Source organism: Streptomyces sp. CRN 30 (genome assembly GCF_034105845.1).
The window spans coordinates 1-88,436 of the sequence record NZ_JAVRHI010000382.1 but is presented as its reverse complement, the minus strand read 5'-3'; the positions used below and the strand labels follow the sequence as shown (position 1 = coordinate 88,436).

The following is an 88,436-nucleotide window of genomic DNA, read 5'->3' as shown; positions in this document are numbered from 1 at the left end:
GCCGCGGGCGGCCCGGTGGCGGCCGGCGGCCCGGTGGCGGCCGGTGGCCGTGGTGCCGCCCCCGACACCGGACTCGTACGGATAGGCGGGCGTGACAACGGTGCCCGGCGTCCGCTCGGCTCCCGCCCGTTGCGGCTGGGCCTGGCCGCAGCGCTCGCCGTGGGCATGGCCGGCGGGGTCGCGGTCGCGGCCGGTACCGGCGTGCTGGCCCCGTTCGGCGGCGGCGGACCGGAGCCCACCTCCACGGTGTCCGCCGCGGTCACCCCCGACCGCCCGATGATGTCGCCCTCACCGCGGGACACCCCGCGCGGCGTGGGCCCCGAAGGGTCCGCCACCGCGCCGACCGGCGAGGACGGCACCGAGGACGAGACCGGCGGCGCCGGGGACACCGGCCCCGGCGCGGCCGTCGACGACCCGGCCGGGGACGCGGCCCGGCAGCGCGAGGGCTTCGCCTCCTCCTGCCGGGAACTGCGCGCGGGCGGAACCCTGGACCGCTCCCGCGGCCGGGCCCTCGCGGCGGAGGCCGGCGGCCCCGCCCGGGTGGGCGAGTACTGCGACGACCTCCTGGGCGAGTCCGCCCGCGGCTCCGGCCCGGACGCGGAGCCCGGTGCCGGTGCCGATGCCGGGAAGGACGGGGACGGCCGCGGCGGGAGCGGGTACGGGGACGGCGCCGCCGAGGACGGTCACGACGACCGGGACGGCCGCGACGGCGGGCACGACGAGGCGGGCGGCACCGCCACCCGGCCCACCCACAACGCCAACCTCCTGCTGGGCGACGACGACGCGCGCGGCGGGGACGACCGGGACCGGGACCTGGACCGGGACCGCGGTCGGCCCGGAGGGGGCAGGGGCGACGCCGACGGTGACGGCCGGCGTGCCGACGGCCGCTCCGGTCACCGGCACACCGAGCGGTCCGGTTCCGCCGAGCGCCGGCCCGACCGTGCCTCGGTTCCCGAGACCGGCTCGCTGCGGACGTCTCCGCAGGCCGGCGGGGTCGCCGCGAGGCAGGTGTGACACTTTCGCGGGGCTCGACGCAGTAGGTAGTGAGCCGACTGGTCATCGGCTTCGCACCGAGCCGGGGTTCCCCCCGTACCTGCGGCTCGTGCACCTCGGCGCGGGCGGGACACGTTCCCCCGGTCCCGTCCGCGCCCCGCACCCCTCCTGGTCCGGCTCGGCCGTGGACGGCCTCAGGCGTAGACGACGACCTTGTCGCCCTCGCGGACCTCCGCGTACAGCTGCGCGACCGCCGCCTCGTCGCCCACGTTGACGCAGCCGTGCGAGCCGCCCGCGTAGCCGCGGGCCGCGAAGTCGGACGAGAAGTGCACGGCCTGGCCGCCGCTGAAGAACATCGCGTACGGCATGGACGAGTCGTACAGCGTCGAGAAGTGGTCGCGGGACTTCCAGTAGACCTTGAACTCGCCCTCCCGGGTCGGCGTGCCCTTGGAGCCGAACCGGACCGACATCGTCGACACGGTCCGGCCGTCGATCATCCAGCGCAGCGTGCGGCTCTCCTTGCTGACGCAGAGCACCCGGCCGGTCAGGCAGCGCGGATCGGGCGCGGCGGCGGGCTGGCCGCCCATGAGATACAGGTCCCAGTGGCCGGGCTCGCGCGTCATGCCCTTGAGCCGCTCCCAGGTGACGGTGTCGGTCCGGCCCGTGGCGGGGAGCCCGCGCTTGCCCTGGAAGCCGCGCACCGCCTTCTCCGTCAGCTCGTCGTAGGTGCCGGTCGGTCCGTCGTAGAGCCACTCGATCTGCCGCAGCCGGGCCTGCAGTTCGCGCACGTCCCGGCCGGTGGCGCCGGGCGACCACAGGACGGGGGCGGGGACGGCGGGAGGGGACACGGCGGGTGTGTCCCGCCGCTCCTCACGCGTCGCGCCCGTCCCGTCCGGTGTCGTCGCGGGGGCGCTCCCCGGCAGTTCGATGTGGACCGGTGAGCGTCCCTTGCCGTCCTCGCCGACGGGCTGCACCGTGCACCCGCAGACCACGGACAGCACCAGCAGCGCGGCGACCCGTTTCCCCATACCCGTCCTACGCACTCCCGCCCCCGGTCGTCTCATCGATGCCCTCGACGCCACCCGGGATGTCTCCCCGGTAACCGGCGCCCGCGAACGGGTGATCCCGGCCGCTTTCCGTCTCGTACGCCCGTGCGACACTCCTCCCATGTTCGGCGTCATCGATCTCCCCACCTACCTGGCGGGCGTCCTCCTCATCGTCCTGCTGCCCGGTCCCAACTCGCTCTACGTGCTCTCGGTCGCCGCCCGGCGCGGTGTCCGCGCCGGATACCGGGCCGCCGGTGGCGTCTTCTGCGGGGACACCGTGCTGATGACGCTCTCCGCCGCGGGGGTCGCCTCCCTGCTCCAGGGCAACCCCGTGCTGTTCGGGATCGTGAAGTACGCCGGTGCCGGATACCTCACCTGGCTCGCGGTCGGCATGCTGCGGGCCGCCTCGCGGATGTGGCGGACGCGGCGCGAGCAGGCCGCCGGCGAGGCGCCGCAGGGGACGGCCGCCGCCGACGAGCGGCCCTTCCGCCGGGCCCTGGTCGTCAGCCTGATCAACCCCAAGGCGATTCTCTTCTTCGTCGCCTTCTTCGTTCAGTTCGTGGACCCGGGCTACGCCCATCCCGCCCTGTCCTTCGTGGTCCTCGGCGCCTTCGCCCAGCTGTTCAGCTTCCTCTACCTCAGCGCGCTGATCTTCAGTGGCACCCGGCTGGCCACCGCCTTCCGCCGCCGCAAGCGGCTGTCGGCGGGCGCGACCTCGGCGGCGGGCGCGTTGTTCCTCGGCTTCGCCGTGAAGCTGTCCCTGGCCGGTGCCTGACGGACGCGGCGCTAAGCTCTCGGGCCGTGAGGAGAGCGACTGCGGCGGCAGTGGTCGGCAACGCGCGGGGCGCCGCGGCCCGTTGGGGCGCGCTCGGCGCCACGACCCGGGACGCGGTGATCACCGTGGTCCTCGCGCCCGTGGTGTTCGCGCCGGTCACCGCGGCACTCGGCGCGCGGTTCGGGGACCTGCCGCAGCGGCCGTACGACCCGGCGGGCGTCGTGCTCACCGCGCTGCTGTGGCTGCCGCTGGCGGTGCGGCGGCGGTGGCCCGGGGCGTGTCTCGCGGTGGTGGCCCTCGCCTTCGCGGCACGTGAGCTGGCCGCCTACCCGCCCGTCCTCGCGAGCGTCGCCCTGTACGCCGCCCTGTACGGCGCGGGAGTCCACGGCGGGCGCCGGGCCGTGCCCGTGCTCGGCACCGCGCTCTACGTGCCGTTCGCCCTCGCGCTGCACCACCGGGGCGCGCCGCACGCCCTCGCCGACTACGTCCTCATGTACCTGGTCCTCGCCGCGTGCTGGGGCGTGGGCCGGTCCGTACGGGCCCGCCGGGCCGCCGAGGCGGAACGGCGGCGGCTCGCGGCCGAGGCCGCCGTCGCCCGGGAGCGCGCCGGGATCGCCCGCGAACTGCACGACGTCGTCACCCATCACGTCACCGCGATGGTGGTGCAGGCGGACGCCGCGCAGTACCTCCTCGCCGACGCCCCGGACCGGGTCGCCACCGGCCTCGCCGCGATCGGCGACTCCGGACGGCACGCCCTCACCGACCTCCAGTACCTCCTCGGCGTGCTCAAGGCGGCCGACGGCGCCGACCGCGGCCCCGTCCCCGGGAGCCTCGCCGACCTGGTGGAGCAGACCCGGGCGGCGGGCCAGCCCGTGGAGCTGGCCGAGCACGGCGAGCGCCGTCCGCTGGCCTCCGCCGTGGAGCTAGCCGCCTACCGGGTGGTGCAGGAGTCCCTCACCAACGCCCTCAAGCACGCCCCCGGGCACCGCACGGACGTGACGGTGCGGTACGCGCCCGACGCGCTGGAGGTCGAGGTGGTCACCGGAGCGGCCCCCCTGGCCGCCGTCCCCGCGGCCCCGCCCCGCCCGCCCGTGCGGGGCGGCGGACACGGACTGATCGGCCTGCGCGAGCGGGTCGGCGTCTGCGGCGGCGAACTCCTCGCCGGGGCCCGCCCGGACGGCGGCTTCGGCGTCCACGCCCGGATACCGGCCCAGGGAGCGGCATGACCGTCAGGGTGCTGATCGTCGAGGACCAGGAACTGATCCGGGCCGGCTACGCGACCGTCTTCTCCGCCCAGCCCGACCTGGAGGTCGTCGGCGAGGCCGCCGACGGCCGGGCGGGGGTCGAACAGGCCCGGCTGCTCCGTCCCGACGTGGTGGTGATGGACATCCGGCTGCCCGTCCTGGACGGCATCGAGGCGACCCGGCTGCTCGCCGGTCCGGAGGCCGCCGACCCGGTGAAGGTCCTGGTCGTGACCACCTTCAACCTCGACGAGTACGTGTACGAGGCACTGCGCGCCGGTGCCAGCGGGTTCCTGCTGAAGAACGCGCCGCCGCGCGAGCTGGTGGACGGCATCCGGACCGTCGCCGCCGGTGAGTCGCTGCTGGCGCCCGCCGTCACCCGGCGCCTCGTGGGCCGGTTCGCCGACCGCATCCGCCCGGAGCGGGCGCGCGGGAGCGGCGTACCGCAGGTCCTGTCCGTCCTCGCCCCGCGCGAGACCGAGGTGCTGACGCTGATCGCCGAGGGGCTGTCCAACGCGGAGATCGCCGACCGGATGGTCCTCAGCCGCGAGACGGTCAAGACGTACGTCTCCCGCATCCTGACCAAGCTCGACCTGCGCGACCGCGTCCAGGCGGTGGTGCTCGCGCACCGCGTCGGCCTGGTGCCGGCCGGGGAGTGAACCGGCGGGACGAACGCCGGGGACCGAACCGGCGGGAGGGACAGGGCCCTTGTCCCCCGGGAGAGCTACACCGCACTGTCCACCGCGGGGGGACGTCCCGCCCCCGGTGCCGCTCGTAGCGTGCCGGACATGGATCTCACCAACGCGGCGGCGCGTCTCGCGCCGCTGAAGTCCCTGTTCGCCCAGGAGCCGGTCGCCGCCGTGCGCCCGGTCCGCCCGGCCGGCTTCCGGCTGCTGGTGACGGCCGTGGCGTTCGCCGCCGTGACGGCCCTCGCCGCCGGGGTGCGGCAGGTCGCCGGGGACAACCCGGTGCTCTCCCTCCTCGGCGGCGCGCTCGTCGCCGGGGGCGCGCTGTGCGCCTACGCGTACGCCGTACGGTTCCTGGAGCAGCGCCCGGTCGCCGAACTCGACCCGGCCCGCGCCCGGCCGGACCTGCGCGCCGGGACCCTCACCGGACTGGGCCTCTTCGCGGCGACGTTCGTACTGGTCGTCCTGTGCGGCGGGTACGGCACCGAGGGCGGGGTGTCGGTCGGCGGCGCGCTGACGGTGCTCGGGGTGATGGTGGGCGTCGCCGTCACCGAGGAACTGCTCTTCCGCGGTGTGCTCTTCCGGCTCGTCGAGGAACTCACCGGCACCAGGGGCGCGCTGGCCGTCTCCGCCGTGCTCTTCGGCGGGCTGCACCTGCTCAACCCCGAGGCCACCCTGTGGGGCGCGCTCGCCATCGCCGTCGAGGGCGGGCTGATGCTGGGCGCCGCCTACGCCGCCACCCGCACCCTGTGGGTGCCGATCGGCGTCCACCTCGGCTGGAACTACGCCCTCAGCGGGATCCTCGGGGTCACCGTCTCCGGCGACGACACGGGGCCGCGCGGACTGCTGCGGGGCACCCTTACCGGTCCGGAGGCGCTGACCGGCGGGGCCTTCGGACCGGAGGCGAGCATCTTCGCGATCCTGGTCTGCTCGGTGCCGACGGTCCTGTTCCTGCGGGCGGCCGGACGCCGGGGGCTCGTCCTCCCGCGCGGCGCCCGGTCCCCCGAGCGCGGCTAGCCGAGCCCGACGCGGCCCGGGTAGTCGGCCGGGACCGCCGCCCCGGGGCCGCCGGCCCAGCCGACGTAGCCGTCCGGCCGGACGAGGAACAGCCCCGCGCCGTACGCGGGCCGGGCCGGGCCGCGTACGACCCGCACCGCCGGCGGGAGCGCGGGCGGCTCGGCGTCCAGCGCGAGCAGCGTCCAGTGCGGCCCGCGGAACGCGTCGAAGAGCCGTACGCCCGCCACCGTCGCGTCGGGGGCGCGGTCACCGGCCCGCAGCGGGCCCTCGGACGGGTCGCGGCCGTCCCGGGACAGCGACGACGCGCGGTAGCCGAGGCCGAGCTGCGTGGTGGCCTCACCGCGCCGGATCTCACCGCGGTGGACGCCGCCGGACAGGCCGAGCATCTCCGCGGCGACCGGCCGCCGCTCCTCCCCGTAGGTGTCCAGCAGCTCCGGGTCCGCGGCGCCGCTCAGCACCGCGCCGAGCTTCCAGCCGAGGTTGTAGGCGTCCTGGACGCTGGTGTTGAGGCCCTGTCCGCCGGCCGGGGAGTGCACATGCGCGGCGTCCCCGGCGAGGAAGACCCGGCCCGCCCGGAAGCGGTCGGCGAGGGCCTCGCGCGGCCGGAAGTCCGAGGCCCAGCGGACCTCGGTGATCTGCTCGGGCGACAGGTGCGACCGGGCGGCGACGGCCTTGCGGACGCCGTCGGGGGAGACGTCCACCTCCTCGTCCTCGCCGAACCGGGCGGCGACTTGGAACTCCTCGGTGCCCGCGAGCGGGCAGACGGCGAGGAAGCCGTCCTCCCCGTCGGCCGCCGGGAACAGGTGCCAGTTGGCGCGGTCCAGGCCGGTGATCCGGACGTCCGCCACCAGGGTCGGCCGCGGGTCGACGGTCCGGCCGGTCATGCCGATGCCGACCGCGCGGCGCACGGCCGAGCGCCCGCCGTCGGCGGCGACCGCGTACCGGGCGGTGATCTCCGTGCCGTCGGCGCACCGCGCCCGGACCCCGGAGCCGTCCTGGTCGAGTCCGGTGACCTCCAGGCCGAAGGCGACCCGGCCGCCCAGCTCCGTCAGCCGCGCGTGCAGGATCTCCTGCGTCCGCCACTGGGGCACCATCCAGGGCTCGTTGTACGGAGCGGACTCGTCCGGCTCCACCGGGTCGAACATGTGGTGCTCGCCGAGCCGTTCGCCGTCCCGCCAGACCATCCCGACCGGGTACGTGCCGCCCGCCGCGCGGATCGCGCCGAGGACGCCGAGGTCGTCGAAGACCTCCATCGTGCGGGGCTGGAGGCCCTTGCCGCGCGAGCCCGGGAACAGCCCGTCGGCCCGCTCCACGACCAGCGCGGCCACGCCGCGCCGGGCGAGGTCGACCCCGAGGGCCAGGCCGGTGGGCCCGGCACCGATGACCAGAACGTCGGTTTCCACGCATATCCCCTTAACGTTGTTAAGTAGCTGCTACGGCGAGGATGCGCTTAACGCCGTTAAGCTGTCAAGCGTGGATACCGGACGACGCACCCCCCTCGACCGCCGCCGGGTCGCCGGGACGGCCCTGCGGCTGCTGAACGAGACGGGACTGGACGGCCTGACCCTGCGGGCCATCGCCAAGGAGCTGGACGTCAAGGCGCCCGCGCTCTACTGGCACTTCAAGGACAAGCAGGCGCTGCTCGACGAGATGGCGACGGAGATGTACCGCCGCATGGTCGCCGGGACCGCCCTCGACCCGGGCGACACCTGGCGGGAGCGGCTGTCGAAGACCAACCGGGGGCTGCGCGCGGCGCTCCTCGGCTACCGCGACGGAGCCAAGGTGTTCAGCGGCTCCCGCTTCACCGGCGCGGTCCACGCCGAGCAGATGGAGGAGACGCTCCGGCTGCTCACCGCCGCCGGACTCACCCTGGCCCAGGCCGTGCGGGCCGGCTCGACGACGCACTTCTTCACCCTCGGGTTCGTCACCGAGGAACAGGGTGTGCAGCCGCTGCCGGGGGAGCGGCGCGAGGGGTTCGACGTCGACGAACGCGCCCGTGCGATGGCCGGCTTCCCGCTGACCGCGGCGGCCGGCCGGGAGATCTTCGCCGACTACGACCGGCACTTCGAGGAGAGCCTGGCGCTGGTCCTCGACGGCATCGCCGCCCGGTACGGCGTCGGCTGACCCTCAGCGCACCCGGGACAGCGCGGCCCGCAGCCGGGGCGTCAGCGGCTTCTCGACGAGACGGTGCAGCAGCCAGGCCAGGACCAGCATCGAGACGACGGTCAGCGCGAACGTCGCCGCCGACGGCACGCCCAGCGAGCGGTGCAGGGCGCGGATCACCACCCAGCCCAGGTGCTCGTGGACCAGGTAGAAGGGGTACGTCAGCGCCCCGGCCACCGTGAGCCAGCGCCAGTTCGCCCGGTTCAGCCGGCCCAGGGCGATCACCGCCACCGCGATGAAGCCGAAGGCGACGACCAGCACGATGCCGAGGGTCGTGCGGTGCGCGAAGGCATCGGGGTCGGAGACGTTCCACAGGCTGTCCACGGCGTAGTGCTGCCCGACCAGGAAGCTGACGGCCGTGACGCCCCAGGCGTGCGCGTCCCGCCGGTCGCGGTGGACGAGGTACAGGCCGATCCCGCCGACGAAGAACGGCGCGTACTCCGGCATCAGCACCAGCTCCAGCAGCGGCTCCCGCGCCGCCAGCGCCGCCGCCAGCAGCCAGCCGCCGCAGAACAGCAGCACCCGGCGGCGGGTCGCGCCGGGCAGGACGACGCACAGCGCGAACAGCGCGTAGAACCGTATCTCGACCCACAGCGTCCAGCACACGCCGAGCACCCGGTCCGCGCCCAGCGGCTGCTGGAGCAGGGTCAGGTTCACCAGCGCGTCGCTGGCCGCCACGGCGTCGTAGGCGACCACGGGCAGCGCGAAGACGGCCGTCACCAGGACCACCGCCACCCAGTAGGCGGGCATCAGCCGGGCGACCCGGGAGGCGAAGAACGACGTCAGGGTCCGTCCCCAGCCGCTCATGCAGATCACGAAGCCGCTGATCACGAAGAACACCTGGACGCCGAGGCAGCCGTACGAGAACAGCGTGTGCAGCGTCGGGAACTGGTGCTGGGCGGAGCCGCCCCAGGCGTCGGTGACGGCGCCGCCGCGACCGCCGTAGTGGTAGGCCGCCACCATCAGGGCGGCCACCAGCCGCAGCCCGTCCAGGGCCCGCAGCCGGGACGCGGGGCGGGGCGCCGGAGCGGGCTCCGGCGCGTGGGCCGCGTCGGCGGCGCCGGCCCTCTCGGCCACCGGTGGGACGGTCGCGCTGGTCACGGGATTCTCCTCGCCGGGTATGAGGCACCGGTGTGCCGGCTGTGAACTCCCGAGCACGTTAGTCAGCACGTCAGTCCGAATCACAGGCATGACCGTTCGACGGAGCAACCATTCGCCCGGTGGACCCAGCCTGTTCACCCCCGGGACGTTTTCGCTTTCTAAGTTCGCCCGACATCCCCTGCGGCAGAGAAAAATCAGGAGTGGCATGACGAGGGTCCAGAACAAACGTGCGCGCGGGGGTGAGCTGGACGCCTGCCTGCGCGCCTGCGCGGTGCACAGCGGCAAGCTCGTCGGCAGCCTCGACCGGCGCCGCGTGGAACTCGCCGAGGAGCTGCGCAAGCTGCTCGTCGTGTGGGGGACGCACCGCGCCGACGGCCCCGCCGCGGCCCCCTCGGGCGCCACCGCCCTGCTCAAGCGCGCCGTCAAGGGCACGGCGGCCCCGGCCGCCGGCACCATCCCCGGCGAGCTGCTCGACGCCCTGCTGGCCGTCGCCAACAAGGCGCTCCAGTGCGGCTACGACGACGAGATGAACCTCGCCCTCGTCATCAGCGACACCGTCCTCGCCCAGCGGAAGAACTCCCGCGCCGGCTGGCGGCTGCGCGCCCGCCTCCTGGAGGCGCTCGGCGACGAGACCGACGCGATCGAGGCGTACGAGAAGTACGTCTCCCTGACCGACGACGACGGCTTCGGCGTCCGCCCCCGCGTCGCCGGACTGCGCACCGCGGCCAAGAAGGAACGCGAACTGCTCGACCTGCTTCTCCGGCAGTGCCCGGCGGCCCGGGACCACACGCGCGGCGACGCCACCGACGTCTGGGCCGCGGGACTGGCCGCGCACGCCGCCGGTGACTGGGCCGCCGCCGAACCCCGGCTGGTGGCCGCGCTCCTCGTCCAGGCCGAGGAGGAGGCCCCGGTCGCCGACCGGCAGGACCTGCTCAGCCAGTACCTGGACCTGCGCACCGCCGTCGACCAGGACCTGCCGGCGCTCACCGAGGTCCTCGCCCTCTACGCCGAGCAGCGCCGCAACCGCATGCGCGGCCCCGTCGCCGACCCCACCGTCGGCGGCGTGCAATGGGTCACCCTCGGCGAGTTCCGCAACCTGGTGGCCGGCAAGTCCGTCTGCCTGATCGCCAACTCGGGACGCGTCGGCGCCAGTGGGATGGGCTCCCAGATCGACGGCTACGACCTGGTCGTGCGCTTCAACTCGTACCGGATCGACCCCAAGCACACCGGCAGCCGTACCGACATCCACGCCACCATCCACAAGCACGGCTTCAACTGGGACCAGAAGGTCACCACCCGCCTGGTCTACGGCGGGATCTCCGGCGACTGGAAGTGGTCGCTGCGCAACCGCCTCGTCCCCGGCGCCCAGACCTACCTCGGTGACGAGTCGCTGCGCTGGCCCGTCCGCAACATCGGCCGGCTCGGCGCCGACGTCTGGTCGGGTATTCCGACCACCGGCTTCAACACGCTGTTCCTGCTGGACTTCCTGGACGTCAGCCCCAAGCTCGACCTGATCGGCTTCGACTTCTACGAGTCCGGCGCCTACCGGGTGCCCGAGGCGATGAAGCTGGCCATCACCTCCGTGCACGAATACACCAGCGAGAAGGCGTGGGTCATGGAGCGGGCCCAGAGCGTGACCGACATGAGGATATCCCTGCGATGACGACGACCCTCCCGACGCCGGGCGCCGCGGCCCAGGCCCCGGTGACCGCGGCCCACGACCTCACCGGCAAGCGCCGCATCGCCTTCGCGTCCTACGTCGACGAGAACTACCTCCCCGGTTTCCTCGTCCTGCTGCGCAGCCTCGCCCTGTCCAACCCGGGCGTGTGCGAGGACTTCGTCGTCCTCCACGACGACCTGAAGCCCGGCTCGATCGCGAAGATACGCGCCCTGCACCCGCGCGTCGTGCTGCGCAGGGTCGACGCCGAGCACTACGACTCGTACAAGAAGGGCGACCAGGACAACTACCTGGTACGCAAGGCGTACTTCATCCTCGACGTCTTCCGCATCCGCGAGTACGACACCGTCATCACCCTCGACACCGACATGGTCGTCCTCGGTGACCTCGGGGAACTGCTGAAGCTCCGCGAGGGCCTCGCGGCCGTCCCGCAGTTCTTCTACGGGCAGCACAAGCTCAACTCGGGCCTCCTCGTCATCCAGCGCGAGTACCTCTCCGACGCGTTCTGCGCGAAGCTCGACGCCACCGGACGCAGCGGCGACTACGAGCTGGACAAGCACGACCAGGGCATCCTCAACGCCGTCCTGGACGGCGACTTCGTCCGCCTCGACGCCCGCTACAACTTCGTCAAGCGGCGCCTCTCCGGCGACCTGCCCGTCCCCGACGACACCGCGATCCTGCACTTCACCGGGCGGCACAAGCCCTGGCAGGGCGGCGAGGCCGGGTACTCCCAGGCCGAGGACCGCTGGCGCGAGTACGAGATGTCCGACGCCGAGTTCCACGCCGCCTACCTCAACTCCTCCGGCGGCCTCCACCACGACCTGCTGATCCACTTCGGCACCCCGCACGTCCGGCGGACCGGCCACGTCGAGTACGCCCGCAAGGTCGCCGCCGCGCACATCGCCGCCGGCGACTACCAGGACGCCGTCGACCTCCTCGAAGGCGTCCGCATCCCGCTCGACGAGGCGTGGCCGCACGAGGTCCTCGGCCACGCCCTGATGAGCGTCTCCCGCTATGACGAGGCCAAGGCCCAGCTGCTGCTGGCCGCCGCCGCGCCCAACCGGGCCGCCACCGCCTACTCCCGGCTCGCCCAGATGTCCTGGGTGCACGGCGACAACAAGGCGGCCCTGGAGTACGCCACGGCGGGCCTCGCCGTCGACATCACCCACCGCCCCAGCCGGCTGTGGGCGCAGCGCGCGGCCTCCGTGCCCGCGCAGGAGCTGGGCGCCCCCGAGGACCAGCTCGCGCACGTCGCCTTCTACATGGACCGGCAGGGCAACGCCGGCGACAAGCTGCTCCCCGAGACCGTCCGGCTCGGCTTCGGCGCGGACACCACCAGCCGGCGCTGGCACTCCGTCCACGCCCACCGCTACTTCGACAAGGCGGCCCTGGACCGGGTCAACGCCCGGCGCGGCCTGGTCATCGGCGGCGGCGGCCTGTTCATCCCGGACACCATGCCCAACGGCAACAGCGCCTGGCAGTGGAACGTCCCCGACGAGCACCTACGCGCCGTCGACGTGCCGATCATGGTCTACGCGGTCGGGTTCAACGCGTTCGACGGCCAGTCCTACCGGGCCGGCCGGTTCCGGGAGAGCCTGCGGCTCCTGGTGGAGAAGTCCGCCTTCTTCGGACTGCGCAACCACGGCTCCATCGCCAAGGTGCGGGCCATGCTCCCGGACCACCTGCACGACAAGGTCCGCTTCCAGCCCTGCCCCACCACGGTCAGCCGCCAGCTCGTGCCCGGCTGGACCGACCCGTCGTACCGCGAGGACACCGTCCTGCTCAACGCGGCCTACGACCGCGCGGGCCTGCGCTTCGGCCACGACTACGCGCACTTCCTCGGCGAGATCGCCAAGGCGGTGCGGGGCATCGGCGCGCACACCGAGGTCCGCTGCGCGGCGCACTCCCTGGACGACGAGAAGATCGCCTTCGACCTGCGCCGCGAACACGGCATCTCGCTGCCGGTCATCCCGATGTACGACTTCGACAACGACGAGATCCGGGACCTGTACGCAAAGACCCGCCTGGTCATCGGCATGCGCGGCCACGCCGGCATGATCCCGTTCGGGGTCGGCACGCCGATCATCAGCCTGATCTCGCACCCGAAGATGGCGTACTTCCTGGCCGACATCGAGCGTCCCGAGTGGGGTGTCTCCGTCCACGACAAGAACCTGGGCGCGATCCTCACCGAGCGGGCCGTCGGCATCCTGGACGCGCACGCCGAGACCGTCGCCGACGTCCACGGGCGGCAGCGGGAGCTGTGGCGGGTGACCGAGGACAACGCCGCCGAGATCCGGCGGATACTCGGCGCCTGACGGGACCGGAACGAGGGCGGGCCCCCGCGGGGGCCCGCCCCTCTCGTGCGCGGGTCAGCGGCCGACGGCCCGTTTCACCAGCCGCGACAGCTTCGAGCCGCCGGAGCCGGTCGCCGCACGGTCCTGCTCGTACGCCGTGCGCAACTGCGTGAAGTGGTCGGCGCGCGTCCGGCTCAGATAGGCGTCGGAGGTCAGCGGCCTGGCGATCGACCAGGCGCGCCTGTGGTCGCCGTCGTAGTGGGCGACGTACGCCTTGGCGAACTCCAGGACCGACCTGAACGGGATGCCGCCGGTGTGGTCGTGGTCGATCCGCTCCTGCACGGCGGAGATCAGTTCGAGCTTCTCGTCCACCGTGTAGGCGTCCTCCGCGATCCGCTTCAGCACCTCCCCGGGGATCGGCCGGGCCACCTCGAAGGCGAGCGTGGAGCGGATCGGCGGGCCGGCGATCTCGATGTACGGCAGCAGCGCGCCGGTGCTGTGGTGCAGCCAGGGCAGCCGGGGCCCGGCGAAGTCCTGGTGCAGTACGACCGAGCCGGGCCGCAGCCTGGTCAGGAACCGCTCGGTGACACAGCGGAAGACCCGGGCGGTCTTGGCTATGTCGATGTGCAGGAACTCCACCGGGGTGGTGTCGTCCGGGTCGCTGGTCTGCCACAGGTCCCCGGCGTGGATCTCCAGGAACGGCAGGAACGGCGCCAGTCGCTCCCGGAAGTCGGCGAGGAAGGAGTTGTCGTCCTGCGGCTTCGCCCCGGAGGTGAAGAACTTCTCCGAGGCGAAGGTGCCCTTGCCGACCCGGAAGAAATCGTAGGCGTGCAGCCGGCCCGTGCGCTCGTCGAAGACGGGACTCTCCCGCAGCCCGAGCGCCAGCGCGTACGTCGAACCCCCGCCGCCCGAGCCGAGTTCGACGAGCCGGTCGGCACCGGTGAGGTGATGACGGCCGAGCAGGTACAGGAACCGCAGTTCCCAGGAACTGACCTGGGAATAGGGGATCGAGTCCGGAAGCTGGACGTCGTCCATCAGGGGATAGAGCCGGCCTAGGTTCGTCATGCCGGGATCCTAGGGAGCAGGAATGAACAATGAACCTGGAACCGGCCCGGTATTACTGCGATATCGAAAGAGTAATCCGCCGATCCATCCCCGATTCACGATTTCTTCAACCGCGGTTCACGGCTCAGCGGCGGCCCACCCGGCGCCGCAGACTGCGCGCCGTGCGCGCCACCCGCCGCACGGTCGCGTTGCGGGGCAGGAAGCCGAGCTGGGCCGGGATGCCGCCGGGCAGTCCCAGCGAGGTCAGCCGCTTCCGCTTGAAGTACCGCCAGGTCCGGTCGTCCAGCCGCGCCGCCAGGTACCGCTCCGTCTCCGGCCGCAGTTCGGGCAGTATCCGCGGCTGCATCGTGAAGCCCAGCGCCCGCACCAGCTCGGTCAGCTCGGCGTCGGCCAGACCCGGCCGGCGGCTCTTGACGGCCTCCGCGTCGGCCGGCTCCGGCAGCAGCGCGTCGACGATCGCCACGGGCATCCGGTTGCTGTTCTCGAACGGCGTCAGCCGGTCCAGGAGCGTCTCGGTGCCGACCCGGGCGACCGGCAGACCGTACAGCGCGGAGGCGGTGAGCAGCGCCGTGGAGAAGCAGCCGATGACGACCGCGGGCCGCATCCGCTGGTACACCACCTCCGCCAGCACCGGGCTGTCCAGGACCGTCAGCTCCACGCCGAGCCCCTCCGCCTCCTCCTCCAGGAGGCGGGTGAAGCGGGCCGGGGCCGACGGGTGCGGCTTGAAGACGACCCGCCGGTGTCCGAGGCCGACCGCGCCGTTGAGCATCCGCACGTGCAGCGCCTCCTCCTCCGCGGCGGAGAGGATGTTCAGCGCCGACAGGTACTGCCCGAGCAGCAGCGCGGGCTCCTCGATCTCCGGGAGCCCGGCGCCGGTGTCGGCCAGTTCGGCCAGCACCTTGGTGAACGCCGGGGTCGGCACCACCTCGGGCGCCACCCCGAACTCGCTCAGCAGCAGCGGCGTCAGGCCCGGCACCAGGTCCAGGTGGAGCAGCCGCTCCACGCGCGTGCCGACCAACTGGTCGAGCTTGTTGCGGGTGGGCCCGTAGCTCATCAGGCCGTCGGCGTAGACGGTGACGGGCGCGTCGGTGAAGATTTCCGTCACCGCGAGCGCCGGGTTGACCTGGATCGACTCCACGGCGAGCGCCACGTCGTCGTCGCCGATGTTCCACAGCAGCCGCAGATAGCGCTCGAACAGCGGGATGTCGTCCGGGCGCGGCGCCCAGGCCCCCGGGTGGAACGGGAAGATCGCCTCGTTCCACGACACGACCTCGTCGAACCGGGACCGCAGGTGGCCGAAGCCCGGCATCTCGTGCACGGCCGGGGAGGTCTCGGGCGTCGTGGCGTTGTTGGACACCAGCAGCACACGCCGGTCGGCCGGCGCGAAACAGCCGGAGTCCAGGGCCGCGGCCAGCGTCGCGGTGCCGTACAGCGTCGACGCCATGAAGATCTGCGTGGTCATGCCGCCACCTCCGTGGCCGAGGCGGAACGGCGGCGCAGCCTGCGCAGCCGGCCGGCCCGCTCGGCGTCCATCGACGCGAGCGCGTCGTCGAGCACCGCCTGCGGCATCCGCCGCAGCGCCGCGGTGCTCATCTCCCTGAGCCTGCGGGCCACGGGCGCCTCGAACCGGTCGATGGAACCGAGGTGGTGGGAGATGATCGCGCAGTACGTGCGCACGGCCTTGGGCAGCAGCCGGGCCGCGTCGGGATCGGCCGCGGTCTCCTCGATCACCTGGTCGAAGGCGCGGATGAAGTCGAGCTGCCGGGCGTCACCGATCTGGGTGAGCGAGGAGGCGACCCCGCGCCGGTAGAAGACCCCGAGCAGACTGGTCACCGCGAAGGACTCCGCCTCCCGGTGCAGCTTCCAGATCCACGGCCGGTCCTCGGCGGTGCGCAGCCCGTGGGTGAAGTGCAGCAGGCCGCGGTCGGCCAGCCGGCGGTGGTAGATCCCGGCCCAGGCGTAGGCGTAGTCGACGGAGGTGGTGCGGTGCGCGGGCAGGATCGCGTCGCGCGGGCGCAGGGCCACGTTCCGGCGGCCGTGCGGCACCCGGTGCACGGAGCGGGCGCGTGCCGTGCACTGCACGTGGTCGGTGCGCACGAAGTCGCAGCCCAGCTCCTCGATGACGGCGACCAGCCGCTCGTAGTAGCCCGGGGCCAGCCAGTCGTCGCCGTCCAGGAAGGTCAGGTACTCCCCGCGGGCGGCGTCGATGCCGGTGTTGCGGGCGGTCGCCAGGCCGCCGTTCACCTCGTGTCTGATCAGCACCGCCCCCGGCAGCTCCGGCTCCGCGCGCGCGAGCAGATCGGCGGTCCCGTCGGCGGAGCGGTCGTCGACGAGAATGAACTCGAAGTCCTCGCGTGCGTTGGCGCGAAGGCTCCGCAGGGCATCGGGGACATATTGGCGCACGTTGTAGAACGGCACGATGACGGAGAGCTTTGGCACACCCCGGACGTTAGGCGGCGCCCCGGCATGTCGATTTACCCTCACCTTGATACGGGGTGAACGACGCGTGGCGAAGCGGTGAAGCGAACCTTTTTTCGAGCTGTGGACGACCTGATTCGTCATTCGGCGATGTGCTGTTAACCGTTTGTTGTGTTCCGGTTGGGTCGTTCCTCGGAATGCCTTCCTAGCGTCGTCGACGTGCCAGTAAGTGCAACGAAGGCCCTGCGGGTCGCGGTTCTCGCGGATTCCGACACCCGGTGGAAATGGGGCGCGCTCACCGCGAGCCGTATCGCCCCCGAGGGTGACGCGGAACTCCGCCTCGACGGCTATCTGCTGCGCGGCCGCGCCACCCCGACCGCCCGCCAGCTCGGCGAGGTCGGCGTCCGCGCCGACTCCCTCGACGAGGTGACGGCCCTGCAGTTCCTGCGGACGATGGGGGAGAAGCGGTACGACGTCCTGGTCCTCGCCCTCGTCGGCGGCGGCGTCCAGGCGATGCTGCACGGCCTCGGCCGGGTCTGGGCCGACCGCGCCGACCGCCCCGTCGTCGTCACCGGCTACGTCGGCGTCGTCTACGAGAAGCTCGCCGACGGCCTGCTGCTGCGCCACGGCGCCGACCTCGTCCTCGCCAACTCCCGCCAGGACGCGGACCGCTTCCGGGCCGTCTACGAGGGGGTCGGCGCCGACGCCTCCTCGGTCACCGAGGTCGCGCTGCCCTTCCTCGGCGGCGCGCCCTACACCGGCGAGCACGACCCGTACACGGTCGTCTTCGCCGCCCAGCCGTCCGTACCGGACAGCCGCAAGGACCGTACGTACCTGCTGAACCGGCTCGTGCAGCACGCCCGGAAGCACCCCGAGCGCCAGGTCGTCCTCAAGCTGCGTTCCAAGCCCGGCGAGCACACCACGCACATCGAGGAACTCCCGTACCAGAAGCTCGTCCAGAAGACCGACGCGCCGCCCAACTTCCATCTGCGCTACGGGAACATGGGCGAGGTCCTGGACACCACCGACCTGCTCGTCACCGTCAGCTCGACGGCCGCCCTCGAATCCCTGCACCGCCGCGTGCCCACCGTCGTCCTCACCGATCTCGGGGTGCGCGAGGCGCTCGGCAACCACCACTTCGTCGGCTCCGGCTGCCTCGCCTCCTGGGACCAGCTCGACGCCGGCCACCGGCCCGCCCCCGACGAGGAGTGGGTCGCCCGGCAGGGCGTCCGCCCCGACGGCGGGTACGCCACGGCCTTCGACACCGCACGTGAGCGCATCGCCAAGCTGCTCGTCCGGCCCGGCGGCCTGCCGCCGCTGACCCCGTACTACACACCCGCCACCGCCCCCGGCTACCTGCCCGGCATCCTCGCCCGGCACCACCTCGCCCCCGACGGCCGTCCGCTGCCCGGCGCGCCCGCCGCCGACAAGGAGCCCGGCCCGGTCCGCCAGGTCGTGCGCCGCGCGGCCCGCGGCGCCTACCGGCACGGCGTGCAGCGGGTGGCGCCCGTCATCCGGCGGATGGGCGAGCTGTGACCACGCCCCCCGTGACGACCACGACCACGCCTGTGTCCACGACTGCCCGAGGAGCACATCCCATGACCGATCCGGAAGCGGGCCGGGGCGCGACGGTGCGCCGCGTGCTCGCGGTCATCCCCGCCCGCGGCGGTTCCAAGGGCGTACCCGCCAAGAACCTCGCCCCCGTCGGCGGTGTCCCGCTCGTCGTCCGGGCGGTGCGCGAGTGCCGCGCCACCCGGCTGGTGACCGACGTCGTCGTCTCCACCGACGACCAGGGCATCGCCGCCGCGGCCCGCCGGGCCGGCGCCGAGGTCGTGCTGCGGCCCGCCGCCATCGCCGGGGACACGGCCACCTCCGAGGCCGCGGTGCTCCACGCCATGGACGCCCACGAGGCGCTGCACGGCGCGGCTGTCGACGCGGTGCTGCTCGTGCAGTGCACCAGCCCCTTCCTGATCCGCGAGGACATCGACGGGGTGGCCGGAGCGGTCGTCGAGGGCGGTGCGGACACGGCCGTGACGGTGGCGCCGTTCCACGGCTTCGTGTGGCGCGAGGACGCCGGGCCGGTCGATGCCTCAGGTGCCGGTGACACCGGTGGAGGGCACGGCGTCAACCACGACAAGTCCTTCCGTCCCCGCCGCCAGGACCGTCCCCAGGACTTCCTGGAGACCGGCGCCGCCTACGCGATGGACGCGGCCGGCTTCCGCACCCACCACCACCGCTTCTTCGGCCGGACCGAACTGGTCCGCACCGACCCGGCGCGCGTGCTGGAGATCGACGACCCGCACGACCTCTCCCGCGCCCGCGCGCTGGCCCCGCTCTTCGACTCCGCGCGCCCCGGCGCGCTGCCGACCGCCGCCGACATCGACGCGGTGGTCCTCGACTTCGACGGCACCCAGACCGACGACCGGGTGCTGATCGACTCCGACGGACGGGAGTTCGTCGCCGTGCACCGCGGCGACGGCCTCGGCATCGGCGCCCTGCGCAAGGCCGGGCTGCCGCTGCTGATCCTGTCCACGGAGGTCAACCCGGTCGTCGCCGCCCGCGCCGGGAAGCTGCGCGTCCCGGTGCTGCACGGCATCGACCGCAAGGACCTCGCCCTCAAGCAGTGGTGCGAGGAACAGGGCATCGCCCCCGAGCGCGTGCTCTACGTCGGCAACGACGTGAACGACCTGCCCTGCTTCGACCTCGTCGGCTGGCCCATCGCGGTCGCCGGCGCCCACGACGTCGTCCGCGGCGCCGCCCGCGCGGTCACCACCGTGCACGGCGGTTCCGGCGCGATCCGGGAGATCGCCGGCTGGCTGCTCGGCCCCTCTCTCGACACCCTCACCAAGTAAGGAAACCTCCCTCATGAGCACCAACTCCCGCATCCGCAACTTCGGCGACCGCGAGGCCGGTCCGGGCCGCCCCGTCTACATCTGCGGCGAGATCGGCATCAACCACAACGGCGAGCTGGAGAACGCCTTCAAGCTGATCGACGCGGCCGCCGAGGCCGGCTGCGACGGCGTGAAGTTCCAGAAGCGCACCCCCGAGATCTGCACCCCGCGCGACCAGTGGGACATCGAGCGCGACACCCCCTGGGGCCGGATGACCTACATCGACTACCGCCACCGCGTGGAGTTCGGCGAGGACGAGTACCGCCAGATCGACGAGTACTGCAAGACGAAGAACATCGACTGGTTCGCCTCCCCGTGGGACACCGAGGCCGTCGCCTTCCTGGAGAAGTTCGACGTCCCCGCCCACAAGGTCGCCTCCGCGTCCCTCACCGACGACGAGCTGCTGCGCGCCCTGCGCGCCACCGGCCGCACGATCATCCTCTCCACCGGCATGTCCACCCCGAAGCAGATCCGCCACGCGGTGGAGGTCCTCGGCTCGGACAACATCCTGATGTGCCACGCCACCTCGACCTACCCGTCCGTGGCCGAGGAGCTGAACCTCCGCGTCATCAACACCCTCCAGCAGGAGTACCCGAACGTCCCGATCGGCTACTCCGGCCACGAGACGGGCCTGCAGACCACCCTCGCGGCCGTCGCCCTCGGCGCCACCTTCGTCGAGCGCCACATCACCCTCGACCGCGCCATGTGGGGCTCCGACCAGGCCGCCTCCGTCGAGCCGCAGGGCCTGGTCCGCCTGGTCCGCGACATCCGCACCATCGAGGCGTCCCTCGGCGACGGCGTCAAGAAGGTCTACGACTCCGAGCTGGGCCCGATGAAGAAGCTGCGCCGCGTCACCGGCGTGGTCGCCGAGGCGGAGATCGCCGCCGCGGCCGGCGAGCCGGTCACCGTCTGATCCCGCCCGCGCACTCCCCACCCCACGCCCAATGACGGGACGGTCGTACTGCCGATGAGCCCCCGCGCCGGGAACGCCGGCCCCCACACTCTCGCCTTCGTCGAGAGTCCGGTACAGCTCCTGAACGTTCTGGAGTGGGCGCACACCCGCGCCCCCTGGACGGGGCTCACCCTCGTCGTCCTGTCCCCCGTGGACCCGATGACCCGGGGCCAGCTGCGCCGCATGGCGGAGCTGGCCCGCGCGGACGGTCACGACGTCCGCTGGGAGGAGGCGCGGGGCGGGGCGAGCGCCCCCTTCCGCACGGTCGGCGGCCTCGCCGGGCTGCTGCGCCGCGCGGAGCGGGTCGTGATGGGGGACCCGTTCTCCCGCTACGTACAACTGCTTCTGACCATCACCCGCGCCCGCGAACTGGTCGTCGTCGACGACGGCACCGCCACGATGGAGTTCGTGGGGCAGCTGGCCCGCGGCGAACGCCTGGTGCGCTGGCACCGCAAGGGCCGCCGGCCGGGCCCGCGCGACCTGCTGTTCGCGCCGGTGTCGTCCTCGGCCCGGCGCAGACTGACCCCCGCGCGGGGCCGCACCGTCGAGGTGTTCTCCTCCATGCCGATCGAGGACGCCCCTGACGGTGTCACCGTCACCGCGCACGACTTCGCCTGGACCCGGGCCCGCTTCGGGCCGCCCAGGATCACCAAGGGCGCCGACATGGTCGGCACGTCCCTGGTGGAGACCGGTGTCGTGGACGCCGACGCCTATGTGGACGCCGTCCGGCGCCTGGCCAAGACCCACGGCGCCACCCGCTACTTCGCCCACCGCCGCGAGTCCACCGAGAAGCTTCACCGGCTGGCGGTGGAGACGGGCCTGGAGGTCGTCCGTCCCGACCTGCCCCTGGAACTGATCGCCCGCCGCGGCCCGGTCGGCCGCACCATCCTCAGCTTCCCCTCGACGGTCGTCCACACCCTGCCGCTGGCCCTGGCCGGTACGGAGGTCAAGGTCGCGGTCTGCGACATCGACCCGGCGTGGCTGACCCAGGGGGCGTCACCGCGGGCCCAGGGCTTCCTGGACGGGGTGACGGGGACGGCGCGGGGGGTCGAGCGGCTGCTGGCGGTGCCGGGGGGTGTGACGGGGGCGTGACCACGGGCAGGCCCCATGCCCTGCGGATCCTGGTGATGAGCAGCCGGGCGCTGTCGGGGGAGACACCCAGCTCCGTATGGGCTTCCGCCAGCAGGGCGGGATCACCGTCAGGGCCGTGCGCCTGGGCGTCGGAGCTGCTTGCGGCGAATCCGGGGACGGCGAAGACGTCGAGCAGAGTGAGGCAGAAGTAGCCGAAGACGGACGCCTCCAGCATCAGCTGCTGCGCGGTGTCCGGAACAGCCCGGTACTCCTCCGGGGAGGTGACCCGTCCCTCGAAGGCGAAGGTCCGCAACGCCTGGTCGAGGTCGGACGACGCCTGGTCGGCGGTGCGGCGCAGTTGCACGGTCAGGTCACGGAAGGCGCTCAGCACGGCGCCGCCCTGAGGCCAGGGCTGCCGGGAGAGGAGCAGCCGGAAACCGGTGACCGCCTCGGCGAGTTCTTCCAGTACGAGCGTACGGGCGTGGTGAGGGAGGTCCTCGGAGCTGTTCAGGTGCAGGTCGACCAGACGGCGGCCGTAGCGGATCAGGTCCCGGGGCAGACCACCGGCCAGCGCGTGCACCAGGAGGACGTGCGTCTCGGTGAGCCCTGGCATGCGCCGGGTGAGCAGAGCCCGGGACTCGCTCAGCAGGCATGGCTGGACGGTGATGACGTCGTCCAGTGTCGAGTCGGTGGCGTCACGGTGCGGCAGGCCGCGCCGGACGAACGCGGCACCGACATCGTCCGCGACGGAGACCAGATAGTGCACGTAGGGCACACCGAACACGGCCTTGATCTCGTTGAGGAAGGCCAGAACGGTGGCGCCGTCACCGAGGCGGTCCAGTTCGTCGACGGCGACCACCACGGTGCCCTTCTGCTCGTGGATCTCCCTCGCGATCCGCCCCAGCAGGTCACGGAAGTCGTCGACCAGTTCGGGAAAGTTCGGCGGGACCGTCGACAGCGACGTACCGACCTGTACGCCCAGACCTGCCGCCGGAACGGCCGTACTCCATGAGGCAGCCCTGGACTGCACCGTACGCAGGTGCAGCAGGTGATCGCGGCAGCGTGTCACCAAGCGCGGGGTCAGGCCTCGGGTCCGCCAGTCGGACAGCCGCAGCAGCACCAGGCCGGTCAGGAAGACGGCCAGTCGGCCCGGGTTGCCGTCATCGGTGATCACGGCGCGGCAGTCACCGTCGCGCAGCAGTGCCCACGCAGTGGCGGCGTACAGGCAGGGCATCGACGCCTTCTCCCACCACCAGGTGAGGTGTGCCCCCCGGAAGGCCGCGGTGTGGCCGGACATCGCGATGACGAAGTTGAGGACGGAGACGGCGATCAGCAGCCGAATCACGTTCCCGAGTCCCTCGTTCCCCGACTGCATCACGCCGAGGCGGGAGAAGACATCGGGGTCGGTGAGCAGAGTGCCGAGGGGAACGACGACGAGCAGGGCGCCCAGTACCGTGCAGCCACCGCGCCACACCGAACCGGCCGCCCGCCTGGCCCACCCCGCCCGCCCGAAGCGCCACCAGGCGACGCCGAGGGCCGCGGCGACCAGGGCCGCGCCGGCGCTGTGCCCGTGCCAGACGCCGTCTACGCCCCGCCGGCCGGCTTCCTCCACGGCCCCGGCCCGCCGGGCGACGGCAGGGCCGTACAGCTCCCCGAGACCCTGTACGCCCGCCTTCAGACCGAAGACCAGGAAGACGGCCGGCGGCGTGGCGAAGAGCAGCAGCGCCGGGCCGCGGCGGATCCAGCGCATGGGGCGGTCGAACCGGCCCAGCCGTCGGAAGGCCGGCACGGGGAACCCGCGCAGTGCGATGTAGCGCTCGCACACGTCGATGAACAGGGCGAGCAGGAAGTCGTGCGGCGCGTACCGGGCGGGCGTGTGGGTGCGTACGGACAAGGTCGCCCGTTCCAGGGCGCTCTCCAGCAGCGTGGTCTTGCCGACACCGCGCGGTCCGCACAGGGCGATGGTGCCCGCGTCCATCAGACCGGTCTTGCGGCGTAATTCCCGGGCGGCGCGGGTGGACACCAGGTAGCTGCGGTCGGCCGCGGCGCGGAGCCCCGCCGTGTCCCGGGTGCGGACGGATATGCCGGCCTCCATCAGGAAGGCCGCCCGGGCGATCTGACGCAGGGCGTCGGGCACCGGAGCGTGCGCCATGGCCCGTTGCCACCGCGGCCGGGCCTGGGCGTACTGGGTCCAGGCCCACGCGGCCACCACCGCGCCGGTCGTCATCCGCCACAGGCACCGCAGCGACGCCACCGACGCGGGGCTGCGCCGGACAGCGGACGCGGTCAGAAACACCAGCAGCGCGGCACCGGCTGCCTCGTACCATGATGCCTGGAAGACGACGAAACGCAGCAGCAGTCCCACCGACGCGATCAGCGACATCCACCGCCACTCCAGCATGACACCGTCGGCCCGTCGCTCAGCCCGGTCGAGCGCCGCCCGCAGCGCCAGGGCCTTCGCGGCGAGTTCCGCGTGGGCCGCTCGGGCCGGGCCCAACGAGCGCCGCACGAAGTCGGCCTCGAGCATCAACGACTGGACGCGCAGGGCCCGGGCGCCGTCCGCGGGGCCGATCTGCTCCCGTATCTCCCGGGTGGACAGCCACTGGAGCAGCCTGACGTGGTAGATATTCCGGTCCCGGCGGAACAGCCACGGGCCGTGGACGTCCGGCGGGAGGGGGACGGCCGGTTCCGTGGTGTCGTCCTGAGTCCGGAGCGGCGGACGGCCGCGGGGCGGGATCACGGTGCGGGGCAGGTGGTGGCCGGCGGGCAGAAGTGGGAGAACGCGGTGGTCAGGAGTTCCCGTTCGTCATCGGCGCCGTCGGCGTCGGGGCCGTAGGCGACCAGCGCGTAGATCTCCTCGTCCTCCGCGACGAAACGGAGGTCGAGGATGTGCCAGACACCGATCTCCCTCTCCCCGGGGAGGGAGTCGGCGACGTACTCCAGCAGGCTGCCGACGAACCCGGCATCGTCCAGGTTCTCCAGGGAGAGCTGGACGAAGCCGTACGGGGTGTTCTCGGCGAGGAACTTCTCGAACGACTCGTCGGGAGTGGACTCCGACACCTGGAAGACCTGGAGCCGCCGGTCGCCCCCGGGGCTGCGGTAGTGCACCACGTCGATGCCGTACTCGGAGGGGTCCGTGGTGCGCACCCAGTCCCGCGGCACGGCTATCCGGAAGCCCTGCGGGTCGTCGTGGACGACGTACCCGGCGGGGAGCTCGCCGGGCGGTGAGGGGGTGGCGGAGGCGGTGGGAGACGGCGGGCCGGTGGTGATCCTGGTCGTGACCGGGGCCGTCACGGACGTGCTCGCGCCGGGGCCTTGTCCGTCGTCCTCGCCGTCCCCGTCCCCGCTCCCGAGGGTCGTCACCAGGCTGACGACGAGTCCGGCAGTGGCGAGCAGGGTCAGCAGGGGGACCCACAGGTTCCGGCGGGCGAGGGCGGCCGGGACGGGCGGGTAGGGTCCCGTGTCCGGTGGCGGAGCGGCCGTGGGAACGCCGAGGGGCGTCCTCGCCGGGTCCCGGGCCGGCGAGGACGCGGTCTCGTCCGGCGGCCGGTGCGGGGGAGCGGGTTGGGCCCCGGGACGGCCGTGGTCCGGTGGGCCGCTCTCCCAGCGCTGGGTCTCCTCGTTCCAGTGGCGATGTCCGCCGTCCACCTTCCTCGCCCCCGTCCGTCGTACGTCGTCACAGCCCGAGCAGCCCGCCCACCGCCGCGGCCGACGTGAACAGGGACACCACCGCCTGTGCGTCGGCGAGCAGTTCACGCAGCCGCTGCCGTCGGCCCTCCTCGGCCGTGCCGGTGCGGGCGATGTCGTCCTCCGTGTCGGCCAGCGCCGCGTCCAGCTGCCGGGTCCGGTCGTCCTGCCGGACCCGCGCGAGGTCCGCGCGCAGGGCGCGTACGGCCGCTAGCAGTTCCTCGTCGGCCGGGCCGGGCCGTCGGTCCCCGCCGTGGTGGCTCTCCGCGCGCGCGTGCCGGCCCACGGCGAACGTGCTGTGCGTGACGTCGCCGATCCGGACACCGGACTCGCCGTCCGGTTCCGCTGGTTCCGGGGAGGTCATGGTCGCGGGTTCCCTTCTGGTGGCCGGGGGCCGTCGGCCTGTACGGACGACGAGGCCCGTGCATGGTCGCCCATGGCGAAGGTGCTGTGGGACACGTTGCCGAACCGTGTTCCGATATGGCCATTGTTGATAATTTTTTGCACGAACTCTCCTGTTTCGTAGCCGTGTTCGGACAGCGCTATGCGTACACCGCGCGCGATGCGCTCCTGGACGCTGCGCAGGTAGCGGTCGACGTCCATGTGCTGGAAGAGCGACCCGGTCCGCGCCGAACCCAGCTCGCGCACGGACAGGGCGGGCCCCTCGGGCAGCGCCTTGTCGTAGCCGCCGGTGAGCAGCTGCCAGCCGTACGCCGCCGCCTGGCAGACGGTGACAAGGGAGCGCACCGCGGAGGCCGGCACCCGTGCGGTGGCCCAGCTGATCTTGCCGAGGGCGTTGTTGCTCCGGAACCGGTAGGCGGTGCGGTCGGCCTCCTGGAAGTCCGCCCGGACCGGCATCAGCACATGCGGCGCGATCTCCAGCATGAGCATGCGGCCCTGGGTGTGGATGCGCACGAAGACGGTGACGACCAGCTCCTCCTCCCAGCCGCCGACCCGCACCCGCAGGAAGTGCCGCCGCTTCTCCGCGCCCTCCTCCACCGCGTGCACCCGGTGCGTCTCGAAGGAGGAACGGTCGTAGGGGGCGTCGGCGCGCCGGCTCAGGCCTTCCGCGGGCAGGAACACGCACTCGTCGATCTCCAGCCAGCGCAGCCGGTCGCGGACCGTGTGGCCCGCGTATTCGGACGGCAGCCGCAGCTTCTCCAGCAGCGGACGCACGGTGTCCAGCACGACCCGGTTGCTCAGCGGCCGGGACCGCTTCCCGTCGCTCGGGCGCATCTCGACGGCGAAGACCCAGGTGTCGTAGTCGAGTCCCGCCCCGCAGAACGGCCTCGCCTCGTGGTACATGATCAGCGGTTCGTGCTGTTCCCGCCGGATGCGGTCCCGGACGTACTGGAAACGCCGCCCCTCGTTCTCCTCCGCCGGGTCGGAGCGCACGTCCGGGAACCGCTGCGGGGACAGCTCGCCGGCCAGGGCTCGCGCGAACTGGCTGCGCTGGGCCCCCGCGCACAGCGCGACGGCCAGGAACAGCAGGAGCGCCAGCCATGCCTGGAGCGCGGTGACCTCGCCGTCGCCGCCGGCCAGCCCCGAGGCGAGCGGCAGCGTGATCCGCAGGACATCCTCGATGCCCGACCGGCCGTCCGAGGTGGTCAGCGGGTCGTCCGTGCCGGAGAAGGCGACGAGCACGGTGGCGGCGAGGAAGACGGTGAACACGCTCCGGCCGTACCAGCGGAAGACCAGGGCCACGAACCGCCGTGCCAATGACGGACGTTCCTCCTTGCCCCGCACGGCGACACCGGCGGCCAGCAGCAGACTGGGCAGCAGGTAGCCGGCCAGCAGACGGTCGGTCAGCGGCAGCCCCACCACCCACAGCCCAACGATCGCCGACGCCCAGCCCACCTCCAGCCGCCGGGCCCGCAGCGCGTGTGCCAGCACCCGTGCCGCGTCGAGGCCCAGGGACGGGGCGACGATGCGCTGCCTGTTGAGGTGGAGTTCCTCGATGACGCGGTCACGGTACGCGGAGTCGAGGTACGTGCCCGCGCACAGCAGCCTGGTGGCCTCACTGGCGAACGGTGAGACGGATGACGTGGGTGAGGCGGGTGTGGGTGCCCAGGACGGTGGTTGCGGCATGGTGCTCAACGAGATCCCCCGATGTGCCAGAAATGATCACTGATCGGATCAGTTCTGAATCTCTCAATATAGAACGGTCATGGGGTCTGTTTCGAGACATCGTGGCTACTTCCGGTTCCGGAGCCAGCCGATGGGTGGACGCCCCCCTCCTGCCGCTGCCGTAGTCCGGGCACTCCGGGAGACCGCAGGATCGAGCCGGCTCCGGTGGGGGGGTGCCGTACGGCCCCTCCGCGCGGACGGCGGGCAGTCCGGTCCCCCGCCGCGGGGCGACGCGGGGGGAGGAGGAGCGGAGCGGCCGGGGGCGGACGTGAACCGGGAGGCTCCGTCGGCCCGTTGCGTGCGCCGTCGCCCGGGGCGCGAGTGCCGGGCGACCGCACGATGAAGAATGACTCAAGAGTACTCATAGGAGCGGTTTAACTCTTTTTGTGATGGTTCCCTGGCGGGGCGGGTATCGCCACGGCAGGCCCGCGACAGGCGGGCCTCGCACCAAGGGGGGACCGCAATGACCACAACGGGGGCCGACACCGGACGGACCTGTCCGTTCCGCCATGACAACGCCCTGGAACCCGATCCGTATCTGACCCGGATGCGGGCCGAGGCACCCGTGACCCGCGTCCGCATGCCGTACGGAGAGGGCACCTGCTGGCTGGTGACCCGCTACGCGGACGTCCGGACGGTCACCTCCGACCGGCGCTTCAGCCGCGCCGCGCTCGTCGGCCGGGACTTCCCGCGCATCACCCCCGCGCCCATCGCGCAGGACGAGTCGATCAACCTGATGGACCCGCCCGCGCTCAACCGCGTGCGCCGGCTGGTCGTCAAGTCCTTCACCACCCCGCAGGTCGAGGCGCTGCGCCCGTGGACCCAGCGCACCGCCGACGCCCTGCTGGACGAGATGGCCGAGCACGGCCCGCCGGCCGACGTCTGTGCCCACCTCGCCGCCGAGCTGCCGCTGATGACGATCAGCCAGCTGATGGACGTACCCGGGGCCGACCGGCCGCGACTGCGCGGCTGGGCGCGGGCGATGATGTCGATGCGCCCGGACGACAGCGCCACGGCGGTCCGGTCCAAGGTCGCCCTGCGCGGCTACTTCGCCGAGCTGACCGCGGCCCGCCGCCGCAACCCGGGCGACGACCTGATCAGCGCCATGGCCACCGCCCGGATCGGCACCGAAACCCTGGCGGAGGACGAACTGGCCGTCCTCGCCATGCTCCTGATGGTCACCGGGCACGACACCACCACCTACGAGATCGGCAACGTCGTCTACACCCTGCTGACCACCCCCGCCCACCTCTCCCGGCTCCGCGAGCGGCCCGACCTGCTGCCGGGGGCCCTGGAGGAACTGCTGCGCCACATCCCGTTCCGCCAGGGCGTCGGCATCCCCAGGGTGGCCCTGGAGGACGTGGAACTCGGCGGCGAACTGATCCGGGCCGGCGACACGGTGCACGTCTCCTACCTGACCGCCAACCGCGACGAGGAGATCTACGAGCGCCCCGACGAGCTGGACTTCGACCGGCTCGACCCCGCCGCGCACATGACCTTCGGCTGGGGCAGCCACCACTGCCTCGGCGCCCACCTGGCCCGCATGGTCCTCCAGGTGGCCATCGGCACGCTGATCACCCGGTTCCCCGGGCTGCGGCTGGCCGTCCCCGAGGACGAGGTGCCGTGGAACTCCGTGTCCATCTGGCGCCATCCCCTCGCCCTCCCGGTCACCTGGTAGGGCGCGGACATGGCGACTCTGTGCAGGCCGGCCATTGCCGTGCCCGAGCACGTCATCACCCGTGAGCAGACCCTCGACCTGGCGAGGGAACTGCACGCCGACCATCCCCAACTCAACCTCGCGCTCCGGCTGATCGCCAACACCGGGGTCCGGACCCGGCACCTGGTGCAGCCCATCGAGGACACCTTGCGCCACCCCGGCCTCACCGCGCGCAACGCCCGCTACGAGGCGGAGGCCAAGAAGCGGGTCCCCGAGGCCGCGCTCCGCGCCCTGGCCCACGCCGGACTCGGCCCCCGCGACATCGACCTGATCGTCTACGTCTCCTGCACCGGGTTCATGATGCCGTCGCTGACGGCCTGGCTCATCAACGAGATGGGGTTCAGACCGCAGACCAGGCAACTGCCGATCGCCCAGCTCGGGTGCGCCGCCGGGGGCGCGGCCATCAACCGCGCCCACGACTTCTGCACCGCCTATCCCGAAGCCAACGTCCTGATCCTGGCTTGCGAGTTCTGCTCGCTGTGCTACCAGCCGACGGACCTGGCCGTGGGCAACCTGCTCTCCAACGGCCTGTTCGGCGACGCCGTCGCCGCGGCGGTCGTCCGGGGCCGGGGCGGCACGGGCGTACGGCTCCACCACAACGGCTCGCACCTGGTGCCCGGCACCGAGGAGTGGATCTCGTACGCGGTCCGCGACACCGGCTTCCACTTCATGCTGGACAAGCGGGTGCCCGGCACGATGGCCGACCTCGCCCCCGCCCTGCGGGACCTGGCCGAGCTGCGCGACTGGGACATCTCCGGACTGGACTTCTACATCGTCCACGCCGGGGGACCCAGAATCCTGGACGACCTCGGCACCCACCTGAACCTGCCGTCGTCGATGTTCCGCTACAGCCGGGCCACGCTCACCGAACGCGGCAACATCGCCAGCGCGGTCGTCTTCGACGCCCTGGAGCGGCTGTTCCAGGACGGCGGCGCGGAGCACGGGGCTCAGGGGATCATCGCGGGGTTCGGCCCGGGGATCACGGCGGAGATCACGCTGGGTTCGTGGACCAGGACGAAGGAGACGGATGCGGATGCGGAGGCGGCCCGGCCGCCGGCGCGACGGCCGATAACCGTCAGCGGCACCGGCGGCGTGAAGAGCGTCAACAGCGCGTAGGCCGCCGACTTTCAGGATGCGTGGCCTGACCGGTCATCTGGTCGTGTGATGGGATGACCGGATGCGAAGACGCCCCCCGCTGCTGCCGGTCATGCTCCTGTCGTCCGCCGTACTGGTCCTGGCGGCCTGCGGAACGGAGCGGGCCGGCCTCGGGGACGTCGAGGCCGGCGCGGCGGTCCCGTCGTCGCGTCCGACACCGGTCACCGACCCGGGCACGGACGGCGTCCGCGTCACGTCCCTGACCCTGCCGACGGAGTCACCGTCCCCCACCCCGACCCGGAGCTACTCCGTGTCGGCCGACCGCCTTCCCACGGACTCGGGCGTCTCGGCGGCCTACGAGGTCACCAACCCGGGCTCCGACACCCTCACTTACACGATCGTCGTCACCTTCACGGACGCCGACGGCGGAGCCGTGTCCAACCGGACGGTGACCGTACGGGACGTGGCGCCGGGCAAGACGGTACGGGGGACGGTCGGCGCCGGCGTGCTGCCGCCGTCCACCCCCCGGATCACGGGCGCCGAGGTCATGAAGGTGACCAAGGTCCCGTCCGCCGAGGCACCGGCCGACCCGGCGTCGTGCCCCGCCTCCGGCATCCGCGTCACCGCCGACGAGGGCGACGCGGCGATGGGCCTCCGGGTCGTCGGCCTCCACCTCACCAACTGCGGCACCCGCCCGTACGAGGTCGAGGGCTACCCGCTCCTCGAACTCCTCGACTCCGGCCACGACCCCGTCGACGGCATCGACATCCTCGACGGCAGCGGCGAGATCACGACCGGCGCGGGCCCCGACGAACCACCCCGCCCGGTCACCCTCGCCCCCGGTGAATCGGCCAGGGCCGGACTGGTCTGGCGCAACACGACCGAGGCCGGCGACGGCATGACGCCGGTGAACGTGCCGTACGTGAGAGTCCGCGCGAAGCCCGGCGCCGACCCGGTGACGGTGACCCCGGACCTGGACCTGGGGACGACGGGGAGGCTGGGGGTCAGGCCGTGGGAGAAGGCGGCGGGTTAGACCCGCCCGCGGACCACAACGTGCGGTCCTCCTCCAGTGCGTGCACGCCTGCGGCGATGAGGCGGGCAACCGAGAGGGGCTTGCAGAGCTTGCCCGTCGGGACGAGCGGCACCGACCAGTAACAGCCGTTGCCTCGCAGGGGGACGGCGACGGCGTCCAGCCGAGGCACGCCCAGGTAGGTACCGTGTCCCAGGCACTCCACCTCATGCTGGCGCCAATCCTCCGCAGCCTGCCGCCAGGTTCGTGGGACGCCCGAAGGCACCAGCGCGTAGTAGCGCGGTCCACGCAGGTCACAGATGACCGGACCGCCGTCGAGGGCTTGGACGAGGACGGCGTCGGCGTCGAGCGGATCACTGCTCGCGGCCAAGACCCGTACGAGGTGGCCGGGAACGCGGACAGCGGAGAACTGGGCGCCGAGGGGCAGCATCGCGACACCATGCAGGTACCACTCGGTACGGGCGACTTCGGGGCTGGCGTGCGCGGACAGAATCCAACGCTCCGCCGTCGGTGCGGCCTGTGGGGCGTCGATCAGGCGACTGGATCGGCTGGGCATGTCAGCGGCTCCCGTGGTGGCGATGGTTCGTCTCACACACGCGACCGTAGGTATTCCGCGACGAAGGCAGGGACACACTCTGTGCCCCTGCGCTCACGCTGCGAGCATCCCCAGCTTGACGGCCAGTCGTGAAGCGCGGCGTCGACGCGCCGGGCTCTTCGACTCGGCTTCCTCCAGCACGATCTTCTTGGCGTAGCCGTTGTACCGAATCGTCTCCGGCGCGGCCTCGTGCGCTTGCCCGAGCGTGGCCAGCGCGGCATCGGGCTGCCCGTCCAGCTGGTACCCGCGGGCTTCTTCGATCCGATGCCGTGCCCGTCGAGGCCGCGACGGGATCGTCACGGCGTCCGCTGCCGCCGCCTGTCGTACGGACTCACCGCCCTGGTGCAGCTCGACAGCGACCGTCACGGCGTGAGCGCCCATGATCGCTTGAGAGAAGGAAGTGACCGGGTGGTAGTAGTCCTCGTGCAAGCGTGCTGCCATGCTGCGGGCCTGGTCCCAGTACCTCCAAGCGGTGCCGGTCTCTCCTCGGCGAGCCGCGGTGTAACCCGCCTCGAAGGTGAGAGCACCGGCGATGGCGAGGACGTCGTCGGACGCTTCGGGCAACAGGGGTTTCAGGTAGGCCAGGGTTCGCAGATTGATGTCGTCGGCGGCGTCGAGTCCTGCGGGGCCGGCATCGCGGTGCGCCTGCGTGGCGAGCCAGGCGGCGACACCGATCGCGTGCGGATCCTCGGACTCCTGTGCGGCGATCAGGCCACGCTCTGCCACGCGCCAGAGCAACGCGGCGTCGGGCTGGTAGGCCACGAAGAACTGGCTGAGGCTGTAGACCTCGGCGAGTACCGCCTGCGCCGCGCGTCGGGCCTCGACTGTCTCGGCCTGCAGCACGGCAGCCCGCCCGTCGCGGATCAGATCCGGTAGCAGAGCCCCGATCACGTCACGGTGATGGGGAGCGGAGTGGCGGGCGGCCCAGGCCCCGGCCAGACGGAAACGGAGCTCCGCGCTCGGCGGCGCGGTACGGTCCGTGCCGTACGGAAAACATTCCACCGCGGCCTTCACCTCGGGCAGGCGCGCATGGCCGGGACCGGCGAAAAGGCTGACTCGCACCGACTGGTCGCCGGTGAGCTCGGACAGATCCCGGACCCGCAGAATCTCGGCGAGCCGCAGAATCACCTGCAGCTTGGGAGTCTTCAGCCGACCGGTCTCGACGCCTTTCACCCAGGAGCCCGACCGACCGGCGAGCCCTCCGAGCTGATCACGGGTGAGCCCACGACGGGTACGGAGGATCTGGAGCCGTTGGCCGAACACCAACGGGTCGGAGTACGGGTCCGGCGCAGCGTCGGTCGGCACGGTCACGCCCCTCTCTGGACGGCTCGTCACCACAAGGGTATGGGACCGGGAACTGATGCGCGGCGCCCCGCCGACGTAGGCTCTAGGACGCACTCGACAGGTACACGCTGCGGCACTGCGCCGCGGTCCAGGCCGAGATCACACACCGCCCGCCCTCCTGCGCCGCACCTGCGCCTCGATGGGCTCCGCCCTGCGCATGCAGGGCTGAGCGGAGCCCGCTACTCCCCCCGCCCCAACTCCCGAGCCCGCTCCGCCGACCGTCCCAGTGCCTCCCGGACGAGGGCCTCGAAACCCGCCTCGCGCAGCGACCGTACGCCCTGCTCCGTCGTCCCCCCGGGTGTCATGACGCTGTGCCACACCTCCTGCGGGGTCCGGCCGCCGTTCTCCGTCAGGAGGCGGGCCGTGCCCAGCAGGACCTGGGCCGCCATCAGGCGGGCCTGGTCCCCGGTGAAGCCCGCCTCCGTCGCGAAGCCGGTCAGGGCCTGGGCGAACAGGGCCGTGAACGCCGGGCCGCCGCCGGCGACCGCCGTCGCCTCGTCCAGCAGGGACTCGTCCGCGACCTCCGCCACCCGGCCGACGGCCGACAGGACCCGCACCGCGTCCGCGACGGCCGCGTCCGTCACCCCCGCGCCCCGGCACAGCACCGTCATCGCCGCGTCCACCTCGGCCGCGGCGTTCGGCATCGCGCGGACCACCCGGTCCGTGCCGAGCAGCATCGCGACGGTGGCGAGGTCGACGCCGGCCATCAGCGAGACGACGGCGGACGCCTTGTCGTACGTACCCGGCGCGCACTTCCCCGCGAAGCCGGGGAAGACCTGGGGCGGCACCGCCAGCAGGATCAGATCGTCCGGCTCGGGGCAGTAGCGGCCGGACACCGTCAGGCCCAGCTCCGCGCCGACCGCGACGGCCCGTTCCGCGGCCGCCTCCACCACCTCCAGCCGTACCCGCGGCAGATGGCGGCGCACCCCTCGGGCGACGGCCAGTCCCATGTGACCGGCTCCGATCACGACGACGCGTTGCATGGGGCTCTCTCCCGGAAGTGACGGCGGCTGCTCCTCCATTCAGCCACTCCGGGGGCGGTCGCGCCTTGGCCGCCGGTACAGCGCGCACCCGTCCGGGTTCGTCCGTACGGACAAGCTCCGCGGGTCCGCCGCCCGCCTAGATTCCGGGAGCAGACCCCCGGCCCCGCACCGCTTCGCGTGAACCGCCGTCCCCGACGCCCCCGGAGAAGACCGCCCCCATGTCCGGCGCACCCGCCGCAGCCGCCGCGTCCACCACGTCCGCCACTGCCACCCCCGTCCTCCTCCGCCACGTCCTCCCCGCCCTCTCCGGTGCCCTCGCCGATCTGCTCGCCGCGCCCCGCGGGCTGGACCGGGCGGTCGCCGGGGTCGTCATCGCCGAGCCCGACGCCGAACCCGAGCCCGGACACCGGGACTGCCTCGTGCTGCTGATCGGCGCCCGCGGCGGCGCCGCGCTCCGCGCGCTGATCGCCGCGGCCCGCTCGGGCGCCGCCGCGGTCGCCGTGCGGACCGGCGAGGACCCCGAGGCCGTCGAGGCGCTGCGGCAGGCCGCCACCGAGTCGGGCACCGCGCTGCTCGGGGTGCGGGACGGCGCCCGCTGGGAACAGGTCGACGCCGTCGCCCGCACCGTCGTGGACAGCGTGCGCCGCGCCCCCGACCTGGGACGCGGATCGGCCCACGGAGACCTGTACTCCCTGGTGCAGACCCTCGCCGCGCTGACCGGGGGAGCGGTGTCCGTGGAGGACCCGGCCTGCCGCGTGCTCGCCTACTCCCGCTCGGACGAGCAGGTGGACGACGTCCGGCGGCTCTCCATCCTCGGCCAGGCGTGCCCCGCGCAGTACCTGGAGGTGCTGGACGAGGCGGGCGTCTACGAGCGGCTGCGGTCGGAGGAGGTCGTCGAGGTCGCGCCGCGCCCCGACCTCGCCACCCGGCGGCGGCTGGCCGTCGGCATCACCGCCGGCGGCCGGCTGCTCGGCACCATCTGGGTGCAGGAGACCGGCACCCCGCTCACCGAGGAGACCGCGCAGGCGCTGCGCGGAGCGGCCCGGCTCGCCGCGCTGCTGCTGATCCGCGGGCCGGGCGGTACCGTCCCGGAGGGCGACCCGCGCGAGGAACTCGCCGCCGCCCTGCTCGCCGGCCGCAGCCAGCCCGCGTCCCTCGCCGGGCACCTCGGCATCGCCGTGCGGACCGGTGCCACGGTCATCGCCGTCGACACCTGCGAGCCCGCCGGGGACGGCGGCCCGGAGGCGGAGCTGCGCCGGGTCCGCACCGCCGACATGGTGGCGCTGCACGCGGTCGCGCACCGGCGTACGGCGGTCACCGCCCGGCTCGACGGCCGCCTCTACGTCCTGGTGCCGGACACGGCCGCGGAGAGCGCCGCCGACACCTCCGCCCCCCTCGCCGCCTGGGCGGCCGACCTCGTCGCCACGCTCCGCCGTCACCTCGGCACCCCGGTGCGGGCCGCCGTGTCCGCGCCGGTGGCCCGCCTCGCGGACGTGCCCGCCGCCCGCGCCGAGGCCGACCGGGTCCTCGCCGTCGTCGCCCGGGACCCGGCGCGCGCGGTCGCCACGTACCGCGACGCCCGCGCCTCCGTCGTGCTCGACCTCATCCTGGAGGTGCTGCACGGACATCCGGACATCCGCGACCCCGCGCTGGAACCCCTGCTCGCGCACGACCGCAAACACGGCTCACAGCTGTGCGCGTCGCTCCTCGGCTACCTGGACGCCTTCGGCGACGTCCGCGCGGTCGCCGAGCGGATGCACGTCCACCCCAACACCCTGCGCTACCGCGTCCGCCGGGCCGTGGCCCTGACCGGCATCGATCTCGACGACCCCGAGCAACGACTGATCACCGCGCTCGAACTCCGCCGCGCCCGCACGAGCAACTCGCCGCAATGACAACCCCGTTGGGGTGTGACGGCCGGGTTCCGGGCCCTTGTCCGGGCGGACAAGCCGCACCCCCGTACTTCTGCCGACGGAACAAACAGCGCGGCGCCGCCCCGGATCTAGGTTTCAGCCACTGCGGATCCGTCTGGGGAGGAACCTGTGCGTCACACCCGTACGTCCAAGAGCACCACCGTCACCGCTGCCACCGCCACCACTCTCGCGGCAACCCTCCTGCTCACCGCCTGCGGCTCCCGCGAAGAGGGCGACTCCTCCGGCGGTGACGGCACCACCACCGTCACCATCGGCTTCGACGCCCCGCTGTCGAAGGACCTCGCCGCCGTCGGCCTCGGCATGAAGAACTCCGCCGAACTCGCCGTGAAGAAGGCCAACGAGGACAAGACCGTCGACGGCGTCACCTTCGAGCTCGTCGCCAAGGACGACCAGGCCACGCCCAACATCGGCCAGCAGAACGCCGCCGCGTTCGTCGCCGACGACAGCGTGATCGGCGTCGTCGGCGCCTACAACTCCTCCGTCTCCGCCGCCATGGTCTCCACCCTGCGCGACGCCCGGATGGTGCAGGTGTCCGGCGCCAACACCGCCGCCGCCCTCACCCAGGGCGCCGACTACGAGACCGCCCCGAAGCGGGAGTACGACAACTACTTCCGCACCATCAGCACCGACGCGGTCGCCGCCCCCGTCATGGCGGAGTACTTCTTCACCGACCTGAAGATCAAGAAGCTGGCGACGGTCGACGACAAGAAGACCTACGGCGTCGGCATCGTGGACAACTTCACCGACGCCTACAAGAAGCTCGGCGGCAAGGTCGTCGTCCACCAGTCCCTCAACCCCGACGAGGCCGACTACGCGGCCGTCGTCAACAGCGTGAAGTCCTCCGGCGCGCAGGGCGTCTTCTACGGCGGCGAGTACCCGCAGGCCGGCTCCCTGAAGAAGCAGCTCGCCGCGGCCGGGTTCGACGGCCCGCTCGGCGGCGGCGACGCCGTCAAGGACGACGAACTCGTCTCCATCGCCGGCGCCGCGGCCGCCGAGGGCACCTACGCCCACTCCGACGGCGCCCCGATCGACAAGCTCGACTCCGCCGACGACTTCATCACCGCCTACGACGGCGCCGGCTACAAGCAGCCCTACGGCGTCTTCGGCGCCTACGTCTACGACGCCACCACTGCCCTCATCCAGGCGGTCAAGGCGGCCGTCGAGGGCAACGACGGCAAGGTCGGGAACATCACCGAGCTGCGCCCGAAGGTCGTCGAGGCCATGCAGGACGTCACCTTCGACGGCGCCACCGGCAAGGTCGGCTTCGACGAGTACGGGGACAGCGTCAACCAGGTCATCAGCGTCAACGGGGTCCGGGACGGCAAGTGGGTCAACGGCATCAAGGTCGTCACGGTCGAGGACTGACCGCCCGCCCCGCCGCACCGAACGAAGGACACCCGAGGTGACCCTCACCGACCTGCTCCAACTGCTCACGGACGGCCTCGTCCTCGGCACGATGTACGGCCTGATCGCCGTGGGCTACACGATGGTCTACGGCATCCTCCAGATCATCAACTTCGCCCACGGCGAGATCTTCATGCTCGGCGGCTTCGGCGCCCTGTTCGTCTACGCCTGGACCCCCGCGCTGCGCGACATCTCGCTGTGGGCCGCGCTGCCGGTCCTGCTGATCGCCGCGGTCCTCGTCTCCGTGGCCACGGCGGTCGCCGCCGAACGGTTCGCCTACCGGCCGCTGCGCAACGCCCCCCGGCTCGCCCCGCTGATCACCGCGATCGGCCTGTCCCTCTTCCTCCAGCAGGTCGTCTTCAACTTCTTCACCCTGCCCGGCCGGTCGATGGGCGTCTCCGCCCCCGTCCCCTTCCCGCAACTCCCCGGCACACCCCTGCACTTCGGGTCGGTCACCGTCTCCCATGCCGCGATCCTGACCGTCGTCGTCGCGGCGGCGGCCATGGTCGCCCTGACGTACTTCGTCAAGCGCACCCGCACCGGACGCGCCATGCAGGCCACCGCGCAGGACCCGAAGACCGCCCGTCTCATGGGCATCGACACCGACCGGATCATCGTCATCGCCTTCGTCATCGGGGCCGTCCTCGCCGCCGTCGCCTGCGTCACCCAGGGCCTCAGACTCGGCACCGTCTCCTACAACATGGGCTTCATCGCCGGCCTCAAGGGCTTCACCGCCGCCGTCCTCGGCGGCATCGGCAACATCCAGGGCGCCATGCTCGGCGGCATCGTCCTCGGCGTCGCCGAGTCCCTCGCCTCCGGTGCCCTCCCGCACCTGCCCGCCCTGCACATGTTCGGCGGCGCCGTCTGGAAGGACGTCTGGGCCTTCGTGATCCTCATCGTCGTGCTGCTGGTACGGCCCCAGGGCCTCCTCGGCGAACGCATAGCGGACCGGGCGTGAGGGGGACGACGGCCATGACACGCGTACTGAACGCCACCGCCGCCCGGACCCTCACCGTCCTCGGCACCGCCCTGACCCTGCTCTCCCCGTTCCTGCCCTGGACGTGGACCTCCGCCTACCCGGGCAACCTCACCCTCTACGGCTACCCGGGCGGCAGCCAGACCGTCACCCTGGCCTGCGGACTCCTCGCGGCGCTCTTCACCGCGGCCGTCCTCGGCCTGTGGACGCCCCGGGCCGGCGCCGTCCGCGCCCTGCGCGCGGCCTCCCTCGCCGCGCTCACCGCCACCTGGGTCACCGTCGTCGCCATCACCGTCGAACTCGGCGGCACCGTCCACCTCGAACCCGGCGCCTGGCTCGCCGCCGTCGCCGTCCTGCTCCTCGCGGCCGGCGCGCACAGCCTGCCCGACGACACCGCGGCGGACCCGCCACCGGCCCGTACCCTGCCCGCACCGGCCGAGATCGCCCTGATCACCGCGGTGTTCCTCGCCGCGATGTTCGTCCTGGCGTACGGCATCACCACCGAGTCCGCCCAGGACTTCCTGGCCTTCCTGCCCGCCGCCGGGTTCGGCGCCCGCGCGCTCGCGGTGAGCGGCCTGACCGGCCGGATCACCGCGATGAACGCTCGCCACCGCACCGCCGCAGCCGTCGCCGCGTTCGCCGCCGCGCTGGTCTTCCCCTTCACCCAGACCGGCGACCAGTACACGGCGATCGCCGACAACATCCTGGTCTTCGCGACCGTCGCGCTCGGCCTGAACATCGTCGTCGGCCTGGTCGGCCTCCTCGACCTCGGCTACGTCGCCTTCCTGGGCACCGGCGCCTACACCGCCGCCCTCGTCTCCGGGTCGACGTTCTCCACCTTCGGCGTCGGCCCCTGGCCGTTCTGGGCGGTCGCCCTGCTCGGCATGGCCGTCTCCCTGGTCGCCGGACTCGTCATCGGCGCCCCCACCCTGCGGCTGCACGGCGACTACCTCGCCATCGTCACCCTCGGCTTCGGCGAGATCTTCCGCATCACCGTCAACAACCTCGACGGCACCTCGGGCCCGCTGGTCACCAACGGCCCCAACGGCATCAACTCCGTGCCCAACCTGGTGATCCTCGGCTTCGACCTCGGCGAGCCGCACACCCTCCTCGGCGTCCAGTTCGGCCGGTTCGCCAACTACTACCTGCTGCTCCTCGTCGTCGTCGCGATCGTCGTCTTCGTCTACGCGCGGATGGGCGACTCCCGGATCGGCCGGGCCTGGATCGCGCTGCGCGAGGACGAGAAGGCCGCCACCGCCATGGGCATCGAGGGGTTCCGCTACAAACTCCTCGCCTTCGGCCTCGGCGCCTCCCTGGCCGGCCTCGCGGGCACGGTCATGGCCCACCTCCAGACCAACGCAGTCCCCGAGAACTACAAGTTCGCCGACACCGCCCCGCCCAACTCCGCGTTCCTGCTGGCCGCCGTCGTGCTCGGCGGTATGGGCACCATCTCCGGGCCGCTGGTCGGCGCGGCGCTGCTCTACCTGATCCCGGCGAAGTTCGAGTTCTTCGCCCAGTACCAGATGATGCTCTTCGGCCTGGCGCTGATCCTCATGATGCGGTTCCGCCCCGAGGGACTCGTCCCCGACCGGAAGCACCAGCTGGAGTTCCACGACGAGGTGAGAACCGCATGAACCCCGAAGTGCCGGTCCTCGACGCGCGCGGTGTCACCATGCGCTTCGGCGGCCTCACCGCCGTCGACGGCGTCGACCTCACCGTCGGCCAGGGCGAGATCGTCGGCCTGATCGGCCCCAACGGCGCCGGCAAGACGACCTTCTTCAACTGCCTCACCGGCCTCTACGTCCCCACCGAGGGCGAGGTGCGGCTGGACGGCACCCCGCTGCCGCCCCGCCCCGCCAAGGTCACCCGCGCCGGCATCGCCCGCACCTTCCAGAACATCCGCCTCTTCGCCAACATGACGGCGCTGGAGAACGTGATCGTCGGCCGTCACACCCGCACCCGGGCGGGGTTCCTGGCGGCCCTCGGCCACGGCCCCCGCTACCGCCGCGAGGAACGCGAGTCCCGGCAGCGGGCGCGGGAACTCCTGGACTTCGTCGGCCTCGGCACGGTCTCCCGCCATCTCGCCCGCAACCTCTCCTACGGTGCCCAGCGCCGCCTGGAGATCGCCCGCGCCCTCGCCAGCGAACCGAGACTGCTCCTCCTGGACGAGCCGACGGCCGGGATGAACCCGCAGGAGACCCGCGAGACCGAGACCCTCGTGCACGCCGTCCGCGACCAGGGCATCGCCGTCCTCGTCATCGAGCACGACATGCGCTTCATCATGAACCTCTGCGACCGGGTCGCCGTCCTCGTGCAGGGCGCCAAGCTCACCGAGGGCGCCCCCGCCGCCGTACAGGCCGACGAACGGGTGGTGGAGGCGTACCTCGGCGCACCCGACGACGAACCCGACCAGGACGGACCCGCCGGGGACGGGGCCGACCAGGACGAGCCCGACCAGGACGAACCCGCCCAGGAGAACCCGAAGGAGACGACGGCGTGAGCGCCCTGCTGGAAGTCGAGGACCTGCGCGTCGCCTACGGCAAGGTCGAGGCCGTCAAGGGCGTCTCCTTCACCGTGGAGGAGGGCCAGGTCGTCACCCTCATCGGCGTCAACGGCGCCGGCAAGACCACCACCCTGCACACCCTCAGCGGACTGCTGCCGCCCGCCGCGGGCCGGGTCCGCTTCGACGGAGCGGAGCTGACCGGCGTACCCGCGCACCGGATCGTCTCCCTCGGCCTCGCCCACTCGCCGGAGGGCCGGCACATCTTCCCCCGGCTCACGGTCGAGGAGAACCTGCTGCTGGGCGCGTACCTGCGCGGCAAGGCCCCCGACATCGCCGACGACGTGGAACGCGTCTACACCCTCTTCGAACGGCTCCGCGAGCGCCGTCTCCAGGCCGCCGGCACCCTCTCCGGCGGCGAGCAGCAGATGCTCGCCATGGGCCGGGCCCTGATGTGCCGCCCCCGGCTGCTGATGCTGGACGAGCCCTCCATGGGCCTCTCGCCGATCATGATGAAGAAGATCATGGCGACGGTCGCCGAGCTGAAGAGCACCGGCACCACCATCCTGCTGGTCGAGCAGAACGCCCGCGCCGCCCTCGCCCTCGCCGACCACGGCCACGTCATGGAGACCGGCCGGATCGTGCTCTCTGGCACCGGCGCGGACCTGCTGCACGACGAGAGCGTCCGCAAGGCGTACCTCGGCGAGGAGTGATCCGTGTCCGGTGCGAGACACATGTTGTCCGACCGGACAGCGCAGGCCCCCGATCTCTGTCCTCCTGTACGGGAACCACGTCCTCACCTGCGGCTTAGCGTTCACCCGTCATTCGCACGAGCACGTCCCCGGGAGTGAAGAGCAGGCATGAGCACCACCGCACCAGCCACGGCCGGCGAGGCCGTCACCGCCGAGACACCCGGGGGCATGCGCCGCATCGCCACGGCCAGCTTCATCGGCACGGCCATCGAGTTCTACGACTACTACATCTACGGGACGGCCTCCGCGCTCGTCCTCAACGAGGTCTTCTTCCCCGAGCTGTCCGACACGGCCGGCACCCTCGCCACCCTGTCCACCTTCGCCGTCGGCTTCGCGGCCCGCCCGCTCGGCGCCGCGATCTTCGGCCACTACGGCGACCGCGTCGGCCGCAAGGCCGTCCTCGTCGTGTCGCTGCTGATGATGGGCCTGTCCAGCGGCCTGATCGGCCTGCTCCCCGGCTACGACACCCTCGGCCTGCTCGCCCCGGTGCTGCTGGTCCTGCTCCGCCTGATCCAGGGCCTCGGCCTCGGCGGCGAGTGGGGCGGCGCGGCCCTGCTCGCGGTGGAGCACGCCCCGAAGAACAAGCGCGGCCTGTACGCGGCGGCCCCGCAGATGGGCTCCCCGGTCGGCTACTTCTTCGCCACCCTGACCTTCCTGGCGATGTCCGCGTGGCTGCCCGACGACGCGTTCGAGAGCTGGGGCTGGCGCATACCGTTCCTGATCTCCTTCGCGCTGGTCGCCGTCGGCCTGGTGATCCGGCTGAAGATCGCCGAGTCGCCGTCCTTCGCGAAGGTGCAGGCCGACAAGGAGGAGGCCAAGGCGCCGCTCCTGGAGGCGTTCCGCAAGCACCCCAAGGAGATGCTGCTCGGCGCGGGCATGATCACCGTGGTGTACGTGATGTTCTACACGGCCGCCACCTACTGCATGACGTACACGACCGACGACCTCGGCATCCCGAAGAACACCATGCTGGGCCTGACCCTGGTCGCGGTCACCGTCCTCGGCGTCTCCACCTGGCTGGTCGCCCGCTGGTCCGACGTCATCGGCCGGCGCAAGCTGATCATCGCCGGTGCCGCGTTCGGCGTGGTCTGGGGCGCGGTGCTCTTCCCGCTGCTCGACACCAGGAACAACGTGCTGATCGCCGTGGCGCTCAGCGGCGCACTGCTCTGCATGGGCATCATCTACGGCCCCGCCGGCGCCTACATGCCCGAGCTGTTCAGCACCAAGCTGCGCTACTCCGGCGCCGGGTTCTCCTACAACCTCGGCGGCGTCCTCGGCGGCGCGGCTGCCCCGCTGGTGGTCACCGCCCTCGCCGAGAGCTACAGCCCGTCCGTCGGCGGCTGGTTCATGAGCGCCATGGCCCTGCTGTCGCTGGTGTGCATCCTCGCCCTGCCGGAGACCCGGGGACGGGACCTCGACACCATCTGACCGTCCGCACCGCGTCCGGATGCCGATCACGCCCGAGTAGAAGACGGGAGGCGTGGTAGGCGGGAGAGATGAGTGGGTGCCACACCGGTTCCGTGGCGGACCGGTGTGGCGCGCTCGGTCGGTAATCGAGCGATTTTACCCACCCGTAACGACGTGTAAGCGTCCGGCGGCCATAATTCTTTCCCCTAACGGGCTGAAGTTTTGTTGATCGCGGGTCAGTTGGCCGCCCGGCCGTCCTACCCTTCAGAGGGTGAAGCAATTGATGTCACTGGAGTCCGAAGCCGACGTTCCCGGGGAAGCGGCGCTCCCCGGCACCCTGCCGGAGGCGCTGCGGGCGGAGCTGATCGCCTTCCGCCGCGATCTGCACATGCACCCCGAACTCGCCAACCAGGAGTTCCGCACCACCGCCGCGATCAAGGCGCGGCTGGAGCGCGCCGGCCTGGAACCGCGGGTCCTGCCGGGCGGAACGGGCCTCCTCTGTGACATCGGCGGGGTCCCGGGGCGGCCGGACGGCCCCACCCGGCTCGCGCTGCGGGCCGACATCGACGCCCTGCCCATCCCCGACGTCAAGAACGCCTGCGCCTACCGCTCGACCGTGCCCGACCGCGCGCACGCCTGCGGCCACGACGTCCACACCACCGTCGTCCTGGGCACCGGACTGGTCCTCGCCGGGCTGGCGGAGCGGGGCCTGCTGCCCCGCCCGGTGCGGCTGATCTTCCAGCCCGCCGAGGAGGTGCTGCCCGGCGGTGCCGACGACGTCATCGCGGCCGGGGCGCTGGAGGGCGTGCACCGCATCCTCGCCGTGCACTGCGACCCCCGGGTGGACGCCGGCCGGATCGGGCTGCGCGAGGGCCCCATCACCTCGGCCTGCGACCGGGTGGAGATCGCCCTGGACGGCCCCGGCGGCCACACCGCCCGGCCGCACCTCACCACCGACCTGGTCACCGCCGCCGCGCGGGTCGCCACCGACGCGCCCGCGCTGATCGCCCGGCGCGTGGACAGCCGCAGCGGTCTCTCCCTGACCTGGGGCAGGATCGAGTCCGGCCACGCCGCCAACGTCATCCCGCAGCACGCCGAGCTGTCCGGGACGGTGCGCTGCCTCGCCCTGGACACCTGGCGGCAGGCGCCCGACGTGGTGGTCGCGGCCATCGACGAGATCGCCAACCTGCACCGCGCCAAGTCCGAGATCACCTATGTACGGGGCGTCCCACCGGTCGTCAACGAGGTGACCAGTGTCGAACTGCTCCAGACCGCCATGGTCGCCCGGCGCGGCACGGACTCCGTGGAGTCCACCGAGCAGAGCCTGGGCGGCGAGGACTTCTCCTGGTACCTGGAGCGGGTGCCCGGCGCCATGGCCCGGCTCGGTGTCCGCCCGCCCGGCGAGCGCGCGGTGCGCGACCTGCACCAGGGCGACTTCGACGTGGACGAGCACGCCATCACGGTCGGCGTGGAACTGTTCACCGCCGCCGCCCTGATCGACACCGCTCCCTGAGCCCTCCCGGGCGCCCGGCACCCCTTTCCGCCCCGTTCGAGCCGGTGGTTCACAGGGTCGTAACCGGCCATCGGCACGAATGGATAACGTCCCCGCGGAACCCCGTTCCCACGGCTTTCTACGCGCGTTAATGTGCGCCGAACCAGGCCCCGGCGATGGGGTGTTGGAGAAATGGGGAGCTTCGAATGCGTCGGATTCCGAGACTGACCAGTGCCGTGGTGGGGGCCGCGTCGCTCGCCCTCGCCGTCACGGCCTGCGGCGGCACCAGCAGCGAGGACGGCGGCGACAGCGGCGCCTCCAAGGAGGACCTGGGCCTGGCCATCGCGTACGACATCGGCGGCAAGGGCGACCAGTCCTTCAACGACGCCGCCTACGCGGGCCTCACGCAGGCGAAGAAGAAGTACGGCTACAAGACCGCCGACATCGAGCCCACCGAGGGCGAGACCGACGCCGACAAGGAACAGCGGCTCGCCTCGCTCGCCAAGCAGGGGTACAACCCGGTGATCGGCGTCGGCTTCGCCTACGGCCCCGCCATGGAGGCCGTGGCCAAGGACTACCCGGACGTCACCTTCGGGATCGTCGACTCCGTGGTCGAGGGCAAGAACGTCGCCTCCCTGGTCTTCGCGGAGAACGAGGCGTCCTACCTCGCGGGCGTCGCCGCGGCCAAGGCCACCACGTCCAAGACGGTCGGCTTCGTCGGTGGTGTCGACGTACCGCTCATCCACAAGTTCGAGGCCGGCTACAAGCAGGGCGTCGCGGACACCGACCCCAAGGTCAAGGTCGTCTCGCAGTACCTCACGCAGACGGCGGAGGAGGGCGGGTTCTCCAGTCCCGACAAGGGCAAGGCCGCCGCCGAGGGCCAGATCGAGAAGAAGGCCGACGTCGTCTACCAGGCGGCGGGCCTGTCCGGGCAGGGCGTGATCGAGGCCGCCGCCGCGGCCAAGGTGTGGGCGATCGGCGTCGACTCCGACCAGTACGAGCAGGAGGCCCTCGCCGCCTACAAGGACTCGATCCTGACCTCCGCGCTCAAGGACATCGACGGCGCGGTGCTCGCGCTCGCGGAGTCGGTGGAGGACGGCGAGCCGCTCAGCGGCACCCGCACCTTCGACCTGAAGTCCGACGGCGTGGGCCTGTCCGAGTCCAACCCGGAGTTCGCCGAGGTCGCCGGGCTCAAGGACGCCGTGGCCAAGGCCAAGGAGGGCATCGTGAGCGGCTCGATCAAGGTCCGCACCGAGCCGTAAGCCGGGGCGCGCGAGCGAACCGTCATCCGCGTAACATGCCCGAAACGTCCGCTCGCCGAAAGGCGGGCGGACGTCACCCACCGCCATCCTCCGGTTGCACCCGGGAAGGGTCGCGACCCCGTTGCTCACGGGCGGATAACAAGGTGGACAGAAGGGGTTTTCAGGCAGGTCTACGCGCGTTAATCTGCGGCGAACCCAGCGCCGCAACCGAACCCCTTCCGGCGCTTGTACGACAGGAGCACCACACATGCGCCGGATTTCCCGGATCACGGTCGCAGGCGCAGCGACCGCCTCTCTGGCCCTCGCCCTCGCCGCCTGCGGTGGTACCTCGACCTCTTCCGGCTCCTCGGAGTCCAAGGGCGACAAGGGCCTCGCGATCGCGTACGACGTGGGCGGCAAGGGCGACCAGTCCTTCAACGACGCGGCCTTCGCGGGCCTGGAGCAGGCGAAGAAGGAATTCAAGTACGAGACGGCCGACATCGAGCCCACCGACGGTGAGACCGACGCCGACAAGCAGCAGCGCCTGGAGTCCCTCGCCAAGCAGGGCTACAACCCGATCGTGGGCGTCGGCTACGCGTACGCGGCGGCCGTGAAGGGCGCGGCGGAGGACTTCCCCGACGTCACCTTCGGCATCGTCGACGACTCCACCATCGAGGCGGACAACGTCGCGGACCTGGTCTTCTCCGAGGAGCAGGCCTCCTACCTGGCGGGCGTCGCCGCGGCGAAGTCCACCAAGTCCAACGTGGTCGGCTTCGTCGGCGGTGTCGACAACCCGCTGATCCACAAGTTCCAGGCGGGCTACGAGCAGGGTGTCACGGACACCAACCCCAAGGCCAAGGTCATCTCGCAGTTCCTGACCCAGACGGCCGAGGAGGGCGGGTTCTCCAGCCCCGACAAGGGCAAGAGCGCCGCCGAGGGCCAGATCGAGAAGAAGGCCGACGTCGTCTACGCCGCGGCCGGTCTCTCCGGTCAGGGTGTCATCGAGGCCGCCGCCGCCAACAAGGTGTGGGCGATCGGCGTCGACTCCGACCAGTACAAGCAGGAAGCGCTCGCCAAGTACAAGGACTCGATCCTGACCTCGGCGATGAAGGACGTGGCCAAGGCGGTCTACAACCTGGCGAAGTCGGTCGAGGACGGCAAGCCGGCGACCGGTATCGTTCAGGGCGATCTGAAGACCGGTGAGGTGAGCCTGTCGGACTCCAACCCGAAGTTCGCGGACGACACCGAACTCCAGAAGGCCATCGAGGCGGCCAAGGAGAAGATCATCAGCGGCGACATCAAGGTCAAGAGCAGCTGACCCCGGCAACACCCGCACCGTGCCACCGCGGTAGCGCCACCGCTCGGCGGGGCGCGGGGAGGGGCCCTCGGGTCCCCTCCCCGTGCCCCGCCGGGGCAGGTGCGCCACCGCTTTCGATGCCGTAGGGGCGCTACGCGCGTAGACGACCCCCGTCCCCAGGAGAGTGCGCCATCAACGCGTCCAGCAGCCCTCCGGCCTCGGCAGCGGCGGGCGGTCAGGTGACCGCCGTCGAGCTAGCCGGGATCACCAAGCGATTCCCGGGCGTCGTGGCCAACCACGACATCCACCTCACCGTCCACAAGGGCACCGTGCACGCCCTCGTCGGCGAGAACGGCGCCGGCAAGTCGACGCTGATGAAGATCCTCTACGGCATGCAGAAGCCGGACGAGGGCACCGTCGCGATCGACGGCGAGCAGGTCACCTTCTCCTCGCCGGCCGACGCCATCGCCCGCGGCATCGGCATGGTCCACCAGCACTTCATGCTCGCCGACAACCTCACGGTCCTGGAGAACGTGGTCCTCGGCAGCGAGAAGCTGTACGGCATCGGCGGGAAGGCCCGCCGGAAGATCAAGGAGATCTCCGAGCGCTACGGCCTCGACGTCCGCCCCGACATCCTGGTCGAGGAGCTGGGCGTCGCCGCCCGCCAGCGCGTGGAGATCCTCAAGGTCCTCTACCGCGGCGCCACCACCCTGATCCTCGACGAGCCCACCGCGGTCCTCGTGCCGCAGGAGGTCGACGCGCTCTTCGACAACCTGCGCGAGCTGAAGTCCGAGGGCCTCTCGGTCATCTTCATCTCTCACAAGCTGGGCGAGGTCCTGTCGGTCGCCGACGAGATCACCGTCATCCGGCGCGGCACCACCGTCGGCACGGCCGTCCCCGCCGAGACGACGCCCCGCCAGCTCGCCGAGATGATGGTCGGCAGCGAACTGCCCACCCCCGAGACCGCCGAGTCCACGGTCACCGACCGCCCCGTCCTCGGCGTCGAGGGGCTCTGCCTGGCCGCGCCCGGCGGCAAGGCCCTCCTCGACGAGGTCACCTTCACCATCCACGCCGGCGAGGTCCTGGGCATCGCGGGCGTCGAGGGCAACGGCCAGACCGAACTGGTCGACGCGCTCATCGGCCTGCGCCACGCGGACTCCGGCACCATACGGCTGGCCGACGAGGAGATCACCGCCTGGACGACGCGCAAGCGCCGTGAGCAGGGCGTCGGCTACATCCCCGAGGACCGCCACCGCCACGGCCTGCTCCTGGAGGCGCCCCTCTGGGAGAACCGCATCCTCGGCCACGTCACCGAGAAGCCCAACGCCAAGGGCGTCTGGCTCGACCCCAAGGCCGCCCAGGACGACACCCGCCGGATCGTGGAGACGTACGACGTCCGCACCCCCGGCATCGACGTCACCGCGGCCTCGCTCTCCGGCGGCAACCAGCAGAAGCTGATCGTCGGCCGCGAGATGAGCCACAAGCCGCGCTTCCTCATCGCCGCCCACCCCACCCGCGGCGTGGACGTCGGCGCGCAGGCCGCGATCTGGGACCACATCCGCGAGGCCCGCCGCGAGGGCCTCGCCGTGCTGCTGATCTCCGCCGACCTCGACGAGCTGATCGGCCTGTCCGACACCCTCCGGGTCATCTACGACGGCAAGCTCGTCGCCGACGCCGACCCGGCGACCATCACCCCCGAGGAACTCGGCTCGGCGATGACGGGCGCGGCCTCCGGGCACCTGGAGCACACAGAAGGCGACGAGCCCGGGACCTCCGGGAAGGACGAGACCCGCTGATGAAGAAGTTCGACAAGGAGCGCGTGCTCCTCGCGGTGGCCGGACCGGTCATCGCGCTCGCCGTGGCCTTCGTCCTGAGCGCGATCGTCCTGGTCGCCTCCGGCAAGAACCCCGTAGAGCCGTTCGCCCTGATGTTCGAGCAGGCCGGGTTCTCCGACGTCCAGGTCCTGATCGTCAACCAGGCGTCGATGTACTACATCGCCGCCCTCGCGGTCGCCATCGGCTTCCGGATGAACCTGTTCAACATCGGCGTCGACGGCCAGTACCAGCTCGCCGCCATGATGGCCGCCGTCGTCGGCGCGCACGTCGCCCTCCCCGGCGTCCTCCAGATCCCGCTCCTCCTCCTGACCGCCGTCCTCACCGGCGCCTTCTGGTCCGGCATCGCCGGTGTCCTGAAGGTCACCCGGGGCGTCAGCGAGGTCGTCGCGTCGATCATGCTGAACTCCATCGCCACCGCCCTCATCGTCTACCTGTGGCGGCCGGACGTCTTCGGCGTCAAGGTCGGCAACAACAACACCACCGGCGAGATGCACGACTCCGGCTGGATCCCCGGCATCGACATGGGCGCGGCCGGCGAGATCTACGGCCTCGTCGTCCTCGCCGTCCTCCTCGGCATCGGCTACTGGATCGTCCTGAACCGCACCCGGTTCGGCTTCGACCTGCGCGCCTCCGGCGCCTCCGAGACCGCCGCCGCGGCCAGCGGAGTCAGCCCCAGGCGGATGGTCCTCACCGCGATGCTCCTCTCCGGTGGCCTCGCGGGCCTCGCGGGCCTGCCGCTCCTGCTCGGCGACTCCCACACGTACAACCTCAACTTCCCCACCGGCATCGGCTTCCTCGCCATCGGCATCGCCCTCCTCGGCCGCAACAGCCCCGTCGGCATCGCCTTTGCCGCCCTGCTCTGGGCCTGGCTCGACAAGGCCTCGCCCGAGCTGGACTTCCACGGGTACGACAAGGAGATCGCGGTCATCATGCAGGGCCTGATCGTCCTCTCGGTCGTCGTCTCCTACGAGGCCGTCCGCGAGTGGGGCCTGCGCCGCCAGCAGCGCCGGGTCGGCGCCGAACTGGCCGCCGGTCACGTCCTGGGCGCCACCGACAACACGGACAAGGAGGTGGCGGCCCGATGACCACCGCAACGGACGTCAACCAGCCGACGCTTCAGCCCGCGGCCCCCACCGGCCGCCGTATGTCCCTGCCCGTGCTCCTGCTGGTCATCGCCGGCGGACTGGCGCTGACCTCACTGGTCCGCATCATCACCGGCGCCGACGGCATCACCAACGTCAGCCAGATGTCCACCGCCCTCCAGCTCGCCGTGCCGATCGGCCTCGCCGGTCTCGGCGGCCTCTGGGCCGAGCGCGCGGGCGTCGTCAACATCGGCCTCGAAGGCATGATGATCCTCGGCACCTGGTTCGGTGCCTGGGCCGGTTTCCAGTGGGGTCCGTGGACCGGCGTCCTCGTCGGCATCGTCGGCGGCGCGCTCGGCGGTCTGCTGCACGCCGTCGTCACCGTCACCTTCAACGTCAACCACATCGTCTCCGGTGTGGCCCTCAACATCCTCGCCCTCGGCGCCACCCGCTACCTCGCCCCGCTCGCCTTCGAGGGCCACCAGGGCGGCTCCGCCAAGCAGTCCCCGCCGGTCGAGTCGCTCGGCCACTTCACGATCCCCGGCCTCTCCGACGGACTGAAGTCCCTCAACGAGCACGGCTGGTTCCTGATCTCGGACATCGCCGGCCTGCTCGGCGGCCTGGTCACCGACGTCTCCTGGCTGACCCTGATCGCGGTGGCCCTGATCCCCGCCACCTGGTGGATCCTCTGGCGGACCCCCTTCGGCCTCCGCCTCCGCTCCTGCGGCGAGAACCCCGTCGCCGCCGAGTCCCTCGGCGTCAACGTCTACAAGTACAAGTACCTCGCCGTGATCATCTCCGGCGGTCTCGCCGGACTCGGCGGCGTCTTCCTCTCCATCGTCGCCAACCCCTTCTACCTGGAGGGCCAGACCAGCGGCCGCGGCTACATCGGCCTCGCGGCGATGATCTTCGGCAACTGGATGCCCGGCGGCCTCGCCATCGGCGCCGGCCTCTTCGGCTACACCGACAGCCTCAACCTGCGCGGCGGCTCCGCCAACGTGCACGCGCTGCTGCTCCTCGGCGCGCTGCTGCTGGTGGCGGGCGCCATCTGGCTGGTGATCCGCAAGAGCTACGTCAAGGCCGCGATCACCTTCGTGGTCGGCGCCCTCGTCTTCGCCTGGTACGCGGGCACGAACGAGGTCCCCAACCAGGTCGTCTCCGCCACGCCGTACGTCATCACCCTCGTCGTCCTCGCGCTCTCCGCGCAACGGCTGCGGATGCCGAAGGCCGACGGCATGCCCTACCGGAAGGGACAGGGCAAGTGACGGCCGACGTCGACTGGGACGCCCTGCTCACGGCCGCCCGGGACGCGATGTCCCGGGCGTACGCCCCCTACTCCGGTTACGCGGTCGGTGCCGCCGCCCTGGTCGACGACGGCCGCACGGTCACCGGCTGCAACGTGGAGAACGCCAGTTACGGGCTCGGCCTGTGCGCCGAGTGCGGACTGGTCTCCGCGCTGCTGAACACCGGCGGCGGCCGGCTGACGCACTTCGCGTGCGTCGACGGGGCGGGCGAGGACCTCGTCCCGTGCGGCCGCTGCCGCCAGCTGCTCCACGAGTTCGGCGGCCCCGACCTGCTGCTCCGCACCCCGGCGGGGGTCCTCCCCCTCTCGGCGATGCTCCCGCAGGCCTTCGGCCCCGACCACCTCACGAAGTAAGGAACACCCGGCATGGACGTCATCTCCGTCATCCGCACCAAGCGGGACCGCGACGAACTCAGCGACGCTCAGATCGACTGGGTCATCGACGCGTACACCCGCGGGGAGGTGGCGGACGAACAGATGTCGGCGCTGGCCATGGCGATCCTCCTCAACGGCATGAACCGCCGCGAGATCGCCCGCTGGACGGCGGCGATGATCGCGTCGGGCGAGCGGATGGACTTCGCGTCGCTGTCCCGCCCGACGGCGGACAAGCACTCGACGGGCGGCGTCGGCGACAAGATCACCCTGCCGCTGGCACCGCTGGTCGCCGCGTGCGGGGCGGCCGTCCCGCAGCTCAGCGGCCGGGGCCTCGGTCACACCGGCGGCACCCTGGACAAGCTGGAGTCCATCCCCGGCTGGCGCGCGCTCCTCTCCAACGAGGAGATGCTCGACGTCCTCGGCACGACCGGCGCGGTGATCTGCGCGGCGGGCGACGGCCTGGCCCCGGCCGACAAGAAGCTGTACGCGCTGCGCGACGTGACGGGCACGGTGGAGGCGATCCCGCTGATCGCCTCGTCCATCATGTCGAAGAAGATCGCGGAGGGTACGGGCTCCCTGGTCCTGGATGTGAAGGCGGGCAGCGGTGCCTTCATGAAGACGGTGGAGGACGCGCGGGAACTGGCGTCGACGATGGTCGGCCTGGGCACCGACCACGGCGTCCGGACGGTCGCCCTCATCACGGACATGTCCACCCCGCTGGGCCTGACGGCCGGCAACGCCCTGGAGGTCCGCGAGTCGGTGGAGGTCCTGGCCGGCGGCGGCCCCTCCGACGTCGTCGAACTCACCCTCGCCCTGGCCCGCGAGATGCTGGACGCGGCGGGCCTGAAGGACGCCGACCCGGCGAAGGCGCTGGCCGACGGCTCGGCGATGGACGTGTGGCGCCGCATGATCGCGGCGCAGGGCGGCGACCCGGACGCGCCGCTGCCGACGTCGAAGGAACAGCACGTGGTCAAGGCCGCCGCCTCCGGTGTCCTCACCCGCCTGGACGCCTACGACATCGGCGTCGCCGCCTGGCGCCTGGGCGCGGGCCGCGCCCGCAAGGAGGACCCGGTGCAGGCGGCGGCGGGCGTGGAACTCCACGCCAAGCCGGGCGACGAGGTGGTGGAGGGCCAGCCCCTCCTGACCCTCCACACGGACACGCCGGAGCGGTTCGCGTACGCGCTGGAGGCGGTGGAGGGCTCGTACTCCGTCGCGGCCCCGAAGACGGCGTTCACGGCGTCGCCGGTGGTGCTGGAGCGTATTGCCTGACCTGGGCTTTCCTCGGGGCTCCCCGTATGGGTGAACGGGATCGGCGGACCTGCGCCGGTCCCGTTCGGCGTGCTCTCGTGGGAGCGTCCGTATGCTGGTCGAGTAGCGCCTGGCGAGGCCCACCGGGGCTTCAGGTCGGACATGGAGGTGAGAGGGAATGAGCGTTGCCAGCGATCACACCGGACCGTGGACCGTCGCTGACGTCCTGGCCCTGCCCGAGGACCGCACGACTCGCCACGAGCTGTTCGGGGAGTCCCTCGTGATGTCCCCCGCGCCGGGCATCCGGCACCAGCGGGCCTCGCTCCGGCTCGCCATGCTCATGCATGCGGCGGCCAAGGCTGCGGGGGCGCCGGTCGAGGTGCTGGAGGCCGTCAATGTCATCCTGCCCTCCGGCCTGGTGGTCCCCGATCTCGTGGTGACCGATGCGGGCGCGACAGCCGAGGACGGAGTCAGCGTCGATGCCGAAGGCGTGCAGCTCGTGATCGAGCTGGTCTCTCCCGGCAACAGCACCATGGACCGCAAGGTCAAGCCCATGCTGTACGCGGAGGCTGCCATCCCGCACTTCTGGCGGCTTGAGTTCGCCCCCGCGCCCATGCTCATCACCTACGAGCTGGAGAACGGCCGGTACGCGGAGCGGACGACCGCGCTCGCGGGCGCGACCACCCACCTGGCCATCCCCTTCCCCCTCGCGATCGACCCCGCCGAACTGACCCGGCAGTGACCACCCGGAGCGGCGGCTGACTCACCCCAGCACCGCCGCGATCACCACCAGCACCGGCACCGCCACCACTGTCGACACCAGCACCACATCCCGGGCGAGCCGCTCGCCCACCCGGTACGCCGACGCGTACGTGTACATGTTCTGCGCGGTCGGCAGGGCCGAGGTCACGACGACGTCGAGGAGCCGGTGGCCCCGGAGGCCGAAGACGGCCGCCGCCAGCACCCAGGCCACCGCCGGCTGGGCCGCCGCCTTCAGGACCACCGCCAGCAGCACCGGGTGCCGGTCGGCGCCCTGGAACGGCATCGCGCTGCCGCGCAGGGAGATACCGAAGGCCATCAGGACCGCCGGGACGGACATGTTGCCGATCAGGGTCAGCGGGTCCAGCACCGGCCCCGGTATCCGCAGCCCGCACGCGGAGACGGCGACCCCGGCCAGCGAGGCCACGGCGATCGGGTTCCGCAGCGGACTGAGCAGCTTCCACCACAGCGGACCGGTACGCCCCTCCCCGCCGGTCAGATCCAGCACCGTCAGGCCGACCGGCGCGACGACGAGGAGCTGGAACAGCAGCACCGGCGCGACGAGCGAGGCGTCGCCGAGGACGTAGACGGCGATGGGGATACCGAGGTTGCCGGAGTTGACGTACCCGGAGCACAGGGCGCCGATCGTGGTCCGGCCGACGCCCCAGTGCCGGGTGACACCGACCGCGACGAAGACACCGGCCACGGCCGCCGTACTGAGCGCCGTGACCAGAAGGCTGCTGGAGAAGACGACGGAGAGGTCGGCCTGCGCGCAGGTGGTGAAGAGCAGCGCGGGCGACGCCACGTGGAAGGCGAGTTTCGTGAGGACCTCACGGCCCTGGTCGCCGAGGTAACCGCGCAGACCGAGCAGATACCCCACCCCGATCACGACCGCGATGACCGCGAACCCGTTCAGCACCCCTTGCACGGCACCTCCCGGGCGACGAGGAGGAGCGGGACCGTACGGGGCGGAGATATGTGGGGCATACAGCAAACCCTCTGCCGCGAAGCACGCGCAGGTCAATGTGGATCTGATCCGTCGCGGAGGCGGGGGGACGGGCGTCCCTCGCCCGGCCGGCCCGGAACGGAGCGATGAGTTCCGGGCCGGGCCGGGGTCTAGTGGACGTGGATGCCGTGACCCCCGCAGTACTCGTGCTCCCGGGACCGGTCTCGAAGGAGACCCTGCCCCGGCTCTGTGACGACGTGCGCGCACTCATCGCCACCACCCGGGCCGGGGTGGTCGTCTGCGACGTCGGCGGGGTCGGACCGCCGACGCTCGCCACCATCGACGTACTGGCGCGGATGCAGCTCGCCGCGATCCGCGCCGGGGGCCGGGTCAGGCTGCGCGGCCCGGGGCCGGAGCTGCGCGCCCTGATCGGCCTAGTCGGCCTCCGCTTCGAGGTGGAGGGGGAGGCCGAACAGCGGGAACCACCGCTTGGTGTCGAGGAAGCAGTGGAACCCGGTGATCCGGCCGTCTGAGATCTCCAGGACCTGGATCGCCCACGGCGAGAAGCCGCCCGCCTCCGGGTCCGGCTTGTAGTGCGCGAAGGCCGGCAGCCCGTTGGCCGCCACCGGCACCAGCCGCGAGCCCGCGCAGGACGCGCCGATCGTCGTCATGAAGCCCGTGATGTCCGACGGACCCGCCAGCCACAGGTCGAACGGCGGCATCGTCATGACCGCGTCCTCGTGCAGCAGCGCGGTGAGAGCCGTCATGTCGTAGCCCTCGAAGGCCGCCACGTAGCGGTCGAGGAGCTTCTGCTGCTCCTCGTCCAAGGGGTCCGACACCGCGCCCGCGGCCCCCTGGTCAGCGCGCTCCGCGAGGGTCGCGCGGGCCCGTTGCAGCGCGCTGTTCACCGACGCCACCGACGTGCCGAGCAGCTCGGCGACCTCGCTGGCCCGCCAGGCCAGCACCTCACGCAGGATGAGCACCGCCCGCTGCTTGGGCGGGAGGTTCTGCAACGCGGCCATGAAGGCCAGTCGTACCGACTCCTTGGCCACCGCGGCCTCCGCCGGGTCGTCGGTCGTGGGCAGCATCCGGGCGTCCGGCATCGGCTCCAGCCAGGTGTTGTCCGGACGGGGGGCCAGGGCGGCCTGGGCGAGGGGGGTCGACTCGGACAGGTCCACGGGGCGGGCCCGCTTGTTGCCCGCGGTCAGCATGTCCAGGCAGACGTTGGTCGCGATGCGGTAGAGCCAGGAGCGGAGACTGGACCGGCCCTCGAACTTGTCGTAGCTCCGCCAGGCGCGGACCAGGGTGTCCTGGACCGCGTCCTCCGCCTCGAAGGAGGAGCCGAGCATCCGGTAGCAGTATCCGGTCAGCTCGACCCGGTGCTTCTCCAGCGCGGAGTCCAGCTCCGCCGTCGCCGTGCCGTCGGTCATCGTCCACCCACCCCTGTGGCCCGCTGCCGGACGCGTCTTCGCGCCCTACCCTTCGGAAGCTACAGGAGGCCACTGACAATGGCCCGGGGAGTAGGAGAACCCGCAGGCCGGCGAGGGGCGCTCAGGCCGTCGCCGGTATCTCGGCGGCCTGCCTGCGCGCCGCCCGCGTACCGGCCAGCGTGACCGCCACGACCCCCGCCATCGCCAGCAGCCCGACCCCGACCGTCCCGGTCCAGCCCCCGGAGTGGAAGGCGACCGCGCCCACCGTGCTGCCGACGCTGGAACCGATGTAGTACGCCGACTGGTACAGCGCCGACGCCTGCGCGCGGCCGTGCGTCGCCGTCCTGCTGACCGCCGCCGACGCCACCGAGTGCCCCGCGAAGAAACCCGCCGTGATGAGGACCAGGCCCAGGAGGACCAGGGGGAGCGAATCGGCCAGGGACAGCAGCAGGCCCGCCGCCGTCGTGCCGCCGCCCAGGTACAGCGCGCCGCGCCGCCCCAGCCGGCCCACCAGCCGCCCCGACATCGACGCCGACACCGTACCGACCAGGTAGACCAGGAAGACCGAGCCGACGATGCCCTGGGGGAGGGAGAACGGGGCGTCCGTCAGCCGGTAGCCGATCACCGTGTAGACCCCGCCGAACACCGTCATGAACAGCGCGCCGATCGCGTACAGGCGGCGCAGCAGCGGGTTGGAGAGATGGTCCCGCACCGTTCCCGCGAGGACGCGCGGGCGCAGCGAGCCCGCCGTGAAGTGCCGGGGCCTCGGGATCAGCATCCGGAACGCCACCGCGCACGCCACCGCCAGCAGGCCGATCACCCCGACGGCCACCCGCCAGCCCCACTCCTGCGCGACCCAGCCGGTGATGACCCGGCCGCTCATGCCGCCGACGCTGTTGCCCGCCACGAACAGGCCGATCGCCGTGACCAGCGCCTTCGGCGTGACCTCCTCCGCGAGGTACGCCTGCGCGGAGGCCGGCAGCCCGGCCAGCGCCGCGCCCTGTACGGCCCGCAGCGCGACCAGCGTTGGGAGCGACGGCGCGAACGGCACCAGCAGCCCCACGGTCACCGCGACCGCGAGGGACGCCGTCATGACCGTACGGCGTCCGAACCGTTCGGAGAGCGCGCTCATCGGCAGGACGAAGACCGCCAGGCCGCCGGTCGCGGCGGCCACCGTCCAGCTCGCGTCGCTCGCGCTCACCCCGAGGTCGCCGGAGATCAGCGGCAGCAGTGCCTGGGTGGAGTAGAGAAGGGCGAAGGTCGCCACGCCCGCGAGGAACAGGGCGAGGCTCATCCGGCGATATCCGGGCCCGCCCGGAGTCATACGCGTGTCAGTACGAGTCTCGGAAGGGGCTGGGACGGAGACGGCGGCGCCCACGGTGGTGGACGCCCCGGTATCGGCGGGAGTCATGTCACCGAACGTACGGACCCCTCACTCATCCGTCCAATGCATGGAACGTCCATAATCGTTCCCATGGCGCATGAGTCGAGTTCAGAGGTGTGGCTGTCACGGGACAGTGACACGGAAGACATCGTCACGCTGCTCGCGCCACGCCTCGCGCACTTCGCCGGCGTGGCCCGCACCGAGCACGTCACCCGCGCCGCCCAGGAGATGAACGTCCCCCAGTCGACGCTCTCCCGGGCCGTCGTCCGCCTCGAACACGACCTGGGCGTCGACCTGTTCGCCCGGCACGGCCGCACCCTCTCCCTCACCCCCGCCGGGCACACCTTCCTGGCCTCCGTCGAACGGGCCCTCGCCGAGATCGAGCGGGCCGCCGACGCGGTCCGCGCCGACGCCGACCGCACCACCGGCAAGGTCGCCTTCGGGTTCCTGCACACCATGGGCGCGGAGACGGTCCCCGGCCTGATCCACGCCTTCCGAGCCGACCACCCCCGGATCCGCTTCAGCCTGGTCCAGAACTACGGCGAGGCCATGCTGGAGCGGCTGCGCGCCGGTGAACTCGACCTCTGCCTCACCTCACCGGTCCCCGACGCGCCCGACCTCGTCGCCCGCCGCCTTGACGAGCAGCGGCTCCGGCTCGTCGTCCCCGCCGACCACCGGCTCGCGGCCCGCCGCCGGATCAAGCTCGCCGAGGCCGCCGACGAGACGTTCGTGACCCTGGAACCCGGCTACGGCCTGCGCCGCATCACCGACGCCGTCTGCGCGGAGGCGGGCTTCCGCCCCCGGGTGGCCTTCGAGGGCGAGGAGGCGGAGACCCTGCGGGGCCTGGTCGCGGCGGGCCTGGGCGTGGCCCTCCTCCCGCCCCCGGCCGTGCCCCGCCCGGGAGTCGTGGAACTGACGGTCACGGCCCCACGAGCGGTCCGCGAGATCGGCGTGGCCTGGATGAAGGGCAGACAGGATCCCCCTCCGGTGGCGGCGTTCAAGCAGTTCCTCCTGTCGAAGAGGGGCCACCTACTGCCGGATTGAGGGGCAGCGCCCCGAAAAGGCGCGCGGGGAACCGCGCGACCAGCCACGACGGCGTCGCGGATACACGCCTCACCGCCTGATCGTCCCCCCGAACCCCACAGCCAGCGGCATCCGCAGCCCCAACGGCGGCGGAGCCGCCAACGCGTCCTCCACCGGCCGTGCGAAAGAACGGCCGAACAACGCCCCCAGCACGAAGTCCTCCGCCAGCGCCGCGACCTCGTCGCGGTAGTGCCGCAGCGCGTGCCCCTCGGAGTGCACCTCGAACCGGCACACGTCCCGGTTGGCCTTCTTCGCCCGCGCCGCCAGCCGGAAGGACAGCTCCGGGTCGCACCGCCCGTCGTCCGTGCCGTGCACGATCAGCACCCGGCGCCCGGACAGCTGTTTCACCGGTTCGGGCGGCGCGGCCACGTCCTCCTCCGGCAGCCAGGGGGCGATCGCCAGTACGGAGTTGACGGCCTCGTGGCCGCCCGCCCGCAGCGCCGCCCGGCCGCCCATGCCGACGCCGACCAGGCAGACCGGGACGTCCCCGTACCGCCGTACCGCCTCGGCGGCGGCCCACTCGGCGTCCCGGGCGAGATGGGCCTCGCTGCCGTTCCAGCCGCGGTAGCGGTAGTGCACGACGTGCGCGGCCAGCCCCTCGTCGCGGCCCGACCGGGTCAGCCTGCGTCCCAGTGAGCGGACGGACGCGGTCGCCAGCAGGGGGGACGGCCTGCGGCTGGAGACCTCGTCACCCGCGGGGAGCAGTACCGCCACTCCGCTCACCGCCGTCACCTGCGGACCGAGCGCCCGCCCCAGCCGTGCCTCGCGCACCGGCGTCGCTTGTTGTGCCATGGCAAAACAGTGTCAGAAGAGCGGGTGTCCGCCATCCGTACGTGCGGTCACCGTTATGTATCGGCCGCCGCGGCAGCGGCCTGCGGCGGCCGGGGTCATTCCGCGCTCTCCGGGAGGCCGCGGAGGTGGTCGACGAAGCGCCGGTAGGCCGCCGGATCCGTTCGACTGCTCGACAGCTGTGCCTCCGCGGTGTTCAGTTCATCGCTGAGCGCGCTCTTCTTCAGGTAGCCGCGCAGGTGGCCGCCGCCGATCCACCGGTCGAGGTTCTTGGTGGCGGCGGCCTCGTCGCTGAGCCTGCCCATCCGGTCGTTCGCCTGAGTGTCCTTCAGGACCCGTGCCGCGGCCTTGAACTCGGGCTGGCCGGGGACCGCGCCCTCCCGGTCGTGGTCCCGGCTGACGGCGGCGAGGGCGGTCCGGTCCGTCGGCGCGATACCGGCGTGCTTGTACAGCGAGTCCCTGAACGCCCTGCTCTGTTTCTGGCCGATGCTCTCGTACAGGATGGTCTTGCCGGCCGACAGCGCCTCCGAGGTGCTCTGGTTGCCGGTCGTCATCATGATCGGCTCGCTGGCCTTGATCATCGTGATCATGTCGTCGTGCGGGACCCCGCTGGTCGTGATCCAGTGCATGGTCTTGCCCTGGCCCCCGGTCGCCACGTCGGTGGACTTCACCTGTGAGGTCTGGAGGTCCACCTCCACCAGCCGGACCTTGGACACCCCGAGTCCGGCGAGCGTGGCCGCCACGGACGCGTCGACGGTCGGCTTGGCCTTGGGCGTGGACTGGACGACGTGCACGTCGTGGCTGCTGCCGTGCTCCACCTCGGCCACCGTGAGCGCGAACCGCTGGGCGCTCTTGTTGGAGTAGGCGAAGTACAGCCGGGATCCGGCGGACGCGGCGAAGTCCCGGGCTGTCCGTTCCTGCTCCGGCGGGAAGAGCGCGGTGATCAGTTCCTTGGACTTCAGGGCCTCGAGATGGTCCAGCCGGGCGGCTCGCTTCTCCCGCTCATCGGTCTTGGCGTCCTGCTCCTTCTTGTAGGCCCGCAGACCGGCGTGGAAGGTGATGCCCGCCTCGTGCTCCTCCAGTCCCGTGGTGTGCAGGGCGCTGCGGCCCTGGGCCCCCGCCGGGAGCGGCTCGTCACGGGCGTACTCGTTCATCGCGGAGACTTCGCTGCCCCACTTGCCGACGCTCTCCTGGAACGGCTTGGTGGAGCCCAGTTGCGGCGCGACGACCACGTCGGTGGGGCCCGCGCCGGGAGCGAGGGCCGGTGCGTCGGGGAACATGCCGCCGAGCACGGTGTACGGATGGCCGAACTGCTCGAAGAAGTCCGGATGCTTCTTGAGGTACCGGTTTCCCTTGTGGGTCATCAGCGAGATGTCGTTCTTGTTCTCCCCGCTCACCGGGAAGTTCTCGCGCAGGGCGTCGGCGGTCTTGACCCCGAGCATCAGGTCGCCCTTGCCGTTGGCCTCGTCGGTGTAGACCGTGATGGGCGCCCGGCCGGTCCATTCGAGGCAGCTGTAGAGCTGGTTGAGGTACTTCTGCAGGAGAGCGTCGGAGTTCTGTGCGGACGCCATGGAGGCGGCCATCTTCTCGAACACGTCGCCCGTCAGCCGGCTTGAGCCCCGGCTGCGCAGATACCTGCCGGGCGTCTGCAACTCCGCGTCCAGCCCTTTCCGGGCAGCCTCGGTGTTTCCCTTGAAGTCACCCTCCGAGGTGCGCAGGGAGTCGCGTTCCGCGCGTTCCCCGGCCGGCGCCTGGACGGGTGCGGGCGCCGGCGCCGAGGAGGCCCGTTCCCCTGCCCCGACGGACACGGCCGTGCCGGGCCGGACCGGCCGCGGGGGGACGGGAGGCGGCGGTGACTTCACGGCCGGACCGGGCGCCACGGGAATCCGGGTGGCCGGGGCGGCCGTGACCGATTCGGATGCCGCCGGGGTGGTCGTGACCGATTCGGACGCCGCCGGGGCGGCCGCCGACGCCGATGCCTCCGGGGCCGTCGCGGCCTCCCCCTGCTGCTGCGGCGCCCCGACCCCCAGCGCCGCCGCCAGGCCGGCGAGGGTGTCGTGGACCGCCGCGCCCCTGCGCGCGTCGTTCACCGTCCTGTACAGGAACCGCTCGTTCGGATAACGGCTCTTCAGCCGCGCCAGCACCTGATCGGTGCTGAGGCCGCTCAGCTCACCCGCGAACGCCCGCTGTACCGCCATGTTGCCCGCCGTGCTCTGGAGGGCGGTCACGGACGCGGGCAGCGGGCCCCGGGCGACCGGTCCGGGCGGTCGAGCCGTGACCGACCCGCGGTGTGGCCTCGTGCCGGACTTCTCCGGCCGCTCCTCGTGCGCGCGCATCGCCTGCTCCCTGGCGTCGGGCATATCGGGCCAGCCTTCCGCCCGGACGGGCGGCGGCGCAGCGGCCGCGGGGGCAGACCCGGGGGCACTCCCGCCCGGCCCCGGGCACCGGTATTTCCGGAAGACCGGCGATCTACGCGCGTAGGAGTTACAGTGCGGAGATGACGAGCCAGACCACCGCGAAGTCCCCCACGCCGGACCAGATCCGCCGGGCGCCGAAGGTCCTGCTGCACGATCATCTCGACGGCGGACTGCGCCCCGCCACCGTCGTCGAACTCGCCCGGGAACAGGGATACTCCGCCCTTCCCGAGACCGAACCCGACCGGCTCGGCCGCTGGTTCCGCCGGGCCGCCGACTCCGGTTCGCTGGAGCGGTACCTGGAGACCTTCTCGCACACCGTCGGCGTCATGCAGACCCGGGACGCCCTGGTCCGGGTCGCCGCCGAGTGCGCCGTGGACCTCGCCGCGGACGGGGTCGTGTACGCCGAGGTGCGGTACGCCCCCGAGCAGCACCTCGAAGGCGGACTCAGCCTCGAAGAGGTCGTCGAGGCCGTCAACGAGGGCTTCCGGGAGGGGGAGCGGCGGGCGCGCGACGCCGGATACCGCATCCGCGTCGGCGCCCTGCTCACCGCCATGCGGCACGCCGCCCGCGCCCTGGAGATCGCCGAGCTGGCCAACCGCTACCGCGACCTGGGCGTCGTCGGCTTCGACATCGCCGGCGCCGAGGCCGGCTACCCGCCCACCCGGCACCTCGACGCCTTCGAGTACCTGAAGCGGGAGAACAACCACTTCACCATCCACGCCGGCGAGGCGTTCGGGCTGCCGTCGATCTGGCAGGCGCTCCAGTGGTGCGGCGCCGACCGGCTCGGCCACGGGGTGCGCATCATCGACGACATCCAGGTCGCCGAGGACGGCACGGTGAAGCTCGGACGGCTCGCCTCCTACGTACGGGACAAGCGCATCCCGCTGGAGCTGTGCCCGAGCTCCAACCTCCAGACCGGGGCGGCGGCGTCGTACGCCGAGCACCCCATCGGGCTGCTGCGCCGGCTCCACTTCCGCGCCACCGTCAACACGGACAACCGGCTCATGTCCCACACCGGCATGAGCCGGGAATTCGAGCACCTTGTCGACGCGTTCGGTTATACGCTCGAAGATCTCCAGTGGTTCTCCGTCAATGCGATGAAATCAGCGTTCATTCCTTTCGATGAACGACTGGCGATGATCAATGACGTGATCAAACCCGGATACGCGGAGCTGAAAGCCGAATGGCTGTTCCAGCAGACCGCCTCCACCAGCGGTTACCCGGCGGGTGAGGGGCAGGGCTGAGCGATCCGCGTCCGCGCCCGCGGAGGTTCTTTCACAATCCGTCCGCATTTCGATGTTTGCGGCGGACGACGCCCCGTGTTTACGGTCGGGGACCGCTCACTTTCCCCGACCTCCCATTTCGAGGACGCATTTCATGAAGCAGTCTGCTGCCAAGACCCTCGGCGTCGCCGCCCTCGGTGCCGCCTTCGCCGCCGCCGGCACGGGCGCCGCCGAAGCGGCCCCGGGTGTCCCGGACCTCGCCTCCACGGTGGACGGCGTCGTCCGGACGCTCCCCGCCGAGACCGTCGGCCAGGTCGCCCCCGGTGCGGGCAACGCCCTCGACGCCGGTCAGCGCGCCACCCACACCGGCCTGACCACCGCGCAGCCGATCGCCGAGCAGGTCGTCGCCGACCAGGTCGCCAAGGGCCCGACCGGCCCGCTCGCCGGTCTCCTCGGCGGCCTGCCGCTGAAGGGCCTGCCCACCAGCGGCCTGCCGGTCAACGGGCTCCCGCTCGGCTGACCCGCACCCGCACGCACGCACGCGCCGACGGGGCGCGCCCGGCACCACCGGGCGCGCCCCGCCGTCTTTCCCGAGGGAGTCTCCCGGGCCGTCCGGCGTCACCAGGCCGTGCGGCCCGTCGCCTTGTCCTCGGACGGGAACAGGATCCACAGCGCCAGATAGAGCAGGAACTGCGGGCCGGGCAGCAGACACGAGACGAGGAATATGACGCGCATGGTGGTGGCCGAGGTGCCGAAGCGTCGCGCCAGCGCGGCGCACACTCCACCGATCATGCGGCCCTGGGTGGGGCGGGCGAGGCTGGACATGGCGGCTCCTTCGAGAAGTGTCGACCGAGGCGCCCCGGACGGCCGCCTCATCTGCCTTCCACGGTACGGAGACGAACGAGGGCAAAGCGTCGATCTACGGGGCGATCCCGACCCTGGGAATCGTCGGGGTCCGTCCCTGAGAGGGCTCCTCCAGGGGGACGTCCTCGAACCGCCGGTGGCCGGCCCTGCGGCGGAGCCAGGCCCGGCCCGCCGGGACCACGGCGAGATGCGCCAGGGCCACGCCCACGGTGTTCAGCAGCAGCGAGTCGATGTCGGCGACCCGCCCCGGCACGCCGGTCTGCAACAGCTCGATCCCCAGGGACAGCAGGGCGCCCGCGGCCGTGACCCGCACCAGTGAGGCCAGCGGCGAGACATCGATCCGGCCGCCCGCCATCGGCAGCAGCACGCCCAGCGGGGCCAGCAGTCCCAGGCCGCCGCAGACGCAGCGGGCCGCCTCCGGCCAGCCAAGGGCCAGCTCGCTCCGGATGCCCTCGAAGGGCCGCAGATTGGCGGGCATCACCCAGGGGACGTCGAGAGGGCGCAGCGTGAGCCAGGCGACGAGCACGAGGTGTGCGACGAGGAGGACGCCTCCCGTCACACGGATGCGGATCGCGGCGCTGCCGCCGAAGAAGCCTTGACGCTGCACGCCTCCTCAGACGCGGCCCGCCGCGCGCGCGGTTCCGGACTCTCCCCCGCACGGGTGAGTCATGCGCCACACGGCGCCTCGGACGCCCGGGGAGCGGCGCCCGCCCGCCCGCGGGGCCCGGACGGCATCCCCCCTGCCCGGAGGGCGGCGGCCCCGCCCGGCGAGGCTGTCCGGACATCCGTACGGAAGGCCCCCGCGCCCGCTGCCGGGCACCGCGCGTAGACCGCCGGTCCGAGCCCGCCCGCCCTCCGCTTGCGGGACGCGGGGCCGGGACGGGGGACAGGGGACAGGGGACACAGCCGGACGGCGCCCGGCGGTAGCGCCGGGCGCCGGTCAGTTTCCGGTGACCTTCCTTGACGGCGGCTCGTTGCTGCCCGGCCGGGAGCGCACCTCGTCGGTGCACACGTACCGCCGCGGCGTCTGCTCCGCCGGGCCGCCGAGGATCACCGAGCCGTCGTCCTCGGCCGCCGCCGACTCCGCGAAGGTGCAGACGACCTGGGCCAGGGCGTACGACGTGAGGGCGTCCGGCGCGACGCTCAGCCGCAGGGTGCCGTCCGGGTCGTCGCCGCGCGGCTCCCGCACGGTGATCGAACCGGGGACGTCGGTGGTGTACCGGGCCTCCGTCTCCGCGGCCGACGGCGGCGCGGACAGCTCGTCCAGCAGCCCCGCCGCGACCGACACCCGGCGCCCGGCACCGTCCGCGCCGTCCGGCACCGTCACGGTCCGGTCCACCGCGACCAGCGACGAGCCGCACAGCAGGTACACCCGTACGTCAAGGCCCGTGGCCGGCTCCGTGGCCGCGCCCGGCTCGGCGAGCGAGCAGCGCACCCGGGACGGCGCCGGACCGAAGTCCGTCGGCACCTCCGTGGCCCGGATGCCGCACCCGGTGAGCACCAGGGCCAGTACGGCCAGCACGGGGAGCGCCGGCAGGCGGCGTACGGTCATCAGCCCTGTCCCTTCGCGTCCTTGCCCCGGCCGGTGCCCCGGGAGTCGTCCGGGTCCGGCTCCGTCAGCGCCGACGCGTCCTGCGGCAGCCGCAGGGTGAACACCGCGCCGCCGTCGGGGTGGTTGCCCGCGGTGATCTCACCGCCGTGGATGTGCGCGTTGGCGAGCGCGATGGAGAGGCCGAGCCCGCTGCCCTCGGAGCGCGGCCGGGAGGCGCTCGCCTTGTAGAAGCGGTCGAAGACGTGCGGCAGGACGTCCTCCGGGATGCCGGGCCCGTGGTCGCGGACCGCGATCACGACCTCGTCGGCGACCGCGCTCACCGAGACGCGCACCGGCGACCCGCCGTGCTTGAGCGCGTTGCCGATGAGGTTGGCCAGGATGACGTCGAGGCGGCGCGGGTCGAGCCGGGCGTGGATGCCCCGCTCGGCGTCCAGGTCGACGGCGTCCAGCCAGGCCCGCGCGTCGATGCAGGCGGTGATCTGGTCGGCGACGTCGACGTCGTCGAGGACCAGCCGGGCGGTGCCCGCGTCGAAGCGGGTGACCTCCATCAGGTTCTCGACCAGGGTGTTCAGCCGCCGGGTCTCGCTGACCACCAGCCGGACGGCGGGCTCGATCATCGGGTCCATCGACCCGGACTCCGCCTCCAGCTCCTCCTCCAGGACCTCCGTCACGGCTGTGATCGCCGTCAGCGGCGTCCGCAGCTCATGGCTCATGTCGGCCACGAAGCGCCGGGAGGCGGAGTCCCGCGCGGCCATGTCCTCGACCCGCTTCTCCAGTGCCGCGGCGGCGCTGTTGAAGGTCCGGGAGAGGTCGGCCAGCTCGTCGGTGCCGGAGACCTGGAGCCGGGTGTCCAGCTTGCCCTCGCCGAGCCGGCGCGCGGCCGACCCGAGCCGGTGCACCGGCTTCAGCACGGTCGTCGCCAGGGCCTGCGCGAGCAGCGCGGAGCCGATCAGGGCCAGCGCCGTGGCGATCCCCAGCGACCAGGCCAGCGAGCCCAGGTCCTTGGCCTCGGGCTCCAGCGACTTGAACATGTACCCGGTCGGGCCGCCGCCGATGACCCGGCTGCCCGCCACGAGGTACGGGGTGTCGTCGGCGGATATCCGCTGCCAGTACAGGTGGTACGGCGACTTGTTCGCCGACGTGACCTTCTGCTCCTTGTTCACCGCCGTGCGCAGCGACTCGGGCACGTCGGAGAGGGAGAAGCCGTCCGGGCCGCCGGAACTGCCGTACAGCGCGTTCCCGGCGGAGTCCTCGGCGACCAGCAGCACCCCGAAGCGCTGGCTGCTGTTGGCCATCTGCCCGGCGGTGTGCTGGAGCTCGTCCTGCGTCGGGTCCTGGGGCAGCGAACCGGCCCGGTTGCGCATCTCCTGCTCGAAGTCGCGCAGCACGGCGTCCTGGGTACGGGTGAGGACCGCCTCCCGGTTCAGCCAGTACGCGATGCCGGACGCGGTGACGGCGGCGGTCAGCGCCACCAGCCCGAAGACGACGACCAGCCTGAGCCGCAGGCTGGTGAAGCGCAGCCGCGACCAGACCCCCTTGCGCGCCGCGGTCCAGCCGCGGGGAGACTCCGTTTGTTCCTGGGTCACTGAGGCGGATCCAGCCGGTAGCCCACACCCCGCACGGTACGGATGAGCGTCGGGGACGACGGCACGTCCTCGACCTTGGCGCGCAGCCGCTGCACGCAGGCGTCCACCAGCCGCGAGTCGCCGAGGTAGTCGTGCTCCCACACCAGCCGCAGCAACTGCTGCCGGGAGAGCGCCTGACCGGGCCGCCGGCTCAGTTCGAGCAGCAGACGCAGCTCGGTCGGGGTGAGCTGGAGGTCCTCGCCGTTCTTGGTGACGGTCATGGCGGCGCGGTCGATGACCAGACTGCCGAAGCTCGCCGCGTCGGTCGACTCGCGTTCCCCGCGCCGCAGTACGGCCCGGATACGGGCGTCCAGCACCCGCCCCTGGATCGGCTTGACCACATAGTCGTCGGCGCCGGACTCCAGTCCGACCACCACGTCGATGTCGTCGCTGCGCGCGGTCAGCAGGATGATCGGCAGCTGGTCGGTGCGCCGGATGCGGCGGCACACCTCGAAACCGTCGATGCCGGGCAGCATCACGTCCAGCACGATCAGGTCCGGCCGTTGCTCGCGCAGCAGTTTCAGACCGTCCTCACCGCTGGCAGCCGTGGCCACCCGGTGACCCTGGCGCGTCAGAGAGAGCTCCAGGGCCGTACGGATGGCGTCGTCGTCCTCGATCAGCAACAGGGAAGGCACAGGCTCATTCTGGCCCATGGAGGGGGTGGGGTTCGACCGGTGGGTCGTGAAGCACGCGTCCCTACCGTCGGGCCCTGTGAAGGAACTGTGGTCCCGCGGTGACAGGGCGCTGTGACAGGTCTGTGACAGTCGGCGGACACGGCCATGAAGTGACCCCGGCAGGATTCTCGGCACAGGCAGAACAGCAAGCCGAACACCGGAAGTCCACGACGGGGGGCGCGAGATGAATACGCTGCACGGCACCAGCACCAGCGCAGTGATCACGCGTCTGCACGACGTGCACACGCACCGGGGTTCCGAGAAGTCCGGTGCCGCCGTGAGCGGGCGGGGGTGCGCTCGCGGCGGCACTGGGCGTCAGCACACCGGCTACATGTCGGTGATCGACGCCCGCACGGGGGAGCCCGAGGGGGGCCCGGCGGCGTACGGGGAGGCAGAGGGGGAGCGTCGCTCGCTGTCGGAGGCGGAGTTCACCGCCTACGTCCAGGAGCGCCGCGCCTCCCTGTACGCCACCGCCTACCACCTGACCGGTGACCGCTTCGAGGCCGAGGATCTGCTGCAGAGCGCGCTGTTCTCGACCTACCGGGCGTGGGACCGGATCAGCGACAAGGCGGCCGTCGGCGGATACCTCCGCCGCACCATGACCAACCTGCACATCAGCGCCTGGCGGCGCCGCAAGCTCAACGAGTACCCGACCGAGGAACTGCCGGAGACGCCCGGCGACACGGACGCGATGCGCGGCACCGAACTGCGCGCCGTTCTGTGGCAGGCGCTGGCCCGGCTCCCCGAACTCCAGCGCACCATGCTGGTCCTGCGCTACTACGAGGGCCGCACGGACCCGGAGATCGCGGACATACTCGACATCAGTGTCGGCACGGTGAAGTCCAGCATCTGGCGGTCGCTCCGCCGGCTGCGCGAGGACGAGGTCCTCAGCTTCGGCCGTGACCGTGAGGACGCCTTCGGCGAACTCGTCGCCTGAGGGCAGCCCGGCCGGGGGGCCGGAAAAAAAGTTGGAGCCCGGGTGTATCACCAGGGGGGTGCCGGGCTCTTACTCACACGGGGGAAACACCACGGAGACCGTGGAGTTCGGGGGAGCTCCGCGGAACCCACGGGGGAAGCACCAGGGGAACGGGGGAAAGGGCACGGGGGAACACGGGGGAGCAGGAAGGGAACGGGACTGGAGGGCCGGGGGGTCCGTCCAGTCCCGTTTTCCGTGCCCGCGCCTCCTTGTCCCGTACCCGCGTTCCCGTTTTCCGTGCCCGCGGTCCAGCGCCTCGTGCCCGCGTTCCTGTCCGCGCGTACGCCGCCGTCGGGCGTGTCAGGCCGCCGTACGGGCCGTGGCGCAGCGTCCCGCCGCCGCGGCGGCCAGCCGGCCCATCGCCTCGTCCCGGTCGCAGGCGTGGGCGCCCAGCGCGGTCTGCCGGGCGATGATCGTCCGCTCCCGCCGCATCAGCCGCCAGCCGCGCCGCAGCAGGAACGGCACCGACTTGCGGCCCTCCCGCAGATCCCGCAGGAAGCGCCGGCGGAACGTCGTCAGCGAGCCGCGGCTCAGGCAGAGCGCGTCGGCCAGCACCCCCGTCTCCCGGCAGCGCGTCACGATCTCGGCGGCGAAGATGCCCTCGGCGATGAAGAGCGGGGTCCGGCCGATGTCGGCCGTCTCCGCGCCGGTGCGGGCGCTGAGCGAGATGTCGTAGACGGGCACGGCCGTACGGCCCGTGCGGCACAGCTCCGTGATGGCGGCGACGGCCGCGTCCGCGTCCCAGGAGTCCGGGTGGTCCCAGTCGATGTCGGCGCTGCCCGGCACGAGCGGCAGCGTCGGGTCGGTGCCCTCCTTGTAGAAGTCGTCGAGCCGCAGCACCGGGAGACCGGAGTGGGCGGCGAGGAGGGACTTGCCGGAGCCGGAGGGGCCGCAGAGCAGCACCACGCGCGTCGGTATGGGTGGATGGGAGCTCACGGGAGACCAGTGTGCGGCATGGACCGGCCGCCGCAGGACCCCGCGGGTCGGCTTTGAAGCGCGCATCACATCTCAACTACGCTGCGCATCGTTCCGATTACTCTGTGCAGTAGTCCGCAGGTACTCCGCAGCAAGAGGTGGCAGCAGCGATGGCCCGACACTCGTCCTCCCGAACCCCGACCGCCCAGCGCGCCCTGGTCGCCCTCGCGACCGCCTCGGTGGCGCTCGGAGCAGGTGCGGCGACGGCCTCCGCGGAGAGCACCGACCTCATCGCCGGGATCGGGCACACGCGCCCCACCTCGCTGGGGAAGATCGACCCCGAGGCCGGGATGGAGGCCACGACCATGGCCCTCGGCTACGTCACGGCCCCGGTGGCGGGCCTCAAGCCCAACCCGCTGGCCGGCACCGGCGTCGACCCCCTGGACAACGGCGTCGGCACCAAGGTCGCCGACTTCAAGCCGCTGTCCTCGCAGACCCTGACCGGCCCGGTCGCGCAGGCGGACTCCGTCGGCGGCCTGCCGCTGGTGGGGCGGGCGGCGGGCGCGCTGGGCGCCTGACCACCCGCCGCACGCCGAGCGCCGCGCACCCGCCCGTCCGGGAGGGGCGCGGCGCTCCGGTGTGCGGCAGCCGTCAGTACGAGGAACCCGACGCGCCCAGCGCGCCCGTGGGGTGCCACACCGTCTTGGTCTCCAGGAAGGCCGTCAGCCGCTCGGTGCCCGGCGTGACCGTCCAGTCGTCCACAGGCTGTGGACGCAGGACGCGCTTGAGGTTGTCGGCGGCGGCGACCTCCAGCTCCTTCGCCAGTTCACCGTCCGCGCCCGCGAGGTCGATCGCGTTCACGTCCTGGTGGGCGGCGAGCGGCGCCGCGATCTCCGCCGTACGGCCGGTCAGGATGTTGACCACGCCGCCGGGGACGTCGGAGGTGGCGAGCACCTCACCGAAGGAGAGCGCCGGAAGCGGGGACCGCTCGCTCGCGATCACGACCGCCGTGTTGCCGGTGGCGATCACGGGCGCGACGACGGAGACCAGGCCCAGGAGGGACGGCTCCTGGGGGGCCAGGACCGCGACCACGCCCGTCGGCTCCGGCGAGGAGAGGTTGAAGAACGGGCCGGCGACCGGGTTGCCGCCGCCCACCACCTGGGCGATCTTGTCGGTCCAGCCCGCGTACCAGACCCAGCGGTCGATCGCTGCGTCCACCTGCTCGGCCGCCTTCGGCTTCGACAGGCCCTCGGCGTCCGCGACCTCGTGCGCGAACTGGTTGCGGCGGCCCTGAAGCATCTCCGCGATCCGGTACAGCACCTGACCGCGGTTGTACGCCGTGGCCCCCGACCAGCCGCCGAACGCCTTGCGCGCGGCGACCACCGCGTCCCGGGCGTCCTTGCGGGAGGAGAGCGGCGCGTTCGCCAGCCACTTGCCCTTCGCGTCGCTCACCTCGTACACCCGGCCGCTCTCGGAACGCGGGAACTTCCCGCCGACGTACAGCTTGTAGGTCTTCAGGACACCCAAACGATCAGACATCGAGGTACGCCTCCAGGCCGTGGCGGCCGCCCTCGCGGCCGAAGCCCGACTCCTTGTAGCCGCCGAACGGCGACGTCGGGTCGAACTTGTTGAACGTGTTGGACCAGATCACGCCCGCGCGGAGCTTGTTCGCGACCGCCAGCATGCGCGAGCCCTTCTCCGTCCAGATGCCGGCGGAGAGGCCGTACGGGGTGTTGTTGGCCTTGGCGACGGCCTCGTCGGGCGTACGAAAGGTCAGCACCGACAGGACCGGGCCGAAGATCTCGTCACGGGCGATGGTGTGCGCCTGGGTGACACCCGTGAAGAGCGTCGGGGCGAACCAGTACCCCGCGGAGGGCAGTTCGCAGGCCGGGGACCAGCGCTCGGCGCCCTCCGCCTCACCCTGGTCGGCCAGCGCGGTGATGCGGGCGAGCTGCTCCGCGGAGTTGATCGCGCCGATGTCGGTGTTCTTGTCCAGCGGGTCGCCGAGGCGCAGCGTCGACAGGCGCCGCTTCAGCCGGTCGAGCAGCTCGTCGTGGATCGACTCCTGCACCAGCAGCCGGGAGCCCGCGCAGCAGACCTGGCCCTGGTTGAAGAAGATGCCGCTGACGATGCCCTCGACGGCCTGGTCGAGCGCGGCGTCGTCGAAGACGATGTTGGCGCCCTTGCCGCCCAGCTCCAGGGTGAGTTTCTTGCGGGTGCCGGCGAGAGTGCGGGCGATCTCCTTGCCGACGGCCGTGGACCCGGTGAAGGCCACCTTGTTCACGTCCGGGTGGGCGACGAGCGCGGCGCCCGTACGGCCGTCACCGGTGACGATGTTGACGACGCCCTTCGGCAGACCCGCCTGGCGGCAGATGTCCGCGAAGAAGAGCGCGGAGAGCGGGGTCGTCTCGGCGGGCTTCAGCACCACCGTGTTGCCGGTCGCGAGCGCCGGGGCGATCTTCCACGCCAGCATGAGGAGGGGGAAGTTCCAGGGGATGACCTGGCCGGCGACGCCCAGCGGCTTCGGGTCCGCGCCGAACCCCGCGTGGCCGAGCTTGTCCGCCCAGCCCGCGTAGTAGAAGAAGTGCGCGGCGACCAGCGGGAGGTCGGCGTCGCGGGTCTCCCGGATCGGCTTGCCGTTGTCGAGAGTTTCCAGGACGGCCAGCTCACGGCTGCGCTCCTGGATGATCCGGGCAATCCGGAACAGGTACTTCGCCCGCTCGGAGCCGGGGAGCGCGGACCACTTCTCGAACGCCGCGCGGGCGGCGCGCACGGCCCGGTCGACGTCCTCCTCGCCGCCCTCGGCGACCTCGGAGAGGACCTCCTCGGTCGACGGGCTGACCGTCTTGAAGACCTTGCCGCCGGCCGCCTCGGCGAACTCGCCGTCGATGAACAGGCCGTAGGAGGGCGCGATGTCGACGACCGAACGCGACTCCGGCGCCGGCGCGTACTCGAAAGCGGACGCGGATGCGGGTGTGGGTGCGGATGCCATGGTGATCAGTCCACCGTCACGTAGTCGGGGCCGGAGTAGCGGCCGGTGGCCAGCTTCTGACGCTGCATCAGCAGGTCGTTCAGGAGCGAGGAGGCGCCGAAGCGGAACCAGTGGTTGTCCAGCCAGTCCTCGCCCGCGGTCTCGTTGACCAGGACGAGGAACTTGACGGCGTCCTTGGCCGTCCGGATGCCGCCGGCCGGCTTCACGCCGACCTGCACGCCGGTCTGCGCGCGGAAGTCGCGGACCGCCTCCAGCATGAGGAGGGTGTTGGCCGGGGTCGCGTTCACCGCGACCTTGCCGGTGGAGGTCTTGATGAAGTCGGCGCCGGCCATCATGCCGAGCCAGCTCGCGCGGCGGATGTTGTCGTACGTCGACAGCTCGCCCGTCTCGAAGATGACCTTCAGCCGGGCGTCCGTCCCGCAGGTCTCCTTCACGGCGGTGATCTCGTCGTACACCTTCAGGTAGTTCCCCGCGAGGAACGCGCCGCGGTCGATGACCATGTCGACCTCGTCCGCGCCCGCCGCGACCGCCTCGCGCACGTCGGCCAGCTTGACCGCGAGGGAGGCGCGGCCCGCCGGGAACGCGGTGGCGACCGAGGCGACCTTGACGCCGGAACCGGCGACGGCCTCCTTGGCGGCGGGCACCATGTCCGGGTAGACGCAGACGGCCGCCGCGGCCGGGGTGGTGCGGTCGGTCGGATCGGGGCGGACCGCCTTCGCGCCGAGCGCCCGGACCTTGCCCGGGGTGTCCGCGCCCTCCAGCGTCGTCAGGTCGACCATCGAGATGGCGAGGTCGAGGGCGTACGCCTTCGCGGTCGTCTTGATCGAACGGGTGCCGAGCGAGGCGGCGCGCGCCTCCAGGCCGACCGCGTCGACGCCGGGCAGCCCGTGCAGGAAGCGGCGCAGCGTGCTGTCGGACGCGGTGAGGTCGGCGAGTCCGGGTGCGGGTGCAGTGGTGGGCATGGTCACCAGCCGAGCATATCTACGCGCGTAGCGGCTGTACAGCCCCCGGGACCGGTACCGGCGGCGGGCTCCGGCGGGGCCGTCGTGCACAATCGGCACATGACGACCCCGGAGCCTTCACCCTCGCCGCAGCCCACGGGGCCCGTGTCCAAGGACCGGGTCTACCGCTCGCCCGCGGGCATCGCCGGCGGTGTCCTGCTGCTCGGCATCGTCCTGTGGCTCGGCATCGACGCGCTGGTCGTGGGCGAGGGCGACACCCCGTGGATCGCGCTCGCCGCGATGCTGCTCGTGGTGCCGCTGGTGGCCGCGTACACCCTGCGGCCCGCCGTCTTCGCGGGGGAGGACCGGCTGCGGGTGCGCAACCCGCTGCGGGTGGTCGTCCTGCCCTGGGGCGAGATCGCGTCGCTGCGGTCCGGCTACTCCAACGAGGCGGTCACCGCGGCCGGCGTGAAGTACCAGCTCTGGGCGGTCCCGGTGTCGCTGCGCGCCCGCAAGAAGGCCGCGCGGCGGGAATCGCGACGTGCCTCCGGGGACGCGCGGGGCGCGGGGCGCGGCGGGTTCGGCCTCACGGGGCAGCGGGCGTCCGCGATGGAGCCGGCCGACGGGCCGGTGCGCGCCGAGACCGACAAGGTGATGGACGAACTGCGCGTCCTGCTGGAGACCCGCGAGAAGGCCGAGACGGCCCAGGGCGAGGTCACGGCCCGCTGGGCCTACGAAATCATGGCCCCGGCACTGGCGGGGGCGATCCTGCTGACGGTACTGATCACCACCGCCTGACGCCCCGCACGGCCGATGGTGCACCTGTCAACAGGCGGCGAACGGGTGGTGGGTGGGCAAAGGTCCAGGACGCGCACCCCCACGCACCCGCACCCGCCCCCGCCCCCGTCCCCGCAGCGCGAAGCGCCGTCGTCCCCGCAGCGCGAAGCGCGAAGCGCAACGCGCCCCCCTCAAGGCGCGCTGGGCCACACCAGGATCATGTACGCCCCGCAGTACGCCGACCCCAGCACGGCCGCTGTCAGGAACAGCGCCCGATGGCGGACCGACGCCCGCGCCAGATGCGCCGCCAGCGGCAGCAGCAGCGGAAACGCCGGCAGCAGAAAGCGGGCGCGCGGAAAGTACACGCCGCCGCTCCCCAGCACGATCGCCAGCAGCACCCCCGTGAACACGAGCAGCACGAGCGGCTGGCGGTCCAGGACCGACAGCGCGAACAGCACCACGGCCCCGCCGAGCACCAGCGTCACCATCACCAGGAACAGCTGCGGCGTGGCGTCGCGCGCCAGCAGGTGCCGGGTCAGCTCCAGGGTCCGTACGCCGCCGTCCAACTGGTTGTGCCACAGCCGCTGCACGGCGAAGTACCCGTCCCAGCGGCCGAGCCGCAGTCCCACCCAGACGAGGTACGCGCACCAGCCCAGCGGCGCGAGGAACACGGCGGCCAGGGCGCGGGGCCGGAAGGGCCGGTGGCGCAGGGCGAGCAGCGCCGTGACGCAGACCGCCGCGGCGACGGCGACACCGGTCGGCCGGGTCAGCCCCGCCAGTACCGCCAGCGACGCCGCCCACAGCCAGCGGCCGGTCAGCACGGCGTACAGCGACCACGCCGCGAACACCGTGAAGAGGGACTCCGTGTAGCCCATCCACTGCACCAGGCCGACCGGGAACGCGCCCCACAGCGTCGTCAGCAGGATGCCGGTCCGGCGGCCGTGCAGCCGCTCGCCCACGGCGAAGACACCCCACGCGGCGACGAGCGACGCGACGACCGCGATGCCCACGGCGGTGGAGGCACGACTGCCCGGCGTGAGCACCGCGACGGCCTTCACCAGCACCGGGTAGAGCGGGAAGAACGCCAGGTTGTTCGTGTTGTGCGCGGTGCCCAGCTCGTGGGTGTAGCCGTGGTCGGCGATGCCCAGGTACCAGTTGGAGTCCCACTGGGTCGCCAGGATCGGCCACACCCCGTGGTGGCGCCGGTGCGCCCACTCGGCGATCACCAGCAGACCCGTCAGGCGTACGGCGAGATAGGCGGCGAGGGCCGGCGCGGCGCGGTGCAGGGCGCGCAGCAGCCGCCGGGCGCGGTCGCGCCACGCGGTGACGCGCGGCGCCGGGGCGGCTGGAGGCCGCGGCCGGGGCCGCCGGGTGCCCGGGATGCGTCCGCTCGGAGTGGTTTCGGGGGCGGTCGAGGACACGGCGGCGGCTCCCTGGGCGGCTCGGTGGTGGTTCCGGTCCACCGTTGCCCGGGGGGCGGCGCGGGACGGGGAGGGCGGGTCAACCTCCGGGCGCGTTTCACCCGTGAGGGTGCCCGCCGGGTGGCGGCCCGCCTCCCTCCCGCCCTCGCGTCAGATGCCCGCAGCAGAGGAGAGGTCGCGCTTCAGCGCCTCCAGGATCTCCGTCGCCCGCTTACGGGCCGCCGGGAGCGCGGCGTGGTCGGCGACCGGGACGATCACCTCCAGGTAGCACTTGAGCTTCGGCTCCGTGCCGCTGGGGCGGACGATGACCCGGGCGCCGTCGAGCGTGTAGCGCAGCCCGTCGGTCGGCGGCAGCGTCTCCGTGCCCAGGGTGAGGTCCTCCGCGCGCGTGACCGGCAGCTGGGCCAGGCGGGTGGGTGGCTCCTCGCGCAGCCGGCGCATCGCCTCGGCGATCACCGACGTGTCCTCGACCCGTACGGAGAGCTGGTCGGTGGCGTGCAGACCGTGCTCCACGGCGAGGTCGTCCAGGAGGTCGAGCAGCGTACGGCCCTCCTCCTTGAGCGCGGAGGCCAGCTCGGCCAGGAGCAGGGCCGCGGTGATGCCGTCCTTGTCGCGGACGCCCTCGGGGTCGACGCAGTAGCCGAGGGCCTCCTCGTAGCCGTAGCGCAGCCCCTCGACGCGGGCGATCCACTTGAAGCCGGTCAGCGTCTCGGCGTAGGGAAGGCCGGCCGCCTCGGCGATGCGGCCGAGCAGCGCCGAGGAGACGATCGACTCGGCGAACGTGCCGCGCGCGCCGCGGCGCACCAGGTGCGCGGCGAGCAGCGCGCCGACCTCGTCGCCGCGCAGCATCCGCCAGTCGCCGCCGTCGGGCACGGCCGCCGCGCACCGGTCGGCGTCCGGGTCGTTGGCGATGACCAGGTCCGGGGCCGACGCGCGGGCCCGCGCGAACGCCAGGTCCATCGCGCCCGGCTCCTCCGGGTTGGGGAAGGCGACGGTCGGGAACTCCGGGTCCGGGTCGGCCTGCTCGGGGACGACGTCGGGGGCCGGGAAACCGGCGCGGGCGAAGGCGGCGAGGAGGGTGTCCCGGCCGACGCCGTGCATCGGGGTGTAGACGGTACGGGCCGTACGGGCCGATCCCGGGGCGAGCACGGCGTCCGTACGGGTGAGGTAGGCGTCCAGGACGGCGTCGTCCAGGACCTCCCAGCCGGAGCCGGGACGCGGTACGTCGTCCAGGCTCCCCACGGCGTCGATCTCCGCGGCGATGCCGGCGTCCGCCGGGGGCACGATCTGGGAGCCGTCGCCGAGGTAGACCTTGTAACCGTTGTCGCGCGGCGGGTTGTGGCTGGCGGTGACCTCCACGCCCGCGACCGCGCCGAGGTGGCGGACGGCGAAGGCGAGGACGGGGGTGGGCAGCGGACGGGGCAGGACGGCCGCCCGCAGACCGGCGCCGGTCATCACCGCGGCGGTGTCCTCGGCGAACGTCGCGGACTTGTGCCGGGCGTCGTAGCCGATGACGACGAGGCCGCCGGTGTGGCCCTCTTTCCGCAGGTACGCGGCGAGTCCGGCGGCGGCGCGGATCACGACCGCGCGGTTCATGCGCATCGGGCCGGCGCCGAGTTCGCCGCGGAGGCCGGCGGTGCCGAACTGGAGGGTGCCGGTGAAGCGGGCGGCGAGTTCCGTGACGTTCCCGGCCTCCCCTGCCTTGATGAGGTCCGCCAGTTCGGCGCGGGTCTCCGGGTCGGGGTCCTCGGCCAGCCAGGCCCTGGCCCGGGTGAGGAGAGCGTCGTCTTGCACGTCGGTGGCCTCTCGTGCGGGGAGTACGGGTGAGCGTGCGGGTGAGTGGGGGGCCCGAAGTGTCACGGGCGGCGCAAGCCGGTCTACAGGCGGTTCAGGAGCTGGGTCAGCAGGGAGCCCATCCGGGCAGCCGAGTCCCGGCCCGCCTGGAGGACCTCCTCGTGGTTCAGCGGCTCGCCGGTCATGCCCGCGGCGAGGTTCGTGACCAGGGAGATGCCGAGCACCTCCGCACCGGCCTCGCGCGCCGCGATCGCCTCCAGGACCGTCGACATGCCGACGAGGTCCGCGCCGATGACCCGGGCCATGCGGATCTCGGCCGGCGTCTCGTAGTGCGGGCCGGGGAACTGGGCGTAGACGCCCTCCTCCAGCGTGGCGTCGACCTCCTTGCACAGGGCGCGCAGCCGCGGCGAGTAGAGGTCGGTGAGGTCGACGAAGTTGGCGCCGACGATGGGGGAGGTGGCGGTGAGGTTGATGTGGTCGCTGATCAGCACCGGCTGACCGGGGCGCATGCCCTCGCGCAGACCGCCGCAGCCGTTGGTGAGGACGACCGTCTTGACGCCGGCGGCGACCGCGGTGCGCACGCCGTGCGCGACGGAGGCGACGCCGTGACCCTCGTAGTAGTGGGTGCGGCCCAGGAACACCAGCGCGCGCCGGTCCCCGACCGTGTACGAGCGGATCTTGCCGCCGTGGCCCTCGACCGCCGGAGGCGGGAAACCGGGCAGGTCGGTGACCTGGAGCTCGGCGTCGGGGGCGCCCAGCGCGTCCACCGCCGGGGCCCAGCCGGAGCCCATCACGAGGGCGACGTCGTGGGTCTCGGCGCCCGTGATCTCGCGCAGGCGGGCCGCGGCGGCGTCGGCGGCGCTGTAGGGGTCGCCCTGGATGTCGTCCGGAAGAAGAGATGCGTTCACGCGGATGAGGGTAGCCGCTTTTGACCTACGCGCGTAGATGCGTGAGGTCACGGTATCGCGATCGTTGAGACCGCTGTGCCGGGGCGGCCGGCCGGCACCTCACTCGTCCGTGATCAGGACGTCCTTGTCATTGAAGACCTCGACGATGAAGATCAGCAGGCGGCCGCGGCTCACCGTGTATTCGACCAGCACGTTCTGCGTGAGCCGGATCGTACGGTCGTCGCCGGTGGAGCCTATGGGGCGTGACACGGAGAGGAAGGGGTCGCGGGCCAGCAGGGAAATGCCCTTGTCGAAGGCGGTGCGCTGCCGGTCGTCCAGCCGGTCGCGGGCCTCGGCGGCCTGCACCGTGAAGTAGACCTCGTACGTCGTGGGGGGCATCTGATCTCCCGGTGGTGCGTCTGTACCCGAAAGTCTAGGTTCCGCCGCCGCCTCAGCAGGGCCGCTTGCGCAGTTCCATCACGTAGTCGTGGGGGGCTCCGGCGGACTCGGCCGCGTCGGCGATCTCGCCCAGGTAGCGGGCGGAGGGCAGGCCGCCCTCGTAGGCGTTGAGGACGTAGGTCCAGGCGCCTTCCTCCCCGTCCAGGGTGTGCGCCCGTACGCGCGTGCGGCGGTAGATGTCCAGGCCCGTCCCCTCCCACCGGTCGAGGGAGTCCTCGTCCATCTCGGCGATGTCGTACAGCGCGACGAAGACCTGCGAGAACGGGTCCTCGACCAGCGTCGCCAGCGCGCCCTCCCAGCCCAGCTGCTCGCCGCCGAAGGTCAGCCGCCACCCGTTCAGCCAGCCGGTGGCGCGCAGCGGCGAGTGGGGAGCGCGGCGGGACATCAGCCGCGCGTCGAGGTTGCCGGCGTACGCGGCGTAGAGCGACATGGGGAGAGGGTACGGGGTCGGCCGGATAACGGGGGCGCATCGGGGCGGGGCCCCGGGCGGTCCTCGGCCGGGGCGTACGGGACAATGGAGTACGTGACTCGGATCGTGATCATCGGTGGCGGACCCGGCGGATACGAAGCGGCGCTGGTGGCCGCGCAGCTCGGCGCGGAGGTGACCGTCGTCGACTGCGACGGTCTGGGCGGCGCGTCGGTCCTGACCGACTGCGTGCCGTCGAAGACCCTGATCGCCACGGCCGAGGTGATGACCACCTTCGACTCCTCCTACGAGGAGCTGGGCATCATCGTCGCCGACGACACCCCGCCGCTGGAGCAGGCCGCCCGGGTGGTCGGCGTGGACCTCGGCAAGGTCAACCGACGGGTGAAGCGGCTCGCGCTCGCCCCGTCGCACGACATCACCGCCTCCGTCACGCGGGCCGGCGCGCGCGTCATGCGCGGCCGCGGCCGGCTGGAGGGCATGCAGGGCCTCGACGGCTCGCGCAAGGTCGTCGTGCGCGCCGCCGACGGCAGCGAGGAGACGCTCACCGCGGACGCCGTCCTCATCGCCACCGGCGGTCACCCGCGCGAGCTGCCCGACGCGCAGCCCGACGGCGAGCGCATCCTCAACTGGACCCAGGTCTACGACCTCACCGAACTGCCCGAGGAACTCATCGTCGTCGGTTCCGGTGTGACCGGCGCCGAGTTCGCCGGCGCCTACCAGGCGCTCGGCTCCCGCGTGACGCTGGTGTCGTCCCGCGACCGCGTGCTGCCCGGCGAGGACCCGGACGCGGCGGCGGTCCTGGAGGACGTCTTCCGGCGCCGCGGCATGAACGTCATGGCGCGTTCCCGCGCCCAGTCCGCCAAGCGGGTCGGCGACCGCGTGGAGGTCACCCTCGCCGACGGCCGGGTCATCAGCGGCACCCACTGCCTGATGGCGGTCGGCGCCATCCCCAACACCGAGGGCATGGGCCTGGAGGAGGCCGGCGTCCGGCTCAAGGAGTCCGGGCACATCAAGACCGACAAGGTCTCCCGGACCTCCGCGCCGGGCGTCTACGCCGCCGGTGACGTCACCGGCGTCTTCGCGCTCGCCTCCGTCGCCGCCATGCAGGGGCGCATCGCCATGTACCACTTCCTCGGCGACGCGGTCACCCCGCTCAACCTCAAGACCGTCTCCTCCAACGTCTTCACCGACCCCGAGATCGCCACCGTCGGCTACTCGCAGGCCGACGTCGATGCCGGCAAGATCGACGCCCGCGTCGTCAAGCTGCCGCTGCTGCGCAACCCCCGCGCCAAGATGCAGGGCATCCGGGACGGCTTCGTCAAGATCTTCTGCCGGCCGGGCACCGGCATCGTGGTCGGCGGTGTCGTCGTGGCGCCGCGCGCCTCCGAACTCATCCACCCCATCTCGATCGCGGTGGACAACAACCTGACGGTCGAACAGATCGCGAACGCTTTCACGGTGTACCCGTCGCTTTCGGGGTCGATCGCCGAGGTCGCGCGGCAGCTCCACACGCGGAAGTCCGGCGCGGAGGGCTGACCCTCGTAACGGCCCCGAACGGCCCCGCATGGCCCGGAACGGCAACTCCCCGCTGGTCGCGGGGGGTTGCCAGACATGCGTGCGGCATAGTCGGGGAGAATAGGCCCTTATACCACTCACGGTGTGGGTGTGCGAACAACTTCTGTTATTCGGCGCATACTGCTGAAAGCAGACGGTCAGCCGCGTTACTGTCAGTTTCGTGTTCGCTGCAGAACGTCGCCAATTGATCCTCGAAATGGTGCGAGCCAACGGAGCCGTGTCGCTCCGTGAACTCGCCCGCGTCGTCCAGACCTCCGAAGTGACCGTACGGCGGGACGTGCGCGCACTGGAGGCAGAAGGACTCCTCGACCGCCGGCACGGCGGTGCGGTATTGCCGGGCGGTTTCACGCGGGAGTCCGGCTTTCCGCAGAAGTCTCATCTCGCGACCGCCGAGAAGACGGCCATCGCCGATCTCGCCGCGGGCCTTGTCGAGGAGGGCGAGGCCATCGTGGTGGGAGCGGGAACCACCACGCAGGAGCTGGCCCGCCGGCTCGCCCGGGTGCCCGGCCTGACCGTCGTCACCAACTCGCTGCTGGTCGCCCAGGCGCTCGCCCACGCCAACCGGGTCGAGGTCGTGATGACCGGAGGCACCCTGAGAGGGTCCAACTACGCCCTCGTCGGCAGCGGTGCCGAGCAGTCCCTCCAAGGGCTGAGAGTGTCGAAGGCATTCCTGTCCGGGAGCGGGCTGACCGCCGAGCGGGGGCTCTCCACCTCCAACATGCTGTCGGCGTCCGTCGACCGCGCGCTCGTACAGGCCGCCTCCGAGGTCGTCGTCCTCGCCGACCACACCAAGCTGGGCACCGACACGATGTTCCAGACCGTGCCCACGGAGGTGATCACCCGGCTCGTCACGGACGACCCGCCCGGCCACGACGACCGCGCGGGCACGGAGTTGCAGGCCCTCGCCGACCAGGGCGTACAGATCGCCGTCGCCGGTACGTCGGGGGGAGCGGCGGGCCAGGGAGGCCCGGGGGGTGATGCCGGTCCGGCGCGTCAGCAGCGCCGGGACGTGCCCCTTCCCGGCCCGCGACGTCAGGTCCCCGGCGCCGGGGCGGGGCTGCGGTCGGCCGCTCCACTGGGCGACCAGGCCGCCGCGGCGGAACAGCGGGCGCGGGTGGCGGACATGCGGCGCCGCTGAGCGACGCCGGTCCCCGGCCGCTCCACGTACCCACCCACGTACGGCCGCGCGGCTCTCCGTACGGCAGGGCGCCCGGCAGACCGCTGTGAACGGTCTGCCGGGCGCCCTGCCGTACGGGTGCCGCACGGATCAGTCGCCGTACGGATCAGTCGCCGTACGGGTGCCGTACGGGTCAGTCCTTGATCTCGCAGATCGCGGCGCCCGACGTGACGGACGCGCCGACGTCCGCGGTCAGGCCCTTGATCGTGCCGGACTTGTGGGCGTTGAGCGGCTGTTCCATCTTCATGGCCTCCAGGACCACGATCAGCTCGCCCTCCTCGACCTCCTGGCCCTCCTCCACCGCGATCTTGACGATCGTGCCCTGCATGGGCGAGGCGAGGGTGTCACCGGAGGCCGCGGGGCCCGACTTCTTCGCCGCGCGCCGCTTGGGCTTGGCGCCCGCCGCGAGGCCCGTACGGGCCAGGGACATGCCGAGCGAGGACGGGAGGGAGACCTCCAGGCGCTTGCCGCCCACCTCGACGACGACCGTCTCGCGGCCGGTCTCCTCGTCGGTGTCCGCACCGGCCGCCGCCGTGAACGGCTTGATCTCGTTGACGAACTCCGTCTCGATCCACCGGGTGTGGACCGTGAACGGGTCGTCGGAGCCGGTCAGCTCCGGCGCGAAGGCAGGGTCCCGCACGACCACGCGGTGGAACGGGACGGCCGTGGCCATGCCCTCCACCTGGAACTCCTCCAGCGCCCGGGAGGCGCGCTCCAGCGCCTCCTTGCGGGTGCGGCCGGTGACGATCAGCTTGGCCAGCAGGGAGTCCCAGGCCGGGCCGATGACACTGCCGGACTCCACGCCCGCGTCCAGGCGGACACCCGGGCCGGACGGCGGGTCGAAGCGGGTCACCGTGCCGGGGGCGGGCAGGAAGCCCCGGCCCGGGTCCTCGCCGTTGATACGGAACTCGAAGGAGTGACCGCGCAGTACCGGGTCGCCGTAGCCCAGTTCCTCGCCGTCGGCGATGCGGAACATCTCGCGGACCAGGTCGATGCCGGCGACCTCCTCGGTCACCGGGTGCTCGACCTGGAGACGGGTGTTGACCTCCAGGAAGGAGATCGTGCCGTCGAGGCCGACCAGGAACTCGACCGTGCCGGCGCCGACGTAGCCGGCCTCCTTCAGGATCGCCTTCGAGGCGGAGTACAGCTGGTCGAGCTGGTCCTGGGACAGGAACGGCGCCGGGGCCTCCTCCACCAGTTTCTGGTGGCGGCGCTGCAGGGAGCAGTCACGGGTGGAGACGACCACCACGTTGCCGTACCGGTCGGCCAGGCACTGGGTCTCCACGTGCCGCGGCTTGTCCAGGTAACGCTCGACGAAGCACTCGCCGCGGCCGAAGGCGGCGACCGCCTCGCGGACCGCCGAGTCGTACAGCTCCGGGACCTCGTCGAGGGTGCGGGCCACCTTCAGACCGCGCCCGCCGCCGCCGAACGCCGCCTTGATGGCGATCGGCAGACCGTGCTCCTCGGCGAAGGCGACCACCTCGTCGGCGCCGGAGACCGGGTCCGGGGTGCCCGCGACCAGCGGCGCGCCGGCCCGCTGGGCGATGTGCCGGGCGGCGACCTTGTCACCGAGGTCCCGGATGGCGTGCGGCGGCGGACCGATCCAGATCAGCCCGGCGTCCAGGACGGCCTGCGCGAACTCGGCGTTCTCCGACAGGAAGCCGTAGCCGGGGTGGACGGCGTCGGCCCCCGCCTCGCGCGCCGCGTTGAGGACCTTCTCGATGTCCAGGTAGCTGGTGGCCGGGGTGTCACCGCCCAGGGCGAACGCCTCATCCGCGGCGCGGACATGCAGAGCGTCCCGGTCCGGGTCGGCGTACACGGCCACGCTCGCGATGCCGGCGTCCCGGCAGGCCCGGGCCACGCGGACAGCGATTTCGCCACGGTTGGCGATGAGCACCTTGCGCACGATTGAGGCTCCCTCCTTGAAACAAGCCGAGTTTAGGGACTGCCGACACGGACCTTCGACCCGTCCCCAATGGTGAGCTTGCCCACACGGAGCGTGATGCGTGGCCCGCTCGACCGGCGAAAGCCCTTGTCGTGTCAGGGTGCGCCGGGTTCCTCCCGGAAACCCTAGCTGCCCGGTGTGGTCAAGGTCTCTGTGAGAGCGTGCTGCGCCCCACTCGGTTTCTTTGTCGAGTCCCTACGAATGGACCAATGATTCTTTGCTCGTAGCTCAACCCTTGTCCGTTGGTTTACCCACGAGTAGCGTCCGTGATGTAACCGAACGTACTCGTGGTAACCGGAATTTCGCTCGGAAGGTGGGGGTCGGGTTGCGCAGGCCGGTGGCGTGGGTCGTTGCGGTGCTGCTCTTCGTCGAGGCGCTCGGCGTCGTGGCGCTGAACTGGATCCTCGGGATCGTCGTGGGCCGGCAGCGGATGTCCCTCGCCGGACTCGACGCCGACCTGATGTCCGTGTCGGCGAAGATCGCCGGCATCGTCTTCGGCCTCTACTTCGCCCTGTGCGGGCTGGTCGCGCTGCTGGTGGCGGTGCGCGACCGCCGCCCCGCCGGCCTCGGCCGGGTCCTGCTGATCAGCGCGGCCGTGACGCACGCGCTGCTCGGCGCCTTCTGCTGGGGCCTGGTGGGGGCGGCGGCCTTCGCCTACATGGTCGTCGTCCTCGGGCTCATCGTGCTGCTGCTGATGACCTACGACGCCCCGCGGGCGGAGCGGGACCCCGCCCCGGTCAGTCCGCCGCCCCCGCCGGAGCCCACAGCTCCGTGATGCCGACGCCCAGGTCGGCGAGGAGGCGGCGGAGCAGCGGCAGGCTGAGGCCGATCACGTTGCCGTGGTCGCCCTCGATGGAGTCGATGAACGGCGCCGAGCGGCCGTCCAGGGTGAACGCCCCGGCGACGTGGAGGGGCTCGCCCGAGGCGACGTAGGCGGCGATCTCCGCGTCGCTCGGCTCGCCGAACCGGACGACGGTGGAGGCGGTCGCGGAGACGTGGCGGCCGGTTGCCGTGTCCCAGACGCAGTGGCCCGTCTGCAGCGTGCCGGAGCGGCCGCGCATCGCCTTCCAGCGGGCGGTGGCCTCCTCGGCGTCGGCGGGCTTGCCGAGCGCCCGGCCGTCCAGGTCGAGCACGGAGTCGCAGCCGACGACGAGGGCGCCGGCCGTCTCGGGGCGGGCGGCGACCACGGACGCCTTGGCCTCGGCGAGGGCGAGGGCCAGTTCGGCGGGGGTGGGGGCGGTGACGGCGTCCTCGTCCACGCCGCTCACGATCACCTCGGGGGCGAGCCCGGCCTGGCGCAGGAGCCCGAGCCGGGCGGGGGACTGGGAGGCGAGGACGAGGCGACGGGGCTGATCAGTCATGCGGTCAGGTTAGCCAGGGCGGTACGGCTCACGCCGACAGACCGATCACGATCATGATCAGGATCATGGCCAGGGCGACGAGGAGGCCGAGGCGGCGGAGCATGTTCTGTGCGTCGCGCAGCTCTTCGGGGGGTTTGTCTTCGGGGTCGGACCAGAGCATGCCACCAGCGTGCGTCCGGGGCGGTGCCGGGCGCCTGAGTAGGGGTACTCAATTCGGCGCCCGGCGACGCACCGCCGTGCGCGGTTCCCCGCGCCCCTGAGAGCCCCTCAGCCCGGCCAGTACGTGCGGGCCCACGCGGTGGGGCCCGGGTGGGGGACGTTCGCGCGGGCGATGCGGGACGGGTCCGACCACGCGTCCCCCGCCGGCTCCGCGCCGGACGGCTCGGGTGTCTGTGCCGCCGCGGCGCGGGCGCGGACCACCGCGACAGCGGCGGCCAGCTCCTCGGGCGTCGGATTTCCCCGTACGACCTTGATGTTCAAGGTGCCTCTCCTCTCCGGGAACCAGGGACCAGGGACTACGGACTACGGAATACGGACTACGGACTACAGGGGGATGTTGCCGTGCTTCTTCGGCGGGAGGGACTCCCGCTTGGTGCGGAGCTGGCGCAGGCCCCGGACGATGTGGGCCCGGGTGTCGGAGGGCAGGATCACCGCGTCGACGTAGCCGCGCTCGGCGGCGGTGTACGGGTTGAGGAGGGCGTCCTCGTACTCCTGCATCAGGCGGGCGCGGGCCGCCTCGGGGTCGTCCGCGTCGGCGATGGCGCGGCGGTGCAGGATGTTGACGGCGCCCTGCGCGCCCATGACGGCGATCTGCGCGGTGGGCCAGGCGAGGTTGAGGTCGGCGCCCAGGTGCTTGGAGCCCATCACGTCGTAGGCGCCGCCGAACGCCTTGCGGGTGATGACGGTGATCAGCGGGACCGTCGCCTCGGCGTAGGCGAAGATCAGCTTGGCGCCGCGGCGGATGATGCCGTCGTGCTCCTGGCCGACGCCCGGGAGGAAGCCGGGGACGTCCACGAAGGTCAGCACGGGGACGTTGAAGGCGTCGCAGGTGCGGACGAACCGGGCCGCCTTCTCGGAGGCGGTGATGTCGAGGCACCCGGCGAGCTGCACGGGCTGGTTGGCGACGATGCCGACCGGGCGGCCCTCGACGCGGCCGAAGCCGGTGAGGATGTTCGGCGCGTACAGCGGCTGCGTCTCGAAGAACTCGCCGTCGTCCAGGACGTGCTCGATGACCGTGTGCATGTCGTACGGCTGGTTCGCCGAGTCCGGGACGAGCGTGTCCAGCTCGCGGTCCTCGTCGGTGACCGTGAGGTCGGCCTCCTCGGGGAAGGCCGGGGGCTCGGAGAGGTTGTTGGACGGCAGGTACGACAGCAACTGCTTGACGTACTCGACGGCGTCCTTCTCGTCGCCCGCCATGTGGTGCGCGACGCCGGACGTCGAGTTGTGGGTACGGGCGCCGCCCAGCTCCTCGAAGCCGACGTCCTCGCCGGTGACCGTCTTGATGACGTCCGGTCCTGTGATGAACATGTGCGAGGTCTGGTCGACCATCACGGTGAAGTCGGTGATCGCGGGGGAGTACACCGCGCCGCCCGCGCAGGGCCCGACGACGAGGGAGATCTGCGGGACGACACCGGAGGCGTGGGTGTTGCGGCGGAAGATCTCGCCGTAGGCGCCGAGGGAGGCGACGCCCTCCTGGATACGGGCGCCGCCGGAGTCGTTGATGCCGATGACCGGGCAGCCGGTCTTCAGCGCGAAGTCCATGACCTTGCAGATCTTCTGCCCGTACGTCTCGCCCAGCGCCCCGCCGAAGACGGTGAAGTCCTGCGAGAAGACGGCGACCGGACGGCCGTCGACGGTGCCGTAGCCGGTGACGACGCCGTCGCCGTAGGGGCGGTTGGCGTCCAGACCGAAGCTGGACGAGCGGTGCCGGGCGAACTCGTCCAGCTCGACGAAGCTGTCCTCGTCGAGGAGGAGGGCGATCCGCTCGCGGGCCGTCAGCTTGCCCTTGGCGTGCTGCTTCTCGACGGCGCGTTCCGAACCGGCGTGCGTCGCTTCCTCGATGCGGCGTCGCAGGTCCGCGAGCTTGCCCGCGGTCGTGTGGATGTCGGGCTGCTGCACTTCCGGCTCGGACATCGGGATGCGGCTCCCTGCCTGGTCAGATGGGGGACGGTGTTCCATCGCAGCGTAGTGGGGCCGCTACCGATCGGCAGTGCGGTGTTTCCCACACCTAGGGTGGCTTGCATGACACCGCGAGATGCCTCAGACGGGAACGGCGGCCGCTGGTCCGACCTGGACCGGCCGCCCCTCAACGCCACCGCCCTGCGCAGGGGCCTGGTGCGGCAGGGCGGGCTGTGGCGCGAGGTGGAGGTGGTGCAGCGCACCGGCTCCACCAACTCCGACCTGGTGGCGCGCGCGGCCGACGGCCGCGCGGCGGAGGGCGCCGTCCTCGTCGCGGAGGAGCAGAACGCGGCCCGGGGACGGCTGGACCGGCGGTGGACCGCACCGGCCCGCTCCGGCCTGTTCTTCTCCGTGCTGCTCTCCCCGGCCGAGGTGCCGGTGGCCCGCTGGGGCTGGCTGCCGCTGCTCACCGGCGTCGCGGTGGCCGCCGGGCTCGCCCGTTCGGCGGGCGTCGACACCGCCCTGAAGTGGCCCAACGACCTGCTCGTCACCGTGGACGGCGAGGAGCGCAAGGCCGGCGGCATCCTCGCGGAGCGCGCCGGCGACGCCGGGGTGGTGATCGGCGTGGGCATCAACGTCACGCTGCGCGCGGACGAGCTGCCGGTCCCGCGGGCCGGGTCGCTCGCCCTGGCCGGCGCGGTGAGCACGGACCGCGACCCGCTGCTGCGCGCGGTGCTCAGGTCCCTGGAGGACTGGTACGGACGCTGGCGCGCGGCCGGCGGCGACCCGGGACCCGCGGGCCTCCAGGAGGCGTACGCGGCCGGGTGCGCCACGCTCGGCCGCACGGTCAGGGCGGAACTGCCGGGCGACCGCTCCCTCACCGGCGAGGCGGTCGCGCTGGACGGCGACGGCCGCCTGGTCATCGCCACCGCGGAGGGCGTGCGGCAGCCGGTGGGGGCGGGCGACATAGTGCACTTGCGCCCGGCGTGAGGGCGGCCGGGCCTGTCATGCCCGCGCGCCCGATGCGGGCGTGAGCGCGGCGGGCGGCGGTCGCGGGCCGGGGCCGCCCCGGCCACCTGCGCGCCGACCCACCGGCCTACCGGGCGGCCC

General features: G+C 72.3%; 79 protein-coding genes and 1 pseudogene. 43 read left to right on the top strand and 37 right to left on the bottom strand.

The genetic code is table 11. The features are described 5' to 3' along the window. The coding region (locus tag UW392_RS41380) for a hypothetical protein (protein ID WP_320780431.1) at nucleotides 1-1,014 on the top strand (1,014 nt) is incomplete at its 5' end. 173 nt (nucleotides 1,015-1,187) lie between these two features. On the opposite strand, the gene UW392_RS41375 is transcribed toward UW392_RS41380, so the two are convergent. Further along, on the bottom strand, nucleotides 1,188-2,021 hold the full coding sequence (locus UW392_RS41375) for a L,D-transpeptidase family protein (protein ID WP_320780430.1): 834 nt from the start codon (nucleotides 2,019-2,021) through the stop codon (nucleotides 1,188-1,190). A 139-nt stretch (nucleotides 2,022-2,160) separates the two neighbouring features. Between UW392_RS41375 and leuE the strand changes: the two genes are divergently transcribed. From leuE to UW392_RS41355, 4 genes are all read left to right on the top strand, one after another. After that, on the top strand, nucleotides 2,161-2,814 hold the full coding sequence (gene leuE, locus UW392_RS41370) for a leucine efflux protein LeuE (RefSeq protein ID WP_320780429.1): 654 nt from the start codon (nucleotides 2,161-2,163) through the stop codon (nucleotides 2,812-2,814). 26 nt (nucleotides 2,815-2,840) lie between these two features. After that, nucleotides 2,841-4,040, top strand: a complete 1,200-nt coding sequence (locus UW392_RS41365; RefSeq protein ID WP_320780428.1) for a sensor histidine kinase — start codon at nucleotides 2,841-2,843, stop codon at nucleotides 4,038-4,040. Then, complete coding sequence (locus UW392_RS41360) at nucleotides 4,037-4,714, top strand: response regulator transcription factor (RefSeq protein ID WP_320780427.1); 678 nt, start codon at nucleotides 4,037-4,039, stop codon at nucleotides 4,712-4,714. Before UW392_RS41365 ends, UW392_RS41360 begins: the two co-directional genes overlap by 4 nt. 129 nt (nucleotides 4,715-4,843) lie before the next feature. Next, nucleotides 4,844-5,758 carry a CPBP family intramembrane glutamic endopeptidase gene (locus UW392_RS41355; protein ID WP_320780426.1) on the top strand — a complete coding sequence of 305 codons (915 nt, stop codon included), beginning with the start codon at nucleotides 4,844-4,846 and terminating at the stop codon, nucleotides 5,756-5,758. Here the strand turns inward: UW392_RS41355 and UW392_RS41350 are convergent. After that, the gene (locus tag UW392_RS41350) at nucleotides 5,755-7,161 is read right to left on the bottom strand and encodes an FAD-dependent monooxygenase (RefSeq protein ID WP_320780425.1); all 1,407 of its coding nucleotides are present in this window, start codon (nucleotides 7,159-7,161) and stop codon (nucleotides 5,755-5,757) included. The genes UW392_RS41355 and UW392_RS41350 overlap by 4 nt on opposite strands. A gap of 70 nt (nucleotides 7,162-7,231) precedes the next feature. Between UW392_RS41350 and UW392_RS41345 the strand changes: the two genes are divergently transcribed. Further along, entirely contained in the window at nucleotides 7,232-7,882 is a 651-nt protein-coding gene (locus UW392_RS41345; RefSeq protein ID WP_320780424.1) for a TetR/AcrR family transcriptional regulator, read from the top strand. A gap of 3 nt (nucleotides 7,883-7,885) precedes the next feature. Here UW392_RS41345 and UW392_RS41340 read toward each other — a convergent pair whose 3' ends face one another. Next, entirely contained in the window at nucleotides 7,886-9,022 is a 1,137-nt protein-coding gene (locus UW392_RS41340) for an acyltransferase family protein (RefSeq protein ID WP_414497132.1), read from the bottom strand. Between the two features lie 205 nt (nucleotides 9,023-9,227). Between UW392_RS41340 and UW392_RS41335 the strand changes: the two genes are divergently transcribed. Continuing rightward, nucleotides 9,228-10,685 (top strand): glycosyltransferase family 29 protein, encoded by a 1,458-nt coding sequence (locus UW392_RS41335; protein ID WP_320780423.1) that lies wholly within the window; start codon nucleotides 9,228-9,230, stop codon nucleotides 10,683-10,685. Further along, the gene (locus UW392_RS41330) at nucleotides 10,682-13,015 is read left to right on the top strand and encodes a glycosyltransferase (protein ID WP_320780422.1); all 2,334 of its coding nucleotides are present in this window, start codon (nucleotides 10,682-10,684) and stop codon (nucleotides 13,013-13,015) included. Before UW392_RS41335 ends, UW392_RS41330 begins: the two co-directional genes overlap by 4 nt. A 54-nt stretch (nucleotides 13,016-13,069) precedes the next feature. On the opposite strand, the gene UW392_RS41325 is transcribed toward UW392_RS41330, so the two are convergent. The 3 genes from UW392_RS41325 to UW392_RS41315 form a co-directional block, all read right to left on the bottom strand. Then, nucleotides 13,070-14,059, bottom strand: a complete 990-nt coding sequence (locus UW392_RS41325) for a class I SAM-dependent methyltransferase (protein ID WP_320780421.1) — start codon at nucleotides 14,057-14,059, stop codon at nucleotides 13,070-13,072. A 124-nt stretch (nucleotides 14,060-14,183) separates the two neighbouring features. Then, the gene (locus tag UW392_RS41320; protein ID WP_320780420.1) at nucleotides 14,184-15,521 is read right to left on the bottom strand and encodes an alpha-2,8-polysialyltransferase family protein; all 1,338 of its coding nucleotides are present in this window, start codon (nucleotides 15,519-15,521) and stop codon (nucleotides 14,184-14,186) included. After that, nucleotides 15,518-16,498: a glycosyltransferase family 2 protein gene (locus tag UW392_RS41315; RefSeq protein WP_320780419.1), complete on the bottom strand. Its 981-nt coding sequence runs from the start codon at nucleotides 16,496-16,498 to the stop codon at nucleotides 15,518-15,520. The genes UW392_RS41320 and UW392_RS41315 overlap by 4 nt, the downstream gene beginning before the upstream one ends. A 198-nt stretch (nucleotides 16,499-16,696) precedes the next feature. Here UW392_RS41315 and UW392_RS41310 point away from each other — a divergent pair, with 198 nt between their 5' ends. From UW392_RS41310 to UW392_RS41295, 4 genes are all read left to right on the top strand, one after another. Next, nucleotides 16,697-18,013 carry a DUF6716 putative glycosyltransferase gene (locus UW392_RS41310; protein WP_320780418.1) on the top strand — a complete coding sequence of 439 codons (1,317 nt, stop codon included), beginning with the start codon at nucleotides 16,697-16,699 and terminating at the stop codon, nucleotides 18,011-18,013. A 62-nt stretch (nucleotides 18,014-18,075) separates the two neighbouring features. After that, nucleotides 18,076-19,329 carry an acylneuraminate cytidylyltransferase gene (locus UW392_RS41305; protein WP_320780417.1) on the top strand — a complete coding sequence of 418 codons (1,254 nt, stop codon included), beginning with the start codon at nucleotides 18,076-18,078 and terminating at the stop codon, nucleotides 19,327-19,329. 13 nt (nucleotides 19,330-19,342) lie between these two features. Continuing rightward, nucleotides 19,343-20,281 carry an N-acetylneuraminate synthase family protein gene (locus UW392_RS41300; protein WP_320780416.1) on the top strand — a complete coding sequence of 313 codons (939 nt, stop codon included), beginning with the start codon at nucleotides 19,343-19,345 and terminating at the stop codon, nucleotides 20,279-20,281. Nucleotides 20,282-20,335: 54 nt separating this feature from the next. Then, complete coding sequence (locus UW392_RS41295) at nucleotides 20,336-21,412, top strand: hypothetical protein (RefSeq protein ID WP_320780415.1); 1,077 nt, start codon at nucleotides 20,336-20,338, stop codon at nucleotides 21,410-21,412. A gap of 724 nt (nucleotides 21,413-22,136) precedes the next feature. Here the strand turns inward: UW392_RS41295 and UW392_RS41290 are convergent. Beyond that, nucleotides 22,137-22,625: pseudogene (locus UW392_RS41290) on the bottom strand (P-loop NTPase fold protein); the annotation flags it as partial. Between the two features lie 916 nt (nucleotides 22,626-23,541). Here UW392_RS41290 and UW392_RS41285 point away from each other — a divergent pair. Beyond that, the gene (locus UW392_RS41285; RefSeq protein WP_320780414.1) at nucleotides 23,542-24,015 is read left to right on the top strand and encodes a hypothetical protein; all 474 of its coding nucleotides are present in this window, start codon (nucleotides 23,542-23,544) and stop codon (nucleotides 24,013-24,015) included. Between the two features lie 112 nt (nucleotides 24,016-24,127). On the opposite strand, the gene UW392_RS41280 is transcribed toward UW392_RS41285, so the two are convergent. Genes UW392_RS41280 through UW392_RS41270 form a run of 3 tightly spaced genes read right to left on the bottom strand, consistent with a single transcriptional unit; the run spans nucleotide 24,128 to nucleotide 27,166 of the window. After that, complete coding sequence (locus UW392_RS41280; RefSeq protein WP_320780413.1) at nucleotides 24,128-25,039, bottom strand: hypothetical protein; 912 nt, start codon at nucleotides 25,037-25,039, stop codon at nucleotides 24,128-24,130. Nucleotides 25,040-25,067: 28 nt separating this feature from the next. Further along, the gene (locus UW392_RS41275; RefSeq protein WP_320780412.1) at nucleotides 25,068-25,442 is read right to left on the bottom strand and encodes a hypothetical protein; all 375 of its coding nucleotides are present in this window, start codon (nucleotides 25,440-25,442) and stop codon (nucleotides 25,068-25,070) included. Then, entirely contained in the window at nucleotides 25,439-27,166 is a 1,728-nt protein-coding gene (locus UW392_RS41270) for a hypothetical protein (RefSeq protein WP_320780434.1), read from the bottom strand. Before UW392_RS41270 ends, UW392_RS41275 begins: the two co-directional genes overlap by 4 nt. A 502-nt stretch (nucleotides 27,167-27,668) precedes the next feature. Here UW392_RS41270 and UW392_RS41265 point away from each other — a divergent pair. The 3 genes from UW392_RS41265 (at nucleotide 27,669) to UW392_RS41255 (ending at nucleotide 31,050) form a co-directional block, all read left to right on the top strand. Next, nucleotides 27,669-28,883 (top strand): cytochrome P450, encoded by a 1,215-nt coding sequence (locus tag UW392_RS41265; RefSeq protein ID WP_320780411.1) that lies wholly within the window; start codon nucleotides 27,669-27,671, stop codon nucleotides 28,881-28,883. A gap of 9 nt (nucleotides 28,884-28,892) precedes the next feature. Beyond that, on the top strand, nucleotides 28,893-30,038 hold the full coding sequence (locus UW392_RS41260; RefSeq protein ID WP_320780410.1) for a type III polyketide synthase: 1,146 nt from the start codon (nucleotides 28,893-28,895) through the stop codon (nucleotides 30,036-30,038). 61 nt (nucleotides 30,039-30,099) lie between these two features. Continuing rightward, complete coding sequence (locus tag UW392_RS41255; RefSeq protein WP_320780409.1) at nucleotides 30,100-31,050, top strand: DUF4232 domain-containing protein; 951 nt, start codon at nucleotides 30,100-30,102, stop codon at nucleotides 31,048-31,050. On the opposite strand, the gene UW392_RS41250 is transcribed toward UW392_RS41255, so the two are convergent. From UW392_RS41250 to UW392_RS41240, 3 genes are all read right to left on the bottom strand, one after another. Next, nucleotides 31,022-31,639 carry a hypothetical protein gene (locus UW392_RS41250; RefSeq protein ID WP_320780408.1) on the bottom strand — a complete coding sequence of 206 codons (618 nt, stop codon included), beginning with the start codon at nucleotides 31,637-31,639 and terminating at the stop codon, nucleotides 31,022-31,024. The two genes, UW392_RS41255 and UW392_RS41250, sit on opposite strands and share 29 nt — an antisense overlap. A gap of 57 nt (nucleotides 31,640-31,696) precedes the next feature. Further along, entirely contained in the window at nucleotides 31,697-32,947 is a 1,251-nt protein-coding gene (locus UW392_RS41245) for a helix-turn-helix transcriptional regulator (RefSeq protein ID WP_320780433.1), read from the bottom strand. Between the two features lie 218 nt (nucleotides 32,948-33,165). Beyond that, the gene (locus UW392_RS41240; protein WP_320780407.1) at nucleotides 33,166-33,969 is read right to left on the bottom strand and encodes a pyrroline-5-carboxylate reductase family protein; all 804 of its coding nucleotides are present in this window, start codon (nucleotides 33,967-33,969) and stop codon (nucleotides 33,166-33,168) included. Between the two features lie 218 nt (nucleotides 33,970-34,187). Between UW392_RS41240 and UW392_RS41235 the strand changes: the two genes are divergently transcribed. The 16 genes from UW392_RS41235 to UW392_RS41160 all read left to right on the top strand — a co-directional run bounded on the left by UW392_RS41235 (nucleotide 34,188) and on the right by UW392_RS41160 (nucleotide 53,557). Then, nucleotides 34,188-35,864: a helix-turn-helix domain-containing protein gene (locus UW392_RS41235; RefSeq protein WP_320780406.1), complete on the top strand. Its 1,677-nt coding sequence runs from the start codon at nucleotides 34,188-34,190 to the stop codon at nucleotides 35,862-35,864. A gap of 147 nt (nucleotides 35,865-36,011) precedes the next feature. Continuing rightward, nucleotides 36,012-37,268, top strand: a complete 1,257-nt coding sequence (locus UW392_RS41230; protein WP_320780405.1) for a branched-chain amino acid ABC transporter substrate-binding protein — start codon at nucleotides 36,012-36,014, stop codon at nucleotides 37,266-37,268. Nucleotides 37,269-37,359: 91 nt separating this feature from the next. Further along, a complete protein-coding gene (locus UW392_RS41225) occupies nucleotides 37,360-38,265 on the top strand; it encodes a branched-chain amino acid ABC transporter permease (protein WP_414497136.1) in 906 nt (301 codons plus the stop codon). A 14-nt stretch (nucleotides 38,266-38,279) separates the two neighbouring features. Further along, entirely contained in the window at nucleotides 38,280-39,917 is a 1,638-nt protein-coding gene (locus tag UW392_RS41220) for an ABC transporter permease subunit (RefSeq protein WP_320780403.1), read from the top strand. Next, nucleotides 39,914-40,783 carry an ABC transporter ATP-binding protein gene (locus UW392_RS41215; RefSeq protein WP_320780402.1) on the top strand — a complete coding sequence of 290 codons (870 nt, stop codon included), beginning with the start codon at nucleotides 39,914-39,916 and terminating at the stop codon, nucleotides 40,781-40,783. The genes UW392_RS41220 and UW392_RS41215 overlap by 4 nt, the downstream gene beginning before the upstream one ends. Continuing rightward, on the top strand, nucleotides 40,780-41,496 hold the full coding sequence (locus UW392_RS41210; RefSeq protein ID WP_320780401.1) for an ABC transporter ATP-binding protein: 717 nt from the start codon (nucleotides 40,780-40,782) through the stop codon (nucleotides 41,494-41,496). The genes UW392_RS41215 and UW392_RS41210 overlap by 4 nt, the downstream gene beginning before the upstream one ends. A 147-nt stretch (nucleotides 41,497-41,643) precedes the next feature. Further along, the gene (locus tag UW392_RS41205; protein WP_320780400.1) at nucleotides 41,644-42,963 is read left to right on the top strand and encodes an MFS transporter; all 1,320 of its coding nucleotides are present in this window, start codon (nucleotides 41,644-41,646) and stop codon (nucleotides 42,961-42,963) included. Nucleotides 42,964-43,225: 262 nt separating this feature from the next. Then, a complete protein-coding gene (locus UW392_RS41200; protein WP_320780432.1) occupies nucleotides 43,226-44,455 on the top strand; it encodes an amidohydrolase in 1,230 nt (409 codons plus the stop codon). Nucleotides 44,456-44,640: 185 nt separating this feature from the next. After that, nucleotides 44,641-45,696, top strand: a complete 1,056-nt coding sequence (locus UW392_RS41195) for a BMP family ABC transporter substrate-binding protein (protein WP_320780399.1) — start codon at nucleotides 44,641-44,643, stop codon at nucleotides 45,694-45,696. Between the two features lie 247 nt (nucleotides 45,697-45,943). Continuing rightward, entirely contained in the window at nucleotides 45,944-46,993 is a 1,050-nt protein-coding gene (locus UW392_RS41190; RefSeq protein WP_320780398.1) for a BMP family ABC transporter substrate-binding protein, read from the top strand. A gap of 218 nt (nucleotides 46,994-47,211) precedes the next feature. Next, nucleotides 47,212-48,768: an ABC transporter ATP-binding protein gene (locus tag UW392_RS41185; RefSeq protein WP_320780397.1), complete on the top strand. Its 1,557-nt coding sequence runs from the start codon at nucleotides 47,212-47,214 to the stop codon at nucleotides 48,766-48,768. Next, entirely contained in the window at nucleotides 48,768-49,892 is a 1,125-nt protein-coding gene (locus UW392_RS41180) for an ABC transporter permease (protein ID WP_320780396.1), read from the top strand. The genes UW392_RS41185 and UW392_RS41180 overlap by 1 nt, the downstream gene beginning before the upstream one ends. Further along, nucleotides 49,889-51,154: an ABC transporter permease gene (locus tag UW392_RS41175; protein WP_320780395.1), complete on the top strand. Its 1,266-nt coding sequence runs from the start codon at nucleotides 49,889-49,891 to the stop codon at nucleotides 51,152-51,154. The genes UW392_RS41180 and UW392_RS41175 overlap by 4 nt, the downstream gene beginning before the upstream one ends. Next, complete coding sequence (locus UW392_RS41170; protein WP_320780394.1) at nucleotides 51,151-51,546, top strand: cytidine deaminase; 396 nt, start codon at nucleotides 51,151-51,153, stop codon at nucleotides 51,544-51,546. The genes UW392_RS41175 and UW392_RS41170 overlap by 4 nt, the downstream gene beginning before the upstream one ends. A gap of 12 nt (nucleotides 51,547-51,558) precedes the next feature. Then, nucleotides 51,559-52,836, top strand: a complete 1,278-nt coding sequence (locus UW392_RS41165; RefSeq protein WP_320780393.1) for a thymidine phosphorylase — start codon at nucleotides 51,559-51,561, stop codon at nucleotides 52,834-52,836. 157 nt (nucleotides 52,837-52,993) lie between these two features. Beyond that, the gene (locus UW392_RS41160; RefSeq protein ID WP_320780392.1) at nucleotides 52,994-53,557 is read left to right on the top strand and encodes a Uma2 family endonuclease; all 564 of its coding nucleotides are present in this window, start codon (nucleotides 52,994-52,996) and stop codon (nucleotides 53,555-53,557) included. 21 nt (nucleotides 53,558-53,578) lie between these two features. On the opposite strand, the gene UW392_RS41155 is transcribed toward UW392_RS41160, so the two are convergent. Further along, nucleotides 53,579-54,502 carry an AEC family transporter gene (locus UW392_RS41155; RefSeq protein WP_320780391.1) on the bottom strand — a complete coding sequence of 308 codons (924 nt, stop codon included), beginning with the start codon at nucleotides 54,500-54,502 and terminating at the stop codon, nucleotides 53,579-53,581. Between the two features lie 164 nt (nucleotides 54,503-54,666). On the opposite strand from UW392_RS41155, the gene UW392_RS41150 reads away from it, so the two are divergent. Continuing rightward, nucleotides 54,667-55,053: an STAS domain-containing protein gene (locus UW392_RS41150; protein ID WP_320780390.1), complete on the top strand. Its 387-nt coding sequence runs from the start codon at nucleotides 54,667-54,669 to the stop codon at nucleotides 55,051-55,053. Here UW392_RS41150 and UW392_RS41145 read toward each other — a convergent pair. Together UW392_RS41145 and UW392_RS41140 are read right to left on the bottom strand one after the other, a co-directional pair. Further along, a complete protein-coding gene (locus UW392_RS41145) occupies nucleotides 54,955-55,950 on the bottom strand; it encodes a sigma-70 family RNA polymerase sigma factor (RefSeq protein WP_320780389.1) in 996 nt (331 codons plus the stop codon). The two genes, UW392_RS41150 and UW392_RS41145, sit on opposite strands and share 99 nt — an antisense overlap. A 121-nt stretch (nucleotides 55,951-56,071) precedes the next feature. Continuing rightward, entirely contained in the window at nucleotides 56,072-57,361 is a 1,290-nt protein-coding gene (locus UW392_RS41140) for an MFS transporter (protein WP_320780388.1), read from the bottom strand. Nucleotides 57,362-57,424: 63 nt separating this feature from the next. Between UW392_RS41140 and UW392_RS41135 the strand changes: the two genes are divergently transcribed. Next, the gene (locus UW392_RS41135) at nucleotides 57,425-58,378 is read left to right on the top strand and encodes a LysR family transcriptional regulator (RefSeq protein WP_320780387.1); all 954 of its coding nucleotides are present in this window, start codon (nucleotides 57,425-57,427) and stop codon (nucleotides 58,376-58,378) included. 69 nt (nucleotides 58,379-58,447) lie between these two features. On the opposite strand, the gene UW392_RS41130 is transcribed toward UW392_RS41135, so the two are convergent. Further along, nucleotides 58,448-59,209, bottom strand: a complete 762-nt coding sequence (locus UW392_RS41130; protein ID WP_320780386.1) for an alpha/beta hydrolase — start codon at nucleotides 59,207-59,209, stop codon at nucleotides 58,448-58,450. Between the two features lie 95 nt (nucleotides 59,210-59,304). Continuing rightward, on the bottom strand, nucleotides 59,305-61,566 hold the full coding sequence (locus tag UW392_RS41125; RefSeq protein ID WP_320780385.1) for a hypothetical protein: 2,262 nt from the start codon (nucleotides 61,564-61,566) through the stop codon (nucleotides 59,305-59,307). 137 nt (nucleotides 61,567-61,703) lie between these two features. On the opposite strand from UW392_RS41125, the gene UW392_RS41120 reads away from it, so the two are divergent. Both UW392_RS41120 and UW392_RS41115 read left to right on the top strand, forming a co-directional pair. Next, nucleotides 61,704-62,867: an adenosine deaminase gene (locus UW392_RS41120; RefSeq protein ID WP_320780384.1), complete on the top strand. Its 1,164-nt coding sequence runs from the start codon at nucleotides 61,704-61,706 to the stop codon at nucleotides 62,865-62,867. Between the two features lie 133 nt (nucleotides 62,868-63,000). Continuing rightward, nucleotides 63,001-63,366, top strand: a complete 366-nt coding sequence (locus tag UW392_RS41115) for an ATP-binding protein (protein ID WP_320780383.1) — start codon at nucleotides 63,001-63,003, stop codon at nucleotides 63,364-63,366. Between the two features lie 98 nt (nucleotides 63,367-63,464). Here the strand turns inward: UW392_RS41115 and UW392_RS41110 are convergent, their stop codons facing one another. The 5 genes from UW392_RS41110 to afsQ1 form a co-directional block, all read right to left on the bottom strand. Then, a complete protein-coding gene (locus UW392_RS41110) occupies nucleotides 63,465-63,671 on the bottom strand; it encodes a PspC domain-containing protein (protein ID WP_320780382.1) in 207 nt (68 codons plus the stop codon). Between the two features lie 94 nt (nucleotides 63,672-63,765). Further along, nucleotides 63,766-64,317 carry a VanZ family protein gene (locus UW392_RS41105; RefSeq protein WP_320780381.1) on the bottom strand — a complete coding sequence of 184 codons (552 nt, stop codon included), beginning with the start codon at nucleotides 64,315-64,317 and terminating at the stop codon, nucleotides 63,766-63,768. A 333-nt stretch (nucleotides 64,318-64,650) separates the two neighbouring features. Continuing rightward, nucleotides 64,651-65,262, bottom strand: a complete 612-nt coding sequence (locus UW392_RS41100) for a hypothetical protein (protein WP_320780380.1) — start codon at nucleotides 65,260-65,262, stop codon at nucleotides 64,651-64,653. Continuing rightward, on the bottom strand, nucleotides 65,262-66,848 hold the full coding sequence (locus UW392_RS41095; protein ID WP_320780379.1) for a HAMP domain-containing sensor histidine kinase: 1,587 nt from the start codon (nucleotides 66,846-66,848) through the stop codon (nucleotides 65,262-65,264). The genes UW392_RS41100 and UW392_RS41095 overlap by 1 nt, the downstream gene beginning before the upstream one ends. Beyond that, nucleotides 66,845-67,522, bottom strand: coding sequence for a two-component system response regulator AfsQ1 (afsQ1, locus tag UW392_RS41090; protein WP_320780378.1), 678 nt, complete (start codon nucleotides 67,520-67,522; stop codon nucleotides 66,845-66,847). Before afsQ1 ends, UW392_RS41095 begins: the two co-directional genes overlap by 4 nt. A 223-nt stretch (nucleotides 67,523-67,745) precedes the next feature. Here afsQ1 and UW392_RS41085 point away from each other — a divergent pair, with 223 nt between their 5' ends. Next, complete coding sequence (locus tag UW392_RS41085) at nucleotides 67,746-68,498, top strand: SigE family RNA polymerase sigma factor (RefSeq protein ID WP_320780377.1); 753 nt, start codon at nucleotides 67,746-67,748, stop codon at nucleotides 68,496-68,498. A 339-nt stretch (nucleotides 68,499-68,837) separates the two neighbouring features. Here the strand turns inward: UW392_RS41085 and UW392_RS41080 are convergent, their stop codons facing one another. Continuing rightward, complete coding sequence (locus tag UW392_RS41080) at nucleotides 68,838-69,440, bottom strand: uridine kinase (protein WP_414497135.1); 603 nt, start codon at nucleotides 69,438-69,440, stop codon at nucleotides 68,838-68,840. Between the two features lie 182 nt (nucleotides 69,441-69,622). Here UW392_RS41080 and UW392_RS41075 point away from each other — a divergent pair, with 182 nt between their 5' ends. Beyond that, nucleotides 69,623-70,030, top strand: a complete 408-nt coding sequence (locus UW392_RS41075; protein ID WP_320780375.1) for a hypothetical protein — start codon at nucleotides 69,623-69,625, stop codon at nucleotides 70,028-70,030. A 73-nt stretch (nucleotides 70,031-70,103) separates the two neighbouring features. Here the strand turns inward: UW392_RS41075 and UW392_RS41070 are convergent, their stop codons facing one another. The 3 genes from UW392_RS41070 to deoC are packed head-to-tail and all read right to left on the bottom strand — an operon-like array spanning nucleotide 70,104 to nucleotide 73,406. Next, nucleotides 70,104-70,991, bottom strand: a complete 888-nt coding sequence (locus tag UW392_RS41070; protein ID WP_320780374.1) for an aldehyde dehydrogenase family protein — start codon at nucleotides 70,989-70,991, stop codon at nucleotides 70,104-70,106. Continuing rightward, the gene (locus tag UW392_RS41065) at nucleotides 70,984-72,444 is read right to left on the bottom strand and encodes an aldehyde dehydrogenase family protein (protein ID WP_320780373.1); all 1,461 of its coding nucleotides are present in this window, start codon (nucleotides 72,442-72,444) and stop codon (nucleotides 70,984-70,986) included. The genes UW392_RS41070 and UW392_RS41065 overlap by 8 nt, the downstream gene beginning before the upstream one ends. 5 nt (nucleotides 72,445-72,449) lie before the next feature. Continuing rightward, nucleotides 72,450-73,406 (bottom strand): deoxyribose-phosphate aldolase, encoded by a 957-nt coding sequence (deoC, locus tag UW392_RS41060; RefSeq protein ID WP_320780372.1) that lies wholly within the window; start codon nucleotides 73,404-73,406, stop codon nucleotides 72,450-72,452. 99 nt (nucleotides 73,407-73,505) lie between these two features. Between deoC and UW392_RS41055 the strand changes: the two genes are divergently transcribed. Beyond that, a complete protein-coding gene (locus UW392_RS41055) occupies nucleotides 73,506-74,183 on the top strand; it encodes a PH domain-containing protein (RefSeq protein ID WP_320780371.1) in 678 nt (225 codons plus the stop codon). 170 nt (nucleotides 74,184-74,353) lie between these two features. On the opposite strand, the gene UW392_RS41050 is transcribed toward UW392_RS41055, so the two are convergent. The 5 genes from UW392_RS41050 to UW392_RS41030 all read right to left on the bottom strand — a co-directional run bounded on the left by UW392_RS41050 (nucleotide 74,354) and on the right by UW392_RS41030 (nucleotide 79,153). Then, a complete protein-coding gene (locus UW392_RS41050; protein ID WP_320780370.1) occupies nucleotides 74,354-75,583 on the bottom strand; it encodes a hypothetical protein in 1,230 nt (409 codons plus the stop codon). Between the two features lie 150 nt (nucleotides 75,584-75,733). Then, nucleotides 75,734-77,377: a phospho-sugar mutase gene (locus UW392_RS41045; protein WP_320780369.1), complete on the bottom strand. Its 1,644-nt coding sequence runs from the start codon at nucleotides 77,375-77,377 to the stop codon at nucleotides 75,734-75,736. 83 nt (nucleotides 77,378-77,460) lie between these two features. Next, a complete protein-coding gene (locus UW392_RS41040; protein WP_320780368.1) occupies nucleotides 77,461-78,285 on the bottom strand; it encodes a purine-nucleoside phosphorylase in 825 nt (274 codons plus the stop codon). Between the two features lie 99 nt (nucleotides 78,286-78,384). Then, a complete protein-coding gene (locus UW392_RS41035) occupies nucleotides 78,385-78,663 on the bottom strand; it encodes a hypothetical protein (RefSeq protein ID WP_320780367.1) in 279 nt (92 codons plus the stop codon). Between the two features lie 52 nt (nucleotides 78,664-78,715). Continuing rightward, nucleotides 78,716-79,153, bottom strand: a complete 438-nt coding sequence (locus UW392_RS41030; RefSeq protein ID WP_320780366.1) for a gamma-glutamylcyclotransferase — start codon at nucleotides 79,151-79,153, stop codon at nucleotides 78,716-78,718. A gap of 84 nt (nucleotides 79,154-79,237) precedes the next feature. On the opposite strand from UW392_RS41030, the gene UW392_RS41025 reads away from it, so the two are divergent. Next, nucleotides 79,238-80,686 (top strand): NAD(P)H-quinone dehydrogenase, encoded by a 1,449-nt coding sequence (locus tag UW392_RS41025; RefSeq protein WP_320780365.1) that lies wholly within the window; start codon nucleotides 79,238-79,240, stop codon nucleotides 80,684-80,686. 199 nt (nucleotides 80,687-80,885) lie between these two features. Further along, entirely contained in the window at nucleotides 80,886-81,863 is a 978-nt protein-coding gene (locus UW392_RS41020; RefSeq protein ID WP_320780364.1) for a DeoR/GlpR family DNA-binding transcription regulator, read from the top strand. Nucleotides 81,864-82,035: 172 nt separating this feature from the next. Here UW392_RS41020 and UW392_RS41015 read toward each other — a convergent pair whose 3' ends face one another. Further along, nucleotides 82,036-83,808: a biotin carboxylase N-terminal domain-containing protein gene (locus UW392_RS41015; protein WP_320780363.1), complete on the bottom strand. Its 1,773-nt coding sequence runs from the start codon at nucleotides 83,806-83,808 to the stop codon at nucleotides 82,036-82,038. 376 nt (nucleotides 83,809-84,184) lie between these two features. On the opposite strand from UW392_RS41015, the gene UW392_RS41010 reads away from it, so the two are divergent. Next, nucleotides 84,185-84,622, top strand: a complete 438-nt coding sequence (locus tag UW392_RS41010) for a hypothetical protein (RefSeq protein WP_320780362.1) — start codon at nucleotides 84,185-84,187, stop codon at nucleotides 84,620-84,622. On the opposite strand, the gene UW392_RS41005 is transcribed toward UW392_RS41010, so the two are convergent. The 4 genes from UW392_RS41005 to UW392_RS40990 all read right to left on the bottom strand — a co-directional run bounded on the left by UW392_RS41005 (nucleotide 84,585) and on the right by UW392_RS40990 (nucleotide 87,341). Further along, nucleotides 84,585-85,208 (bottom strand): nucleoside triphosphate pyrophosphatase, encoded by a 624-nt coding sequence (locus tag UW392_RS41005; RefSeq protein ID WP_320780361.1) that lies wholly within the window; start codon nucleotides 85,206-85,208, stop codon nucleotides 84,585-84,587. The two genes, UW392_RS41010 and UW392_RS41005, sit on opposite strands and share 38 nt — an antisense overlap. A gap of 28 nt (nucleotides 85,209-85,236) precedes the next feature. Further along, the gene (gene mmpB / locus UW392_RS41000) at nucleotides 85,237-85,368 is read right to left on the bottom strand and encodes a morphogenic membrane protein MmpB (protein ID WP_320780360.1); all 132 of its coding nucleotides are present in this window, start codon (nucleotides 85,366-85,368) and stop codon (nucleotides 85,237-85,239) included. A 107-nt stretch (nucleotides 85,369-85,475) separates the two neighbouring features. After that, nucleotides 85,476-85,688, bottom strand: a complete 213-nt coding sequence (locus tag UW392_RS40995) for an acyl-CoA carboxylase subunit epsilon (RefSeq protein ID WP_320780359.1) — start codon at nucleotides 85,686-85,688, stop codon at nucleotides 85,476-85,478. Between the two features lie 63 nt (nucleotides 85,689-85,751). Further along, nucleotides 85,752-87,341: an acyl-CoA carboxylase subunit beta gene (locus tag UW392_RS40990; RefSeq protein WP_320780358.1), complete on the bottom strand. Its 1,590-nt coding sequence runs from the start codon at nucleotides 87,339-87,341 to the stop codon at nucleotides 85,752-85,754. Nucleotides 87,342-87,449: 108 nt separating this feature from the next. Here UW392_RS40990 and UW392_RS40985 point away from each other — a divergent pair, with 108 nt between their 5' ends. Next, nucleotides 87,450-88,316, top strand: coding sequence for a biotin--[acetyl-CoA-carboxylase] ligase (locus UW392_RS40985; protein WP_320780357.1), 867 nt, complete (start codon nucleotides 87,450-87,452; stop codon nucleotides 88,314-88,316). Nucleotides 88,317-88,436 lie beyond the last annotated feature (120 nt).

What these genes read in the sequence shown, in the direction of transcription:
- UW392_RS41235 (WP_320780406.1), top strand. Translation starts at nt 34,188, where the DNA reads ATGTCCGGCGCACCCGCCGCAGCCGCCGCGTCCACCACGTCCGCCACT.
- UW392_RS41195 (WP_320780399.1), top strand. Translation starts at nt 44,641, where the DNA reads ATGCGTCGGATTCCGAGACTGACCAGTGCCGTGGTGGGGGCCGCGTCG.
- UW392_RS41320 (WP_320780420.1), bottom strand. Translation starts at nt 15,521, where the DNA reads ATGACCACGCAGATCTTCATGGCGTCGACGCTGTACGGCACCGCGACG.
- UW392_RS41035 (WP_320780367.1), bottom strand. Translation starts at nt 78,663, where the DNA reads ATGCCCCCCACGACGTACGAGGTCTACTTCACGGTGCAGGCCGCCGAG.
- UW392_RS41225 (WP_414497136.1), top strand. Translation starts at nt 37,360, where the DNA reads ATGTACGGCCTGATCGCCGTGGGCTACACGATGGTCTACGGCATCCTC.
- UW392_RS41205 (WP_320780400.1), top strand. Translation starts at nt 41,644, where the DNA reads ATGAGCACCACCGCACCAGCCACGGCCGGCGAGGCCGTCACCGCCGAG.
- UW392_RS41335 (WP_320780423.1), top strand. Translation starts at nt 9,228, where the DNA reads ATGACGAGGGTCCAGAACAAACGTGCGCGCGGGGGTGAGCTGGACGCC.
- UW392_RS41375 (WP_320780430.1), bottom strand. Translation starts at nt 2,021, where the DNA reads ATGGGGAAACGGGTCGCCGCGCTGCTGGTGCTGTCCGTGGTCTGCGGG.
- UW392_RS41030 (WP_320780366.1), bottom strand. Translation starts at nt 79,153, where the DNA reads ATGTCGCTCTACGCCGCGTACGCCGGCAACCTCGACGCGCGGCTGATG.
- UW392_RS41130 (WP_320780386.1), bottom strand. Translation starts at nt 59,209, where the DNA reads ATGGCACAACAAGCGACGCCGGTGCGCGAGGCACGGCTGGGGCGGGCG.
- UW392_RS41115 (WP_320780383.1), top strand. Translation starts at nt 63,001, where the DNA reads ATGAAGCAGTCTGCTGCCAAGACCCTCGGCGTCGCCGCCCTCGGTGCC.
- UW392_RS41295 (WP_320780415.1), top strand. Translation starts at nt 20,336, where the DNA reads ATGAGCCCCCGCGCCGGGAACGCCGGCCCCCACACTCTCGCCTTCGTC.
- UW392_RS40990 (WP_320780358.1), bottom strand. Translation starts at nt 87,341, where the DNA reads ATGTCCGAGCCGGAAGTGCAGCAGCCCGACATCCACACGACCGCGGGC.
- UW392_RS41070 (WP_320780374.1), bottom strand. Translation starts at nt 70,991, where the DNA reads ATGTCTGATCGTTTGGGTGTCCTGAAGACCTACAAGCTGTACGTCGGC.
- UW392_RS41135 (WP_320780387.1), top strand. Translation starts at nt 57,425, where the DNA reads ATGGCGCATGAGTCGAGTTCAGAGGTGTGGCTGTCACGGGACAGTGAC.
- UW392_RS41110 (WP_320780382.1), bottom strand. Translation starts at nt 63,671, where the DNA reads ATGTCCAGCCTCGCCCGCCCCACCCAGGGCCGCATGATCGGTGGAGTG.
- UW392_RS41075 (WP_320780375.1), top strand. Translation starts at nt 69,623, where the DNA reads ATGGCCCGACACTCGTCCTCCCGAACCCCGACCGCCCAGCGCGCCCTG.
- UW392_RS41255 (WP_320780409.1), top strand. Translation starts at nt 30,100, where the DNA reads ATGCGAAGACGCCCCCCGCTGCTGCCGGTCATGCTCCTGTCGTCCGCC.
- UW392_RS41165 (WP_320780393.1), top strand. Translation starts at nt 51,559, where the DNA reads ATGGACGTCATCTCCGTCATCCGCACCAAGCGGGACCGCGACGAACTC.
- UW392_RS41100 (WP_320780380.1), bottom strand. Translation starts at nt 65,262, where the DNA reads ATGACCGTACGCCGCCTGCCGGCGCTCCCCGTGCTGGCCGTACTGGCC.
- deoC (WP_320780372.1), bottom strand. Translation starts at nt 73,406, where the DNA reads ATGCCCACCACTGCACCCGCACCCGGACTCGCCGACCTCACCGCGTCC.
- UW392_RS41360 (WP_320780427.1), top strand. Translation starts at nt 4,037, where the DNA reads ATGACCGTCAGGGTGCTGATCGTCGAGGACCAGGAACTGATCCGGGCC.
- UW392_RS41120 (WP_320780384.1), top strand. Translation starts at nt 61,704, where the DNA reads ATGACGAGCCAGACCACCGCGAAGTCCCCCACGCCGGACCAGATCCGC.
- UW392_RS41005 (WP_320780361.1), bottom strand. Translation starts at nt 85,208, where the DNA reads ATGACTGATCAGCCCCGTCGCCTCGTCCTCGCCTCCCAGTCCCCCGCC.
- UW392_RS41265 (WP_320780411.1), top strand. Translation starts at nt 27,669, where the DNA reads ATGACCACAACGGGGGCCGACACCGGACGGACCTGTCCGTTCCGCCAT.
- UW392_RS41065 (WP_320780373.1), bottom strand. Translation starts at nt 72,444, where the DNA reads ATGGCATCCGCACCCACACCCGCATCCGCGTCCGCTTTCGAGTACGCG.
- leuE (WP_320780429.1), top strand. Translation starts at nt 2,161, where the DNA reads ATGTTCGGCGTCATCGATCTCCCCACCTACCTGGCGGGCGTCCTCCTC.
- UW392_RS41305 (WP_320780417.1), top strand. Translation starts at nt 18,076, where the DNA reads ATGACCGATCCGGAAGCGGGCCGGGGCGCGACGGTGCGCCGCGTGCTC.
- UW392_RS41215 (WP_320780402.1), top strand. Translation starts at nt 39,914, where the DNA reads ATGAACCCCGAAGTGCCGGTCCTCGACGCGCGCGGTGTCACCATGCGC.
- UW392_RS41150 (WP_320780390.1), top strand. Translation starts at nt 54,667, where the DNA reads ATGAGTTCCGGGCCGGGCCGGGGTCTAGTGGACGTGGATGCCGTGACC.
- UW392_RS41125 (WP_320780385.1), bottom strand. Translation starts at nt 61,566, where the DNA reads ATGCCCGACGCCAGGGAGCAGGCGATGCGCGCGCACGAGGAGCGGCCG.
- UW392_RS41240 (WP_320780407.1), bottom strand. Translation starts at nt 33,969, where the DNA reads ATGCAACGCGTCGTCGTGATCGGAGCCGGTCACATGGGACTGGCCGTC.
- UW392_RS41175 (WP_320780395.1), top strand. Translation starts at nt 49,889, where the DNA reads ATGACCACCGCAACGGACGTCAACCAGCCGACGCTTCAGCCCGCGGCC.
- UW392_RS41275 (WP_320780412.1), bottom strand. Translation starts at nt 25,442, where the DNA reads ATGACCTCCCCGGAACCAGCGGAACCGGACGGCGAGTCCGGTGTCCGG.
- UW392_RS41270 (WP_320780434.1), bottom strand. Translation starts at nt 27,166, where the DNA reads ATGCCGCAACCACCGTCCTGGGCACCCACACCCGCCTCACCCACGTCA.
- UW392_RS41355 (WP_320780426.1), top strand. Translation starts at nt 4,844, where the DNA reads ATGGATCTCACCAACGCGGCGGCGCGTCTCGCGCCGCTGAAGTCCCTG.
- UW392_RS40985 (WP_320780357.1), top strand. Translation starts at nt 87,450, where the DNA reads ATGACACCGCGAGATGCCTCAGACGGGAACGGCGGCCGCTGGTCCGAC.
- UW392_RS41160 (WP_320780392.1), top strand. Translation starts at nt 52,994, where the DNA reads ATGAGCGTTGCCAGCGATCACACCGGACCGTGGACCGTCGCTGACGTC.
- UW392_RS41330 (WP_320780422.1), top strand. Translation starts at nt 10,682, where the DNA reads ATGACGACGACCCTCCCGACGCCGGGCGCCGCGGCCCAGGCCCCGGTG.
- UW392_RS41145 (WP_320780389.1), bottom strand. Translation starts at nt 55,950, where the DNA reads ATGACCGACGGCACGGCGACGGCGGAGCTGGACTCCGCGCTGGAGAAG.
- UW392_RS41180 (WP_320780396.1), top strand. Translation starts at nt 48,768, where the DNA reads ATGAAGAAGTTCGACAAGGAGCGCGTGCTCCTCGCGGTGGCCGGACCG.
- UW392_RS41190 (WP_320780398.1), top strand. Translation starts at nt 45,944, where the DNA reads ATGCGCCGGATTTCCCGGATCACGGTCGCAGGCGCAGCGACCGCCTCT.
- UW392_RS41025 (WP_320780365.1), top strand. Translation starts at nt 79,238, where the DNA reads ATGGAGTACGTGACTCGGATCGTGATCATCGGTGGCGGACCCGGCGGA.
- UW392_RS41140 (WP_320780388.1), bottom strand. Translation starts at nt 57,361, where the DNA reads ATGACTCCCGCCGATACCGGGGCGTCCACCACCGTGGGCGCCGCCGTC.
- UW392_RS41055 (WP_320780371.1), top strand. Translation starts at nt 73,506, where the DNA reads ATGACGACCCCGGAGCCTTCACCCTCGCCGCAGCCCACGGGGCCCGTG.
- UW392_RS41200 (WP_320780432.1), top strand. Translation starts at nt 43,226, where the DNA reads ATGTCACTGGAGTCCGAAGCCGACGTTCCCGGGGAAGCGGCGCTCCCC.
- UW392_RS41285 (WP_320780414.1), top strand. Translation starts at nt 23,542, where the DNA reads ATGGCCCGTTGCCACCGCGGCCGGGCCTGGGCGTACTGGGTCCAGGCC.
- UW392_RS41085 (WP_320780377.1), top strand. Translation starts at nt 67,746, where the DNA reads ATGAATACGCTGCACGGCACCAGCACCAGCGCAGTGATCACGCGTCTG.
- UW392_RS41325 (WP_320780421.1), bottom strand. Translation starts at nt 14,059, where the DNA reads ATGACGAACCTAGGCCGGCTCTATCCCCTGATGGACGACGTCCAGCTT.
- UW392_RS41220 (WP_320780403.1), top strand. Translation starts at nt 38,280, where the DNA reads ATGACACGCGTACTGAACGCCACCGCCGCCCGGACCCTCACCGTCCTC.
- UW392_RS41260 (WP_320780410.1), top strand. Translation starts at nt 28,893, where the DNA reads ATGGCGACTCTGTGCAGGCCGGCCATTGCCGTGCCCGAGCACGTCATC.
- mmpB (WP_320780360.1), bottom strand. Translation starts at nt 85,368, where the DNA reads ATGCTCTGGTCCGACCCCGAAGACAAACCCCCCGAAGAGCTGCGCGAC.
- UW392_RS41300 (WP_320780416.1), top strand. Translation starts at nt 19,343, where the DNA reads ATGAGCACCAACTCCCGCATCCGCAACTTCGGCGACCGCGAGGCCGGT.